The following is a 115,343-nucleotide window of genomic DNA, read 5'->3' as shown; positions in this document are numbered from 1 at the left end:
ATATAGAGTTCCTCCTTAAATAAATTGGTATTTTCGGTATAAAATGTAAACTCTCTGACTGGAGAGAGAAATAGATCTATAGTTTGTGAAAAACCGGCTGACGGTTTTTGAACACAGTATAATAGGAAAAGCCACAGTCACGGAGAACATCGGCTGCCCTGTCAAAAGCATAGGCAATTTTATCCGGGGTGTGGGCGTCTGCACCGATGGTAATGATTTCGCCGCCAAGTTCACGATAACGGCGGATTACATTCACACATGGATTTGGTTCTCCAAGACCGTAGTGATAACCTCCGGTATTCAGTTCAATTCCGATGTTTTTGCGGATCAGTGTACGCAGAATTTCATCCAGGATTTCCTTATAGCGGCCATAGGAGTACTGACGGTTCTGATTGGGGCCGTAACGCACTACATAATCAATGTGTCCGTAGACATCCATTTTATCAAATGCGGCGATATTTTCCAGAATGGATTCAAAATATTCCATATAGCAGGCGGATTCTTTCCGGCCTTCAAAATAAGAAGGATAATAGGGATCATATCCGTGCACCACATGGGAAGAACCAATAACAAAGTCAAAAGGGATTTCTTTCAGAAGTCCGGAAAAAGATTCGGAAAGATGAGGCTGAAGTCCCAGTTCGATTCCGAAATTTACAGAAATCTGGTCCCGGAAAGCATCAGCCAGTTCAAAAAGACGCTGGCGGTATGCCGGGATATCCAGTGAAAAGTCCAGATTTTCCGGTGTTTCCGGGTAATCCGGATCAAGATGCTCGGTAAAACAGATTCCAGTAAGACCTTTATCAACCGCAGTCTGGATCATATCTTCCATGGGTGTTTCGGAATCTGCGGAAAAAGAGGAATGCATATGACAGTCCCATAAAATTTTCTGGTCCATTTTGTACCTCCATATTCAAGTCTGACGAGTGTGCAACAGATGCTGTACCTGCTTTGAAATTTAGAGCTGGCAGGACAGAGATTTCTCTCACAGAATTATAACACATTTTTCATAAATTTTCTTAATATTTATTTTAATGTGCTTTTTTATAAATAGCTCTTGAATTTTTGTTTGGAATTAGGTACAATATGAGACAGGTTGATGTTTCTTTAACAAAGGAACGATTTAAATCACCATTCAATTCATAGGAGGAATTTATCATGGCAGTAAAAGTTGCAATTAATGGTTTTGGACGTATCGGTCGTCTTGCATTCCGTCAGATGTTTGGAGCAGAAGGATTTGAGATCGTAGCAATCAACGATCTTACATCTCCTAAGATGCTTGCTCACTTATTAAAATATGATTCTACACAGGGAAGATATGCTCTTGCTGATAAAGTAACAGCAGGCGAGGATTCCATCACAGTAGACGGAAAAGAGATCAAAATCTATGCTAAGGCTAACGCTGCAGAGCTTCCATGGGGAGAGATCGGTGTAGACGTAGTTCTTGAGTGCACAGGTTTCTACACATCCAAAGACAAAGCTCAGGCTCATATCGATGCAGGTGCTAAGCACGTAGTTATTTCCGCTCCGGCTGGAAACGACCTTAAGACAATCGTTTACAACGTAAACCATCAGGGTCTTACAAACGAGGACAAGATCATCTCCGCAGCTTCCTGTACAACAAACTGCCTTGCACCAATGGCTAAGGCTCTTAACGATCTTGCACCGATCAAATCCGGTATCATGTGCACAATCCACGCTTACACAGGCGATCAGATGACACTTGACGGACCGCAGAGAAAAGGCGATCTGAGAAGATCCCGTGCAGCTGCAGTTAACATCGTTCCGAACAGCACAGGTGCTGCTAAAGCTATCGGACTTGTTATCCCAGAGCTTAACGGCAAACTTATCGGTTCTGCACAGCGTGTACCTACCCCAACAGGTTCTACAACAATCCTTACAGCAGTAGTTGAAGGAAACGTTACTAAAGAGCAGATCAACGCAGCTATGAAAGCAGCTTCCAATGAGTCCTTCGGATACAACGAGGATGAGATCGTATCCAGCGATATCGTTGGTATGAGATTTGGTTCCCTCTTCGATGCTACTCAGACAATGGTACTTCCACTTGAGAATGGCACAACAGAGGTTCAGGTAGTTTCCTGGTATGACAACGAGAACTCCTACACAAGCCAGATGGTTCGTACAATCAAGCACTTCGGAAAACTTCTGAACGCTTAATTTTCTGCGAACGGGTGTAGAAGAATAGACTCAGAAAGGGTCCGGTCTGAAGAGGACCGGGCCCTTTTTTTCCAAAAGACCAAACAAAAAAATGTCTGAGGAATGACTGTTAACAGAGCGGACAACAATATCGCTCGCCCTTATTGATCTGCTTTTGCAGAAATAAAAGTTAAGGAGATATAGAGATGCTGAACAAAAAAAGTGTTGACGATATCAATGTAAAAGGACAGAGAGTACTTGTAAGATGTGATTTCAACGTTCCGCTTCAGGACGGAAAGATCACAGATGAGAACCGTCTTGTAGCTGCTCTTCCGACAATCAAGAAACTGATCGCAGACGGTGGAAAGGTTATCCTCTGCTCCCACCTTGGAAAACCGAAGGGAGAGCCGAAACCGGAGCTTTCTCTTGCACCGGTAGCTGTTCGCCTTTCCGAGCTTCTTGGACAGGAAGTAAAATTTGCAGCAGATCCTGAGGTAGTAGGACCGAACGCAAAGGCTGCTGTAGCAGCAATGAAAGACGGCGACGTAGTTCTTCTTGAGAACACACGTTATCGTGCAGAAGAGACAAAGAACGAGGATAAGTTCAGCGAAGAGCTTGCTTCCCTTTGCGACGTATTTGTAAACGATGCATTTGGAACAGCTCACAGAGCTCACTGCTCCAATGTAGGTGTTACCAAATATGTGAAGACAGCAGTTGTAGGATATCTGATGGAGAAAGAGATCGCATTCCTTGGAAACGCTGTAAACAATCCGGAGAGACCATTCGTTGCAATCCTTGGCGGAGCTAAGGTTTCCAGCAAGATTTCCGTTATCAACAACCTTCTTGACAAGGTAGATACACTGATCATCGGTGGTGGAATGTCTTACACATTCTCCAAAGCTATGGGTGGACATATCGGAAGATCCCTCTGCGAGGATGATTACCTTCAGTATGCACTTGACATGATGAAGAAAGCAGAGGAGAAAGGTGTGAAACTTCTTCTTCCTGTAGATAACAGAATCGGTGATGACTTCTCCAACGACTGCAATATCCAGGTTGTAAAACGCGGTGAGATTCCGGACGGATGGGAAGGAATGGATATCGGACCTGAGACAGAGAAGATCTTTGCAGACGCTGTTAAAGATGCCAAGACAGTTGTATGGAACGGACCGATGGGATGCTTCGAGATGCCGAACTTCGCACATGGTACAGAGGCAGTTGCAAAAGCTCTTGCTGATACAGACGCAACAACCATCATCGGTGGTGGTGATTCCGCAGCAGCTGTAAATATCCTTGGATATGGCGACAAGATGACACACATCTCCACAGGTGGCGGTGCTTCTCTTGAGTTCCTTGAGGGCAAAGAGCTTCCGGGCGTAGCAGCAGCTAACGATAAAGACTGATAAAAAATAAAGTGTTCCGCGAACACAAAAAGGAGATAAAAACAATGGCAAGAAAGAAAATTATTGCTGGAAACTGGAAAATGAACATGACACCAAGCGAGGCTGTAAAGCTTGTTGAGACTTTAAAACCGCTTGTTGTTAACGATGAAGTTGACGTAGTATTCTGCGTACCGGCTATCGACATCATCCCTGTTGTTGAGGCAGCTAAAGGTTCTAACATCCAGGTTGGTGCTGAGAACATGTACTTCGAGGAGAAAGGTGCTTACACAGGTGAGATCGCTCCGGCTATGCTCGTAGATGCAGGCGTTAAGTACGTTGTACTTGGACACTCCGAGAGAAGAGAGTACTTCGGTGAGACAAACGAGGACGTTAACAAAAAAATGCTCAAAGCTTTCGAGCATGGCATCACACCGATCATGTGCTGTGGTGAGACACTTACTCAGAGAGAGCAGGGCGTAACAATGGACTTCATCCGTCAGCAGGTTAAGGTTGGATTCCAGGGTGTTACAGCTGATCAGGCTAAGACAGCAGTTATCGCTTACGAGCCGATCTGGGCTATCGGAACAGGTAAGACAGCTACAACAGAGCAGGCTCAGGAAGTTTGCGCTGATATCCGTAAATGCATCGCTGAGATCTATGATGATGCTACAGCAGCAGAGATCCGTATCCAGTACGGCGGATCTGTAAACGCTGCAACAGCTCCTGACTTATTCGCTCAGGCTGACATCGATGGCGGTCTTGTAGGTGGCGCTTCCCTGAAACCAGATTTCGGAAAGATCGTAAACTACAAATAAATCGTATATTTTGTTCAAACTGAATAAATAAATTGTATGAAAGAACCCCTGAACACAGATAAATCTGGTAAAATTGCCGGATAAACTGTGGAAGGGGTTCTTTTTTGACAGAATAGCAGATATCACTTTCAGGAAAAGAATCGAGCTGGAAAGTAAAAAAGTGATAATAACATAAAAAACTCTTTCTGACATGGATGACACAGCCGACGAAAAGCTGCATTCCTTTACAGTCAGAGAGAGTTTTTATCATCTTTAGAGGAAGAAGTATAATTCTTCGTATCTGTTTTTTCATTCATTTCATCAGGCTCTGGAATATGCTCCACAATATCTTCAATCTCACAGTGGAGAATGGAACATAGCCTGTCTATTGTGTAAATTTCAACATTTTTATTTTTTCGCAGTCTGTCCAGAAGTGAACGGGTGATCTGATAATGTTCATAAAGATCATACTGAGTAATTCCGCGTTCCTTCATCGTGACCCAAAATCTGTCATATTTTATCATATGTATATCCTGTCCGATTCGTCCTTGAATTAATCTTATTATGAGGGTAAAATTGGGATTACAACAGTGTCCTTATACCGACACTATGGAAAGGAGAAACGATGAGGAAGTTTTTTAAGATCTTTTTTTCGGTGGTAGTTATACTTTATTTTTCAGCTACAATGTTTTATTGTTTTGTAGCCGGAACACCGGAAGCGGGAAAAGGAGCAGCAATCTATATAATGTCAGCAGCAGGTCTGTCAATTCTTTTTCCAGCGTTTACCTGTGGATGCATTCACTACATTATTTACCTCAGAAAAAAACTGGATGAAAAGAGCAAATGATTTGGATTTATGTTATGATAATAGTAAGGAGATTATTGGGGATACAGCATAGCTGTTACGTATTATAATAGAAAGAAAGCCTGCAACTGTGCGGAAGACGCTTATAGGATCATTTGGGGAGGATTTTAATGGGAAATATTCTGGATTATCTGGACTGGAGAGGGGATCTTACTTTTGAACAGACACCCTTTAATCAAGTAGACAATCTGATACTGGCATGTTTTTCTTATCTGGATCTGGATGAAATAGCTGATGTAAAAAACGGGAATACTCTTTCTGTGGAAGAACTTTTTGAGATATTTTCCGGAAAAGAAAAGGATGGAGAGGTGAAAGCAGAAAGTGCTTTTCTGCAAAATACACCAATTCTTCTTGAAAAAATGGCCAGCTCAGAAAGATTTCGAAAATGCAGGGCAGGAGGATATGTTAATGAGATCCTTTTCCGGAAAGCGCAGCAGTTTTCGGCAGTTACAGTGGAACTTCCTGACGGAACTGCATATATTTCTTTTCGTGGAACGGACGATACCATTGTAGGATGGAAAGAAGATTTTAACCTGAGCAACGGAATTGTGCCCTCTCATAGAAAAGCACTGGAATATCTGGAATTTAATGGGACTTACATGCAGTCCATGATTCGACTCGGAGGGCATTCCAAGGGAGGAAATCTGGCTATGTACACGGCAATGCAGTGTGATGACGCACTTCAGGAAAAAATCCTTTCCGTTTATGACAACGACGGCCCGGGTTTCCCGGAAGCGTTTTTCAGTTCAGAGAAAGTAGAAAAGGTTTTGCCAAAAGTCACTCGTATCATTCCTGAGGCATCGGTGATCGGTATGTTGCTCAACCACCAGAAAGATCCTCTGATTGTAGCGAGTACCCAGAAGGGAATCCTGCAGCATGATGCTTTTACCTGGGAGGTGATGGGACCATCCTTTATAGAGAAAGAAAGTCTGACGAGAAGAGCGGCGGCATCAGATCGGAGTCTCCATAAATGGATCGACCATATGGATGAAAGACAGAGGGAGCATCTGATCGGGGAACTTTTTTCCGTGCTGGAAGCAACCGGAGCAGAGACGATTTCACAGATTCAGGACGGCGGCCTGAAAAGTCTGGCGGCCATGGTACGTCAGCTGGATAAACTGGAACCCCGGTCCAAGATCATGGTTCAGGAACTGATCGCCGGAATTTTCGGCAGCTGGCTGGAACTCCTTCCGCTGCCGGAGCTTGACAAAAAGCGTTTTCTGCCATAACATAGGAGTTAACTCTGATAAAAATTGGAAAAAACGGAAAGGGGACATCAGAAAATGAGCGAAAAAGTCGTAAATGCGGCCCTTCTTGGTCTTGGAACAGTAGGAACCGGAGTCTATAAAGTTATCAAAAATCAGGAGCAGGAAATGACAGCCAAGCTTGGACGTCAGGTAAAGATCACGAAGATCCTGGTGCGTAACCTTGAGAAAGCATCTAAGAAGGTGGAAGATCCATCTGTTCTTACAACAGACTGGGCAGATATAGAAGGAGATTCTTCCATAGATATTGTGATCGAGCTGATCGGAGGAATTGAGCCGGCACGTACTTATATTCTTGCAGCACTGAAAGCCGGAAAGAACGTGGTGACTGCAAACAAGGATCTGATCGCAGTCCACGGAAAAGAGATTCTGGAAACCGCCAAGGCTGCACAGAAAGATTTCCTGTTTGAGGCTGCTGTTGCCGGAGGAATTCCGATCATCAGCCCGCTGAAGAACAGCCTCGAGGCCAACCATGTAACGGAAGTGATGGGAATCGTAAACGGAACTACGAACTTTATCCTCACCAAGATGTCCCAGGAGGGAATGGAATTTTCAGATGCCCTTGCTCTTGCCACAGAGCTTGGATATGCAGAGGCAGATCCTACTGCAGATATAGAAGGAATTGACGCAGGAAGAAAGGTAGCGATCCTTGCCTCCGTTGCTTTTAATTCCAGAGTTACTCTTGACAATGTTCATATCGAGGGAATCACCAAGATCACAGCGAAAGATATCCGCTACGCCAAGGAAATGGGCTGTGAGATCAAACTTCTGGGTGTTGCCCGCTGCCAGGAGGACGGTGTTGAGGCTTATGTATGCCCGATGCTGATCCCGGCAGAGCATCCGCTTGCATCTGTCAATGATTCCTACAATGCGGTATTTGTACATGGAGATGCTGTAGGTGATACCATGTTCTACGGACGTGGAGCAGGAGAACTTCCAACAGCAAGTGCAGTTGTCGGTGATATATTTGAGGTAGTCCGTAACATGAAAGCAGACTGCTGTGGACGTGTGGGCTGCACCTGCTATAAGACACTTCCCGTAAAAGCCATGGCAGATACCCACAACCGTTATTTCCTCCGTCTGCAGGTTGAGGACCGCTGTGGTGTGCTTGCGGAGATCCTGGAGCATTTTGCAAAATATCAGGCAAGTGTTGCACAGATCATGCAGAAAGAGAGCAAGAGACCGGATACAGCAGAGGTTGTTGTGATCACCAAGCTGGTAAGTGAGGGCGCTTTCTTTAAGGTTAAGGAAGAACTGGAGAACAGTGCATCTGTAAGAAAGATCTCTTCCATGATCCGTGTATATGAGAAATAAAAAAAGCGTTGCAAAATTCCTGGATTTTGGTACTATATAAAATGGAAAACAAAAGAATCCCGGATGGCGCAGGAAGTTTCCATATCGTCGGAAATCTGTGCCGGATGGAACTTCGATCAAAGATAAGAAGGGGAAAATTATGAGTAAAAAACCAACAGTTTTAATGATCCTTGATGGATACGGACTCAATGACAGACATGACGGAAATGCTGTATATGAGGCGAAGACACCGGTTATGGACGGACTTATGAAAGATTATCCGTTTGTAAAAGGCAATGCCAGCGGTCTTGCTGTAGGTCTTCCGGATGGACAGATGGGTAACTCAGAGGTTGGCCATATGAACATGGGCGCAGGCCGTATCGTATACCAGGAGCTTACAAGAATCACAAAAGAGATCCAGGACGGAGATTTCTTCAAGAACGAGGCACTTCTCGCTGCTATGAAGAACGCAAAAGAGAACGATTCTGCAATCCATTTCATGGGACTTCTTTCTGACGGTGGTGTACACAGCCACAATACCCATCTCTATGGACTTCTTGAGATGGCCAAGAGAGAAGGACTTAAGAAAGTTTACGTACACTGCTTCCTGGACGGACGTGACACACCGCCTGCATCCGGTAAAGAGTTTGTAGAGCAGCTGGAAGCCAAGATGAAAGAGATCGGCGTTGGTGAGATCGGTGTGATTTCCGGACGTTACTATGCAATGGACCGTGATAACCGCTGGGATCGTGTAGAGCTTGCATACAAAGCTCTTACACAGGGCGAAGGAGTAAAGGGAACAGATGCTGCGGCAGCAGTTCAGGCTTCCTATGATGATGGCAAGACCGATGAGTTCGTACTTCCGACAGTGATCGAGAAAGACGGCAAACCGGTTGCAACCATTTCTGATAAGGATTCCGTTGTATTCTTCAACTTCCGTCCGGACCGTGCAAGAGAGATCACAAGAGCTTTCTGCGATGATGATTTCAAAGGCTTTGAGAGAGTGAAGAGACTGGATACTACATTCGTATGCTTCACAGAGTATGATGATACGATCCAGAACAAACTGGTAGCATTCCACAAAGTTCTTCTTCACAATACATTCGGTGAATATCTTGCAGCTCACAATATGACACAGGCACGTATCGCTGAGACAGAGAAGTACGCACACGTTACTTTCTTCTTCAACGGTGGCGTTGAGGAGCCGAACAAGGGAGAGGACAGAATCCTTGTAAAATCCCCGAAGGTTCCGACCTATGACATGCAGCCGGAGATGAGCGCACCGGAAGTTTGCGAGAAACTTGTTGAGGCAATCAAATCTGATAAATATGATGTGATCATCATCAACTTCGCAAACCCGGATATGGTTGGCCACACAGGTGTCGAGGCAGCTGCGATCAAGGCTGTTGAGACTGTTGATGAGTGTGTAGGAAAGGCTGTAGAGGCAATCAAAGAGGTTGACGGACAGCTCTTTATCTGCGCTGACCACGGTAATGCAGAACAGCTTATAAATTATGAGACCGGTGAGCCATGGACTGCTCATACAACCAATCCGGTTCCGTTTATCCTGGTAAATGCAGATCCGAAATACACACTTCGTGAGAACGGATGCCTTGCAGACATCGTTCCGACACTGATCCAGCTTATGGGCATGGAGCAGCCGAAGGAAATGACAGGAGAGTCTCTTCTTGTTGAGAAATAAATAAGATATATGGAATCCCTGCAGATTTTCAAAGATCTGCGGGGATTTTTTTCGTCGGATTGTTCCTATTTTCACACATGGAAAAATTTTTCAAAATCATCTTGTAAAATCATTCCATTTCAACTATAATCCCTCTGATACATAAAGATAGGTAAGTTTTGAGTAAGTATAAAGTTATAAAAAGAATAACAAAAAGCAGCACAAAGTTTATAATTGAATGAATTAAGCAGGGGGAAAAGTATTTCATGAAAACAGACATGACACAGGGGAAGCCGGTAAAAGTGCTCCTGGGATTTACGATCCCGGTATTTATCGGTAATGTATTTCAGCAGTTCTACAATATGGTAGATGCGGTAGTTGTAGGAAAATTTGTAGGAACAAAGGCACTGGCGGCAGTCGGCTCAACGGGAACGATCATCTTTCTGATCATAGGTTTCCTTCTGGGACTGACAGCCGGATTTACCGTACTGACTGCGCAGAAATATGGTGCGGGAAAAATGGATGAGATGCGCCAGACCGTAGGAAACGCACTGATCCTGACCGCTGTGATTTCCGCAGTTATGACAGCCATCAGCATGACAGGCATGCATGCACTTCTGAAATTCATGCATACACCGGATGATATTTTTAAGGACGCATATGCCTACGTTATGATTATCTGCGGAGGTATTTTTGCCCAGGCATTATATAATATCCTGGCCAGCATCCTACGTGCACTGGGAAACAGTAAAGTGCCACTGTATTTTCTGATCTTATCTGCAATGCTGAATATTGTGCTGGATCTCGTATTTATCATCGTGTTTAAGCTGGGAACGCCCGGAGCAGCCTGGGCTACCATTATTTCCCAGGGCGTATCCGGAGTTCTGTGCCTTATATATATCTGGAAGTTTGTGCCGGAACTTCGTATGAAAAAAGAAGACTGGTATTTCAGACGCGGTCTTGCGTTTAAGCAGATCGGTGTGGGGATTCCCATGGGACTTCAGTATTCCATTACAGCGATCGGAACCATGATGGTACAGTCTGCCTTAAATATGCTGGGGTCTTATGCTGTGGCGGCGTTTACCGCGGGAAGCAAGATCGAGCAGATTTTTACCCAGGCATTTGTGGCACAGGGAACTGCCAGCGCTACCTACAACGCACAGAACATCGGAGCCGGAAAACTTGAAAGAGTGCGCGAAGGATTCCGGGCTTCTCATTTTATAGGAATTATATATTCGGTTGTTGTAGGAAGTTTTCTGTTCTTTGCGGGAAAATATTTCGCATATCTGTTTATCTCGGATAATATTGAAGAAGTGCTTCCCATGGTAGCAATCTATGTAAAATGTGTGGCACTGTTCTTTATTCCGCTGTATTTTGTCAATGTGTTGCGAAATGGAATTCAGGGAATGGGATACGGTCTTCTTCCTATGATGGCAGGTGTGGCAGAACTTGCGGGAAGAGGAATCACCGCTACCATTGCAGCAGGAAAAAGCAGCTATGTTGGTACCTGCCTGGCAAGTCCGGTGGCATGGGTTTTTGCATCGGTGCTTTTATGGGGCATGTATTTTTATGTTATGAAAGATATGTCCCGGAAATTGTACGGTACAAATAAGTTATAAAAAAACCGTGAAATGAGATGCAATTTCCAGAAAGTATGATATAATGAAAAAGCTGGTAACTGATCCGTGCACATCAGTGCGGATTAGCCCGGAAAGTATCAATGGAAAGGTGTCTTTTCGAAAGACACATAAACATAGAGGTGAAATATAAATATGAGCAACGAGGAGAAGAAAGACATCGAAGATAAGATCAATGACGCCATGGCGAAGATTGTCAGTGATACAGTCGGAGATGTCCAGCCTGAGAAAAAATCAGATCCATCCGCTTCTCACGTAACAGCAGAGAACTCAAAATCTGCAGGACATTCGAAGTCAGCCAGACCATCTAATGTGTCGCATGCAAGATCTGCGAGACCATCCGGTGGATCAGGAACTTCAAGATCAGGACGGCCATCTGGCAATGGTACAGTCACTTCCAAGTCAGCGAGGCCGAAGAAGATCAGTTATGTGCCTATTGATGAATCTGAATTTGCCCCCATCGTTCTCCCCAAAAAGAAAAAGCATAAGGCTTTGAGGGTAACTGGAATGATCGCAGCGATGGTTCTGGTTGCTGCCGGGTGTGCGTACGCAGGAGTGTCTTATTACTACACGAATCATTTTTTTGAGGGGACAACAATCAATGGAATTAACAGTTCCAATAAAACTGCGTATGAGGTAGAACAGGAGATCGCCAGTAAGATGGCGGATTACAGCATTGAGATAAAGGCCAGAGATCAGGAAGCACAGACGATCACCGGTTCGGATATCGACTATCGCTATATATCAAGTGGAGAGATATTGAATCTTCTGAAAGAGCAGAAACCTTATGAATGGGTGAAAGGTTTTTTTGAAAAAACAACCTATACAGCGAAAGAGGAGACAGCTTTTGACAAGACCAAGCTGGAGAATGAGGTGAAGTCGCTGAACTGTGCACAGAAGGAGAATCAGGTAGCTCCGGAAAATGCATACGTAAGTTTTAATAATTCTGAGTTCACTATTGTGCCGGAGACAGCAGGAAGTGAGCTGAAGGTAAAAGAAGCTTATCAGATGATCAGTGAGGCCATCAGCAGTGATGACGCGGAAGTAGATCTGGGAAGCAATCCGGATGCTTATGTCACAGCCGATATCACAAGTGACAGTGCTGATCTTCAGGCAACTGTAGATGCATACAACAATTTTGCGAAAGCAAGTATCACGTATACATTTGGGGATGAGACAGTAACTCTTGACGGAAATACGATCAAAGACTGGCTGCAGTTTGACGAGAAGGGACAGCTGATCCAGGATGATGCGTCTTTTAAACAGCATATTGTTGATTATGTAGCACAGCTTGCGGCAGCACATGACACAGTTAGCACAGAGCGGCAGTTCCAGACTACAAGTGGAAGAACAGTATCTGTATATGGATCTGCATATGGCTGGAAGATCGATCAGGACGGAGAGGTAGCACAGCTTACCCAGGAGATACAGTCCGGAACGCAGACGACCAGAGAGCCGGTTTATTCCATGAGAGCCAATTCCTATGGCGTCAATGATCTGGGTAATACTTACATTGAGGTGGATCTGACTGAGCAGTATATGTGGTATTATCAGGATGGAAATGTAATATTTGAGTCGGATATCGTATCCGGACTCGCAAGTGATCCGGAGAGAAAAACGCCTCCTGGAATTTTCACCCTGTATTACAAGAAGAGCCCGGATGTACTCCGTGGTACCAAGAAAGCAGATGGAACATATTCTTATGAACAGCCGGTAACTTACTGGATGCCGTTTAACGGAGGAATTGGATTCCATGATGCGGACTGGCAGCCATACTTTGGTGGTGACCGGTATCTCACAGGAGGTTCCCACGGCTGTATCAATATGCCGCCGGATAAGGCAGGAGAGCTTTACAATATTATTCAGTACAATGTTCCGATTATCTGTTTTTATTGATCGGATCTATAGCAATAACAAACAGGAGCCAGCCGGTGATCCGGTGCGGGGCTCCTGTTATTTATAAGGAGGAAAATAATTATGTTTGATCAGACATTCAGTTATGTACTGGCAATTGCGGCGCTGGTAATAGGCGTTATGCTTCTTACAGGTCATGGATCTGTGTTTATGAAAGGTGGGAATACTCAGGCCAGAGCACAGAAATATGATGAGAAAAAAATGGAAAAGTTTTCCGGAATCTGCCTGATTCTTATTGGAATTGCCACCGGGGTCGATGCTTTTACCGAAAGCATGGCAGCAAAGATTGCATATGTGGTTATCTTATTTATGATCCTCGCAGTTTTTCTGTTTCTTCTCAGAACAAAATGTCTGAAAAAATAATATAGGGCCGATTTCTGTGATCCATAAAAAACCTCTCTGTGGATATCCGGAAACGATTCTTATCGTTTCCGGATTCGCAGAGAGGTTTTTATTTTGAGTAATCCTGTAAAGGTCTGACAGCATTGTGGGAAGCGGTAGATCACATCCGGACAAGTTCCTTTTGATGCATTAATTCCCGGAACTACTATCGTTTAATTTTGTACGGCTGGTATGACGGAATGTCATTGTAAAGACAATGCCCTTTACAATGGAAGTAAGGGAAAGCGCCCACCAGATACCGTCAAGTCCCATTCCCACGTGAGTCAGCAGCATGGCAAGCGGAATTCTGGAACCGGTCAGGATAATGCTGATGATACTGCAGAGTTTGGTCATTCCAAGACCGGACAGAGCACCGATGGTCATCAGCTCAATGGCCATAAACGCCTCGCTGAAACCAATGATGATCAGGTAATTTACGGAAATTCCAAGTGACTCCGGATCATGGAAAAACAGACCGGAGATCGGCCGTGGGAACAGTACAAAAGATGCGGTTATGATAAGTCCCCAGATTGCCAGGATGCCAAAGGAAATACGGTATCCATGGCGGATCCGGTCATATTTTTTTGCACCGAAATTCTGTGCGGTAAAGGCATTTAAGGCAGAGGCAAAACCGTCTGCGGTGTTCCAGGAAACAGATTCGATCTGTCCGCCCACACGCTGAACAGCGATGGCAGCAGCACCGAAGGCGGAAACCATTCTGGTCAGTACCATGGAGATCATGCAGTAGATCATGCTCTGGATAGCTGTTGGCAGACCAATGCGGAGGATATTTTTATAAAATTTTCCCGGAAAACGTGAGAAAAGATGAAGCCCACGAAGTACATTGGGTTCCAGCCTGGACGTAAAAATACGGAAAACCAACACTGAAAAAACCAGGATCTGAGCAGTTACTGTGGCAATGGCAGCCCCCACAGTCTCAAGCCGTGGAAACGGTCCCACGCCAAGAATCAGGAGTGGATCCAGGATCATATTTCCTACAAGTCCCAGAAGATTGGCCATCAGTGGTGACCTGGAATCTCCCTGAGCTGTGAAAAGTCCGGTGAGGGTCAGGTTCAGGAAGGAAAAAATGATCAGTCCGCAGGTGATCAGCATATAAGATCTGGCAGAAGCATAGGCATCAGGGTCTGCCAGATTAAAAAATCCGATCAGCGGATCGAGAAAAACGATGCTTGCCACAGCAAATAAGAGGCCGAACAGAATGGTCATCTGCAAGGCACTGGCTGCGTAGAAACCGGCTTCTTTATAATCTTTCCTGCCGCAGGCCTGGGCAGTGTTTACCTGTCCGCCCATTCGGGGAAGGGCGACCAGTCCCTGGGAAAGCCACACATACATGCCACCTACCCCTACGCCGGCAACTGCTTTGGATCCCAGAAGCCCGATCCAGGCCATGTCCGTGATATTATAGGCAGTTCCCAGAAAGGAAGAGGCCATGATAGGAAGGGCCAGTTCCGCAAGAGTTTTCAGGATTGGACCGGAAGTAAGGTCTATGGATTTTGATCTTTTCATACTCATCTGCATATCTCCGTAAGGTCAAAAGGCCTGGTGATCCGGTAATCCGGTTTATCCACCTGACCGAAACCGTATTCAGCAAAGATAAAAGGAACTCCTGCTTTCCGGCAGGCATTAAAGTCTCCTATAGTATCACCGATATAAACCGGATCGGAAAGATTATTATCCTCGCGGATCTTCATGATATTTTCCGCTTTGGCCATGCCGGTGTCACCGGGACAGAGATGGCCCTTGAAATAGTGGCCAAAGCCTGTGGATTTCAGGAACACTTCAATATATCCGGCCTGGCAGTTACTGACGATAAAAAGAGGAAAACGGCTGGAAAGGATCTTCAGTGTTTCCTCAAGATCCGGATACAGCGGAGCACATTTGCGAAGCAGTGCCTCGTGCTCTGCCTGGCAGCAGCCGTCAATGATCCGAAGCTGTTCCGCTTCCGAAAGCTCCGGAAAAAGAGCTCTGGCAATATCCGGTAAAAGCTGACCAAAAAGCCCCATCAGTCGCGCAGAACTTACATCAGTATCCATGTGTTCCGTATGGATAAGGTAATTGCTCCATGCCTCAGCCACGATCCCTGTGGAATCCCAGAGCGTACCGTCAACATCAAAAATAATACTGTCCATCAGAAAAACCTCCCAAAATATCTGTAATATGTAAAAAAGCAACTCTTTGTACTGGACATAGTACAAAACAATTCTATATGAGAAAAGAAAAAAAAGCAACTGCGCTTTTGAAGATTTTATGTTATAGTAAAAGATATGAGGGAAAAAATATGAACTATAAAAATACGATCAGAGGTATTTTCAAAGACAGGCCAAACCGGTTTATCGCCCATGTACAGATCGGGGATCAGCTGGAGACGGTTCACGTAAAGAACACAGGCAGATGCAGAGAACTTCTTGTTCCGGAAACAGAAGTGATCCTGGAAAAGAGTGACAATCCTGCCAGGAAAACAAAATACGATCTGATCTGTGTAAACAAGGCGGGCCGTTGGATCAATATGGATTCCCAGGCTCCGAATAAAGCAGCAGAAGAGTGGGTGGCAGCCGGAAATCTTTTTCCGGAGAAAGTGACTGTCAGGCGGGAGAAGACATATGGAAACTCCCGTTTTGATCTGTATGTGGAATCTGAAGAGCGAAAGGCTTTTATTGAGGTAAAAGGCGTCACCCTGGAAGAAAATGATATCGTGCGTTTTCCGGACGCACCTACAGAGCGTGGGATCAAGCATCTCCACGAACTGATGAAAGCGGCATCTGACGGTTATGAGGCCTATCTTCTTCTGGTGATCCAGATGAAGGACGTACGGTATTTTGAACCGAACCGGGAGACACATCCGAAGTTCGGGGAAACACTTAAGGAGGCAGCAGATGCCGGTGTCTACATCCTGGCCTATGACTGCGCCATCACGGAAGATTCCATGAAGATCTGTGATCCGGTACCGGTGAAATTATAGAAAGGAAACAATATGACCGAAAACATTGCAGAACCCCTTCTGAAATGGTACGATAAAAACAAGAGGATCCTGCCCTGGCGTGATAAGGACAATGCCTATTACACCTGGGTATCGGAGATCATGCTCCAGCAGACCAGAGTGGAAGCTGTGAAACCTTATTTTGCACGGTTTATCCAGGAGCTTCCAGATGTGGCAGCACTTGCGGCGGCGCCGGAGGAGCGTATTGTCAAGCTGTGGGAGGGACTTGGCTATTACAGCCGTGTCCGCAACATGCAGAAAGCGGCCATTCAGGTCATGGAAGAATATGACGGCAGGATTCCTGAAGACTTTGAGACACTTCTCTCGTTAAAAGGAATAGGAAGATATACGGCAGGTGCCATTGCATCCATTGCCTACGGGAAGAAAGTCCCGGCAGTAGATGGAAATGTACTGCGGGTATATACAAGACTAACCGAAAACCATGAAGATATCATGAAACAGTCTGTGCGGAAAGCTGTAGAAAACGAGCTTACAGAGCGGATGCCCAAGGATCGGCCCGGAGATTTCAACCAGGCCATGATGGAACTGGGAGCTGTAGTCTGTGTTCCAAACGGAACGGCAAAATGCGAAGAATGTCCTCTAGGAGAATTCTGCCTTGCCAGAAAACACGGAACAGTAGAAGAACTTCCGGTAAAAGCACCGAAAAAAGCCCGCACCATAGAACAGCGCACCATCCTTGTAATCCAGGACGGTGCCAGCACAGCAATCCGGAAACGCCCGGATACAGGACTTTTGGCAGGCCTTTATGAGCTTCCCAATGTGGAAGGACACCTGACCAAAAAGGCAGCTCTCGCCCAGGTAAAAGATATGGGACTGGAACCCTTAAGGATCGAAGCACTGCCGGATGCGAAGCACATTTTTTCACATATTGAATGGAGGATGTGCGCTTACCGTATCGCGGTATCTTCTCTGGAAGAAGCACCTAGGGAAAAGTTCCTGTTTGCAGATAAGAGAGAATCTGCCGAGAAATATGCAATACCATCTGCGTTTCGCGCATACACCAGATACATGAAGGAGGAAAACACATGAAACTTTTGAGCGTAGCAATACCATGCTATAATTCAGAGGCTTATATGTCAAAATGCATCAATTCCCTGCTGATCGGAGGAGAGGAAGTAGAGATCATCATTGTAGATGATGGTTCCAGTGACCGTACTGCCGAGATTGCAGATGATTATGCCGAGAAATATCCAACCATCGTAAAAGCCATCCATCAGGAAAACGGCGGCCATGGACAGGCAGTGAACACAGGAATCAAAAACGCAACAGGACTTTATTTCAAAGTTGTGGACAGCGATGACTGGGTAAATCAGGATGCCTATTATGAGATCCTGAAGACACTTTACGATCTCACCCGCGGAGCCGAGACTGTGGATCTTCTTATCAGTAATTTCGTCTATGAGAAGCAGGGAGCTACCCGCAAAAAGGTCATGCAGTACAGACACTGTTTTCCAACAAACCAGATTTTCGGATGGGACGAAGTACGCCATATGAAAAAAGGCCAGTACCTTCTTATGCATTCCATGATCTACCGTACCAAACTTCTTCATGACTGTGGAATGGAACTTCCGAAGCATACGTTCTATGTAGATAATCTGTTTGCGTTTGAGCCGCTTCCCTATGTAAAAAATCTCTATTATCTGGATGTGAATTTCTACCGGTATTTTATTGGAAGAGATGATCAGTCCGTCAATGAGAAAGTAATGATCAAACGTATTGATCAGCAGATCCGTGTAAACAAGCTGATGGTGGATGCCTATCTGAAAGCAAATGTAAGCAACCGGAGACTCCGTGCGTATATGTTCAGCTATCTGGATATCATCACAACCGTTTCTTCAATCATGCTGGTAAGAGCTGCAACGCAGGAATGCCTGGATAAAAAACAGGAGCTGCAGGATTACATCAAAGATCAGAATATGGGACTGTACCGGAAACTTCGGAGAAGTCTTTTCGGAAGAGTGTCCAACCTTCCGGGAAGAGGTGGAAGAAAGATGTTTGTGGCAGCCTATAAGATCTGTCAGAAGTTTTATGGATTTAACTAGGACGCAAATAAAAAAGCCCCCAACGGGGCTTTTTTTGTTATAAATTTTGTTCCGGTTTCTTCTTGCTCATCTGTGCCATAGCACGCTGTTCCTCATAATCTTCCACTCTCTGTGGGTAGAACAGCAGATGTCCGAACAATGCCAGTGTGGTACCGAGACATACATCGATCACCGAATGCTGTTTGATAAACATGGTGGACAGGATGATCAGAATGGAAAGGATCAGAGATCCTCTCTGGATCCATTTCTTATCTTTCAGTGCCTGGCAGTGATGGATGGCAAAATAAACAGCCAGGGAATTAAATACATGGATACTTGGCAGGATGTTGGTCGGGGTATCTGTCCTGTAGATTTCTGCAATCAGCTGTGTAAAGATATTGTTTCTCGGGAATACCGCAGGGCGGAGATGCTGAATATTCGGATAGATGTAGGAAACAACAAGGAAAACCGTCATTCCCATCATCAGATTGAAGATCAGCTGGAAATATTCCCGTTTATTCTTATTGCGGAACAGGAAATACACAACTGTCAGTATCACATATGGAAACCATAAAAGGTACGGAATAATAAAAATCTCGCAGAACGGGATCATATCATCAAAAACAGTATGTACAACATGGTAGGCACGTACAGGCCGCTGTTCCAGATATCCAAACAGGATAAGATACACAACGAAATAGATCGCTATGATAAAACCGTGCCTGTATTTTTTTATCTTACTCAACATTTTGCCGCTCCTTTTCTTGATGTATGGCCAAAATGCCATGGGTGTCAGTCTTAAGCTTCTTTTTTGTCAAGTATCTACCTGCTACTATAACACAGGCATTATGATTTTTAAAGGTTTCTTTTCAATGGTCACAGAAAATTCGCGCTGGATTCCGCCGGATTCTCCGTCTTTATGCACAGGAAGAGGACGGTCACTTGTAATATGTACGTTTTTGCACTGCGAAATATGTACACCGCGAAGGTGTGTATGTTTTCCCCAGAGTGCACCTGGCAGGCAGAAAAGCATTTTCAGTTTGGAGATTCCTTCAATGACGATTACATCCAGAAGGCCGTCATCCGGACTGGCATCCGGGCAGAACTTAAAGCCGCCTCCTTCGTATTTCTGGTTCATTACAGCCACAAACCAGGTTTTCCCGAAGGTTTGTGGTTCGCTTCCGTCAAAGGTTACCGTAACCGAAGACGGGGTGAGGAAGAGAAACTGTTTCAGCGCCACCATAAGATAGATCAGTTTGCCCATATGGAGACGGTTGAGAAATTTTTTCCCCGGGGTGATCAGGACTTCCTGGCAGACTGCAGCATCGTAACCCATTCCCGCACTGATGCCGAACCGGTAAGAATGGCTGCCAAGATGGATCACAGGAACATCCATGGAAATCGTCCTTCTGTTCTCAAGGATGGAGTGAAGTGCTTCAAAAGGATCAAATGGCAGGCCCATGCTGCGGCAGAAATCATTGCCGGACCCAACCGGAATAAATCCAAAGATGACTGAAGACAGATCACGGATCCCGGTAAGTACTTCGTAAATTGTGCCATCACCGCCTACAGTTACCAGCGTTACCGGATCTTCCGGCGTTCCAGCGGCACTGATCTTTTCTGCCAGCACTGTGGCGTGTCCCACATATTCTGTGAGAAAATACTGATATGAAATCCCCTGACTTTCCATGATGCTGCGAAGCCGGTTCCAGACATTACGCCCCTCTCCGGATCTTGAATTGGGATTCACAATAAAAGAATACATAATAAAAACCTCCAAACAACTGTCAGCTTTATCATAACATTGACGTCCGGCTTTTACAAATTAAAATTTCTTAAGGATTTCTATATTTTACATAAACTTAACGTTTTTTCTATGTTGGATTTTACGAAGGCACTTTATACTTGCAACTGTCAGGTGAAAAATGAAGTTGGAGGAAAATTATGATATATCTGGTGGAAGATGACGAAAGTATCCGTGAACTTGTTGTATATACATTAAACAGTCAGGGCCTTGATGCACAGGGATTTGAACGGCCATCACTTTTCTGGAAGGCGATGGAAAAAGAACAGCCTTCTCTGGTACTTCTGGATATTATGCTTCCGGAAGAAGACGGACTGTCTATTTTAAAGAAAATCCGTATCCGTCCGGATGTCCGGAAACTTCCGGTGATCATGCTTACTGCAAAAGGCAGTGAATTTGATACAGTGGTAGGCCTGGACAGCGGTGCAGATGACTATATTCCGAAACCGTTCCGCATGATGGAACTGATCTCCAGGGTACGGGCCCTTCTTCGGAGATCAGAGGACAATGGCGCAGAGGAATACCGCATGGAAAATCTTTATGTGTGTCCGGGAAGACATGAGGTGACCGTTGACCAGGAACCAGTGAATCTGACACTGAAAGAATATGAGATGCTTTGTCTCCTTCTGAAAAACAGTGGAACGGTTCTCTCCAGAACTCAGCTTTTAAATCAGATCTGGGGATATGAATTTGACGGGGAAAGCAGAACCGTAGATGTACATATCCGTACCCTCCGCCAGAAACTTGGTTCAGCCGGTGATCTGGTGGAAACGGTTCGTGGGGTAGGTTATAAGATCAGCGGAAAATGCGCGTAATAAAAACAAAAAACACAAAAAAATAAAAGAGCATTTCGACGGAAAAAGGCTTTGGCCCTTTTCTGGACGAAGTGCTTTTTTCATGCTATAATAGGTGAACCCTGGAGCGTAATCGAGAAGGCTCCAAAGAGCATGAGGTGAAATAAAAAATATGAAATCATTAGTGATCGCAGAGAAACCGTCGGTTGCCAGAGACATTGCCAGAGTCCTCCACTGCAGCCAGAAAGGGAACGGAACCCTGGAAGGAAAAGACTATGTGGTGACCTGGGCACTGGGACATCTGGTAACCCTGGCAGATCCGGAAGAATACGATAAAAAATATACCAAATGGGAACTTTCCACTCTTCCCATGATGCCGGAGAAGATGAAACTGGTGGTGATCCGTCAGACATCCAAACAGTACAATGCAGTAAAAACCCAGCTTTACCGGAAGGATATCGGGGAGATCATCATTGCCACAGATGCCGGACGAGAGGGAGAACTGGTAGCCAGATGGATCCTTGCAAAGGCAGACTGTCATAAACCAATCAAACGTCTGTGGATCTCATCGGTAACGGACAAGGCGATCCGTGACGGTTTTGCCCACCTTAAGAATGGTCATGATTATGATAATCTTTACCGTGCGGCACAGGCAAGGGCAGAGGCAGACTGGTTGGTGGGAATGAACGGAACCAGAGCGCTGACCTGTAAATACAATGCACAGCTTTCCTGCGGACGTGTGCAGACACCGACCCTTGCCATGATCGCAAGAAGAGAGCAGGAGATCCGGGAATTTAAACCGGAAAGCTATTACGGAATTACTATTGAGGCAGGAAACGTGCGCTGGACCTGGCGTGACGGAAAGAGCGGAAGCCTCCGTACATTTAAGAAGGAACGTGCCCAGGAGATCCAGACAAAAGCCGGAAAAGGCAGCATTACCGTAACAAAAGTTTCCAGAAAGCCGAAGAAAACTTATGCACCGGGACTTTATGATCTGACAACTCTTCAGAGAGAGGCCAATCAGAAATACGGTTTTTCCGCAAAAGAGACGCTGAACATCATGCAGCGGCTCTATGAGAACCATAAGGTTCTTACTTATCCAAGGACCGATTCCAGATATATCGGAAAAGACGTAGTTCCTACTATTAAAGAACGTCTTCAGGCATGTGGAACAGGTCCTTACCGGAAACTTGCCGGTGTGCTTGCCAACAAACCAATCCAGGCCAATGCAAGTTTTGTGGATGATAAGAAAGTCAGTGACCATCATGCAATTATTCCGACAGAACAGTTTGTACAGCTGGATCATATGACAAATGAGGAACGGAAAATTTATGATATGGTAGTCCGCCGTTTCTTAAGTGTGCTGTATCCGCCGGCTGTATATGAGCAGGTGAGCATGGAAGGAACGGCAGCAGGAGAAACTTTCGCCGCAAGCGGACGAATCGTAAAAAGCGCCGGATGGAGAGAAGTCTATGAAGGTGGCTGTCAGGATGAGGAAGAAGAGGCGGCTGACAGGCTGAAAGACCAGAAGCTTCCGGCCCTTGCGGAAGGCCAGATTCTTACTGTGGAATCTGCATCCCTTACAAATGGACAGACAAAACCGCCTGCAAGATTTACAGAGGCCACACTTCTTGGCGCCATGGAGAATCCGGTCCACTTTATGGAAAGCCACGACAAAAAGGCGGCAAAAACTCTGGGCGAAACCGGCGGTCTTGGAACAGTAGCAACAAGAGCCGATATCATCGAGAAACTTTTTAACAGTTTTATGATGGAAAAAAGAGGCAATGAGATCTACATTACCTCCAAGGCAAAACAGCTCCTGGAACTGGTTCCGGAAGAACTGAAGAAGCCGGAACTTACCGCAGACTGGGAGATGAAACTCAGCGATATCGCAAACGGGAAACTCCGTCAGGATAAATTCCTCACAGGGATCCGTGAGTATGCCTGTGAGATCGTAGATGAGATCAAGAGCGGACAGGGAACGTTCCGCCATGACAATATGACAAACAAGAAATGCCCCAACTGTGGCAAACACCTTTTGGCAGTTAATGGAAAGAATGCGAAGATGCTGGTATGTGAGGACAGAGAATGCGGATACAGGGAGACGGTATCCAGAACAACCAACGCGCGCTGCCCGAAATGCCACAAGCGGATGGAGATGCTTCTGAAGGGAAAAGAAGAGACCTTTGTATGCCAGTGCGGATATAAAGAGAAGCTTTCAGCTTTCCAGGCAAGACGTGCCAAAGAAGGTGCAGGTGTCAATAAAAGGGATGTGCAGCGTTATCTTAAAAAACAGCAGAAAGAGGCCAACGAGCCGGTAAACAACGCATTTGCACAGGCATTATCAGGAATCAGACTGGATTAAATAAGTTGGCTGTCAGAAGCAGGTACCCGGAGATTTGGATATAGATGCGCCGGTCAGAAAGCAGGTATCTGGCAGAACAGGACAGCAGAAAGAGAGGAAACGGATATGGGATTACACGATGACAGAATGTCAGGAAATATTCAGGATATCGCAAGACTGATCACAAGGCTTCTTCTTAAAGGAGACATGCCACAGTATACACTTCCGGCAGCAGAGGCAGATTATACAGAAGCAGATCATCTTTTTAAGAAGGTTATCGGACTTGCTGATGAGGGAGATATCAACGGAGCGGAAAATGAGCTTCTTATGAATATGGAGGATGATGATCCAGATTATCTGGAACTTGCCCTTACGTTTTATCTGTATCTCAACGATATGGACGGAGATTACCTGGATGACCACGGTTACTCCAGAGAAGAGGTTCTGGACGGAGTGAAAAGCCTGGCAGAGGACTGGGGCGTTACCGGACTGGAGACTCTGGTCTGATGCGGCGGGAAGTTACGCTGGAGGAGATTTCCGACGGCCGTTTATACGAAGCAAATGACATGGTAAAGGCAGACTGCCAGGACTGCAAAGGCTGTTTTGACTGCTGTACGGGAATGGGAGATTCCGTTGTGTTGGACCCGCTGGATGTATGGCGGTTAAGCCAGGGCCTTCATTTAAGTGCGGACCAGCTTCTCACGGGAAAAATCGAACTTGGCGTTACAGACGGGAACATTTTGCCGCATCTTAAGATGGCGGGCGCAGAGGAACGATGCGTATTTCTGGATGGAAACGGGAGGTGCTCCATCCACAGCTTCCGTCCGGGTTTCTGCCGCCTGTTTCCGCTGGGAAGATATTATGAGGATGGTGGATTTAAGTACATCCTTCAGATCCACGAGTGCAAAAAGACCAGCCGCAGTAAGATCAAGGTCCGGAAATGGGTAGATACACCGGATTTCAAAAATTACGAAAAATTTGTCTGTGACTGGCATTATTTTCTTCTGGATGTACAGGAAGTTCTCTATGAGAGTGAGGACAGTGACCTGATCCGAAACCTGAATATGTATGTGGTAAACCAGTTCTATCGGAAACCTTATGATGGAAACCGGGATTTTTATGAGCAGTTTTACGAGAGACTTGCGGCGGGAAAAGAGCTCCTGAGCCTTGGTATGTGAAACAGACCAGGCAGCGAGGCAGGCTGAATTACCTGCCGGAAAGTCTCTTAAGCGGAGGAAAGAAAGGATTTTTTAACATATGAACTTAAATCAGCTCACATATTTTGTGACGCTTGCCCAGATCGAAAATTATACCAGGGCGGCCAAGCGGCTGGATATTACACAGCCAAGCCTCAGCCATGCCATCTCCAACCTGGAAAAAGAACTCCAGGTTCCACTTTTTGAGCGTCACGGAAGAAATGTGACCATGACCAAATACGGGGAAATGTTTCTGAAATATGTGCAGGATTCCTTACATATCCTGAATCTTGGTGTGGAGAGGATCCAGGAGGCGGCAAGGATTCCAGGCGGAAGCATTTCCATCGGATATATCCATACCCAGGGACGCAGATTTATTCCGGAACTTGTACGTGGGTTTCTTGATGAGCAGGAAGGGAAGAAGATTGATTTTCATTTCCAGAATGCAGCTACCGGGAACCTGATCCGGGGCCTGAAAGAAGAAAAGTTTGACATGATCTTCTGCTCCCGTGCGGAAGGGGAAAAAGAGATCAGTTTTGTACCGGTAGCGGAAGAAAAACTGGTGGCTGTTGTACCGGAAGATCATGCTCTTGCCGGAAAAAATACAGTGACCATAGAGGAACTGGGCCAGTATCCCCAGGTGACTTTTACCCCTACCAGTGGGCTGTATTTTGTGGTGCGTGAACTTTTTGAAAAAGAGGGGATCGTACCGGAAACCGCTTTTGAAGTGGAGGAGGATGGCGCCCTCGCGGGAATGGTGGCAGAAGGGTTCGGTGTGGGAATCGTGCCGGATGTGCCGGTGATCCATACTCTGCCTGTGAAGATCTTAAATATCGAGAATCTTCATTACCGCCGTTACATATACATGGGAATGTTGAAAAAACGGTACCCAAGTTCTCTTGTGGAGCAGTTTCGGGATTATATTTTCAAACATTACCGGATCTATGAAGTGATACAGTAGAATACCTGTGAAAAAATTGTATGAAAAAATCTCTGCTTTTGTAATAATAGGGCAGAGATTTTTTTAATCGAATCAAGGAAGTCCCCTGCTTCACTTGCGAAAAGCAATAAGCAGCGGGGGGAGTTGCTTGTATCAGGAGGAGTGATCCTCCTGATAAACTGCGAAGCAGTTATTCGGTGTAGAGCTGTGTAGCGAATGCGGATTGCGAATATCCGTTTGACTGTAGATTTCAATAGGATTTTGGTTATGAGGGCAGAGGAAGAAGTGTGATTCCGGGTGTCAGGGCTCATTCTTCGGTAAGATATGTGACAGGATTCCCTGAAAAAATCATAGAAAATATCTATGAATTACATGTGCAAATTCAATAAAAGTTTAGGTTGAGATAAAAATGACCAGTTGGTATAATAAGAACAGACACTTGGTTTAAAGTGATAAAGTGATGACGGAAATCCGTGATACAACGAACGAAGCAAAGGAGAAGTTATGAACCAGTTAGAAGTATTAAGAGAGAGCCTTGGACAGTGCGATGAGATCATCCTGGACGCACTGCTTATGAGAAACAGAATCGTAGAGGACATCATGGTATACAAGGAAGCCAACAATCTTCCGGTACTGCAGCCGGAGCAGGAGGCGAAGCAGAAAGGATGGCTGGAAGCCAGAATGGAAGGCAGACGCCATAAGAAAGAAGTTAATGATGTTTTCGCAAGCATCACACAGAACAGTAAGAGAATCCAGTCCAGAAATCTTTTCAACTACAATATTTTCCTGATCGGATTCATGGGCGCAGGGAAATCCACAATCTCTGATTATCTGAAGAACGCGCTGGCTATGGATGTTGTGGAGATGGATCAGTGTATCGTGGAGAGACAGGGAATGAGCATTTCCGATATCTTTGAGACTTACGGAGAAGAGTATTTCCGTGAGCTTGAGACAAACCTTCTCATTGAGATGCAGTCTCAGTCCAATGTTGTCGTATCCTGTGGCGGTGGTGTTCCCATGAGAGAGCGCAACGTTGTTGAAATGAAGAAAAACGGCCGTGTTGTACTCCTTACCGCAAAACCTGAGACGATCCTGGAGCGTGTAAAAGACAACCATGACCGTCCGCTGCTTGAGAACAACAAGACGGTTCCGTTCATCGCAGATCTGATGGAGAAACGTCGTGCGAAATACGAGGCAGCAGCCGACATCGTTATTGAGACCGATGGTAAGAGCGAGCTTGAGATCTGTGAGGAGATGATCCACAGACTTCGTGAGGCAGATGCGAATAAATAATTACTGATTACAGAAACAGAATATTCTTACATAATAAGAGGACAGCTGTCCAATAAACCGTACAGAAACAAGACGGGAATTGGACAGCTGTCTTTTTGGCTGTCAGGAGATCTCCTTTGGAAGGTCTCCCGAAGCTCTTAATTTGTTTTATAGAAAATCTCTTTTGATGTTTTCTCGATCACAAACTTCTTAAAGGCTTCCACAACCGGAGGATGGTATACATCTTTCAGCATGGCCATGTAGAAATTTCTCTGCCAGCTTGGAGAAACAAGGGGCAGGATCTTAAGATCCAAAGAATGAAGGATGGGGATATCCGGGGCAATGCAGATGCCGAAATCATTGGCAACAAATCCTGCGGCAACCTGGTCCTCATCGATCTCAAAGGCCACATCCGGGTACTGACCGATACTCTTAAACAGCTGGTCGATGATCTGGCGGAGCCCACTTCGTTTCTTAAAAATGATCTGTTTGTAAGGAAGGGTTTCCTCCAGATGGATCTCGGATTTCTCCGCAAGAGGATGGCCGGGCGGAACAATAACCACCAGGTCCTGTTTGGCAACCGGGATAAACTCGATCAGCGGTTCGTCATCAAATTTGGAACAGAAGCCGATATCATATTTCTTCTCTTTCAGCCCGGTAAGGATATCGCCGGTAAGAACCTTGTCACAGAACAGATTGAAATTGATCTGTTTTCCTTCGTTGGCGGTGAGAAAATTGCGGATGATCTTCGGCACAAAATCAACTCCAAGGGTCCTGAGAAAAGCCACATCAATTTGCCCTTCTCCTTTTCCTGCAAGCTGGAGGCCGTTTACAGAGGAATCCAGCCGGTTCAGGGTTTCTTCCACATCTCCCAGAAAAGTCTTGCCATATTTGGTGAGAGAAACATTCCGTCCGTTTTTTTCAAATAATTTCACTCCAAGTTCTTCCTCCAGGGAAGAGATCGCATGACTTAAACTGGGCTGTGTGATCGCCAGAACATCAGCAGCTTTCGTGTAATGTTCCAGATGCGCCAGTGTCACGAAATAACGAAGATGATACAGGTTCATTTTCGAAGCTCCTTTCGTAAGTTTAGCTGAATGTTTTATTCAGGCAGATTCCAGTGAAGTCGGATGATCAGAAGGAATTGCCGGTCTGACTGCTGTGACGGTGGCAGTACAGTGAAAATGTTTTTATATAGTATACCACGATATATTGATAAAATCTATGAATTCTCCTGGTACAATCAATTTGTTTTGTATTTAACGAAGTTATATAATGCTTATAGAAAAAAGATACAAAATAATTAAAAAAAACCTAAAAAAATTATTTATATTTTCAGGAGGAGTTATCATGTCAAAAGAATTTCCAATTACAATCAGTTCCTGGACACTTGGGGATCAGTGCAAATTTGAGGACCGTGTAAAAGCTGCCAAAGAAGCTGGCTATGAGGGAATCGGCCTGAGAGCGGAAACCTACGTAGATGCCCTGAATGAGGGACTTTTCGATAAGGATATCCTGGCAATCCTGGATAAATATGACATGAAGGTAACAGAGGTTGAGTATATCGTACAGTGGGCAGAGGAGCATCGTTCCTACGAGCAGAAATACAAAGAACAGCTCTGCTTCCATATGTGTGAATTATTTAACGTAAAACAGATCAACTGTGGACTGATGGAGAACTATTCTGTGGAGTATACAGCACAGAAACTTCGTGAGCTCTGTCAGAGAGCTGGCAAATACATCATCGGCGTTGAGCCAATGCCATACAGCGGAATCCCGGATGTAAAAAAAGGCTGGGCTGTTGTAAAAGCTGCTGACTGCGAGAATGCAAAACTGATCCTCGATACATGGCACTGGGTAAGAGCAAACCAGCCGATCGAACTTTCTGTACTTGAGGGAATCCCGGCAGATAAGATCGTATCCATCCAGATCAACGATGTATGGGAAAGACCATATGCGACAACTATCTTAAGAGATGAGTCCATGCATGACCGCCTTGCTCCTGGAACCGGAATCGGAACAACCGTACCGTTCGTGAAAATGATCCGTGAAAAAGGAATTAAACCAAACGCTATCGGCGTAGAGGTTATCAGCGATGCAAACCTTGAAAAAGGTATCGAGTATGCTGCAAAACATACATACGAGAACACAAAGAAGGTACTGGAAGAAGCCTGGCCAGAGGTACTTTAATCAGAAAGGAGAACCCACATGAAATTCAATGCGATGTTTCAGCCGATCGAGATCGGCCCTATGACCGTAAAAAACCGTTTCGTTGTTCCGCCAATGGGAAATAACTTTGCAAATACAGACGGAACTATGAGCGAGCAGTCCGCTGCATATTATAAGGAAAGAGCAAAAGGCGGATTTGGCCTGATCACTATCGAGGCTACCGTCGTTCACAAAGGCGCAAAGGGCGGCCCGCGTAAACCATGTCTCTATGATGATTCTACCATCGAGAGCTTCCGCAAAGTTATTGACGGATGCCATGCGGAAGGTGCAAAAGTTTCCATCCAGTTTCAGAATGCAGGTCCGGAAGGAAATGCAAAGAACGCAGGAGCACCGATCACAGCAGCAACCAGCATCCCGTCTGTATGTGGACGTGACATTCCGAAACAGCTTACAACAGAGGAAGTTTATGAGCTGATCAAAGGATATGGCGAGGCAGCAAGAAGAGCCATGGAAGCAGGTGCAGATGCTGTTGAGATCCATATGGCACACGGCTATCTGGTAAGCACATTCCTCTCTCCAAGAACAAACAAGAGAGTGGATGAGTTTGGCGGATGCTTTGAGAACCGCATGCGTTTCTCACGCCTGATCATTGAGGAGATCAAGAAAACAACACAGGGCAGGATTGCGATCCTTGCAAGAATCAACTGTGCAGATGAGGTTCCAGGCGGCCTTGACATCCATGACAGCGCGGCGATCGCAGCATACCTGGAAAGCTGCGGACTGGATGCCATTCACGTATCCCGTGCCGTTCATATCAAAGATGAATTTATGTGGGCACCGACGGTTATCCATGGTGGATTCTCCGCATCAGAGGTTGAGGAGATCAAACGTGCGGTAAACATTCCGGTGATCACAGTCGGACGTTATACAGAGCCACAGTTTGCAGAACTGATGGTAAAAGAAGGAAGAGCAGACCTTGTAGCATTTGGCCGTCAGAGCCTTGCAGATCCTGCTATGCCGAAAAAAGCACTGGAAGAGCGTCTGGAGGATATGACTCCATGTATCGCCTGTCTTCAGGGATGTGTTGCAAACATGTATGCAGGAAACCCGATTTGCTGTCTGACCAACCCGTTTCTTGGACATGAGGCAGAGCCAATTGCTAAGACAGAGAATCCGAAGAAAGTTATGGTGATCGGCGGTGGTGTTGCAGGACTTTGCGCTGCATTTATCGCAAAAGAGAAAGGACACGAAGTAACACTTTATGAAGCAGGAGATGTTCTCGGCGGAAACATGAGACTTGCGGCTTATCCACCAGGAAAAGGTGATATCACAAACATGATCCGCAGCTATATCCACCGCTGCCAGAAAGACGGCGTGAAGATCGTGATGAACTGTGAGGTAACTCCGGAGCTTATCAAAGAGGAGAAACCGGACAGTGTGATCATCGCAACGGGTTCCAAGACTCTGATCCTTCCTATCGAGGGAATCGACAATCCGGCCATCATCCACGGTTCTGATCTTCTGGACGGAAAGAGACCAGCAGGCAAAAAAGTTCTTGTTGTGGGCGGTGGAATGGTAGGATGTGAGACCGCTGCATTCCTGGGCGAGCAGGAGCATGATGTAACGGTGATCGAGTTCCGTGATACCGTAGGTGCAGACGTGATCCATGAGCACAGAGTCTATCTCATGAAAGATTTCGAGGACTACGGAATCAAAGAGATCACCGGAGCAAAGGTATGCAAATTCTATGAAGACGGTGTAGAGTACGAGACAGCTGACGGAGTACGTCATGAGACAAGAGGATATGATTCCGTTATCCTTTCCATGGGATTCCGCAATTACAATCCACTTGAAGAAAAGATCAAAGATCTTGTACCTGAGACACACGTGATCGGAGATGCCATCCGTGCAAGACGTGCACTGGATGCAACAAAAGAGGCTTATGAGGTAGCTTCCAGACTCTGATGGGATATCCGCCTGACAGCGTCAGGCACCGGATCATATCAATACACAAGAAAATAATTGTCCAATAAACAGGACAGAAGAAAAATAAAAGAAACATCCTGACAGGCACCGGAGAAAACATCCGGTGGCTGCAAGGAGAGAATGCAGGAGGAAAAAAGAAATGGAACAGAGAATTAAAGGAACAACTGGTTTACTCGCGCTGATCGGAAGTCCGGTAGGACACTCCGGATCACCGGCTATGTACAACTTCAGCTTCCAGTACCATAACCTGGACTATGCTTACATGGCATTCGATATCAAAGAGGATCAGGTTCCGGCAGCTCTTGATGCAATGCGCCTTTTCAAAATGAGAGGATGCAACGTAACCATGCCTTGCAAGAACAAAGTAGCTCAGTGTGTAGACGAGCTTTCACCGGCAGCAAAGATCATCGGCGCTGTAAACACCATTGTGAATGAGGATGGAAAACTTGTAGGACATATCACAGACGGTATCGGATTTGTCCGCAACTTAAAAGAGCACGGCGTTGACGTAAAAGGCAAAAAGATGGTAGTCTTAGGAGCAGGCGGAGCAGCTACAGCTCTTACTGTACAGTGTGCCCTTGACGGAGCAGCATCCATCGCGATCTTCAATCCGGATGACCCGTTCCTTGAAAGAGCAAAAGGAACAGCAGAGAAGCTTGCAAAAGAAGTACCGGACTGCAAAGTAAGCGTATACTGCCTGGACGATCAGGACAAACTGAGAGAAGAGATCGCAAACGCAGACATTCTTGCAAACGGAACACTTGCAGGAATGAAACCACACGATGACCTTACTCTGGTTGACAAATCCATGTTCCACAAAGATCTTGTCGTTGCTGACTGCGTATACAATCCTGCAGAGACAAGAATGGTAAAAGAGGCAAAAGAAGCAGGCGTAAAACTTGCAGTAGGCGGAAAAGGAATGCTTCTGTGGCAGGGCGCTGAGTCCTATAAACTGTACACAGGACTTGAGATGCCTACAGATGAGTACCAGAAATTCCAGGCTGAGAACGAAGGGAAATAAGGATCATGAGCCAGACAGGTAAGAAAAATTTGGTAATTACTTCTATCGCGCTGTATTTTACATATTTCATTCACGGAATCGGAGCTTCCATCATGGGCCAGTACAAGCCGGAGCTTGCGGCTCACTGGGGAGCAAAGGCTTTAAGTGACGGAACTATGGATGTCAGCATGGTAGTATCCGTAATCGCTGCACTGGGACTTGGAAGACTGATCTCCCTTCCGTTTTCCGGTCCCCTGTCCGACAAATTCGGACGCAGATTAAGTGGAATCATTGGTGTGATCTGCTATGCAGCATACTTTATGGGAATCGCATTTGCTCCGTCTATGGGCGTTGCCTATGCCTTTGCCATTGTAGGTGGTATCGCAAACTCTTTCCTGGATACCTGTGTAAGCCCTACATGCATGGAAATCTATGTAAACAATCCTTCTGTGGCGAACCTGTTTACAAAATTCTCCATGTGTATCAGTCAGTTCCTACTTCCGTTCCTCATCGGATTCGTAGCAGCGGCTAATATGTCCTACAGAACCATCTTTATCGTTGCAGGTGCTGCAATCTTCATCGATGGAATCCTGATCCTGTTCCTGCCATTCCCGGACAGAAATACAACAGGTGCAGAAAAGAAAGAGAAAACAAAGTTAAAGATCACTCCTGCGGCAATTGCAGCGATCCTCATTGGATTTACAAGTTCTTCCACATTCATGCTGTGGCTGAACTGTAACCAGGAGCTTGGAAAACTTTATAATTTAAGTGATCCTTCCAAGATCCAGTCCTTCTATGCAGTTGGAACTTTTGCAGCGATCCTGTGTTCCTCTGTATTTATCAAAAAAGGACTGAAAGAGATCAATATCCTGATCATCTATCCGCTGATTTCCTTTATCATGCTGGGACTGTGCTACTTTATCCAGAACCCGACTATCTGCCTCATCGGTGGATTTGTCATCGGTTTCGCAGGCGCAGGCGGTGTATTGCAGCTGGCAGTTTCCACAACCGCTGAATTCTTCCCGGAGAACAAGGGAACTGCAACATCCATGGTTATGATCGCATCCAGCGTTGCAAACTATACCATCCTGACACTGGCAGGTTACATTACAAAGACTGCCGGAACCAGCGCTCCGAGAATGATCCTGCTTCTTAACATGGCAGTGACATTCATTGGAATCCTTCTTGCACTGTTTGTCAAGATGAACCGTGGAAAAGAAGCCTGAGACAGGGTGGAAATAAGTGAATGATCAGTTACGGTTCGCAGGTCACGGAGTGAACCGTAACAATCATTGTATGGATTCGGACGAAGATGACGGAATCTGTACAAAATAAAGTTCCAATTCGGGAACAATTCCCGGATTGGACTTTGATGTTTCTGGAAATGTTTGTTAATTAACAAACTTCCAGAACAAAAGATACTATATATGTATTATCAAAAAAACTGACAAAGGAGAATCGTTATGGCGCGTGCAGCAAGACAGAGAAGAGAAAACGAACTGCCCTACATTCCGTTTGGGCCATTTCAGGTTCGTCTTCCCTTTATTCATTACAAACTTGAGTCCGTAGAATTTATCCAGGGCCTGATCCTTGGCGTTACGGCACTTGCAGCTGTCCCTTATCTGGAACAGTATCTGGGACTGCCTTATGAGCTGGCATGGAGCTGTGTCATCATAGAAACCATGCTGTATATGCTACACAGTTTACTTGGTGATCCGGTAGTTCCCGGATGGATCACGCCGACCCTTCCGCTGACTATCGTATTTCTGGAAGGCTTTCCCCTGGGAAAAGAGCGTATCCAGGCAATGATCGCCCTGCAGATGCTGGTTGGTCTTGTGTTCATATTTATGGGCGTTACCAAACTTGCGGATAAATTTGTCCATGCTGTACCGGATTCCGTCAAGGGTGGAATCCTTCTTGCAGCGCCGGTTACGGTTATGGCAGGTCAGCTGGGAGAGGGCGGCAATATGCACAAATATCCCTTGGCGATCGTCGCAGGTGTTGGCCTTCTGATCCTGATCAGTTTTTCGGATAAATACCAGGAGAAGAGAAAGAACAATAAATTTCTGGATCTTGTTGCCCGCTATGGAAACCTTTTCCCGTATCTAATCGCCATGGTAGTTGGCCTTCTTGTGGGGGAGCTGGACAAACCGGGATTAGAGATTGGAACTTTTATCAAGATCCCGCAGTTTAAAGAGATCATCTCACAGGTAAGTATTTTCGGTGTGGGAATCCCGCCGCTTTCCATGTTTATCAAAGCGCTTCCTCTGGCACTTGTATGCTATGTTATCGCATTTGGTGATTTTGTTACCACAGAAACCCTGGTTACTGAGGCACGTCAGTCCAGAGATGATGAGTACATTGATTTCAATTCCAGCCGTTCCAACCTGGTCAGCGGACTTCGAAATCTGATTCTTTCCATCATCGCACCGTTCCCGCCCCTTTCCGGTCCGTTATGGGTTGGCATGACCGTATCTGTCTCCATCCGTTACAAAGAAGGAAAGAAAGCCATGAAGTCTCTTCTTGGCGGTATGGCGTCCTTCCGTATTGCAACTTTCTTAAGTGTGCTGATCATTCCAGTTGTAAGTTTCTTCCGCCCGATCTTCGGAGTTGGTTCTTCCATCACTCTGATGTTCCAGGCCTTTGTCTGTGCAAGGATCGGTATGGATTACTGTAAGACAGACCGTGACAAGATGATCGCAGGTGTTATGGCTGCTGTCCTTGCAACCCAGGGAACTGCATGGGCATCTGCATGGGCTCTGGCTGTTGGTTTCGGACTGAATATCTTCCTTTCCAACTGGGACCCAAGGAAAAAATCACAGGAAAATGTCATTGAGGAAAAAACTGAGAAATAATAAGTAAAGCGATAAAAGAAAATAGGAACTGCACTGGATGGGTCAGCGCAGTTCCTATTTTTGTCATGAGATTTGTTTTTGTTACAAAATAGATTTGCTATTATGGGATTAAAGCGGATAAAATCATCCGCATTTGCTATTTGGTTAAATTTGTTACATTAATTGGGATTAAAATTTGGTCTATAATTCACGTTCTTTCTTAAACGAAGCCGTAGATCCTTTCAATGGGAGGTTACAGGATCACAGGCTTTTGTGGATAATGTCAAGAACCTGTTCAAGCTCGTTGACATTGATCTGCCCCGGTGCGGAAGCTTTGGTAGCGGCACCGAAGGTAAGGGCGGAACCAAAGGTTTCGCCAGTGAGACGGCTGACAACACCGGTTCCTGCCATGGACATGGTAATGATCGGGCGGTCGGCGAACTGCTCGGACATTTCCAGTGTTGCACTTAAAAGGGTAAGTACGTCCTGTTTGCTCTTAGGCATAACAGCCATCTTCGGGATATCTGCGCCATAATCCTGCATCATGCGGAGACGGCGCACGATCTCATCTTTCTCAGGAGTTGCATCAAAATCATGGTTGGAAGCGATGACTTTTACGCCATAGCTGTGAGCTTCCTGGATCATGCTTTTTACGATCTCTTCGCCTGTGAAGGCTTCTACATCAATGAAATCTACATAGCCGCTTTTTGCAACAGCCATGTTGAGGGCTTTGTAATCTTCGCTGGAGATTGCTTTTTCTCCGCCTTCCTTTGCAGTACGGAAGGTAAAGAGAATCGGAGTGTCCTTTAAAACGGTCTGGAGATCTTTTGCCACATCAAGAACTTTGTCTGTGTCAAAAACATTCTCGAACCAGTCCACACGCCATTCTACAACATCCACCGGGATTCTTTCGAAGGTTCCTGCTTCAAGAAGGATATCCTCCTTTGTCTGTCCAACGATCGGGACACAGATCTTCGGTCTGCCCTCTCCGATTGTGATATTTCTTACCTGAACTGTTTTCATAATGGTCCTTTCCGATACGGATGGGATTTTATCAGTCATCGTATCTGATATTAAGAATCTCTTTCATATGCTCGATCGGCATCGGCTCGCCGGTCCACAGTTCAAATGCAGCGGAGCCCTGGAAAAGCATCATGCCAAGGCCGTTCATTGTCTTGCAGCCAACTTCCTTTGCCATGGAACGCATAGTGGTTTCAAGAGGGGAGTATGGTACGTCAACAACGATAAGCTCCGGACGGAAATAAGATTTATCCGGGACAACGGACTGGCCTTCCAGCGGTTTCATTCCAACGCCTGTGGCATTTACAAAAATATAACTGTCAGCCATTTCTTTTTTCAGCTGGTCAAGGTCGGAGAGATCATAGAGAACTGCGTGGCTGGATGTTCTTGTGTTGATCTTTTCAACAGTAGATACGGCACGGTCCCAGAACTCATCCTTACGGTTAAAGATCACGATCTCGCCTACACCGTCAAGTGCAGCCTGGATCTCAATAGCAGTAGCAGCACCGCCTGCGCCTACGATGGTCATTTTCTTTCCGATGGCGTCAATGTTGTTGTCTTTCAGTGCTGCCATAAATCCGATGCCATCTGTGATGTGGCCTGTAAGATGGCCGTGATCATTGACGATGGTGTTTACAGCACCGCACATTTCTGCTGCCGGTGAAAGCTCGTCAAGGTACTGGCCTACCAGAGTCTTGTTCGGCATGGAAACGTTGGAACCTCTCATTTTCAGAGTACGGATGGCTTTTACAGCATCCTCGATCTCATCTGCGCCAACTTCAAATGCAAGGTATGCATAGTCATAGCCAAGCTTTGCAAAAGCTTCGTTCTGCATGGCAGGAGAGCTGGAGTGACGGATCGGATAAGCCATAAGACCGATGAGCTCTGTGTGTCCTGTGATTCTTTCTGACATGGTAATAACTCCTCTCATTGGTAAAAATCTTGGGTAACTTTTTTAAAACCTCCCGCCACATCAGTCTGAAGAAGTTGCGGATGTTCTTCGGACGGCTGCAGCGGGAGGAAGACGTGGAAAATCTATAGACACTCCGTGGAGCGGACTTTATAACATATGAAAATGCCCGTCAGGAGGTTATAGCGATGATATTAAAGGTATCCTCTCTGCTCGAGAATGGTAAGGATGTTACGTCCTTCCTGGGTACCGTCAATGATTCTTCTTGCTCTCTGGCTGTCGCCGATGTTCATGATCTCAACATCCTCAGAAGAAAATTCTTCTGCAAGGCTCTGGTAAAGCTGTCCCTGGGCTCTCATTCCGAGACATACGAAACCGTATTCAAATGGAAGCTCATAAGGCTCGCCGTCACCTTTTACAAGGAAGGAAGAATCCTTAACCTCAAGGAGAGCAGTTTTTGTAAGCTGATGTACATTGTGTTTTTTCATCATGGCCTTTGTGTCGTTCTTGCTTACCGGATCAAGGTCACGTCCGATCTGATCCATCATCTCAACGATAGAGATGTCTGCATTTCTGTCTGCGAAGAATTCCACAACATCAAGACCTACAGCACCGCCGCCTACGACAACGACTTTTTTGCCTTCCAGATCCTTTGGAAAATCATTAATGTGGTTGATCATACCAAGAATAGAATAAATATTATAGTCCTCGTTGTCAATACGATCCTTCAGTCCTGCGATCGGAGGCAGAAGAGGAGCGGAACCGGTGGAACTTACGATGATATTCGGATGGAACTTGCGAATGTTCTCCGGTGTTCCTTCTGTATTTGTGAAGATATAAAGGTTCTCAAGCTGCTCTGCGCGGTGCATGAGATAGTGCGGGAAATCAGCCAGACGGTTCTTTGCAGGGATTTTTGAGATCAGAGATGCAAGTCCGCCAAGCTCGCTGCCTTTTTCCAGAAGGAAGGTGTTGCAGCCAACCTCTGCGGCTGTGCAGGCAGCTTCCAGTCCGGCAGTACCACCGCCGATAACAACCACGTTGCAGTTTTTGTTTACATGCAGTTTCTTATATACATCGCCCTCAAGAACAGACGGGTTTACGGTACAGCGGATCGGACGGTTTACACCGATACGGTTTCCGGCGCATCCAATGTTACAGGAGATACATTTGCGGAGATCGCACTCATGCCCTGTGGCAACTTTGTTTACCCATGCAGGATCAGCGATAAGGCCGCGTCCCATACCGATAAGATCTGCGTCGCCGTCAGCGAGGATTCTCTCGGCAACTTTCGGGTCACGGATGTTACCCATGGAAATACACGGTTTGTTGAATTTTTCTTTTACAGCTTTTGCCATGTAGGAACGCCATCCATCCGGAAGATAGTTTGCGTCGATCTGGTACTGGATGGAACCGTTGAGACCGCAGGAAACGTCGAAGATATCAACTTCTTCCTGAAGGTAATCCAGATATTCCAGAGTATCATCAAGTGTGTTTCCACCTTCCATCAGCTCATCTGCACTGAGACGGAGCATGATCGGAAAGAATGGTCCGACCTGTTTTCTTACCTCGTCGATGACCATGCGGCAGAAACGGGTACGGTTCTCAACAGATCCGCCGAACTCGTCGGTACGCTTGTTTGTGATCGGGGAAAGGAACTGGCTGATCAGGTAGGAATGTCCTGCGTGGATCTCTACTGCGTCAAAACCGGCTGTCTGTGCACGTTTTGCAGCCTCGCCGTATTTCTTTACAATGTGAAGGATCTCTTCTCTGGAAAGAGGACGCGGGATCTCGCCGCCTTCTTTTGACGGAACATCAGATGCGGAAACCGGCTGCATGTTGATCCTGGAAGAAATTGCGGAAGCTCCTGCATGGTTGATCTGGATCGCAATCTTTGTTCCATATCTGTGGATGTTCTCACAGAATTTGAAAAGACGTGGAAGATAGTTGTCATGATCGATACGAAGCTGGGTAGTACCGTTGGAACCTTGCGGGGAATCGATGCTTGCGTTCTCTACGATAATGAGGCCTGTGCCACCCTTTGCACGCTGCTCATAGTAGTTGATATGAAGAAAACTCATTTCGCCGTTCTGCTCACCGTAGTTGGTACCCATCGGCATCATAACAATACGGTTCTTAATAGTCATATTTTTAACGGTTAAAGGGGAAAAAATATGCGGATAATCATTCTTCATCTGGAAAAACCTCCCTGGTTATTTTTTAATAGAATCGTTTGTTTGTGTTAATTATATAACAAAAATATCTATAAAACTAATTCATAATACCAGTAATATAATAAAAATAATCTATAGATTTTTAGCGGATGGAAAGTGACTGGAAAATAGTGCAGGATTCCAGGGTTTACATACAGGACTTTAGCGTGTTATCATAACAAATAAAAAAGATACAGAATGCGGGGAGACGGGGCAGATATCCGTAATTTATATTTGCTGCTGCAGGTGGTTAAATATAAGATCGTATTACCGTGTACTGTATAAAGACAGGAGATAGAAAAATGGAATTCTGGGATATTTACGATGCAGATAAGAAACCGACGGGACGTACCATGAAACGGAATGACTGGTGTCTGAAAGATGGGGAATATCATCTGACAGTCCTTGGCGTGGTTGCAAGGCCGGATAAAACCTTTCTGATCACCAAACGTGTGATGACAAAAGCCTGGGCTCCGGGCTGGTGGGAAGTTTCCGGTGGCGCTGCCCAGGCAGGTGAGGGATCCAGGGAGGCAGTGCTCCGTGAGGTAAAAGAAGAGACAGGACTGGATGTAAGAGAGGCAGAGGGAGGATATCTTTTTACCTATAAAAGAGAGAATCCTGGTGAGGGAGATAATTATTTTGTGGATGTGTACCGTTTTGTGATGGATGTGCAGGATAAGGATCTGGAACTTCAGACTGAAGAAACAGACGGATATATGTTTGCAACTCTGGATCAGATCAGGGCGTTTGCGGCTGAGGGAAAATTCCTGCATTATGACAGCATTAAGAGGGCATTTGAGTTCTGAGAGAAGCTGAGTATGATGAACTTAAGCTGTGTCTGGGTCCTGCTGAAAGTTGCTTACTGTTTGTGTGAGAGCAAAACGATGATCGTGGCAATGGGAAATATAAGAATTTCTGACTGATTTTCTATACAGATATAAAACAAGTGTTGTTTTCTGTGGATTTTTATTTTTAAAAACGTTGTTTTCTGCCTTGTTTTAGAAGAATTGTATTGACATTAAAATGGATAAATAGTAAAATTTATCGTAGGGAAATTGTAAGCCGGATGAACAAAATCCGGCTTATCGAATATTAAATCGATTGAAAAAACTATGGTATTGATTTTGACAATGCCATATTACGAAATTTTTGAAAGCGAGGAATCATCATGGCAGATGAACATAAAGACCAGATCAGAATCGTACAGGAGACCGTAGCCGGTAAGGAGATCACATTTGCCCATATCATGGGTGGTCCGGCACCGATCATATATCAGAAGCTTGGACTGAATCCACAGGTGGACTATGGATCATCTGCGATCGGAATCATGAATATGACACCTTCCGAGTCTGCTGTGATCGCATCCGATATCGCAGTGAAGAGTGGTAATGTATATCTTGGTTTTGCAGACCGTTTTACAGGAACTCTGATCATAACGGGAGAGATTTCCGATGTGCAGACAGCAATGGAAGAAATCGTGGACTATTTCCGTGATACCCTGGGATATGTGGTTTGCAAGATCACCAAGAGATAAGGAAGTGCACCATGGAAGAAAGGATAACGAAGGAAGAACTGCTGGAGCGGCTGTTTCATGATGATTATGAGAACCTTAAGGGAAAAAGACTTCGACTGACCCGGGTGCGTGTACCTGGAAAAGAGCTTTCTTTTGCACATGTTTTTACACCAAGTGATAAATCTGTCTATGAGAATCTTGCGTTACATATCGGTGTTCATGAAGGCGAGGACCATAGAGGAGATGCGATCGGTATGGTCAGAGTCACACCCTGGGAGGCGATCGTAGTTGCGGCAGATGTTGCAGTGAAGGCAGCTCACGTGGAAGTAGGATTTATGGATCGTTTCTGTGGAACGCTGATTCTGACAGGCGGTTTTACGGAAGTGATGACAGCTGTGGAAGAAGTGGTGCGTTTTTTCCATGAGACATTGAAGTTTGATGTCTGTGAGATCCACAGAAGCTGAGGCAGGACGGGATAATAAATGAAAAAAATTTTTCTGATGGGTCGAAGTGAAGCCGGCAAGACATCCCTGACACAGGCACTTAAAGGGGAAGAACTTCATTATCATAAAACCCAGTATACCAACACAAATGAAGATACCATTGATTCACCGGGAGAATATGCGGAGTCCAAGCATTTCAGCGTGGGGCTAGCCTGTTTCTCTTTTGAGGCAGATGTGATCGCCATTGTACAGGCGGCTAATGAGCCATTTAACCTGTTCAGTGACGGAAGCAGGAATTTCCTTCTCCGCCCGCTGATCGGGATCATCACCAAGGTGGATTCTCCCCATGCAAATATCCCCATGGTCAGACAGTGGATGGAGAACATGGGCTGTGAGAGAATCTTCATGGTAAACAATAAAACAAGAGAAGGAATCAGTGAGCTGATGGATTACCTGAAAGATGATCTTCCGAAGCTTACACTGGAACAGGCGAAATTCAAGCAGAGTCTTGGACTGAATGAATGGGATCCCATGCCGGAGGGAGTGGAATATCCGGAATCGATACGGTAAGGTTGGGACATGACATTAACCGGATCAAGCAGTTATTCGGTTATGAGCAAGTAACGAATGCGGATGATTTTATCCGCTTGACTTACAGATAATTAAGAAATTAAATGCAGAACATGGCTGGATGGATGTTCTGCATTTTTTTGTAATAAGTCTCCACCAGCGGATGATTGTTTTTCACAATCCTGCAGGGGACTTCCCTGATTCGGTTAATTAATACATTGAATAACAAAAAGAGAATGCCTGATATAAGATTTTTTCTATAATGGGAAATTACAAAGAAAGAAGGTATATATATTATGAGAGAAGTAAAAGCAGTGACCATCACAAAAGAGGAATTCGCGCCATACGGAACATTTTATGACATGACTCATCCCGACGGATATCCACTTCAGGGCGAGATCCACAAATTCTATCCGGACCGCATTTCCGGAACAGCCATGGGCAGCATGGCATTTTCACCCATCGAAGTAAAAAAGGACGATCGGATCGTAAAATGTGCAGAGTATCACACAACCACCTGGGAAGGTATCGTAGCGCTGGACGACGATATGATCATCCACGTAGCCCCTGCATCCGCCGGAACCCCTGTCCCACAGCTCGCAAAAGCATTCCTCGTACCAAAAGGTTCCATGGTAAAGATCAACGCTGCAATCTGGCACTTATGCCCTCTGCCGGCAAACAATGAAGTACTCCACGCCATGATCATTTTGCCGGAATGCACTTATGCAAACGACTGTACAGTGGTGGAGTTTGAGGAGAAGGACTGGTTTAAGATCGTGACAGACTGAGGGAATTTTATGAGTGAAACTGAAGAAATCATGTCTGCATGCAGTCTCTGTCCAAGAGACTGTCATGTAGACAGAAATGCCGGTAAAAAAGGATTCTGCGGGGAAGATAAAACGGTTTATCTTGCGAGAGCGGCACTTCATATGTGGGAAGAACCTTGTATTTCCGGAAAGAAAGGATCCGGGGCAGTGTTTTTTTCCGGTTGCGGACTGAGGTGCTGCTTCTGTCAGAACCATGATATTGCCATTGGAAGCAGAGGATTGGCGGTAACGGTAGAGCGTTTAAGTGAAATTTTTCTGGAATTGCAAGAAAAAGGTGCCGCCAATATCAATCTGGTGACGGGAGCACATTATGTTCCACAGATTGTTCAGGCGCTGGATCAGGCCCGTATGGAAGGAATGGATCTTCCGGTTGTATATAATTCCAGCGGTTACGAAAAGACTGAAACACTGAAAATGCTGGAAGGGTATGTAGATATTTATCTTCCGGATATGAAGTATATGGAAACAGATCTGGCAGAAAAATATTCTCTTGCGGCAGACTATCCGGATATTGCAAAGGCAGCTGTTGCGGAAATGGTGAGACAGACAGGTCCATGTGAATTCGGAGCAGATGGTTATATCCGAAGGGGAACGATCGTCCGGCACCTGATCCTGCCGGGACATACCAGAAATTCAAGGGAAGTTCTGAACTACCTTCATGAAACTTATGGAGAAAATATTTATATCAGCATCATGAACCAGTATACACCAGTAAGAAAATTTGAAAAGTTTAAAGAGCTGAACAGAAAAGTAACAAAGCGGGAATATGAAAAAGTTCTGGATGCTGCGGTAGATATGGGAATTCAAAATGGATTTATCCAGGAGGGGGAAACTGCTTCCGAAAGTTTCATTCCGGAATTCGATTATGAAGGGGTGAAAAAAAATACCCCATAAATGGAAGGAGGCCGGTACTCTCGTACCGGCGCGTATGAAAAAGAAAAATATTATAGAAAGCTCATCACTTTCTATGGCTAATAATATACAGGAAAAATGTGAAGAAAGTGTGTCTAACATTTGAAATAAATGTGAAAAAATGCGATTTATGACGTAAACATGACAAAATATGCTTGCAGTGAAATGGATATGAGTAAAAAGTGAAAGAGATCCGCGAATGTCCGATCGAGGGCGGCGGGAAACAAAAACCGGAGAAATGGGAAAAACCCATGTTTCTCCGGTTATATTTTTTATCAGAATTTTTTCCAGGTTTCCCGGAGGAAAAGAATCAGAATCGGGAACAACTCCAGTCGGCCGGCCAGCATATCGAAAGAAAGGACCAGCTTGGACAGCGGAGAAAAGATCCCGAAGTTTCCGGTAGGACCGATCAGGGAAAGACCGGGACCCACATTGTTTAAAGTGGTGACTACGGCTGTGAAATTTGTTACAAGATCAAATTCATCAAAACTGATGATAAAGATAGATGCAGCCACGATCATCAGATAAACGATCATATAAATATTGGTGGCACGCATAACTTCGTGAGACACCGCTTTTCCGTCCATTTTGATCTTTTTTACTGCATTGGGATGCAGATAAAGATGCAGTTCCTTGCGGACGGATTTTGCAAGAAGCAGAAGACGGGAAATCTTGATTCCGCCGCCTGTACTGCCGGCACAGGCACCACAGAAGGTAAGCAGTACCAGGATCGTCCTGGATACCGCAGGCCACTGGTTAAAATCCGTAGTGGCATAACCGGTGGTGGTGATAATAGAACCAACCTGGAAAAATGCCTGCTGAAGTGCTTCCCACACATTGTCAAACAGATGCCGGACGTTGAAAGTGATCATCAGGGCAGAAGCGATGATCACAAAGAAATAGCAGCGGACCTCTTCAGATTTCAATGCCTGAGAAAACTTCCTGGTGAGAAGAAGAAAATAGACATTGAAGTTTACGCCAAACAGGATCATAAAGATAGTGATGACGATCTGAATATATAAGCTGTAACTTCCCATACTGTCGGATTTGATTCCGAACCCACCGGTTCCGGCAGTTCCAAATGCTGCACAGAGACTGTCGTAAAGAGGCATCCCCCCAAGAAGCAGGAGGATGATCAGTGCAACAGTGAGTGCAATGTAGATCTTGTACAGGATCTTGGCAGTTGACTGGACTTTTGGAAGAAGCTTTCCTACGGAAGGACCGGGGCTTTCTGCCTTCATAAGGTTCATATGATAGCCACCTGCAAGCGGAAGCAGTGTCAGGATAAATACCAGAACACCCATACCACCGATCCAGTGGGAAAAACATCTCCAGATATTGATGCTGTAAGGCATCTGTGATGGATCGGAGAGAATACTGGAACCGGTTGTAGTGAAACCGGAAACAATCTCAAAAAAAGCATCAATGGGATTCGGGATAGCCCCGCTGAGCACAAACGGCACAGCACCGACAATACTGAGGACGATCCAGCTTAAAGCAGTAGTCACAAGGCCTTCACGGGCGTAAAACGCTTTCTTGGACGGTTTGCGGCTGACCAGTGGAACACCGATCGCCAGGCATGCCAGAATTGTGATCACAAAGGCGATTCCGGCTTTTTCACGGTAGATAAGGGCAGTGATGCCGGGAACCAGCATACAGACAGCCTCCACGTTCATGATCCATCCCAGGATATAAACAATAATTGAATAATTCATTTTTCAGTACCTCTATTTTGCAAGTATGTCTGTGATGTCACGGAGGCCTTTGTGAGTGGTTACAATGATGACCGTGTCGCCTACCTGAATGGTATCCTGACCACGGGGAATGCGGATGCGGCCGTTGCGGTTCAGGCATCCCACCAGAAGGTTCTTCCGGAGATTCAGTTCTGCAAGAGGAATGTCCGTTACGGCAGATTCCTCGCGGATGGCAAATTCCAGTGCTTCTGCATTGCCATCCAGAATATGATAAAGCGTTTCCACATTGCTTCCGATACTGTTCTGGGTGGCACGGACATACTGCAGAATGTAGTCGGCGGTAATATTCTTCGGATAGATGACGCTTCCGATATCCAGAGAGTCAATGACATCATCGAATTCCAGACGGTTGACTTTGGCAACCAGCTTGGCATCGGAAATACTCTTTGCAAAGAGTGCAAGGAAAACATTCTCCTCATCCAGATTGGTCAGGGTGACAAAGGATTCAGATTCTGTCAGTCCCTCTTCAAGAAGGAGAGAACGATTTGTTCCGTCGCCATTGATGATAGTTGCGTCTGGAAGCAGTTCGCTTAAGTGTTCGCAGCGGTCTTTGTTCTGCTCGATAATCTTGACACCGATCTTCATATCAAGAAGTGCGTGTGCAAGATAGTAGGAAATGGTTCCACCACCTACAATGATACAGTTTTTGACCTGATTGGTCTTGAGACCGATCTTACGGAAAAATGCCGCTGCATTAAGCGGAGAGGCCAGAATGGAAACCATATCTCCGTCGTGTATAATGTGATCACCACCAGGAATGGATACATTGTCACGGCTTTCAATCGCGCAGACCAGAATATCACTTCGGAAAGCATCTGAGATCTGGGAAACGCTCATTCCGTCCAGCTTGAATTCCGGGAGAACTTTAAACTTGAGAAGTTCTACACGGCCACGAGCAAAGGTGTCAATCTTGATCGCAGATGGAAAACGGAGAAGCCGTGAAATTTCCTGGGCAGCGGCAAGCTCCGGGTTAATGATCATGGTAACACCAAGACGTTCTTTGATGAATCCGATTTCTTTTTCATAAATGGGGTTACGGACGCGGGCGATAGTCTGGCAGTGGTTGGCCTTCTGCGCGATCAGACAGCAGAGAAGGTTCAGCTCGTCAGAAGCGGTAACTGCGATCAGGATATCTGCAGTATCAACACCTGCCTCCATTAAAGTATTGATGCTGGCACCATTACCGACGATTCCCATAGCGTCGATATTTTCGCAGAGATCATTGATCTTGTCGGCAATAACGTCGACGAGGGTGATATCAATATCCTCTGCCTGAAGCTGCTCTGCAAGATTTCTACCGACTTTTCCGCAGCCTACAATAATTACCTGCATAATTTCCTCCTTCAATAGCCGGTCAGGGCTACAAATCATAAGTAAAAGCGCCCATCCGTGTAAAGATAGGCAAGGATATTATAGCATTGTATATCTGATTTTTAAACAGTAATATTTTCCTGTATTTATAGAAAAAAATGATGGAAAGATAGAGATTTGTGAAGGAAAGTGAACATTACTGTTTTCACAAGTTTAAAAAACTGTCATAAAATATAGCGTGATCATGAATGAAAGGATTTCGCTTATGGATCGATTTCAGATGAATCGTTCAGGGTGCCGGCCATATCAGTATACCTGTGGCATGAATGGCGGAATGGCAGCCAGGAACGATCGTTCATCTTCAGATATGGCAAATCACGGTAACCAGAACGGGAACTATTGCAACAGCATGAAGAAAAATATGCCGAAGGAAACCTGTGGATGCAAAATGCCGGGAACCGGAAACAGCGCTGACCAGGAGATGTATTCGCATCTTAAATATCTGGTTCCGGCAATGGCTTATGTGCCATGCCAGGAATTTGCGCCTACGTTTGAGCTGAAAAAAGCGCTTCAGGTTGGAACAATCTTTCCTGAGCTTTGCAAGCCGTTCTGCGGCAGGAGAGGAGGCCGTAGATGATGTCCGGAAACTGTACTTCAAAAAAAGAACTGTTACAGTCCATTGATCAGGTAAGTTTTGCTATTGATGATCTTCTTCTTTTCCTGGATACACATCCAGGGGAAAAACGGGCGCTGGAGTATTTCAGCGAACTTTCTGCCAGAAGAAATGAACTTCTGGAAAAATATGCAAAACTTTATGGTCCGTTGACCATCGATACCGGAAACGACAGCAATCTTAACTCCTGGCAGTGGATGGAACAGCCGTTTCCGTGGGAACAGGAAGGAGGGTGCAGATAGTTATGTGGAATTATGAAAAAAGACTCCAGTATCCTGTAAATATCAAAACGCCCAATGCAAAACTGGCACAGTTCATCTCTAGCCAATACGGCGGTCCCGATGGCGAAATAGGCGCTTCCATGAGGTATCTTTCCCAGAGATTTACTGCGCCGAACCGGATGGTCGCGGCGGTGCTGAATGATGTGGGAACGGAAGAATTAGCTCATTTGGAAATTGTATCCACCATTGTCCATCAGCTGACAAAGGATCTTTCCATGGAAGAAATCGAGAACAGCGGACTTGGGCCGTATTATATTGACCACACGGTGGGAATCTGGCCGCAGGCTGCAGGTGGAGTGCCCTTTAATGCCTGCGAATTCCAGAGTAAGGGTGATCCGATCACGGATCTGTTTGAAGATCTGGCAGCAGAACAGAAGGCACGCTCCACCTACGATAATATCCTCCGGGTGGTGAAAAATATCCCGGAGGTTGCAGATCCCATCCGTTTCCTTCGGGCAAGAGAGGTAGTCCATTTCCAGCGTTTCGGTGAAGCACTGAGATCCGTGCAGGAGCAGCTGGATGCCAAAAATTTCTATGCCTTTAACCCGAGCTTTGATGCTCCGTGCAAAGCCTCCTGTGAAGAGTGATGGATCAGAGAAAAAATCTGTCTGACAGGAATCATATCTGAAATAAAAAGAGCTGCACAGCCGGCAGGGATCCTGCGGCTGTGCAGCTTTGAATTTGTTTTTGGGAAAAAGATGTTTGTAACCTGCATTTCTTGTTATGCGTCTTTTTTATCGTCTTTATGCAGATTCTTCTGTGCTGTGGAAAGCATAAGCTTGATCCTGTTCAGCTGATTTACTTCGCTGGCACCTGGATCGTAGTCGATGGCAACAATGTTGGCTTCCGGATGCTCACGGCGAACTTCCTTGATGACACCTTTTCCTACGATGTGGTTCGGCAGGCATCCAAAAGGCTGGATGCAGACGATGTTCGGGACACCGCCGTGGATGAGTTCCATCATCTCTCCGGTCAGGAACCATCCTTCACCGGTCTGATTTCCGGCAGAAACGATGGGCGCAGCCATTTTTGCAAGATCACGGATATCTGCGGCTGGTGTAAAGTGGCGGCTCTGCTCCAGAGCCTCATTTGCTGTTTTTCTCAGCCAGTCGATGGCTCTGAGACCAAGATTTGCGATGGTTGCCTTGGATTTCTTGAATCCAAGCTTTTCAACCTTGAAATTCTGGTTGTAGAAGCAGTAGCAGATAAAGTCAATAAGATCCGGAACAACCGGTTCTGCCCCTTCTGCCTCCAGAAGATCTGCCAGGTGGTTGTTGGCAGCAGGCAGGAACTTGACAAGGATCTCACCTACGATACCAACGCGAGGCTTTTTCTCATCGGAGATCGGGATCGTATCAAAATCATGGACCATCTCACGGCACATTTTTTTGAAGGTACCATGGCTGACGCTGCTGCCTGTTACGAAGGCAATGACGCGCTGCTCCCAGATTTTGTGCTTGCGGTTTACGATACCCTTTTCCAGCTCGTAAGGACGCATGCGATATACGCATTTCATCAGGATATCACCGAATACGGCACCGTAAACGATACGCCTGATCAGCGGCAGTGTCAGCTTAAAGCCAGGGTTGCTTTCCAGTCCGCTTAAGTTGAGGGAGATAACCGGAATCTGTTCCATGCCGGCTTTTTTCAGAGCACGGCGGATGAATGCGATATAGTTGGAGGCACGGCAGCCGCCGCCTGTCTGAGACATGATGACCGCAGTTTTGTTCAGGTCATATTTGCCGGAAAGAAGAGCATCCATGATCTGTCCCACAACCATCAGGGACGGATAGCAGGCATCGTTGTTTACATATTTAAGGCCCACATCAACAGCATGCTTGTTGTCGTTGGGGAGGACTTCCAGGTTATAGCCGGATGCTTTAAAAGCAGCCTCAAAGATTCCGAAGTGGAATGGAGACATCTGCGGGCAGAGAATGGTGTACTCCTTACGCATCTGCTTGGTAAAGGATATCTTCTCAATGGAAGCCGGATTGATGTTCCTTTTTTTATTCTGTGCCTGTTTTGCACGGATGGCAGCGATCAGGGAACGGATACGGATCCTTGCCGCACCCAGGTTGTTGACCTCATCGATTTTCAGGCAGGTGTAGATCTTGTCACTTCCATCCAGGATCTCATAAACCTCATCGGTGGTAACGGCATCAAGTCCGCATCCGAAGGAATTCAGCTGGATCAGATCCAGATCCTCTCTTGTTTTTACAAAATTTGCGGCAGAGTAGAGACGGGAGTGATACATCCACTGGTCGTTGACACGGATGGGACGCTCCAGATGTCCAAGGTGTGCAACGGAGTCTTCGGTAAATACGGCGATTCCGTAGCTGTTGATCATATCCGGGATACCGTGGTGGATTTCCGGGTCAATATGGTATGGACGGCCTGCAAGAACGATTCCGCGGCGGCAGGTTTCTTTCAGGTACTGCAGGGTTTCCTCACCCTTTTTCTGGATATCCGTATGTACGGCTGCAAGTTCTTCCCAGGCTTTATGGGCGGCAGCTTTTACCTCGGCGGCAGGAATGTCCGGGAATTCTTCCACAAGGCGGTTTGTAAGGATCTCTTCGGAAGTAAATGCCAGGAACGGGTTGCGGAAAGTGATGGACGGATCGTTAAGTTCGTCCACATTGTTCTTGATGTTTTCCGCATAGGAAGTAACGATCGGGCAGTTGTAGTGGTTGACTGCATCCGGGAACTCGTTGCGCTCGTAAGGGATGCACGGATAGAAGATAAACTTCACACCGTTACGGATCAGCCATGTGACATGTCCGTGAGCAAGTTTTGCAGGATAGCATTCGGACTCACTTGGGATGGACTCGATACCCAGCTCATAGATCTTACGTGTGGAAGTCGGAGAAAGCACCACCTGGTATTTCAGTTCGGTAAAGAAAGTATACCAGAACGGGTAATTCTCAAACATGTTCAGAACACGAGGGATACCGACCTGTCCACGGGATGCCTTGTCTGCGGAAAGTGGCTCGTAGGAAAAAATTCTCTTATATTTATAGTCGAAAAGGTTCGGGATATGATCCTTGTTCTTTTCTTTTCCAAGTCCGCGCTCACAGCGGTTTCCACTGATATATTTGCGGCCGCCGGAGAATTTGTTGATGGTCAGACGGCAGTTGTTGGTACATCCGCGGCAGTTCGCCATGGAGGTGGTGTACTGCAGGCTGTTGATCTGATCAATGGAAAGCATGGAAGTTTTTTCACCCTCCTGATAGCGTTCCCTTGCGATCAGAGCGGCACCGAAGGCACCCATGATTCCGGCGATATCCGGGCGGATAGCCTGACAGTTGGCAATTTTCTCAAAACTGCGGAGAACCGCGTCATTGTAGAAGGTACCACCCTGTACAACGATGTGTTTTCCAAGCTCGGAAGCATCGGAAACCTTGATAACTTTGTAGAGGGCGTTTTTGATAACGGAGTAGGCAAGACCAGCGGAGATATCGGAAACTTCGGCGCCTTCTTTCTGTGCCTGCTTAACCTTGGAGTTCATAAATACAGTACAGCGTGTTCCAAGGTCAATAGGATGTTTTGCAAAAAGAGCTGCTTTTGCAAAGTCCTGTACGGTGTAGTTCAGGGATTTTGCGAAAGTCTCGATAAAGGAACCACAACCGGAGGAACATGCCTCGTTAAGCTGTACACTGTCTACCGTCTGGTTACGGATCTTGATGCATTTCATATCCTGACCGCCGATATCCAGGATGCAGTCTACTTCCGGATCAAAGAAAGCAGCTGCATAGTAATGGGAAACAGTCTCAACCTCACCTTCATCAAGAAGAAGAGCCGCTTTGATCAGGGCCTCGCCGTAACCGGTGGAGCAGGAAAAGGCAATCTCGGCGTCTTCCGGAAGAAGTTCATAGATCTCCTGGATGGAACCGATGGTGGTCTTCAGCGGATTTCCGTTATTATTGCTGTAGAATGAGTACAGAAGTGTTCCGTCTTCGCCTACCAGTGCAGTTTTGGTGGTGGTGGAACCGGCGTCGATTCCCAGGAAACATTTTCCCTTATATGTAGAAAGGTCGCCTGTTTTTACCTTGTAGGCGCTCTGGCGGTCATGGAAGGCCTGATAGTCCTCCTCTGTGGCAAAAAGCGGTTCCATACGTTCTACCTCAAAGTCCAGTTTGATGGTGGTACGCATGCGTTCCTTCAGTTCAACCAGAGATACGGTTACGTCCTGCTTCGCGTTGAGGGCGGAGCCGATGGCTGCGAACAGATGGGAATTGTCCGGCGCGATAATGTGTTCGTCATCCAGCTTCAGGGTGCGGATAAAAGCGGTCTTCAGTTCGGAAAGGAAGTGAAGCGGGCCGCCCAGGAATGCAACATGTCCGCGGATCGGTTTACCGCAGGCAAGACCGGAGATGGTCTGGTTGACAACTGCCTGGAAAATGGAAGCGGAAAGATCTTCCTTGGTTGCTCCGTCGTTGATCAGCGGCTGGATATCTGTCTTTGCGAAAACACCGCAGCGTGCCGCAATGGGATAAAGAGCCTTGTAATGTTTGGCGTATTCATTGAGGCCCGGTGCATCGGTCTGGAGAAGAGATGCCATCTGGTCAATGAAGGAACCGGTACCGCCGGCACAGATACCATTCATACGCTGCTCTACATTTCCGTTTTCGAAATAGATGATCTTGGCATCCTCGCCTCCAAGCTCGATAGCAACATCCGTCTTTGGTGCCAGCTTCTGCAGGGAAGTGGATACGGCGATAACCTCCTGTACAAAAGGTACTTCCAGATGATTGGCAAGTGTCAGTCCGCCGGAACCTGTAATGACCGGACAGAGTGTCAGTTCACCAAGCTGATCCTCAGCTTTCTGAAGAAGATCTGCAAGGGTTTCCTGGATATTTGCAAAATGTCTCTCATAGTCGGAGAAGACAAGTGTATCGTTTTCGTCTAAGATCGCAATCTTAACAGTGGTGGAACCAATGTCAATTCCAAGTGTGTGTTTCTTCATAAAAAATTGATTTCCTCCTCGTTGTATCTATACAGGGGTTGCCCGACTCTGACATTTCTGTCAGATGGGAGTTGTTTCTTCTTATTATAAAGGATTTTTAAGCGAATATCCTATATTATACGATATCGTTTAAAAAATGGCAATGTAAAAGTTTAACAATCAGTAGCAGGAAAGAAAAAAATGTGTTATGATATTGACTAAAAGTTCCGGATAGTGACTGTGCCAGGAGGCAGTTTGGGCTGCTTTTTAGGAAGAGAACCGGAACCAGATGACCCAAAATGTTTTTTAGAAGGGGAATGAAATGGCAGAATATAAACTGATTACAACAGAAGGAAGAGCGAAAAGAGGAGAATTCAAGACGGTTCACGGAACGATACAGACTCCTGTTTTCATGAATGTAGGAACAATTGCAGCAATTAAGGGTGCGGTTTCCACTGTGGATCTTCATGAGATCGGTACGCAGGTACAGTTATCCAATACCTATCATCTTCATGTGCGTCCTGGTGACAAGGTGGTAAAACAGCTTGGAGGTCTTCATGAATTTATGAACTGGGACAGACCGATCCTTACCGATTCCGGCGGATTCCAGGTGTTTTCGTTGGCGAAGCTTCGTAAGATCAAGGAAGAGGGCGTGTATTTTAACTCTCATATCGATGGTCATAAGATTTTTATGGGACCGGAGCAGAGCATGCAGATCCAGTCCAATCTGGCTTCTACCATTGCCATGGCCTTTGATGAATGCCCGAGCAGTGTGGCGGAGAGGGATTATGTGCAGAAATCTGTAGCGCGTACCACCCGCTGGCTTAAGAGATGTAAGGATGAGATGGCACGTCTGAACAGCCTTCCGGATACCATCAACAAGGATCAGCTTCTTTTTGGTATCAACCAGGGTGCTGTTTATGAGGATATCCGTATTGAGCATGCACAGGCGATCGCAGAGATGGATCTGGATGGTTATGCGGTTGGTGGCCTGGCAGTTGGTGAGAGCCATGAGGAGATGTACCGGATCCTGGATGAGGTAGTTCCGCATCTGCCGCAGAACAAGCCGACGTATCTGATGGGGGTTGGTACTCCGGCAAACATTCTGGAGGGTGTTGAGCGAGGTATTGATTTCTTTGACTGTGTATATCCGAGCCGCAACGGTCGTCATGGCCATGTGTATACCAACCATGGCAAGATGAATCTTTTTAATGCGAAATATGAACTGGATTCCAAACCGATCGATGAGGAATGCCAGTGTCCGACCTGCCGTCATTACAGCAGGGCATATATCCGTCATCTTCTGAAAGCGAAGGAGATGCTTGGTATGAGGCTTTGTGTGCTGCATAATCTTTATTTCTACAATCATATGATGGAAGAGATCCGGGATGCTCTGGATGCGGGGAATTTTGCGGCTTATAAGAAGATGCGTCTGGAAGGGTTTGAGGAAGGTAAGATTAACGGGAACCGGTAGTTTTTATTTATAAAATTTGCGTAAATTACTTTGATTTTATAAGAAAACGCTTGAAGGTTTTTTGGTTTTTGTGTATGATAGTACGAAGTGACATTTTTTATAGTGGCGGGAGCTGCTATAGGTCAGAAACGGCGGGTAACCGCATAAGAAGAATTGATTTTAGCAGGAGGAATTTGGAATGATCGCATCATCTACAGCAGCAGCTGGCGGACTTAGCGCGGGTCTTGGTATTGTCTGGATCGTAGTTCTGTTTGGAATTATGTATTTTATGATGATCCGTCCGCAGAAGAAGGAGCAGAAGAGAACTCAGACTATGTTGAACAGCATGGAGGTTGGTGACAGTGTTGTTACTACCAGTGGTTTTTATGGTGTTGTTATTGATATGACTGAGGAAGATGTTATTGTTGAGTTTGGTAATAATAAGAATTGCCGTATTCCTATGAGGAAGCAGGCGATTGCTGAGGTTGAGAAGGCTGATCAGGCTTCTGCTTGATGCTATTGGCAATAACGTGAATATGGGAAGGCACTGCGTTTTTTTGACGCGGTGTCTTTTTTTTGTGCGGAAGGGATGGTTGAAGGGACGCCGGGGAAGGGGATGCTGTCTGGTCTGCGGCTTCGTCGGGGGCTGGTTCTAGGGCGCCGGGATTCTGCTAAAACCGTTTTCCAAAAGTCCGAACTCGCGGCGTGACGCCGCTCAGACAGCGGACTTTTGAAAAACAACGCAGATTCCCGCCGCCCAAGTACCAGCTCCCCTCCTGCAGAAGCAGAGCCAGCCAGCATCCCCTTCCCCGGCTGACTTTCGGCAGCGTGAGGGTGATCAAGGGACGGCTGAGGCGCTGCGCTGTCAGCCTGAGGTTGGATGTGAGGTTGTGTTGTTAGATTGAGATTGGAGTGTGGCTGAGGCGCGGTGCTGTCAGCCTGAGGTTGGATGTGAGATTGTGTTGTTAGATTGAGATTGGAGTGTGGCTGAGGCGCGGTGCTGTCAGCCTGAGGTTGGATGTGAGGTTGTGTTGTTAGATTGGGATTGGAATGTGGCTGAGGCGCGGTGCTGTCAGCTTTAATTTGGGATGTGACAAATGTAATATTGTATAGAAATAAGTGGATTTTTGATGTAATTCATGCAATAATGGTATTACTATCAGAAATGAGAGTGACGGTTACTGCAGAATATTATAAAATTACAAATAAGAATGAATTTTCAGAAAGGGGTCGGGTTTATGGGTCTTATCAGAGCGGCTGTTGGCGCAGCAGGGGGTACGATGGCGGATCAGTGGAAGGAGTTTTTTTACTGTGAGGCTATGGATAAAGAAGTGATGGTGGTGAAGGGTACGAAGCGTACATCATCCAGGTCTTCCAATAAGAGAGGCAGCGACAATATCATTACCAGCGGAAGTGGGATTGCAGTTGCAGATGGTCAGTGTATGATGATCGTGGAGCAGGGGAAAGTTGTGGATATCTGTGCAGATCCAGGTGAGTATACTTATGATGCTTCCACAGAGCCGAGTATTTTTGCGGGAAGTCTTGGGGAAGGTATCCGCAGGACTTTCCAGACCATCGGTAAGCGTTTTGTGTTCGGTGGTGATACGGGTAAGGATCAGAGGGTATATTATTTTAATACCAAGGAGCTTGTGGATAACAAATTTGGCACGGCTACTCCGATCCCGTTCCGTGTGGTAGATTCCAGGATCGGACTTGATATTGATGTTGCAGTGCGCTGTCATGGAGTATATTCCTATCGGATCGCGGACCCGCTTCTTTTTTATACCAATGTGTGTGGGAATGTAGAGCGGGAATACACGAGAGAGGAGCTGGATGGACAGCTGAAAACGGAGTTTGTCAGCGCACTGCAGCCGGCTTTTGGCCGTCTTTCTGAGATGGAGCTTCGTCCGAATCAGATCGTGACCCACAACACGGAGCTTGAGAATGCCATGAATGAGGTTCTTTCAGCGAAGTGGGCAGAGCTTCGGGGCTTAAAAGTCGTAAGTGTTGCGCTGGGCTCGGTTACACTTCCGGATGAGGACGCCGAGATGATTAAGCAGGCCCAGCGCACGGCTATGATGCGTGATCCTTCGATGGCTGCAGCCACACTGACTGGTGCTCAGGCGGATGCCATGAAGGCTGCGGCTTCCAATTCCGCCGGGGCTATGACTGGTTTTATGGGCATGGGGATGGCTGCCAGCGCAGGGGGCCTGAATGCTCAGCAGCTTTTTGAAATGGGACAGAAGCGTGAGGCACAGGCAGCGCAGAACAACGTACAGACTCAGCCAAAGATCCGGCCGGCAGCAGGCGGAGATTCCTGGACTTGCAGTTGTGGTGCGGTTTCTACGGGTAAGTTCTGTCCGGAGTGTGGGGCACCGCGTCCGGTGGAGGACAGCTGGACTTGTTCCTGCGGTACAGTGAATAAAGGGAAGTTTTGTACGAACTGTGGAGCGAAGAGGCCGGAGAAGAAGTTGAGGTATCGTTGCAGCAGGTGTGGATGGGAACCGGCTGATCCGGAGAATCCACCGAAGTTCTGCCCGGAGTGCGGGGATCCGTTCGGATCGGAGGATGCTGTATAAATCACAAAATGGAGAAGGTCAGGAGAAATTCACAGGATAACTCCTGCCGGTCGATGGATACAGAAGGATGAATTGAGGTGGATATATGGCGAAGATGCAGGAGTTTAAGTGCCCGTGCTGTGGTGGCTCCATAGAGTTTGACAGTTCTGCACAGAAGATGAAGTGTCCGTTCTGTGATACGGAGTTTGATGTTAAGACATTATCGGAGCATGCTAAGGCTGTAGAAGAAGAACAGCCGGAGGATATGAACTGGTCGGATGAGGCTGGCAGTGAGTGGCAGGATGGAGAGAGTGAGGGATTACGTACTTATACGTGTAAGTCCTGTGGCGGTGAGATCGTGGGTGATGCCAATACGGCAGCGACAGCCTGCCCGTTTTGCGGCAGCCCGGTGGTAATGACCGGACAGCTGTCCGGTGCACTGAAACCAGATTACGTGATTCCGTTTAAGCTGGATAAAAAGGCTGCAAAGGAGAAGCTGAAGAAGCATTTGTCAGGCAAGCGCCTTCTCCCGAAAGCGTTTAAGTCGGAGAATCATATCAGTGAGGTGAAGGGAATCTACGTTCCGTTCTGGCTTTATGATACGGATGCCAGTGCGGATATCCGCTATAAAGCTACGAAGACCCGTTTCTGGAGTGATAATGATTATGATTATACGGAAACCAGTTATTATGCAGTACACAGAAGTGGTTCTCTGGGATTTGATCATGTACCTGTGGATGGTTCGGCCAGTATGGAAAATGATCTGATGGAGTCCATAGAGCCTTTTGATTTTAAAGAGGCGGTGGATTTCCAGACTGCATATCTTGCGGGATATTTTGCGGATAAGTATGATGTGACGGCGGAAGAGTGCGAGGGACGTGCCAATGAGCGTATCCGTCACAGTACGGAAGATGCATTCCGGGATACGGTCAGAGGCTATTCCAGTGTGGTTCCGGAGAATACCAGCATCCGGCTTCATAACGGAACTACGAAGTATGCACTGTATCCGGTATGGATCCTGCAGACGAAATGGAAAGGCGCTAATTACATATTTGCCATGAATGGCCAGACTGGGAAATTTGTGGGGAATCTGCCCACAGATAAGAGTGCTTTTGCGAGATGGTTCCTGGGAACGACGGGGATCGTTGGCGTGATCGCCTATATTATCCTGTATCTGATCTGGGCTTTGTAGGGGAGGTGAATGCCATGAAAAAGAGAATATCCGTATTTCTGACAGTGATCCTTTTATGCCTGGCATGTGCCTTTCCGGTATGGGCGGAAACAGAAAGCCGGCTTGCGGATCAGGCGGGACTTCTGGATACAGATCAAAAGGAGAGCCTTTGCAATACACTGGATGAGATCAGTGAGCGGGAACAGGTAGATGTTATCATTGTTACCACCAATAGTCTGGAAGGAAAAACGGCGCAGGCTTATGCAGATGATTATTTTATTGACCATGGATATGGACAGGGAGAAGATGGTGACGGTATTTTGTTCCTGGTGGATATGGGTGACCGTAACTGGGCTATTGCAACACATGGTTATGCTATTGAAGCGTTTACCGATGCCGGACAGGAATATATCATGGAGCAGGTGAAGCCTTATTTAAGTGATGGGGATTATAACGAAGCGTTTCAGATGTTTGCCATGGAATGCGATGACTTTATCATGCAGGCGGATGAGGCAGAGCCATATGATGTGGGAAATCTTCCAAAGGAGCCTTTTGATGTGGGGGCAAATCTTCTGATTGCTCTTGCAGTGGGACTTGTGGCAGGCGTGCTTATAACCGGAAATATGAGGAGGAAACTGAAAACTGTGCGAAAACAGGATCAGGCTGCTTCCTATGTACGTCAGGGCAGTATGAAGGTAACCAGAAGTAACGAGTATTATCTTTACAGTACGGTGTCAAAATCCGCAAAACCGAAAAATGAGGACAGTGGCGGGGGCTCCAGTACACATACGTCTTCCTCGGGGGATACTTTTGGCGGCTCCAGTGGAAAATTCTGAGAGATTTTTTGAAAAACAGAATACAGGAAAAAGAAAAGGCTGCTGTACCGGAAACGGGAAGGCAGCTTTTGCCATAGTGGAACATCCTGTGGCATAAGATACTTTTCGGGCGGGAGCGTGGCGGTAACGGGCAGAAAGCAGGGAGCCAAAGTACCAGGAGTCAGGAAGAAAATCAAAGACACAGGAGCTCTTTTTATATCCTGGAGATAACTTTATCTATTTAATAGGTTGAAATCCGTCGAAAAGTGCGTTATGATAATAACAATTATCCACACCAGTGCGTTAAAATTTTACAGCACAGGGGAAATCGGAGGAGTAGATAAAATGGAGTACAAAATTGCCCTGATTCCGGGAGACGGAATCGGCCCGGAGATTGTTGCCGAGGCCAAAAAAGTTTTAGACAGAGTATGCGAGAAATACAGCCATAAATTTTCATACACAGAAGTTCTTTTAGGAGGTGCATCCATTGATGCTCACGGAGTACCTCTTACAGAGGAAGCCATTGCTCAGGCAAAAGCTTCTGACGCCGTACTGATGGGGTCCATCGGCGGCGATGCCAAGACATCCCCGTGGTACAAACTGGAGCCGTCTAAACGTCCGGAGGCAGGACTTCTTGCAATCCGTAAAGCGCTGAACCTTTTTGCAAACCTTCGTCCTGCATATCTTTACAATGAGCTTCGTGATGCATGCCCGCTTCGTGATGAGATCATCGGAGATGGTTTTGACATGATTATCGTAAGAGAGCTGACAGGAGGTCTTTACTTCGGAGCCAGAAAGACTACCGAGGAGAACGGAGTCCGCACAGCCGTAGATACTCTTTCCTATAATGAGAATGAGATCCGCCGTATTGCCATCAAGGCATTTGAGATCGCACGTAAGAGAAGAAATAAAGTTACAAGTGTAGATAAGGCAAACGTTCTGGATTCTTCCAGACTCTGGAGAAGCGTTGTGGAAGATGTTGCAAAAGACTATCCGGATGTAACACTGGAGCATATGCTGGTTGATAACTGTGCAATGCAGCTGGTACGTGATCCGAAACAGTTCGATGTCATCCTTACAGAGAACATGTTCGGAGATATCCTCTCTGATGAGGCAAGTATGGTAACCGGTTCCATCGGAATGCTTTCTTCCGCAAGCTTAAATGAGACAAAACTTGGCCTCTATGAGCCGAGCCACGGTTCCGCACCGGATATCGCAGGTCAGAACAAGGCAAACCCGATCGCAACTATCCTTTCTGCAGCCATGATGCTGAGATATTCTCTGGATCTTGACAAAGAGGCAGATGCTGTGGAAACAGCAGTACAGAAAGTTCTGACAGCTGGTTACAGAACCGGAGATATCATGTCTGAGGGCTGCAAACTTGTGGGAACTAAAGAGATGGGCGATCTGATCGCAGATGCCATCGCATAAATAAATTTGAAGAGATATAGAACCATATCGTAAAGAATAAAAAGGAGAACCTTAAAAAATGAGAAGTGATACCGTAAGAAAAGGCACACAGCAGGCACCACACCGTTCCCTGTTCAATGCCCTTGGAATGACAAAAGAAGAAATGGACAAACCACTGGTAGGAATCGTAAGCTCTTACAACGAGATCGTACCGGGACATATGAACCTTGACAAGATCGTAAACGCCGTAAAACTTGGCGTTGCAATGGCTGGTGGAACACCGGTTGTATTCCCGGCGATCGCAGTATGTGACGGAATTGCAATGGGACACGTTGGAATGAAATATTCCCTGGTAACCCGTGACCTGATCGCAGATTCCACAGAGGCTATGGCAATGGCTCATCAGTTTGATGCTCTGGTTATGGTACCCAACTGTGATAAGAACGTACCTGGCCTTCTGATGGCAGCAGCAAGAATCAATGTTCCGACTGTATTTGTAAGCGGAGGCCCGATGCTTGCCGGTCATGTAAAAGGACACAAAACAAGTCTTTCCAGCATGTTTGAGGCAGTAGGTTCCTATGCAGCAGGAACGATCACAGCAGATGACCTGGCAGAATTCGAGAACAAAACCTGTCCGACCTGTGGATCATGTTCCGGTATGTACACTGCAAACAGCATGAACTGCCTGACAGAGGTTCTTGGAATGGGACTTAAGGGAAATGGTACCATCCCGGCCGTATACTCCGAGCGTATCCGTCTTGCAAAACATGCAGGAATGCAGGTAATGGAAATGTACAAAAGGAACATCCGCCCAAGAGACATCATGACAAAAGAGGCAGTTTTAAATGCTCTTACCGTAGATATGGCACTTGGATGCTCCACAAACAGTATGCTTCATCTTCCGGCTATCGCACATGAGATCGGAATGGACTTTGACATCAGCTTTGCAAATGAGATCAGTGAGAAGACTCCGAACCTCTGCCACCTTGCACCGGCAGGCCCGACTTACATGGAAGACCTCAACGAGGCCGGCGGTGTTTATGCGGTTATGAATGAGCTGAACAAGATCGGACTTCTTCATACAGAGTGTATGACAGTAACAGGAAAAACAGTTGGGGAAAATATCAAAGATTGTGTAAATCTGAATCCGGAAGTTATCCGCCCGATCGACAATCCGTATACAAAGACAGGCGGACTTGCCGTACTGAAAGGAAACCTTGCACCGGACGGCGGCGTTGTAAAACGTTCCGCAGTTGTACCGGAAATGCTGGTACATGAAGGTCCTGCACGTGTATTTGACAGCGAGGATGACGCGATTGTGGCAATCAAGAGCGGCAAGATCGTAGAGGGTGATGTAGTTGTTATCCGTTACGAGGGACCAAAAGGTGGTCCTGGAATGAGAGAGATGCTGAACCCGACATCCGCGATCGTGGGAATGGGACTTGGTTCTTCCGTAGCCCTGATCACAGACGGACGTTTCAGCGGCGCATCCAGAGGAGCTGCTATCGGACACGTATCACCGGAGGCAGCCGTAGGCGGCCCGATCGCACTGGTTGAGGAAGGCGATATCATCAGCATCAATATTCCGGAACTGAAACTGGAGATCAAAGTTTCTGACGAAGAGATGCAGGCAAGAAGAGAAAAATGGCAGCCAAGAGAGCCGAAGGTAACAACCGGATATCTGGCAAGATATGCTTCCATGGTAACATCCGGAAACCGTGGTGCGATCCTGGAAGTACCGAAAGCAAAATAAGGAGGAACGAAAGACATGCAGCTTACAGGTGCAGAGATCATCGTAGAATGTCTGAAGGAACAGGGCGTTGATACCGTATTTGGATATCCGGGCGGCGCGATCCTGAATGTTTACGATGCCTTATATGAATACAAAGATGAGATCACACATGTACTGACCTCCCACGAGCAGGGTGCATCCCATGCTGCTGACGGTTATGCGAGAGCTACCGGAAAAGTGGGCGTCTGCCTGGCAACATCCGGTCCTGGAGCCACCAACCTGGTAACAGGAATCGCGACTGCATACATGGATTCCGTACCGATGGTAGCCATTACTGCAAACGTAGGAAGACCACTCCTGGGAAGAGATTCTTTCCAGGAGGTTGATATCGCAGGTATCGTAATGCCTGTGACAAAATACAGCTTTATTGTAAAGAATATCGAAGATCTTGCAGATACGTTAAGAAGAGCATTTTATATTGCAAAAAGCGGAAGACCTGGCCCGGTTCTTGTGGATGTTCCGAAGGATATCACAGGAATGAAATATGAATACGAGCCATGCCATCCGGCTACCGTTAACCGTGAGATCAAAAATATCCGCAAAGAAGATATGGACCAGGCGCTGGAAATGATCAGAGAGGCAAAGAAACCTTTTATTTTTGTAGGCGGCGGCTGTGTGATCTCCGGTGCTGACCAGGAAGTCCGCGAACTGGCTCACAGGATCCAGGCTCCGGTCTGCGATACACTGATGGGTAAAGGTACTTTCCCAGGTGAGGATCCGCTTTATACCGGTATGGTAGGTATGCACGGAACCAAGACTTCCGATCTTGGTGTTACGGAATGTGATCTTCTTATTGTTCTTGGAGCACGTTTCAGTGACCGTGTAACAGGAAATACCAAGACTTTTGCACATAATGCAAAAATCCTTCAGATCGATGTAGATGCTGCGGAGATCAACAAAAATATCAAAGTGGATGCAAGCGTGATCGGAGATGTGAAAGAAGTGCTGAAACGTCTTCTGGAGGAAGTTCCGGAAAAAGAACATCCGGAGTGGATCGCACATATCCAGGAACTGAAAGCAAAATATCCGCTGAATTATGATCATACACAGCTGACAGGTCCGTATATTATAGAGAAACTTTATGAACTGACCAATGGTGATGCCATCATCTCCACAGATGTTGGACAGCATCAGATGTGGGCGGCACAGTATTATAAATACAAAGAGCCGAGAACTCTTCTTACTTCCGGCGGCCTTGGAACGATGGGCTATGGCCTTGGCGCTGCAATTGGCGCAAAGATGGGCAGACCGGAAAAAACAGTTGTTAATATAGCAGGTGACGGATGCTTCCGTATGAATATGAATGAACTGGCAACAGCAGCGCGCTGTGGTAGACAGCTGATCCAGATTGTCATGAACAATCACGTACTGGGAATGGTGCGTCAGTGGCAGACGCTTTTCTATGGAAAGAGATATTCTTCCACAGTACTGGATGATTCTGTTGATTTTGTAAAATTATCAGAGGCGCTGGGTGCAAAAGCCATTCGTGTGACAAGGATGGAGGATGTGGAACCTGCACTTAAGATGGCACTGGCAGCAGAGGGACCTGTCGTTCTGGATTGCTGGATCGATCAGGATCTGAGTGTGTTCCCGATGGTACCGGCTGGTGCGAATCTTGATGATGTATTTGACGAGGAGGATATGAAGAAACATGAGTAGAGTGTACAATTTTTCTGCCGGACCGGCAGTGCTTCCGGAGGAAGTACTCAAAGAAGTAGCTGATGAAATGCTTGATTATAACGGCACAGGAATGTCCGTTATGGAAATGAGTCACAGAAGTGCAGCGTTTCAGGAGATTATTGATACAGCTGAGAAAGATCTCCGCGAGCTTATGAACATCCCAGATAACTACAAGGTACTTTTCCTTCAGGGAGGAGCATCCCAGCAGTTTGCCATGATCCCGATGAACCTTATGAAAAATAAGGTCGCAGATTATATCGTAACAGGTCAGTGGGCAAAGAAAGCTTATCAGGAAGCTCAGAAATACGGAAAAGCAAACAAGATCGCATCTTCTGAGGACAAAACTTTCAGCTATATCCCGGACTGCAGTGATCTGCCGATCAGCCCGGATGCAGACTATGTATACATCTGTGAGAACAACACCATTTACGGCACAAAATTCAAAAAACTTCCAAACACAAAAGGCAAGACTCTGGTAGCAGATGTATCCTCCTGCTTCCTGTCTGAGCCTGTAGATGTAAGCAAATATGGTATTATCTATGGCGGTGTTCAGAAGAACATCGGACCTGCAGGTATGGTTATCGTGATCATCCGTGAGGATCTGATCACAGAGGATGTTCTTCCGGGAACACCAACCATGCTTACCTATAAGACACATGCAGACGCAGGTTCTCTTTACAACACACCGAACGCTTACTGCATCTATGTATGCGGAAAAGTATTCAAATGGCTGAAGAAGATGGGCGGTCTGGAAGTGATGAAGCAGCGCAATGAGGAAAAGGCAAAGATCCTCTATGATTATCTGGATTCCAGCAAGCTGTTCAAGGGAACTGTAGTTCCAGAAGACAGATCTCTTATGAATGTTCCGTTTGTAACAGGTGACAAGGAAATGGATGCCAAGTTTGTGAAAGAGGCAACAGAGGCAGGACTTGTAAACCTGAAAGGACACCGTACTGTTGGCGGAATGCGTGCAAGTATCTACAATGCCATGCCGAAGGCTGGTGTAGAGGCTCTGGTTGCATTCATGAAGAAATTTGAGGAGGAGAATGCATAATGTTCCAGTATCATTGCCTGAACCCCATCGCAGAAAAAGGACTTAAACTTTTCGGCGATAATTACAAAAAATCAGAGACTGTAGATCAGTGTGACGCGATCCTTGTGAGAAGTGCGAAAATGCATGACATGGAGCTTCCCAAAAGTGTTTGTGCAGTTGCACGTGCAGGAGCAGGTGTCAACAATATTCCTGTTAAAGAATATGCAGAGAAGGGTGTTGTTGTATTTAACACACCTGGAGCAAATGCAAACGGCGTAAAAGAGCTTGTACTTGCAGGTATGCTTCTTGCATCCAGAGATATCGTTGGCGGTATCGAGTGGGTTGCACAGGAGAAAGATAAAGAGCACATCGGCAAGCTTGCCGAGAAGCAGAAAAAACAGTTCGCAGGATGCGAGATCAGCGGCAAAAAGCTTGGTATCATCGGACTTGGTGCCATCGGTGCCATGGTGGCAAACGCAGCATGCGGACTTGGAATGGAAGTTTATGGTTATGATCCGTATCTTTCCATTGATGCGGCATGGAATCTTTCCAGAACCATCAAGCACAGCAAGAGCCTGGATGAGATCTACAGCCAGTGCGATTACATCACCATTCATGTGCCCCTTCTTGACAGCACAAAGAAGATGATCAACAAAGAAGCTTTCGAGAAAATGAAAGATGGCGTGGTTCTTCTGAATTTTGCAAGAGATCTTCTTGTTGATGAGGAGGCACTGATCGAGGCTGTTGAGAGTGGTAAGGTTAAAAAATATGTAACAGACTTTGCCAACGAGACAGTTGCAGGACGCGAGGGCATTCTGGTAACCCCACATCTTGGTGCTTCTACAGAGGAATCTGAGGAGAACTGTGCGGAGATGGCTGTAAAAGAGATCCGTGATTATCTTGAGAATGGTAATATCAAGAACTCTGTTAATTATCCAAACTGTGATATGGGTACCTGTGTGGCTGTGGGTAGAATTTCTCTTGCACACAGTAATACACCGAATATGATCAGTCAGGTAACCAAGATCCTTGGATCTGAGGGGCTGAATATTGCGGATATGACCAATAAGAGTAAAGGGGAGTTTGCTTATACTCTTATCGATCTTGAGAGTGCGGCTTCTGCCAAGGCACTTGACGAGCTCAAGGAGATTGAGGGAATGTATAGGGTGCGTGTTGTTAAATAGAGTAACAAGATCTTAGAAAAACTCTTTGAAAAAATGCTGTGTTTCGTTCCTGGCGAACGGGGCGCAGTATTTTTTTGTAAAAGTGAAAACCGCAAAGGGGCCGCAAAGCCGCGCCCCCTCTGCACACCCCTTGGGCTTTTTTTAGTAGTGCTTCGGTTGAGAAATGTGTGAGGTTGTTAACTTGTGCCTGTATGCTTCTGTATTGGCTGTGTCAGGTTGAGCCGATGTGTGGATGGAGGGACGGGAAGGCGGGCCGTTGGCTCTGTTCCCTGGAAATTAATTCCTGGGAATGGATTCTTTCCTGGTTTTCTGGGTTGAAAATGTGAGTTTTGGGGTTGACATTGCAGGGGTTTTCGCCTAAAATGTATCGAAGATACGGCGATGATGAGAATAGTACACAGGGAATTATCTCAGAGAGGGGCCTGTTTTGGTGGAAGGGTCCTGTGCGTGAACTGTGGAACCGGCCTCGGAGCTCTGCGTGATTGAAGCGTGGCGTGTGTTTCCGGCGTTAACGGGTGTTGAGAGAGCAGCGGGTGCGCTGTTAACTGGGGTGGTACCGCCGAAGTCATTCGGTCCCTTGTGAGGGATTCGGAGGGCTTATTTTTTTGTCCGTAAAACGGGACTGTAAATGCAGTGTACGATTTATGGGACAGAAGAGTGAGCCGGAGGGATTCCGGATTGCCGTGGCTGCCTGGCGGCTGGCAATATGTAACAGATCACAAGAAAAAGGAGATTTATCATGGCAAAAGAAAAGAAATTAGTACAGGCCATTACGTCTATGGATGAGGATTTTGCTCAGTGGTATACAGACGTTGTTAAGAAGGCTGAGCTTTGTGGCTATACAAGTGTTAAGGGCTGTATGGCGATCAAACCTGCAGGTTATGCGATCTGGGAGAATATCCAGCATGAGCTTGACCGCAGATTTAAAGAGACCGGTGTAGAGAATGTTTATATGCCGATCTTTATCCCGGAGTCTCTTCTTGATAAAGAGAAAGATCATGTAGAAGGTTTTGCCCCGGAGGTTGCATGGGTGACTCATGGCGGTCTTGATCCGCTTCAGGAGAGACTTTGCGTGCGTCCGACTTCCGAGACTCTGTTCTGTGATTTCTACCAGAAAGAGATCCAGTCCCACAGAGACCTTCCGAAAGTATACAATCAGTGGTGCTCTGTTGTCCGCTGGGAGAAAACAACCCGTCCATTCCTTCGTTCCAGAGAGTTCCTGTGGCAGGAGGGCCATACAGCTCACGCAACAGCTGAAGAGGCTGAGGCACGTACCATTCAGATGCTGAATGTTTATGCAGATTTCTGCGAAGAGGTTCTGGCAATTCCGGTTGTAAAAGGTCAGAAGACAGACAAAGAGAAATTTGCAGGTGCTGAGGCTACTTACACCATCGAGTCCCTGATGCATGACGGTAAAGCACTTCAGTCCGGTACAAGCCATAATTTCGGAGACGGATTTGCGAAAGCATTCGGAATCCAGTACACAGATAAAGATAATACACTGAAATATGTTCATCAGACATCCTGGGGAATGACAACCCGTATGATCGGTGCCATCATCATGGTTCACGGTGATAACAGCGGCCTTGTTCTTCCTCCGAGAATCGCTCCGGTACAGACTGTGATCATTCCGATCCAGCAGCGTAAAGAGGGTGTTATGGAGAAAGCTGATGAGCTTCTCGCAGCACTGAAGGCAGCCGGTATCCGTGCAAAAGTTGATGCTACAGATAAGAGCCCGGGATTCAAATTTGCTGAGCAGGAGATGCGTGGTATTCCGCTTCGTGTTGAGTGTGGTCCGAAGGATATCGAGAATGGACAGGCAGTTCTCTGCAGAAGAGATACCCGTGAGAAATATACTGTATCCTTCGATGAGCTTGCAGATAAGGTAAAAGAGCTTCTGGATACTATTCAGCATGATATGCTGGAGCGCGCACGTGCACACAGAGAGGCTCATACCTATGTAGCCAGAAATTATGAGGAATTTGGTGAGATCGTAAATAACAAACCTGGATTCATCAAAGCTATGTGGTGCGGTGACCGGGCATGTGAAGACAAGATCAAAGAAGATTTCCAGGCAACTTCCAGATGCATGCCATTTGAGCAGGAGCAGCTGAGCGACGTTTGTGTATGCTGTGGAAAACCTGCCAAGAAGATGGTTTACTGGGGACGTGCATACTAAAATTCATAAGCCCTGTGTGGGGCAGAGGCAGTTTTGCAAAAATCATAGTTACCGGTCACCAGGTGAACAGTAACAGATTATACAGGAAACAAGGCAGCGGGGCGAAATAAGCTCCGCTGTTTTTGTGAATTTATGCTATAATATCGTTACTGAAACCATATCAGAATATCATCCGGCTGCTGAGCGCAGATAATACAGTGAAATGTGAATGCTTGATCTGGACAGCAGCAATCAGTAAGAGGAGTTATTTATGAAGATAAACATACCACAAAAAGCAGCGCAGATCCTGAAGACTTTAAATGCTGCCGGTTATGAGGCCTACGTTGTGGGCGGATGCGTCCGGGATTCCATCCTGGGCCGGGAGCCGGGAGACTGGGATATCACCACGTCAGCACTTCCGGAGCAGGTGAAGGAACTTTTTCGAAGAACCGTAGATACGGGAATCCAGCATGGAACAGTAACGGTAATGATGGATAAAGAGGGTTTTGAGGTGACCACCTATCGTGTGGACGGAGAGTATCATGATGGACGTCATCCGGATGCTGTGACCTTTACCAGAAGCCTTGAGGAAGATCTGAAGCGAAGAGACTTTACCATCAATGCCATGGCCTATCATCCGGAACATGGACTGGTGGATCTGTTTGGCGGAATGGAAGATATCGGGAAGAGAATCATCCGGTGCGTCGGCAATCCGGTGGAACGTTTTACAGAGGATGCCCTTCGTATGCTCCGCGCGGTGCGTTTTTCCGCACAGCTTGGATTTACCGTGGAAGAAAATACAAAGGCGGCACTGGCACGAATGTCAGGAAATCTGGAACATGTCAGTGCAGAGCGTATCCAGACCGAGCTTGTGAAGCTTCTGGTATCTGATCATCCGGATTATCTCCGTACTGCATGGGAAACCGGGCTTACAAGAGAATTTCTTCCGGAATTTGATGCCTGCATGGAGACAGAGCAGAATACCCCACACCACTGCTATACTGTGGGCGAGCATATTCTGAAAAGTCTTACAGAGATTGAGAATGACAGGCTTCTCCGCATCACAATGCTTCTTCACGACATTGCGAAACCAGTCGTGAAAAAGACGGACGGGAACGGCAGAGACCACTTCAAGACTCACGGCCCGGCAGGTGAGAAACTGGCAGGAAAGATCCTGCGCCGCCTGAAATTTGACAATGCAACGATCCGAAATACCTGTCGTCTGATCCGGTATCATGATCTTCGACCTGCACCGGCAGCTGAGGATGTAAGACGGTCTGTGAATCTCATAGGAGAAGATCTTTTTCCACTGTATCTGAAAGTGCAGAAGGCAGACCTTTTAGCTCAGAGTACTTACAAAAGAGAAGATAAGCTGGCACGCTTAAGCGGCGTGACGGAAACTTATCAGGGAATCCTTAAAAGAGGAGAATGTACATCTCTGAAAATGCTGGCAGTTTCCGGAAAAGATCTTATAAATGCCGGACACCCGGCCGGACCGGAACTGGGAGATCTTCTTGAAAGACTTCTTGACTGTGTGCTGAAAGATCCGTCCCTTAATACAAAAGAAAAACTTCTTGAAATAGCGGAAAAAGATGGCATAAAAACCGAATAGAATAACAAAAATCCCCCCTGCATAAGATAGAACGTAAAATAAGGCAGGGGGGAACTTGTTTGTATGATTATGGTCTGAGTGTGCTGGAGCAGTATGGGCTTAATGCGTTATCTTCCGGCAGAGTGAGAGGCGCACTTCTTTGCAGGACAGAAAGAGGTCCTGTCATACTTCGGGAATTTCACGGATCGGAAAAAAAGCTTTCCATGCAGCAGAAACTTCTGCAAAAACTTAAGGAGCAGGGATGCCATGTAGATGTCTATCTGGAAAACCGGGAAGGTGCTCTGGTGAGTAAAGACAAAGATTCCATTCCCTATACGGCACAGGTATGGTTTGAAGGGCGGGAGTGTGACACAAAATCCGAAACCGACATTTTGAAAAGTGTGCGGATGCTGGCGGAGATCCACGGGAGAATGCAGCTTCCTCTGGAAAAAGACTACACGGCAAGGAATCTTAAAGAAGAATATATCCGGCACAATCAGGAAATGCGGAAGATCCGACGTTTTATCCGGAAAAAAGGAGTGTCAAGCCCTTTTGAAAAAGATTATCTTAAAAGTGTGGAATGGTTTCTGGAAAAAGGAGAAAAGGCGGTTTCCATGCTGGATGAAACGGATTATCAGACACTGCGGCAGCAATCTCTTGAAAAAGGTACTGTCTGTCATGGAGAGTATAATCAGCATAATGTGCTGATCCTTGGAAAAAATGCGGCAGTGACCAATTTCAGCCACTGGAACTTTGATGTGCAGATGGCAGATCTGTATCGATTTATGAGGAAAATTCTGGAAAAATACTGCTGGGATCCATATATTGCAGAAAAAATGCTTTCCACATATGATTCCATCCGCCCTATTTCCATGTCAGAATGGCAGAACCTGAAAGTACGATTTGTATATCCGGAAAAATACTGGAAACTTGCCAACCATTATTACACCCACAATAAAGCAGTCATATCCGGGAAAAATGTGGAAAAGCTGCATACGATGATCCGGCAGAAAAAGCAGTGGGAAGAATTTCCGAAAAGATGCCTGCGGCAGTAATGCGTCTGAATAAGGCAAAAACAAAACTTCCCTTTTTCAGAAAATTGTTATATAATGTTAATTATCTTATATAAAGAAACAGGGAGGTATTTTGGAACATGGATTATAAAGAAATCTATAATCAGTGGCTTGAAAACCCATACTTCGACGAGGCAACAAAAGAAGAACTGAAAGCGATCAAAGACGACGAGAATGAGATCAAAGAGCGTTTTTATATGGATCTTGAATTTGGTACGGCTGGCCTGCGTGGTATCATTGGCGCAGGTACCAACCGCATGAATATTTATGTAGTAAGAAGAGCAACACAGGGTCTTGCCAACTATATTGCAAAAGTAGACAAGAAATCCCAGGGCGTTGCTATCGCATATGATTCCCGTCATATGTCACCGGAGTTTGCCCAGGAAGCAGCGCTTTGCCTGGCAGCTAACGGAATTAAGGCGTATATCTTTGAGACACTTCGTCCGACACCGGAGCTTTCTTTTGCAGTACGTCATCTGGGATGTGTGGCAGGTATCAACGTAACGGCCAGTCACAACCCGCCGGAATACAACGGATACAAGGTTTACTGGGAAGATGGCGCACAGATCACACCACCTCATGATACAGGGATCATGGGCGAGGTAAAGGCAATCTCCGACTGGAATACCGTAAAGACCATGGACAAGGAAGAAGCAGTGAAGGCAGGTCTTTTCGAAGTGATTGGACAGGCTGTTGATGATGTTTATATGGCAGAGCTTAAGAAACAGATCATCCATATGGATGCTATCCAGGCAGAGGGCAAGAACCTCAAGATCGTTTACACACCGCTTCACGGAACCGGTAATATCCCGGCCAGAAGAATCCTTAAAGAGCTTGGATTTGAGAACGTATACGTAGTACCGGAACAGGAACTTCCGGATGGAGATTTCCCGACAGTCAGCTATCCGAACCCGGAGGCAGCAGAGGCATTTGAACTTGGCTTGAAGCTTGCCAGAGAAGTAGATGCAGACATCGTACTTGCGACAGACCCGGATGCAGACCGTCTTGGCGTTCGTGTAAAAGACAGGAACGGCGAGTATCATGACCTTACCGGAAACATGTCCGGATGCCTTCTCGCAAACTATGAGCTGAGCCAGAGAAAGGCTGTAAACGGAAGCCTTCCGGAGGATGGAGCTCTTGTAAAGACTATTGTTACAACAAACCTGGCAGATGCGATCGCCAAGGGATACGGTGTAAACCTCATCGAAGTACTTACCGGATTTAAATACATCGGACAGCAGATCCTTGGATTTGAAAACAGTGGCAAGGGTACATATCTTTTCGGATTTGAGGAGAGCTACGGCTGCCTGATCGGAACCTATGCAAGAGATAAAGATGCTATCGTTGCAACTATGGCACTTTGTGAGGCAGCAGCTTATTACAAGACACAGGGCAAGACTCTCTGGGATGCAATGATCGACATGTATGAGGAGTTTGGATATTATAAAGATGCGATCCAGGCAGTTACCATGAAAGGCATTGAGGGACTCCAGAAGATCCAGGAGATTATGACAACACTCCGTCAGAATCCGCCGGCAGAGTTTGCAGGACATAAAGTAACTGCTGTCCGTGACTACAAGCTGGATGAGATCACAGATCTTGCTACAGGAGAGAAGAAACCGACAGGCCTTCCGAATTCCAATGTTCTTTACTATGAGCTTACAGACGATGCATGGGTATGCGTAAGACCGTCCGGTACAGAGCCGAAAGTGAAATTCTACTATGGAGTAAAAGGAACCTCTCTTGCAGATGCAGACGAGAAATCCGACGCAATGGGCAAGGCAGTTCTTGAAATGGTTGATTCCATGAAATAAATGGGGCATCCTTCCGCCTGTAATATGCGAAAAACCTTGACATTATAAGCCAAAAGGTTTATATATATAAGGCAAAGCCAAAAAAATAAGAGAACATCAATTATAGGAGGAAACACCATGAATAAAACAGAGTTAGTAGCAGCAATGGCGAAAGACACCAATCTTTCCAAGAAAGATGTAGAAGCTGTTCTGAAATCTTTTATCGATGTTGTAACTGATGAACTGAAAAAAGGCGAGAAGATTCAGCTTGTTGGATTTGGAACTTTCGAGGTAAGCACAAGAGCTGCAAGAGAGGGAAGAAATCCTCAGACTGGTGAGACCATGACAATCGAGGCTTCCAAGTCTCCGAAGTTCAAAGCAGGAAAAGCTTTAAAGGACGTTGTTAACGGTAAATAATCTGTTGATTCAGTGATAACGGCAGGAGGAACCAGAAACCGGTTTCTCCTGCTTTTTTACTATGAAAGTTTTGTTAAAGGAGGGAAAAATATGCGTCTTGACAAATATCTGAAAGTATCCAGACTGATCAAACGCCGTACAGTAGCCAATGAGGCATGTGATGCGGGAAGAGTTCTGGTAAATGACAAGCCGGCGAAGGCATCCGTGCAGGTAAAGACCGGCGATACCGTGGAAATCCAGTTTGGAAGCCGTAACGTAAAGGTGGAAGTCCTGGAAGTGAAAGACACCGTAAAAAAAGATGAAGTAGAGAGTATGTTCCGCTATATCTGATACTACAGCATCCGGGAAGAGGTCTATTTTCCAAGCTTTTTTCATAAATTAAAAGAGAAATCGCTTCAGGAGAATCTGGCTTTGGAGGAAAAAAAATCCGCAGCGATCCACAAACTGATGTTGGAACGGCAGAAAGGCGGCACGATCACAGGAATCCGAGATGTGATCTCTTTCGACGAAAAAGAGATCCTGCTGCATACAGAAGATGGAAAACTATCCATAAAAGGCGAAACTCTTCATGTGAAACATCTGGATCTGGAACATGGAGAACTGAGCCTGGAAGGCAGAATTGACAGCCTTGCGTATCTGGGCAGAAAGAAAGAGAAACAGGAAGAATCCCTTATAAAAAGACTGTTTCATTAAAGACAAAAAAAGACAGTAAACTGGTTGATATTTTTTTGCAGAAGTTGTAAAATCTGGATGTATAAGCTCATAACAGGAAAAGAAAACCAAAAAAGGTAAAAAGGAGCAGACAGATTGAAGAAGCCAGGAAAGGGAAAAGAAAAAAAGAAAATCGGATACAATTACCTTGGCATGGCAGGCATTGCTGTGATCGCACTGGTTCTGCTTGGAAGCCTTATGGTGCAGAGCAAGACTTTGCAGCAACGTCTGGATTACTACGATTCCAAGGCTGTGGCACTGGAGAAATCCATTGACAGTGAGAAAGAACGCACCAAGGAGATCGAAGCCGAAAAAGAATATATGAAAACCGATGAATACGTGGAAGAAGCAGCACGTGAGAAGCTTGGACTTGTGAAGGATAACGAGATCGTGTTCCAGGAAGAAAACTAGCACAGCGAATGCAGAAGCATTTTGGCGAAAAGTTTTCTATAAGTTTCGTGTTACTTTGACAGATATTTCAGAATACCTCCTTTATAATAATCAGTCAGTGAAGGTTATAAGGGGAGGGGAAAATATGCAGGAATGGATCATTGCCATGCTCGTAGTCAGCATTCTGCTGATACTCCGGGACATGGCAAAAACTGTCTTTTCGGGAAGAACACAGGCAAAAGAAGAGATGATGCCGCTCAGTGAAAGCCATCCCCAGAAGGAGAAGGTGGAACGATATGCAGCATCCTTCCGGAAACTTGCGGATACATTCTATGGAATGCCTTACAGAAAGGAATTTTTGAGTGGAGGACAGCTGAACCGAATCATTTCGGATACTAGCGCCTGTGTGTGCTCCAGATGTTATCAGAGAGAGATCTGCTGGGGCGAGCGTGCAGGAGAAACCATGCGGAACAGCGAGCATATGCTAAGAGTCATGGAGGAGGGGGATGAAGAGGCTGTTCGTCAGGTTCGCAGTGAATGGATGAGTGCCTGTGGGCGTTCTGCCCAGTATTTTCAGGTTTTGAACGAAGGATTCCGGGAAGAACGGCAGAATCTTGTGTGGGACAACCGGATGATCGAAAGCCGGCTTGCTGTGGCTCAGCAGCTGACAGAGATTTCCAGGATCATGGATCATATGGCAGAAGAGCTTTATGATATTATGCCGGCAGATCCCAGGTTTCAGGAAGAACTTCGAAAAGCCTTCCGCAGGAAACACGTACTCATAAAAAATGTCTGGGTGATGGATAAGATTGAGGGAAGACGGCAGATATTTCTGAGTTTACGTGCCAGAAGCGGGCAGTGTGTTTCTATGACAGAAATCGCACAGATTTTATCCAGAATATGTGGCAGCCCCATGACGCCGGAACAGGGAAGCAGGAGTATTGTAAATGGAGATTTCCATACGGTACATTTTGTGGAAGATGTCAGCTATCAGATCCTTTACGGGGTAGCCAGGCTTACAAGAGAAGCAGAAAAGGTTTCCGGGGATAATTATATCTGCCGTCAGGAAGAGGATGGCAGGTTTTTTCTCTGCCTGTCCGATGGAATGGGATCCGGAATGGAAGCTTTCCGGGAAAGTGAGATCGTAGTGGAACTTCTGGAACAGTTTATGGAATCCGGACTTTCCCAGGAGACAGCGGCCAGAATGGTGAATTCCGCCCTGATTCTGAAAGGACGGGAAGGGATGTTTTCTACGGTGGATATCTGTGCGGTAGATCTTTATACGGGAATCTGTAATTTCCTGAAAGCGGGAGCATCTTCCACTTTTATAAAAAGAGATCACTGGGTAGAGTCCATTGCTTCCGAAAGTCTGGCAGCGGGCCTGATCCAGCAGCTGGATTTTGATACGGCTTCCAGAAAACTGTATCATGGAGATTATCTGATCATGATGACGGATGGCGTCCTGGATGCACTGCCAGCAGAACATGAGGAAGAGACCATGAAAGAGATCATCATGGATGTCCATGAAAAAGAACCAAAAGAGATCGGTCGTGGAATTCTGGAGAGGGTTCTGGGATACAGTGACTATCGTGCACGGGATGATATGACCGTCGTTGTGGCTGGTTTATGGAAAAAATAGGATTAGTCAAGCGGATATTCGCAATTGAAGCAGGGGACTTACTTGATTTGGTTAAACACAGGAGAAAAAATGATCGAACGTGTAAAGAAATATATCAGAGAAAATCAGATGCTGAAAGCAGGAGACATTGTTGCGGCAGGAGTCTCCGGAGGGGCAGATTCCATTGCCATGCTTCATATCCTGAAAAGTATCCAGGAAGAATTTGGATTTTTCCTGGAGGCAGTCCATGTTCATCATGGAATCCGGGGAGATGAGGCGGACAGAGATGAGAACCTTGTAAAAAAAATCTGCCAGGAGTGGAAGATTCCTTTTCAGTCCTATCATTATCCGGTTCCGGAACTTTCCAGAAAATGGAGGCTGGGAGAAGAAGAAACCGGACGGATCGTCCGAAAACAGGCTTTTGCGAAGGAAAAACAGCGCATTGCCTTTTCGGAATTCCCGGAAGAAAATGAGCGTCGGTTCTGCGTTGCGCTGGCTCATAACCGTAATGATCTGGCAGAAACCATGCTGCATCATCTGGCAAGGGGAACCGGACTTCGGGGACTTTCCGGGATACATCCCTGCAGTGACGGGATCATCCGTCCGGTTTTATGTTTAGAACGCAGGGAAATTGTCTATTATCTGGAAGAGAACGAGATTTCCTATATTACGGACAGCAGTAATCTTTCTGATGGATATACCAGAAACCGGATCCGGCATCATGTGCTTCCTGCCATGGAAAAGGAAATTAACGGAAAAACGGTAGAACATATGGCGGAAACAGCCAGAATACTGAGAGAAGCAGACGGATACCTTCGCAGAAAGGGCGCAGAACTTCTGGAACAATGCAGACAGAAAACCGGATACCTGCTGGATGGTGCATTTTTTGAGAAACCGGATATTGTCCGGGAGTATGCGGTTATGGAAGCTTTTGAGCGGCTGTCGGGAAAACGAAAGGATTTTACGTCTCTTCATGTAAGGCAGGTTTTTTCCCTCCAAAAAAAAGAAACCGGACGCTATATAAAGCTTCCGGGGAATATTCAGGCTGTCCGGAGTTATGGAGGCGTTCGCCTGGAAAAGACAGTTTCCGGACCGGGGACCACAGAAGGTGTGTCAGCAGAAAAAAAAGGTTCCGGGAATCCGGCGGAAATGTTTTTTGAAATTCCGCTGTCCGGGATCCTGGAATGTCCGTTTGGAATTTTTGAGACAAAAATTTTCCACTATAAGAATCAGAAGATTGAAGAAAAAAAGTATACGAAATGGATGGATTATGATAAAATAAAAGGTAGTCCATGCGTTCGTACCAGAAAACAGGGGGATTATCTTGTTGTAAACAGCGCCGGAGGTAGAAAGAAACTGAACCGGATCTTTATTGATGAGAAGATCCCGGCAGGGTTAAGAGATCAAATTCCGGTTGTTGCCGCAGGATCGGAGATCCTCTGGATACCGGGAGGACGAATGAACGAACAGTATAAGATCACTTCCACTACAGGGAGAGTGTTAGAATTACATTACCAAGGAGGAGTATTAACATGAGCGAAAAAATCAGGGTTTTACTCAGTGAAGAAGAGGTAGATGCCCGTATCCAGGAAGTTGCAGATGTGATCAACAAAGACTACGAAGGAAAAGATGTACACATGATCTGTGTTCTGAAAGGCGGCGTTTTCTTTATGTGCGAGCTTGCCAAGAGGATCACACGTCCGGTAACACTGGATTTCATGTCTGTGTCCAGCTATGGCGATGACACAAAATCAAGCGGTGTTGTAAAGATCGTCAAGGATCTGGATCAGCCTCTGGAAGGAAAAGATGTTCTGATCGTGGAGGATATCATTGATTCAGGAAGAACATTAAGCTATCTGCTGCGTATCCTGAAAGGCAGACATCCGGCCAGCGTCAGACTCTGTACACTTCTTGATAAACCGGAAAGACGTGTGACAGATGTAGCGGTAGATTACTGCTGCTTCAACATTCCGGATGAGTTTGTGGTAGGATATGGACTTGATTATGCCCAGAAATACAGAAACCTTCCTTACATCGGAGTAGTGGAGATGGAGGACTGAAAGGAGATTTAACCAAGTGAGCAAGCATTCAGGTAAGATAGGCCTGTACCTTCTGCTTATTGTGGCACTGATCGCAGGATATCTGTATCTCAATGACCAGGTATCTACCCAGGGCAGTTACACAATGGGCCAGCTGGAAAAGGCTCTGGAAGAAGACAAAGTAACGGATGCAGTGATTCATCAGAACAGAGAAGTGCCCACCGGTTATGTAACGGCAAACATTGTTTCAGACGGTCAGAGGACGGTCTACGTAACCGATGTAAAAGAGGCAGAAGAGCTTCTTGAAAAATATGACATTGATCCGACGATCCGCAATGTACCCAAAGACAGTTCCATGATCGGAACAGTACTTCCGGTGGTACTTACCGGTGCGATCCTTATCTTTTTCTTTATGATGATGAACCGGCAGATGTCCGGAGGCGGCGGAAGCAATGCGAAGATGATGAACTTCGGAAAAAGCAGAGCCAGAATGTCTACCCCTGATGATAAGAAAGTAACATTCAAAGATGTTGCAGGTCTTCAGGAGGAGAAAGAGGATCTGGAGGAAGTGGTTGACTTCCTGAAATCCCCGCAGAAGTATACCAAGGTAGGCGCCAGAATTCCGAAAGGAGTGATCCTTGTGGGCCCTCCGGGAACTGGTAAAACCCTTCTTGCGAAGGCAGTTGCAGGAGAAGCCGGTGTTCCGTTTTTCTCCATTTCAGGATCGGATTTCGTGGAGATGTTCGTAGGTGTCGGTGCTTCCCGTGTACGAGATCTTTTTGAAGAGGGCAAGCGCCATGCACCGTGTATCATCTTTATTGATGAGATCGATGCGGTAGCCCGTCAGAGAGGAACCGGAATGGGCGGCGGCCATGATGAGAGAGAGCAGACACTGAACCAGCTTCTTGTAGAGATGGATGGTTTTGGGGTAAATGAGGGTATCATCGTAATGGCAGCGACCAACCGTGTGGATATTCTGGATCCGGCAATCCTCCGTCCGGGACGATTTGACCGAAAAGTCGGTGTGGGACGTCCGGATGTCAAGGGCAGAGAAGAAATCCTGATGGTCCACGCCAAGGACAAACCGCTGGGAGACGATGTGGACCTTCATCAGATCGCCCAGACAACGGCTGGATTTACCGGTGCGGATCTTGAGAACCTTCTCAACGAGGCTGCCATTGACGCAGCAAAAGAAAGCCGTCCTTACATCATGCAGAAAGATATCAAAAAAGCATTCATTAAAGTTGGGATCGGTGCGGAGAAGAAGAGCAAGGTCATCTCTGACAAAGAGAAGAAGATCACAGCTTATCATGAGGCTGGCCATGCGATCCTGTTTCATGTACTTCCGCATATGGATCCGGTATACACCATTTCCATTATTCCTACAGGTATGGGAGCTGCCGGTTACACCATGCCGCTTCCGGATAACGATGAGATGTTCAATACAAAAAACAAGATGCTGGAGGACATCACAACGCTTCTGGGAGGCCGTGTGGCTGAGGAGATCATTTTCGGAGATATTACAACAGGTGCATCCAATGATATCAAACGTGCCACAGAGACTGCCCGTTCCATGGTAATGAAATATGGTATGTCCGAAAAGATCGGCCTGATCGCTTATGGTAACGATGACGATGAAGTGTTTATCGGCCGTGATCTGGCACATACCAGAGGCTACAGTGAGGAAGTGGCAAGAGAGATTGATGGGGAGATTTCCCGTATCATCCGTGAGTGCCATGAGAATGCAGAGAGCATCATCCGTGAGAATATCGGCGTTCTTCACAGCTGTGCGGCCCTTCTTCTCGAGAAGGAAAAGATACATCGTGAAGAGTTTGAAGCACTTTTTACAACAGAAAAAGAAGAGGTTGCAAAAACAAACGAATAAAATGCACAAAAAAATATATTGAATTTTGTGAACTTTGTGCACACTTTTTGGGGGACACATGGTACTATAAATATCGTAAAAACCCCCCAATACATTATATAGTTTTTGCTACACCCCATAAGAAGAAATACCTTCTCCAAAAAAGGCAGCTTAACCAGCTGCCTTTTTTACTGCCCAAAAATAAAAGACGGATTACGGAGAAAACAGATATATATGCTTGCGGGATGGAAAAAATTAAGATAATATATTTAAAAACATGGTACTAAAAACGGAATGAGGAAAATAGAATGTTATATGAAAGCATGGAGACAGCAAAGAAGATGCAGTATATACTCAATATGAGTCCGGTATTAAATAAAGAGGCAATGTTCAGTGACGGAACGGAATATTACCGAACACCGGTAGAACCACGGGAAGGCGATACCGTGACCATTCGTTTTCGTACCCAGAGAAATAATGTGGACAACGTCTGTCTTGTGCATGACGGAGAATATCTGGAAATGAAACGGGAGAGGACTTCCGGAAGTTTTGATTACTATACTGCACAGATCATAATGGGAAAGGACATTGTACACTATTATTTTGAAATCCATTCAGGGCTTGTTACCTGCTATTATGATACAGATGGTGTTAGCACCAGGCATGAGGAACGGACAGAATTTGAGATCTATCCGGATTATCATGTGCCGGAATGGCTGAAGGGTGCTGTCATGTACCAGATTTATGTGGACCGCTTTTATAACGGAGACCCTTCCAACGATGTGGAAACCGGAGAATACTCCTATATCGGGGATATTTCCGTGAAAGTGGATGACTGGGGAAAGATTCCGGCAGTCATGGGGGTACGGGAATTTTATGGCGGTGATCTTCAGGGAGTTATGGATAAACTGGATTATCTCCAGGAACTTGGGGTGGATGTGATCTATCTGAATCCGGTGTTTGTTTCCCCAAGCAACCACAAATATGATTGCCAGGACTATGATCATATCGATCCTCATATCGGAAAGATCGTGGAGGACTGTGACGGCCTTTTGAGCCCCGGAGACCGGGATAACAGCCATGCGCTTAAGTATATCCGCCGTGTGACCGATAAACGGAATCTTAAGGCCAGCAACGAGCTTTTCCGGGAGCTTGTGGAAGAGATCCACAGGAGAGGAATGAAAGTGATCCTGGACGGGGTATTTAACCACTGTGGATCTTTTAATAAATGGATGGACAGAGAACGGATCTATGAAAATCAGGAAGGATACGAAAAAGGAGCCTATATTTCTGCGGACAGCCCTTATCGTTCTTTCTTCTGCTTCCAGGATCAGAATCGCTGGCCATATAATCCCACCTATGATGGCTGGTGGACCCATGATACTTTGCCGAAGCTGAATTACGAAGGATCTGAGGAACTTTGCCGGACAATCCTTGATGTTGGCAGGAAATGGGTTTCTCCACCATATAACGTAGATGGATGGAGACTGGATGTGGCTGCAGATCTGGGACACAGCAATGATTTTAACCACCATTTCTGGAAAGAGTTCCGAAAAGCGGTAAAAGAGGCTAATCCTGATGCGGTGATCCTTGCAGAACACTACGGAAATCCGGAGAGCTGGCTTCTGGGTGATGAGTGGGATACGGTTATGAACTATGACGCTTTTATGGAGCCTGTGACCTGGTTTCTGACAGGAATGGAGAAACACAGCGATGAGTACAGGGAAGACCTCTACGGTAACAGTGAGGCCTTTATCGGTGCCATGAAGCATCATATGCGGTCACTGCACATGGGAGCTCTTTACGGGGCCATGAATGAGCTTTCCAACCATGATCATTCCAGATTCCTGACAAGAACCAACCACAGAGTAGGAAGGCTTTCCTATGCAGGTGCAGAGGCGGCATCCGCAGGCATTAATCCTGGGATCATGAGAGAGGCGGTTGTGATCCAGATGACGTGGCCAGGTGCACCTACGGTATATTACGGGGACGAGGCCGGTGTGTGTGGCTTTACAGATCCGGATAACCGCAGAACTTATCCCTGGGGAAAAGAAGATCTTGAGATGCTGGATTTTCATAAACGGATGATCTGTATACACAAGGCATATCCGCTCCTTGCAAAAGGTTCCCTGGAGTTTCTGTGGAACGATCATCAGGGCTTAAGTTATGGCCGCTTTTCTGATTCTGAGCAGATCATTGTGATCATCAATAATCAGGATTATGAGAGAGATGTGAGGGTAACAGCCTGGAAAACAGGTGTAAGCCGGAAAGAAGCGACAGCTTTTCAGCGCCTGATGCTTTCTTCCAGAGATGGCTACACAGAAAAGGCAGAGGAATATATTGCGGATGCGGGAATCCTTCATGTGAGAATGCCTGCATACGGAGCGATGGTACTTCACCACAGAGCGAGAGAGAAATATAAATAATGTACAGGCCAGGAAACAGACCGTGAAAATACGGAGGATGCCTGATGGAAAGGAGAAATATACAATGACAATTGAACAGTGCTATAGTGCGATTGAAAGTAATTACGAAGAGGTGCTTGGACGTTTTGCGGGAAACAAAATGCTGGTAGAAAAATTTGCCAGAAAATTCCTTGATGATCCAAGTTATCAGACACTTGTCGATACCATGGATAAAGCGGATTATGAGGAAGCTTTCCGTGCTGCCCATACATTAAAGGGTGTTTGTGCAAATCTGGGATTCATACAGCTGTTTAAAGTTTCCAGTGATCTGACAGAAGAACTCAGAGGCGGTGCTCCGGATGAGGCAAAGCTGCCGGAACTTCTTGAAAAAGTGTCTTCTGAGTATAAAAAGACGGTTGATGCTATTAATTGTGTAAATGAATAAAAAAAGCCGGAACTGAACGTTATTTATAAAAAAGCCGATCTGCTATTTTCATTGCTGGAAAGCGGATCGGCTTTTGGTGCTTTTTATGTTTTATTCTTCTGTTACGTGTTCCAGACCCTGATTCATGATGGTTGCCACGTGGCTGTCTGCCAGGGAGTAGAAGATTGTTTTTCCATCTCTTCGAAATTTGACCAGTGACATCTGCTTCAGCACACGAAGCTGATGAGAAATCGCACTCTGTGTCATGGAAAGCCGGTCGGCAATATCCTGCACACAAAGTTCTTCTACAGAAAGCGCATACAGGATACGGATCCTGGTAGGATCACCAAAGACCTTGAACAGGTCGGCAAGCCGGTAAAGCGTATCATCATTGATCGGGTAATCGATATGTGGTTTCTTCATTTGCGCATCCTCCAAACTATTAACTTCTATTGTAGCTGAAAAAAACGCACCGGTCAAATTTTTTATTTTTTATACAGGATACGAATGGAATTCAGCACGCAGATCATGGCAACGCCAGTGTCTGCAAATACGGCCATCCACATGTTGGCATGTCCGGCAAGACCAAGGATCATAACGGCGATCTTGATCACAAGGGCGAATATTACGTTCTGCCATGCGATGCGGTTTGTGTTTCGTGCAATGGCGATAGACTGAGGAATCGCATCTACGTTGGAGTTCATAAATACGGCATCTGCAGCCTCGATAGCCGCATCTGCACCACTTCCCATGGCCGCGCCTACATCTGCACCTGCAAGTACAGGAGCATCGTTGATTCCGTCACCGACAAACATAACCGTTCCGTGTGCCTCACGGACCTTTTTCAGGGCGTTGAGTTTGTCTTCCGGAAGGAGCTTGGCATAAATTTCATCGATTCCCGCGTCTTTTCCTACGGCATTTGCACTGTCTTCGGAATCTCCGGTAAGCATAACTGTGTGAAGACCGAGTTTTTTCAGGGAAGCAATGGCTTCTTTTGCATCTGGTTTGATAGTATCGGAGATCAGCATATATCCTGCAAAAGTTCCGTTTACAGCCATAAATACTTCAGAGCCGTAAGAGGCTTCTTTTAATTCTCCGATGGTGACGCCGAATTTATCCATCAGCTTGCGGTTTCCACAGAGAACTTTTCCCTCCGGCATTTCTGCGACAATTCCATGTCCGGAAATTTCTTCCAGAGAGATCGGTTTTTCAAACTGGATTCCGCGTTCTTTTGCGGCAGCTACAATACTGTTTGCAATCGGATGTGTGGAGTTCTGCTCGCAGCCTGCACACATGGAAAGAAGTTCGTTTTCGTTATATTTACCGGCAGTTACAACTTTCTGAAGCTGGAAGTTACCTTCTGTGATGGTTCCGGTTTTATCCATAACTACAGCGCCAAGGTTGCTTAATCCCTCGATGGAAAGGCCGCCTTTGAACAGGATTCCTTTCTTGGAACCGGCACCGATGCCTGAGAAGAATGCAAGCGGGATACTAAGTACAAGAGCACATGGGCAGCTCATTACCAGGAAGGTGATGGCTGTGTAGATCCAGTAATGCCAGTTTCCGGTTACAAGGGATGGAATCAGTGCTGTTGCAACAGCGATTCCTACAACACAAGGAGTGTACACTTTTGCAAAACGTGTGATAAAACGGTCGATCTTCGGTTTACTTGCTGCTGCATTTTCTACAGAATCCAGGATACGTGTGACCATGGACTCTTCGAGAGGTTTTTCCACGCGGATCTTTAACTGACCGGAAGTGTTTACACATCCGGAAGTGATCTCATCACCTTCATTTACAGCAACCGGTACAGGCTCACCTGTGATTGGGGATGTGTCGATACGGCTGCTTCCTTCGATGATCACGCCGTCAAGAGGAATACGATCGCCAGGACGGACCAGGAGAACATCGCCAACCTGAGCTTCTTCAGATGGGATCACCTGAATATCATCGCCAACAACAAGGTTTACAACTTCCGGGCGAAGATCTACAGCGTCCATGATCTGTCCGCGGCTTCGCTCAACGGCTTTTTCCTCAAAAAGCTCGCCGATTCGGTAGAAGAGCATAACGCCTACGGCCTCAGCGGAATCATTGATGGCAAAAGCAGCGAGAGTTGCAACACTCATCAGGAAGTTTTCGTCGAATACCTGTCCGTGGGAGATGTTTTTGGCTGCCTTTACAACGATCACACCGCCAAGTGCCAGATATGCAATCACAAATAACGGAAGAGTGGCAGTATCTGCAAATCCTTTGTGTTCCATGATCTCACCGGCAACAAAGAGGATCGCGCCGATGATAATACAGATCGTGTCGATCTTTTCTTTGGAAAAAGATTTCTTTTTGCTGGATGGGTGAGTTTCGGATGCAGCTGTCTGTGATTTTGGCTTCGGATCTTTTTCTTTTACTACAACTTCGGATTCAATGGAAGTACAGATCTTGCGGATCTGATCAAGGTAGCGGTCCGGGTTTTTTGCAGTAACGCGAAGTTGTTTTGTTGCAAAAGTGATGGTAGCTTCGGAAATACCGTCGAGGTCTGCAATCTGTTTTTCCATTTTGGAAGCACAGTTAGCACAGCCTAAGTTTTCCAGAATATAAGTTTTTGTCTTTTCTCCGGAATTGTTGCTTCTTGGAACAACCTTGACCTCGGATTCAATGGAGGTACAGATCTTACGGATCTGATCAAGGTAGCGGTCCGGATCCTTTGCGGTTACACGAAGCTGTTTGGTAGCAAAAGTGATGGTGGCTTCGGAGATGCCGTCGAGGTCTGCAATCTGTTCTTCCATTTTGGAAGCACAGTGGGCACAGCCCAGGTTCTCCAGAAGGTAAATCTTGGTTATTACGTCAGCAGAAGCGGCTGGCTTCGGGTTTCTCGGAACAACTTTGACTTCGGATTCAATGGAGGTGCAGATCTTGCGGATCTGCGGAAGCAGAGCATCTGGGTCAGCGGCGTTTAAGCGAAGCTGTTTGGTGGCGAAAGTGATGGTTGCACTTTCTACGCCGTCAAGATGCTGGATCTGTTCCTCCATCTTGGAAGCACAGTGGGCACAGCCCAGGTTCTCCAGGATGTAGACACGTTTTGCGGATGCTGTGCTGTGGGAGTGCTCGTGATGCTCGTGGTTGTGGTCGTGATCCCCGCAGCCGCAACCGCAGTGTTCGTCATCGTGATGATGGTGATGCTCATGCTCGTGATGTTCGTGGTCATGATCATGATGATGATGTTCATGCTCGTGGTGGTCGTGATCATGATCCTCGCAACCACAGCCGCAGTGGTCATCGTCGTGATGATGGTGATGATGTTCATGCTCGTGATATTCGTGATCATGATCCTCGCAGCCACAATCGCAGTGGTCATCATCGTGATCATGATGGTGATGTTCATGCTCATGATCTTCGCAGCCACATCCACAATGCTCATCATCGTGGTGATGGTGTTCTTCATGTGCATGTTCCTCATGCTCATGTTCCTCATGATGGTCGTGGCCGCAACCGCAGCCACAGGAATCCGTGGACTCCATGGAATTCTTTTTTAAGCTCTCTTCCATATGAAATCTCCTTGAAATTTATATGAATATATGATTGAATGTTCATATGACTATTTAAGCATATGTTTTATCTGATGTCAATATTTTTTTCTAAAAAGAATAAAAGAAATGTAAAATCTATTACAAAAGAAATATAGAAAACATTAATATATTCTGAAATAATAATCTATTTTATTATTCTTATTTAACATGTTATACTTTTATCAAGTAAAGAAAGAAAGGAAGGTAGCAACATGTACAGTATTGACTTAAACAGTGACATGGGTGAGAGCTTTGGCGCATACAAGCTGGGCGGAGATGAAGAGATCATTAAATATGTCACAACAGCAAATGTAGCATGTGGCTGGCATGCAGGCGATCCAATGGTAATGGATAAGGTAGTCCGCATGGCAAAGGAACGTGGCGTTATGGTTGGAGCCCATCCTGGATATCCTGATCTTCTTGGCTTTGGACGAAGAAAGATGGTTCTCTCTCATGATGAAGTTAAGAATTACGTCAGATACCAGATCGGAGCACTGGCTGCATTCACAAAAAGTTATGGAATGAAGCTTCAGCATGTCGCTCCTCATGGAGCAATGGGAAATGCCTGCCAGTATGATGAGGACATTTCCACAGCAATCTGCGAGGCAATCTGTGAGTATGACAAAGATCTGATCGTTTACTACTGTGCAGGAGCAGTTCTCGGTGATATCGCTGAGAGCAAGGGACTCCGTACAGCATCCGAGATCTTTGCAGACCGTGCATATATGGATGATCTTTCTCTTGTACCGAGAAAGATGGAGGGATCCATGATCACAGATGAGAACATTGCCATCGAAAGATGCGTGAAGATGATCAAAGAAGGAAAAGTAACATCCATCAACGGAAAAGAGCTTGACATCAAGGGAGACACACTCTGTGTACACGGAGACGGACCGAAAGCACTCGCTTTTGTACAGAAGATCCGTGAAAAATTCACAGAAGAGGGTATTGAGATCAAACACTTATAAAAACTAAATAAAGTACATTACATTCACATGAGAGATAGAGTGCCGGATAAATCAAAGGAGATTTAGTACAAGGGATTACTGCGTTGATTTGTCCGGCTCTCTTTATATGGAAAAGTGCACTTTTTTAGGATAAGAAAGGAAAGGGTGGAAACTATGGCAAAAGAGAAAAAACAGAACAACATAGTAAGAAACATGATGATTGCTCTGGTCGGCGGTCTGGTCGTAGGACTTGGATTCATGCTTCTGAAACAGCAGATGTCAGAGGGGACATGGAACGTGATCAATGCACTTCTGTTCCAGGATATCACAGCAGATCAGGGATTTCATTCCATCGGTCTCTTCTACATCATCGGACAGCTGTTCATGAGAGGATTACAGATGGCGATCGTACCGCTGGTACTGGTATCCTTAAGCCTTGCAATGTGCAGTATCTCCAGTTCCTCCAAGCTTGGAAGAATTGCAGGACGTACATTACTTGGATTCTTCTGCTTCTATGTAGTTGGCGCACTTATCGCAGGTATTGTTGCATTCGCAATGAAAACAGCTGGATTTTTCAACGTAAAACTTCCGGCAGAGGCAGTTACAGAGGCTGCAACACTGGATCAGTTCAACCCGCTTGCAACAATCGTAACAGCAGTTCCGTCCAATATCGGAACCGCATTCAGCAGCAATAACAGCATCCTTGCAGTTGTAGTAGTAGCTATCGTTCTTGGTCTTTGCATGAACGCACTTGGCGACAAGATGAAACCGCTGAAAAGCGTACTTGAGAACTTAAGCGACATCATCAACCTGTATCTGACATTCCTGATCAACAAAGTTGGTCCTGTAGCAATCTTCTGCCTGATCTCCCGTACATTCGCAATCTACGGAGCTGAGTATCTGGCACCGGCAGCAGCTTACATCGTAGGCGCAATGCTGACACTGTTTGTACTTGTAGTAACGATTTACCCGATCGGTATCGGCCTTACAACAGGCTTAAGCCCGATGAAATTCCTTAAGAAGATCGCAAAAGTTGGTGTATTCGGATTCTCCACAAACTCTTCCGCAGCATGCCTTCCGCTGAACACCAGAACATGCCTTGATGAACTTGGATGCTCCCAGGAGATCACAAGCTTCGTTCTTCCTACAGGTATGACCATCAACATGAACGGTACAACTGTTATGCATATGTTTGCAGTAACATTTATCGCAACAGCATCCGGAATTGACATTACACCGGCAAACCTGATCACAGTCGCATTTCTTTCCATCTGTGCGGCAATGGGCTGCCCGGCTATCCCGATCGCCGGAACAACTCTGATCGTAACAATCCTTTCCGGTATGGGCTGGACATCTGACCTTTGTATGATCGCATATGCACTGGTTGTAGCGATCAACCGTCCGGTTGAGATGGCACTTCTTCCGCTTAACGTAATCGGTGATGCAACAGTCAACGTTATCGTTAACAAGAAAGAAAATGAGCTTGACGAAACAAAATATAACGCGTAAGTAAATATAAAAAATCTTAATATTATACATACAAATTATTAAATTGACTTAATATTACTACGATGATACCATTTAAGCGTATAGTTGAGACATCAGCTATACGCTTAAATATTAAATGCAGTAAAAACAGCGGAATATCCGCAGAAAAATAAAAGGGTTCAGGAGGAAATGAATATGGAGTACAAGACAGCGAAAAGAATGGAATGCCTTCCGTTTTCCGGTATCCGTGCAGTAATGGAAAAAGCAAACAAAATGCAGCAGGCAGGAGAGAAGATCATTCACCTGGAGATCGGACGTCCGGATTTTGATACACCGGAGAAGATCAAAAAAGCAGCAAATGAGAGCCTTGCAGCAGGACATGTATTTTACACATCCAACTATGGTATCCCGAAACTGAGAGAAGCCATTGCAAAATGGGAGAACGAGAACCATGGTACAGATTATGAAGCATCTGAAGTTCTTGTAACAGTAGGTGTTGGTGAGGCAACTTTCGCATCCATGGACGCTTTCCTGGATCCCGGCGATGAGATTCTTGTCCCGAACCCGGTATGGCTGAATTACATCCATGTTCCGTCAGCACTTGGTGCAGTACCTGTAACATACAGCCTGAAAGAGGAGAACGATTATCAGATCGACTTTGAGGAGATGGAGTCAAAGATCACAGATAAGACTAAGATGATCGTTGTTGTAAACCCAAGCAACCCGACCGGTGGTGTTTTCTCTAGAGAGACACTTGAGAAATTAAGCGAGATCGCCATCAGACATGATCTTCTTGTGATCGCAGATGAGATCTACAGCCAGCTTGTATACGATGGAACAGAGCATGTAAGTATTGCATCTCTTCCGGGAATGAAAGAGCGTACCATTACATTAGGAGGATTTTCAAAAGCTTACTCCATGACAGGATGGAGACTTGGATATCTGTGTGCGCCGGTTGGAATCATCCAGGCCTGCGTACGTGTTCATCAGTATACAGTTACCTGCGCATCTTCCTTTGTACAGGAAGCAGCGATCACAGCTTTAACTGATTGTGCAGATGATGTTGAGGCAATGAGAAAAGAGTATCAGAGAAGAAAAGATTATGTGGTAAAAGCTCTGAACGAGATCGATGGGATCAGCTGTAACAACCCACATGGTGCTTTTTATATCTTCGTAAATATCAAGAGCCTTGGAATGACTTCAATGGAGGTTGCCGAGTATCTTCTTGATAATGCAAAGATCGCCCTGGTACCTGGATCTGCATTCGGTTCCGAGGGAGAAGGATACTTAAGAATCTCTTATGCATGCAGCTATGAGGAGCTTCAGGAAGCATGCGCGAGAATCAAAAAAGCAGTGGAAGAACTGAAAAACAAATGATCAGATAAAAAATACCCACCGCTTTTTGTGGCGAAAAGCAATATATTTATACCGTGAAGTCTGGAAAGTGTTGATTTTAAGCCATTTCTGGATATGTGGGTTGATTCAGAGATATGGTTTTGTGACGTTTTTAGGACAAACGCCAGAAAATATGGAGAGCTCCGTGACGTTTTGAGTTGACTTTTTACCGGTAATAGCATATGATAATAACAGCTAAGGAATGTGGTGAGATTCCAAGTGGCAAAGTGAAAGCCCTCAGAGTTGCAGCTCTGGGGGCTTTCTTGCTCGTTACGGTGAGTTATTCCGTTTAGGCTGTTGCTGCCTATCGTCTACCGTCCAGCCGTTTGCATATGTAGTAGCTAACTACGCCTGCTACAACGGAGACAAGAAATGTGGTGAGAATTTCTTCCATCGTGGCCACCTCCTTTCTGCTGGAGGTTCGACAGCTCTTTTAGTATAGCATGGTTTAGAACAATTTTGAATATATAAAATTACCCGGTGCAAATTAATGTACCGGGAGGTTTTTACGAATTAAAAATAGTTCTTTTTTCTATTCCTGTAAAATTGATAATCATTCTTATAGTAAGAAGGAGAATGAGGCAATTCCTTTTCGTATTTTTCTAGAAAGTTAGGTGATAATTTGTAATCATAAAATTCCGCAAGTTTTATTAAAAATCCCTCTAGTATCTTTTCGGGTGAATAGCCTAGAATAATACTGGAATTATCAATTTCGCGGATTTCTTCAAGACGACGGGAGATGATTTTTATTATCTTTTTGCGAGGAATATCAAAATAGTGTTTTTCAATAAATTCAATTAGTTGTTGAATCATATTTTGAGCTAAATCTGGATCATTTCCACAAGAATCGTAACGATTAATTTCATCTGCTATTATTTCGTCGAATAGATATACTATTCGATTTTTTAATATTCTTTTATCTGCGATTTCTTTTCTATAGGCATATGTATAACATGAATCGATAAGAACTGGTATTTCTGTTTTAACTACAATTGTGCTATTTTCAGAACTGAATAACAAAATGTAAATTAAAGAATAGAACTATAATCTGCCGGACGACGGCAAAAGAAAAAAGCCGTCGCAGAGCAGAGGTATCTTCACGCGCCATTTCTAAATTACGGCGGCTTTGATTTTCAGAGCCGCCGCTTTCTTTTTGCCTATCGGCAAGTCTACGACGACCCGAACACTGTAAAAATACGGCGGCTAATGGCGGCTATATGCTGGAAAAACGACCGGAAGAAATTTCTCTTATGGATGTTATTAACTGTACAGAGTCAACAATGGCAATCAGCAGATGCCTGGAGAAGGACGGATATGGAACAGGAACTGCGGAAGAAAGAAAAGAATATCACGAAACAGTATTGGGATATGGTTTCTCTGCTTGTTGCTGTATTGAATCATAATAATCTGGTGGAAACAGAACATCAGGATGATATTAGTTTTTACATGGAGCAGGTTTATCGCCAACTGCAGAAGAATTATCCGGAATATGGAATTACCGAAGAAGAGATTGAAAATGTATCGCACCTTGCACCAATCCATGATATTGGTAAAATCCGGGTATCGATAGAAATATTGAATAAAAATGGGAAATTAACGATAGATGAGATGGAAGTCGTGAAACAGCATCCAATTTGCAGAAAAAAGAAAAAAACTTGGTATGACTCAAAAACAGCTTGCTGAGAAACTGGGTAAGAGTGATAAGTCAGTTTCCAAATGGGAACGTGGGATTTGTTTACCAGATGTGTCTGTGTATTTAGAATTATGTGAAATATTAGGCATCAGTCTAAATGAATTTTTGGCAGGTGAAGATATTGAGGTAACTAATGTAGAAAAAAAATCGGAAGATACACTGATACAGATATCAAAAGATAGTAGTCATAAACAGCGTTATTTAAAGAAGATTATTGCTGTACTTCTTATTGCTGTGGGAGTATTTGCTATTACTCTTGGAATCATGGTATGTAATAAATTGCGGCAACCACAAAATTATATAGAAGCAGTAGATCCGGATAGTGTAGAAATGAAAACGGCTGAATTGTTGTCCGGAATTGATGGAACCATGATGTTTCGATACAATTCAAAAGATACATTTCAAGCATTATACGTTTACTTGTCAGAATATCATTCTGGAAAACGAGTTTCTCATAAACGAGTTTTGGAACTTTCCTATGAGGACGTGAAATCTGCAAAAAATGGATTGATTGTCATCACTCCGGATTTTGATAATTTTACTGCAAAGCTTATTGCAGCAGATGAATATTCAAAATATATGACAGAAACGCCAATCTTGGAAGGTGTTGCAAACAGAGAATATTATGGAAGATCTGCGACCTCTATAGAGAACAAAAGCACGATAGAGTACGGAACAGAGCAAGGATTGGCAGCACTGATCTATGGCGAACAAGGAGTGAGTTCGTTGCCGATACAGGACATTACAGGAGAATACATAGATACAGATAATGAATATATGTATTATTATTCGGCTGAGTTTGTAAAATAAGAATAGCAAAAGTGAGAAGAGGATATCACAAATCATTGTTTTGATAATTCGGTGGTATCCTCTTTGTGGATTTCAGAATTTGTTTCTCAGCTTTCGGTATTCTCTCGGCGAATATCCTTTCAACTTGTGAAAAAGTCGGCTGAAATAAAGCTGGTTATCATATCCGACAATCTTAGAAATCTCATTGATGGAATAAGTTGTTGTTTCTAGTAACATCTGAGCATTGTTGATGCGGATTCCCACAATGAATTGCATTGGTGTAGAACCGGTATATTTTTTGAAATTTCGGATAAACCAGCTGACACTCATGCCTCGTGAGGCAGCATAATCATCAATATTGATATTTTGATTGTAGTTTTCACTGAAAAAGGTAACAGCATTATCCATCTCATGATCAAGGTATTCATTTTTTAATATGTGCTCTCTTGTCAGTTCCCGGTGGAAACTGATCAGAAGATGACGTAGCAAAAGGACAAGCATTTCCTCATAATTGTCTTGACAGCGTTGCAGCTCGATAATGATACGCTTGAAAATTTGTTCATATTCATTAGATGTACCCACTTGAAAGACACGTTCTTTATCCGGAAATCCATATTGACGTAAGATATTTTTTACATTGCTTCCTGTGAAGTGAATCCAGTATACTTCTGTCTTATCTTCTCCGTAATATTCATATTTTTGGAGTTCTTTCGGTCTGTACAGTACAATGCTGCCGGCTGGAACAATCGTTTCATTATTTACATTATCAAAATGAAAATGCCCACAACCAGCAGTGATATATATAATCTGATAATCCAGACGACCCTTTGGACGGTAGGTCGGAAGTTTGGGATGTCTGGAAAGACGGTAAGTACCACAGCTACCGACAATCAGCGGACGACTTTTGTCTTTGAAATCCATATGTGAGTGGTTCAAATAACCGGTGTTCAAATACATAGGACAGCACCTCTTTTCGCACTTTTTATCATTGTATCATTTAGTGCATATTTTGTCTAATCCAATTCATAGACATATTTTGCGAATTAGGATAAGCTATATATAACATAACTAAGGAACGTAAACAAAAAGTAAAGTATAAGGTTTGCTTTAGGAAAACAAAGAACAAAAAAGTATATGTATTGGAGGAGAGTTATTTATGATCGTACCACGTTATTATGAAAATCTAAGCGTACTGCACGAAAACACAATGCCAGCCAGAGCCTATTATATTCCGGCATCCAGAAGAATGGATAACTTGGTGGAACACAGAGAAGAGTCAGATCGTATGCAGTTATTGAATGGAACTTGGAAATTCCAGTATTTTAACAGCATCTATGACATTCAGGATTCTTTCTTTGAGAAGAATTATGATACAGAAAATTTTGATGAGATTCAGGTTCCAAGTGTATGGCAGATGGCAGGATATGATACACACCAGTATACAAACATCCGGTATCCGTTTCCGTTTGATCCACCATATGTGCCACAGGACATTCCGTGTGGAGCCTATGTACATACTTTTGAGTACAGTAGAGATGAGAATGCGCCAAAATCTTTTTTGAACTTTGAAGGAGTAGACAGTTGCTTTTACGTATGGATCAATGGCTCTTACATAGGATACAGCCAGGTTTCGCATATGACCAGTGAGTTTGATGTTACCGATGTACTTCAGGATGGAACGAATACGGTGGCAGTGTTGGTAATGAAGTGGTGTGATGGTTCCTATTTGGAAGATCAGGACAAATTCCGTATGAGTGGTATTTTCCGGGATGTGTACATTTTGAAACGCCCAAAAGAGGCAATCAGTGATTATCATATTAAAACAAGAATTGAGGATATGCTTGCGAAAGTAGAAATTGAAATGAAATTCTACTCTCCGTTAAATGTAAAAATTTCGATTGAAGATAGAAACGGAGCAGTTGTAGCACTAGGAAGTATTGCTGAAGAAGGAACAGCTGTATTAGAAATCGCAAGTCCGGAACTTTGGAATACAGAAAATCCATATCTATATAAACTGATTCTTGAAACAGAGAATGAAGTAATTGTAGATCACATTGCATTAAGAAAGATAGAGATTAAAGACCAGGTTATTTATTTAAATGGACAGAAGATTAAATTCCGTGGTGTCAATCGACATGATTCTGATCCGGTTACTGGATTTACAATCAATCCGGAACAGATTACAACCGATCTTACGTTAATGAAGCAGCATAATTTTAATGCGATCCGTTCCAGCCACTATCCGAACGCACCATTTTTCTATGAAATGTGTGACAAGTATGGATTCATGGTAATAGATGAAGCAGATATTGAAGCTCATGGTCCATTTATGATCTACAGAAAAGAAGACACTGATTACAATCGGTTCAAACGATGGAATGAGAAGATTGCAGATGATCCGGTATGGGAAGAGGCAATCGTTGATCGCGTAAAACTCATGGTGGAACGTGACAAAAACCGTTTCTGTATTGTTATGTGGTCAATGGGAAATGAGAGTGCTTATGGCTGCAACTTTGAAAAAGCACTGGAATGGACAAAGAATTTTGATCCAGACCGTATCACACAATATGAGAGTGCAAGATACCGTAATTATGATGAAACATATGATTACAGCAATCTGGATGTGTACAGCCGGATGTACCCAGCGCTTTCCGAAATTCAGGAATATCTGGATAAAGATGGAAGCAAACCATTCCTTTTGGTAGAGTACTGTCACAGCATGGGAAACGGACCTGGAGATTTTGAAGATTACTTCCAGATGATTCAGGATAATGATAAAATGTGCGGCGGCTTTGTCTGGGAATGGTGTGACCATGCGATTGCTCATGGAACTGCTGAGAATGGAAAGACTATATATGCTTATGGGGGCGACCATGGCGAAGAAATTCATGATGGCAACTTCTGTATGGATGGATTAGTATATCCGGACAGAACGGTACATACAGGACTTTTGGAATACAAGAATGTTTATCGCCCGGCAAGAGTTATTTCCTATAACAAAGAAAGCGGAGAACTGGTGCTTCATAACTACATGGATTTTGATGACTTGAAAGATTATGTGAAGATTAGTTATGAGCTGACACAGGATGGTCTTGTGATCAGCAAAGGCATACTTCCGGAGTTTTCTGTGGCACCACATGGGGAAGGAAAAACAAACCTGAAGATCAATGTTCCAGAGAATGGGAAATGTTATTTAAAACTTATTTACCATCTGAAAAAAGAATTGCCACTGTTGGATGAAGACCATATTCTTGGATTTGATGAAATTGAGGTAAGTAAAGAGGATACAAAATGTAAACTTGCAGAGAAATGGATACCAAAAACAGTAGTGGACTCTGAATTACAGGTAAATGAAAATGATACACAGATTCATATCAAGGGGCGTGAATTTGCTTATACCATAGACAAACGTACTGCACTCTTTACAGAGATGAAATTCGCAGGGCGGGAATACTTGAACCATCCGATGGAATTAAATATTTGGAGGGCACCAACAGATAATGATATGTACATCAAGTCTGAATGGAAGAAAGCCCATTATGATAAAGCTTATACAAGAGCTTACACGACAGAGGTCGTGCAGGGAAAGCATGGTGTGAAAATTACAAGCCATGCATCCGTTGTGGCAGAGACAGTACAGAAGATTCTTGATGTGACGATCACATGGAAAATAGAAGCTGCTGGAAAGATTGATGCAGATATTGCAGTAACAAAAGACGATGAATTCCCGGATCTTCCGAGATTTGGTGTGAGGATGTTCCTGGATAAAAAACTTTCAGCTGTAAGATACTTTGGAATGGGACCACAGGAAAGTTATTGTGATAAACATCAGGCTGCGAGCCACGGTTTGTATCATGCAAATGTAGATGATTTGCATGAGGATTATATTCGCCCACAGGAAAATGGAAGCCATTATGATTGTGAATATGTAGAGCTTAACAACAGCCGATATGGAATTGTGGCATCCGCGGAAAATGCCTTCTCATTCAATGCTTCTTATTATACGCAGGAAGAACTTGAGAAGAAAACGCATAATTATGAACTGACAGAATCAGATAGTGTAGTATTTTGCGTTGACTACGCATTAAATGGCATTGGTTCTAATAGTTGTGGTCCAGTTGTATTGGATCAGTACCGATTTGATGATGTATTATTCCGGTTCCAGTTTACGCTGATACCGTATGTAAAGGGATAATAAAGTTTCATGTAACTCGTAAACAAAGAAGGATAGTCTGATTGCAATGTAAAGTCCGGATATACAGAGCAATCAGACAAAAACAGAGAAAAAAATATAATTAGACATCATACGGTTAGACATATTGAGATTCTAAGTGCGATGAAGATGAGGAGCAAAGAAATTCGATGGAAGAAAAAAAGTATTTGAAATGGTATAACAAAATTGGATATGGATCAGGTGATATTGCAGGTAATGTAGTCTACGCCTTCCTGACATCTTTCATGATGGTCTATCTGACGGACTCAGTAGGACTTGCTGCAGGTGTCGTAGGTACCCTGATTGCCGTATCAAAACTATTTGATGGTTTTACGGATATATTTTTTGGATCAATGATTGACAAAACACACAGTAAAATGGGAAAAGCGAAGCCATGGATGCTATACGGATACATTGGTTGTGCCATTACGCTGGTCTGCTGCTTTGCAGTACCAGTCAGCTTTGGAACAACGGCTAAATACGCATGGTTCTTTATCTCTTATACACTGTTAAATGGTGTGTTTTATACAGCAAACAATATTGCTTACTCAGCACTTACGTCACTGATTACAAAGAACAGCAAAGAGCGTGTGCAGATGGGATCTTACCGTTTTATTTTTGCGTTTTCAACAAGTCTTCTGATTCAGGCGATTACAGTTGGATTTGTAGATAAATGTGGTGGAGATGCTGCGGCATGGAGAACGGTTGCTATTATCTATGCAATCATTGGTCTTGTCATAAATACAATTTCAGCACTTTCTGTTAAGGAACTTCCTGAGGAAGAACTTAACGAAGGAGAAGTAAAGGATGATAATGAAAAGTACGGAATGGTACAGGCATTCAAGCTTCTTGTTAAAAACAAATATTACATGATGATTTGTGGAACATATATTTTACAGCAGTTATATAGTGCCATGATTGGAGCTGGCATTTATTACATGACATGGGTACTGAAAAATAAGAATTTGTTTGGACAATTTGCATGGGCAGTAAATATTCCACTGATCATTGCCCTGATTTTCACACCGACATTAGTTGGTAAGTGGAAAGGTATGTATAAACTGAACTTAAGAGGTTATGTCTTAGCAGTCATCGGTAGAGCACTTGTTGTTGTTGCAGGATATATGGGCAGTGTTCCGCTGATGATGGCATTTACAGCTCTTGCAGCCTTAGGTCAGGGACCATGGCAGGGAGATATGAATGCAGTTATCGCATCCTGCTCTGAGTACACTTATCTTACACAGGGAAAGAGAATTGACGGAACGATGTACTCTTGTACTTCTCTTGGCGTAAAAATCGGTGGAGGTATTGGAACCGCTGTTGTTGGATGGCTGCTTGAGTTCAGTGGATATATCGGAACAAATGCAACTCAGCCGCAGTCTGCACTTGATATGATGCAGTTTATGTATCTTTGGCTTCCGTTAATCTTTGATGTATTGATTATGTTTGTACTTTCAAGAATGAATGTAGAAGATGCAAATAAAAAACTGAAAGCAGAAAAAGAAATTGCTGCAGATGAAGTAACAGATGCATCAGACATAAATTAGAATTGACAGGAGAAAGCGTTGTCTGGTCATTGCTCGATGAGACAGTGCTTTTTTCTATATATAAAGTGATTGAACTGTATTTTGAAAATAAAAAAGGACCACTTCATTTTTGTGAAATGGCCTTAAGAAAATATTCAGTTTTCACAAAATAGTCCTTTTAGTATTTATACATGGTAAGGATGCTCAAAATATTCAGTGTAGAATACTAAAAGGTCATTAAGATATTTTTTTAGGTTGCTCATTTGCAATTCCTCCTTTCCTTATTTACAAGTTGATTATAAGATAGGTGTAAAAGGATTGCTTGCCAAATCGAAAGAAGATATAGACAAATGTTGCAAAGGGGAGTATTTCATGCAGTTAAAATATGTCGACACAAAAGAGGAGATCATAGCAATAAATAGGAAGTCAAAACATATTGAACCACATCTTCATAATGCACTGGAGATCGTTTGTGTAACAAGTGGAGCATTAGAACTTGGTGTCGGACAGGAACTATACCATATGGAAAAAGGAGATATAGGCTTTGTATTTCCAGATGTTATTCATCACTATCAGGTACTGACACCCGGTGTAAATAAAGCGACTTATCTGATTGCATCGCCATTTACGATAGCCAAATTTGCAGATATCATGCAATCCATGGCTCCTGAATACCCAATCATCAAAGCGGAAAAGGTTGAACCGGAGGTATATAGGGTTATAAATGCAATTTTAGAGACAGAACAGTCGGATATTACTGTTGCACAGGCATATCTTCAAATTGTGTTGGCACGCTGCATAGGAAAATTAAATTTGGTAGAAAAGAGCAGTGTGGGGAGCAACGATCTTATTTACCAGACAGTTTCCTATATATCAGCAAATTTCAAGAAGAAGTTTTCGTTGGAAGAGATGGCAAAAGACCTGGGCGTGAGCAAATATGTTTTATCCAGACTCTTTTCCAAGACATTCCATAGAAACTTTAATCAATATCTTAACGATGCAAGGCTGAACTATGCATGCCATCGTTTGGAAAATACGAGTGATTCTATTACAAACATTTGTCTGGATAGTGGATTTGAAAGTCAGAGAACATTTAACCGAGTATTTAAAGAAAGATATAAAATATCACCGAGTGATTATCGGAGTATTTGTGTGAAAGAGATGTTGTCATAAAAGGTTCTGTTGATAGAAATATTTACTTTGATTTCACAGTACTATGTATTTGATTTTATGTGTGGATGATATAATATAAAAATATTTGTAGAAAATAGCGCTTTATTTTATTATGAAAAGAGTAAGGTGTATTCTAAAGAAACAAGAAAGGCAGGGCGCATATGAACATGATAAAATCCATAATCGATTTTAATGAAAAAAAGGATTCATCTGTGATATGGATGGTGTGATCTATCATGGCAATCAGATATTGCCAGGTGTTCCAGAATTCATCCAGTGGTTGCATGATGAAAAGAAAGAATATTTGTTTTTGACAAATAATAGTGGATATACACCACGAGAATTAAATCAGAAACTGGCTAGGATGGGACTTGATGTGCCAGAAGAACATTTTTATACCAGTGCATTGGCAACAGCCGCATTTTTAAAAGAACAGAAGCGTCCCCGGTGTGCAGAGAAAACGCAGTCAATGGATAGAAACTATATCTGGTGCAAATGCAGAACATCAAATATATCTCGATGAAAGCGGTATTAATACGAACCTCACAAGACACTATGCACATGCAGTACATGGGAAACGTGCCATGGATGCTACTCCGATCAACACGCCTGCCGGAACAACTGTTTTGTCATCCATCCGGCTTAACGGCAGTCTGGTATATACTACGTACCAAGGTGGAACAACTGCACAGCGATTTCGTGAATATATGGGAAAACAATTGATACCGAGCTTTGAGAAAGACGATGTTGTAATCATGGATAACATGCGTTCTCATCATGCCAAAATAGTGATGGAACTTTTAGACAAGGCAGGGATCTCCTATCTATATTTGCCACCATACAGTCCAGATTTGAACCCTATTGAAAAAATGTGGTCAAAAATGAAATCCTTTCTCAGAAAGAGGAAAGTCCGTGTTGCTGCTGAACTACCTGAGGCTGTAAAAGCGGCCTTAAAAACAATAAGTACGAACGATTGCAAAGGGTGGTTCCGCGCATCTGGAATTTGCGTTAATTAAGAGGATAGCTATAGATATCAAAGTTTTACAAATGATCATGGGACATAGTGACATAAGCATTACAATGAACATATACAATCACGTAGATGCTGCAAGAGTACAGAATGAAATGAAAAAGCTTGAAAATGTAATGTAATAATCAGAGCCATTCCCTTTATTGGGCGTGGCTCTTTTATGACAATTTTTGTGACAAATAAAAGAAAATAGACGCAATCAGACGAAATATTGTTTTGTATGGAAATGCTGAAAATCCTTGTAAACAAAGGGTTCTTGATATATGATGAAACAAGTCGAGGCCCGTTGTTGCTTTTTGTGGCGAAAAGCGGTGGATGAATCATCCTGGTATATAATATAAGAAGAAACGGTAAAGCAGAGAATGTTCCTGTGACAGGCTTATGCTTGCCGTTTTTTTATTTCTGACGTTCCCATACCTGACCGATCGGGAAAGAAGGAGTGGATTCTGCGAGGAAGTCTTCCAGTGCATTTTCGAAGAATTCCACAGCTCGTTTACTGGTGGATTTTGGATATTTATGTTTGATTTTATAGCAAACACGGTTTGGCGGCGTGTTTTTCAGCTCACTGATAAAAAGAGGCCGGTAATGAGAAAGCTCCAGGATCACAGACTGTGGTGCGACCATCCAGTTTCCCGGCTTTTTCCAGAGACGGTCCAAAAGTGTGATGGTATCTGCTGCAATGTGAGGTCTGGATGCGGAGGAAAGCCAGCGGTCATGCCATATCTGATAATTGTCGTCCCAGCTTAAAAACAGCTCCAGGGATGGATCCAGCTCATCAGTATGTATTGCCGGAGCAGAAATGGCTGGCTGATCTGATTGTATCAGATAAAGCTTTTCTTCAAAGATTTTCTCTGTTATGATATTCTTGTAATGTAATTTGTGGTAGACAAATCCGATATCAATGCTGTGTTCTCCAAGAAGTCCGTAGAGCTCTGATGAGTGGTGGGATTCAATGTTCAGGTCCAGCTTGGTCTGTTCATTTAAGATCCTGTCATACAGAGGTGCGAAGACAGCAACATTCAGACTGTCTGTACAGCCGATGGTAAGCAGCAGGGAATCCTGGTTGCGCTGCAGTTCCATGGTTTCTTTCCAGAGAGACATCCAGCGTTCCGCAAGGATGATAAAATCAGTTCCCTTGGCAGTAAGTTCCACCTGTTTATGGCCTTTCTGGCGGATCACAAGGGGAAAACCAAGTTCATTTTCGAGGGAAGTAAGCCGGTGGCTGACAGTAGGCTGCGAAAGAAAAAGAAGATCCGCTGTACGCGTGATGCTTTTTGTGTTAACAATGGTGAGAAATGTTTCAATTTCAGCAAGATTCATATGATCAGCTCCTTTTCTTATGTATATCTATGGAAATAAAGAGAATTTCAAAACAATATAAAAATTATTTATATTATACAGAGAAATTATTCGTTATTCAATAGTAAGCTTGTATGATATGATAAATACAACTTAAAAAGAAAATCAAAAGAAGAGAGGTTTTCATATGTCATTAGGATGTAGAATCAGACGAAACTTTGAAAGACCGTCAAAAGAATTAGTAGAAGCATTCCGTGGAATTCCGGTTGCAAATATTGATGATAACTGTGGAAGAATCGCTGCTGTAGATTCCAGCATTTATCCGCTGAACCCGAAGGCAAGACTTCTGGGAACCGCATTTACAGTAAACGCACCGGCAGGAGATAACCTTCTGTTCCACAAAGCTCTGGATATGGCTCAGCCAGGAGATGTTATCGTTCTTGCAAATAAGGGAAGCATGAGCAGAGCACTTTGTGGTGAGATCATGAGCAATTATGCAAAATCCAGAGGAATCGCAGGAATCATCATCGACGGATGTGTTCGTGACAGCTACACATTAAGCCAGATGGATTTCCCGGTATATGCAAAAGGCATCACACCAAACGGACCATACAAAAACGGCCCGGGAGAGATGAACTTCCCGGTATCCTTCGCAGGAATCGTGATCAATCCTGGTGATATCATCGTAGGAGACTCTGATGGACTTCTGGCAATCAAACCAGATGAGCATACAGCAGAGCTTGCTGAGATTGCAAGAAACTATCATGCAGGCGAAGAAAAACAGCTTGAGGGAATCCTGACACGTGGTGAGTGGCCGCGTCCATGGGTTGATGAAGCTCTTAAAAAAGTCGGATTTGAATTTGTAGACTAACCGAATAAAAGATACATGCAGGAAGGTCTGTCACCACGTATGACGGGCCTTTTTGTCAAATAAAGAACGGAGGTATATCTGAATGGATGTGAAGTTCCTGATCGCAGGAGACAGAGCAGTTTCCGTTGAATTCGGCAGCGTGATCAGTCTTGAGGTAAATGCCAAGGTACGTGCGCTGGATGAAAAATTAAAAGAATCTCCAATTGAAGGCATGGTGGAAACAGTTCCTACCTACTGTGCGCTGATCGTACATTACCGCCCGGAGGTGATCCGTTATTCCAAACTGGTGGAAGAACTGGAAAAGAGAATTGCGGACATGCATGAAGTTTCCACAACAACGAAGAAGGTAGTAAAAGAGATCCCGGTTTATTATGGCGGCGAGACCGGACCGGATCTGGAATATTGCGCAGAGCTTGAGAATACCACTACGGAGGAGATCATCCGCAAGCATTCCCAGCATGAGTACTATGTATATATGCTTGGTTTTGCACCGGGACATCCGTATATGGCCAGATTTGATGAGCCGTTCAGCTTTAAGAGAAGAACTTCTCCGCGAGTGAAGATCCCGGCGAGATCCATCGTAGTTCAGCTGGCACTGTCTGATTTTATTCCTTTTGAGCAGCCTTGTGGATGGAATATTATCGGAAGCACACCTCTTGATATCTGCAATTTTGCAAAGGAAGATCCGTTCCTTGTACGTGCCGGTGACTGGGTAAAACATGTTCCTGTCACAAAAGCAGAGTATGATCAGATCCGAAGAGACGTGGAAAACGGTACCTATAAAGTGAAAACCTATACGCCACAGGATTGAGAACGGAGGTCATGATATGGGAATTACAGTTGAAAACGGCGGGATCCTGACCACTGTTCAGGACGAGGGAAGATTCGGAAATCAGGCATTTGGTGTTTCCACATCCGGTGCCATGGACCCGCGTGCTTTCCACATTGCCAATCTGCTGGTAGGCAATAAAAAAACAGAGGGTGCTCTGGAGATGACTTTTATCGGACCAACCCTTACTTTTACCAGTGATAATATCATAGCGGTGACAGGTGGAGATCTGACACCGATGCTGGACGGACAGCCTTTCCCGATGTATAAGGCAGTTCTTGTAAAAAAAGGCCAGAAGCTGATGTTTGCAGGTGCCAGAAACGGCAGTCGTGGATATATCGCTTTTGCAGGCGGTCTGGATATTCCCCTTGTGATGGGAAGCAAGTCCACACTTCTTCGTAACCACATTGGTGGTGTTGAGGGAAGAAAGCTGGAAAAAGGTGACACCATCGAGTTTACCGCACCAAGGACAGAGCTTCCGAATATGGAACTTCGTCAGGTTCCGGCGGAAATTTATCCTTCTGATGAGGTGGTTCTCCGTGTGGTTCTGGGACCCCAGGAGAATGAGTTTACAGAAGAGGGCGTCCGCAAGTTTTTCTGGTACAGCGGTACTATTACCAATGAGTTTGACCGTATGGGATGCCGTATTGAGAGAGAGCCGGTAGAGCATGCTGGTGATGGCAACATCAATACAGATGGTATTTCCATGGGATCGATCCAGGTTCCGTTAAACGGACAGCCGATCATTATGCTGGCTGACCGTCAGAGTACAGGCGGCTATCCGAAGATCGGTACTGTGATCACGGTGGATTTTGCAAAGATTGCCCAGGCCCGGCCTGGACAGAAGATCCGTTTTATTGAGGTGAGTCTGGATCTTGCTCAGGATCTGTATATCCGTGAGCTGAATGAGCTGAATGCTCTGGATGAAAGACTGAATTCAGATTGCTGATCAATCTGAATTCATGAGCAAGTAGCGAAAGCGGATTGCGAAGATCCGCTTTACAGATTAATCATACATACCACAAAATTTTTTTAAGAAAGGTGAGTACGAATATGAAGATTGTTGTATTGGATGGCTACACAGAGAACCCTGGAGATTTAAGCTGGGACGCATTAAAAGAGCTTGGAGAGGTTACTGTTTATGACAGAACTTCCTATGAGGAATCCCCGCTGATCGCTGAGCGTATCGGAGACGCTGAGATCGTTATCATCAATAAAACTCCGATCTCCAAAGAGACAATTGACAAATGCCCGAATATCAAGCTGATCGCTGTTCTGGCTACCGGCTATAATGTAGTGGATTACAACTATGCAAAAGAAAAAGACATTCCGGTTGTAAATGTGCCTACCTACGGAACCCAGATCGTTGGTCAGTATGCTCTTGGCCTTCTTCTTGAGATCTGTTCTCACTATGGTCATCATGATGAGACTGTTAAGGCTGGTAAATGGGAAAATAATGCAGACTGGTGCTACTGGGATTATCCGATGATCGAGCTTTATGGAAAGACTGCCGGTATCATTGGCCTTGGTAGAATTGGACAGGCTACTGCCAAGCTTCTGAATGCGCTGGATATGAAGGTTCTTGCTTATGATGCTTATCAGAGTGAGGCTGGCGCAAAGCTTGCTGAGTATGTTTCTCTTGACGAGCTGTTTGCACAGTCTGATGTAATCTTCCTTCACTGCCCACTTTTCCCGGAGACAGAGGGTATGATCAATAAAGAGAATATCGCGAAGATGAAGGATGGTGTTATCCTTATCAACAACAGCCGTGGTCAGCTGGTTGTTGAGCAGGATCTTGCGGATGCTCTGAACAGTGGCAAGGTTTATGCTGCTGGTCTTGATGTTGTTTCTACTGAGCCGATCAAAGGGGATAACCCGCTTCTTAAGGCTAAGAACTGCATCATCACTCCGCATATTTCCTGGGCTGCGCAGGCTTCCAGACAGAGAATTATGGATATTACGGTTGATAATATCAAGGCTTTTCTGGCTGGTAATACAGTTAACAGAGTTAATAAATAAGTATTTTTCGATGTTTCGATTTCCTATGTATGATGTGTGAGGGAAAGGCGGCTGTCTCGGTTTGGGGTGGCCGTCTTTTTCTGTGCATGGAAGGAGTGTGCGCAGGGTGGAAGGAGCGTACGCTGGGATGGTGGAACGAACGTACGCCGGGGATGTGACATCGGTTCGGGCAGGGCTCCGTCGGCGGATACTGCTAAGGCTCCGTGAATCGGCTAAAATCATTGTGCCAGGGGCTGAACTCGCCTTCGGCTCAAACAGCAGCCCCTGGCACAATAACGCCGATTCCCGCAGCCCAAGCAGTATCACACCTCCTCCACAGCAGCCCGAACCGATGCCACATCCCCGGCTGAAACTCCAACCGCAAGGGACGGAAGCGGACGTTTGCGTCCTGTCCTGAATTGTGAAAACGTGGCTGTATCGGCATAACGCCTCACATGCAACACCGAAGAATACAGCAACCAGTTCGGCACAGCGTCCCACGTCCAACACCGAAGCATACAGACAAAAGTCAACACCCTCCCGTCCTCCACAACCAAGAACTCCTTAAAAAAGGCCCAGGGGTGTGCAGAGGGGCGCGGCCTTGTGCCCCTTTGCGGTTTCCTTTTTCACAAAAAAATAGCCCCTACATCTCAAAGATATAAGAGCTAAATTCGCTGGATGGAGAAGGATTCGAACCTTCGAAGGCGGTGCCAACAGATTTACAGTCTGCCCCCTTTGGCCACTCGGGAATCCATCCGTGAACAACAAATGTATTATATATAACATTTGATAAAATTGCAAGCTTTTTCTCAAAAAAAATAATAATTCCCACAGCATCAGCATTTTTGGTAAAATACTGGACTTACCAAAGGAAATCTGCTATTATGAGTACGGTTGGATATAAAGGACACGGTTTTTCCGTATCCTAATACAGGTTAGGAGGATTTTATCATGTTAGTAAACGCAACAGAAATGCTGAAAAAAGCAAAAGCAGGCCATTATGCAGTTGGTCAGTTCAACATCAACAACCTTGAGTGGACAAAAGCTATCCTTCAGACAGCTCAGGAGCTCAACTCTCCTGTAATCCTTGGTGTTTCCGAGGGTGCCGGTAAATATATGACAGGTTATAAGACTGTTGTAGGTATGGTTAACGGTATGATGGAGGAGCTGAACATCACTGTTCCGGTTGCTCTTCATCTTGACCACGGCAGCTACGAAGGATGCCTGAAATGTGTTGAGGCTGGTTTCTCTTCCATTATGTTCGATGGATCTCATTATCCGATCGATGAGAACGTAGCTAAGACTAAAGAGCTGGTTAAGATCGTTGCTGAGCACAACATGTCTCTTGAGGCAGAGGTTGGTTCCATCGGCGGCGAGGAAGACGGTGTTATTGGTATGGGCGAGTGTGCTGATCCTAAGGAGTGCAAGATGGTTGCAGATCTTGGAATCAACTTCCTTGCAGCTGGTATCGGTAACATCCACGGAAAATATCCGGCTAACTGGAAAGGCTTAAGCTTTGAGACTCTGGATGCTATTCAGCAGCTGACAGGAGATATGCCGCTTGTTCTTCACGGTGGTACAGGTATCCCGGCAGACATGATCAAGAAAGCAATCAGCCTTGGTGTTTCCAAGATCAATGTTAATACAGAGTGCCAGCTTGCATTTGCAGAGGCTACACGTAAATACATTGAAGAGGGTAAAGACCTGCAGGGTAAAGGATATGACCCACGTAAGCTTCTTGCACCTGGCGCAGAAGCAATCAAAGCTACTGTTAAAGAGAAAATGGAGCTTTTCGGATCTGTCAATAAAGCATGATGAATCGAAAATAATATATGAAAGAAGCCGGAATGGGAGCAAGCCTGTTCCGGCTTCTTTTTTCATGATAAAATGTCAATATTTTCACTATATAAAAAAATCAACATGTTTCTTGGTTTTTTTATATAGTGAAAATGACCTCTTCGATTTACAATAACATCAAGTTAATCGAGAAGCTGATTTGAAGCTTATCGGTCAGAGATATGCAAAAGGGACGTTTTAAGCATATCTTCAGAACAAGTTGAATATCATTTAAGGTAAAGGAGAGGTACGATTATGAGAATGAAAAAAGCAACAGCATTTGGTCTTGCAGCATTAATGGCAGCTACCATGATCCCGGCAGTTCCGGCTATGGCAAAGGGGGATGACAGTGAAGGTTCTGTTTACTATCTGAACTTTAAACCGGAGCAGGCAGATCAGTGGTCAGATCTGGCAAAGAAATACACCGATGAGACTGGTGTACCGGTTACCGTTGTTACAGCTGCTTCCGGAACTTATGAGTCTACTCTGAAATCAGAGATGGCCAAGGATGAGGTTCCGACACTGTTCCAGGTTAACGGACCGGTTGGACTTGCATCTTGGAAGGATTATTGCTATGACCTGAAAGACAGCGATGTTTACAAAAATGTGGAGAGTGACGATTTCGTACTGAAGGATGACAGCGGTGCAGTTGACGGTATCGCATATGTAATTGAAACATATGGAATTATTTACAACAAAGCGCTTCTTAAGAAATATTGTGAGATGGATGGCGCTGTGATCAAGTCTGCAGATGAGATCAACAATTTTGAGACATTAAAGAAGGTTGCAGATGATATCCAGGCTAAGAAAGATGACCTTGGAGTTGACGGTGCATTTACTTCCGCAGGCTTTGATTCTTCCAGTGACTGGCGATTCAAAACACATCTTGCAAACCTTCCGATCTATTATGAGTACAAAGAAGACGGAATCACATCCACAGATGCGATCAAAGGAACCTATCTTGACAACTTCAAGAACCTGTTTGACCTTTATATCACAGATTCTACCTGTGAGCCAAGCCTTCTTTCCAGCAAGACTATCGATGATGCAAATGCTGAATTTGGTCTTGGAGAGGCTGTGTTCTATCAGAATGGAACCTGGGCTTATGATAACATCAAAGATAACGAAGTAGCAGATGAGGATATGGGAATGCTTCCAATCTACATTGGTGTTGATGGTGAAGAGGACCAGGGACTTTGCACAGGCAGTGAGAACTACTGGTGCGTAAATAAAAAAGCAGATGAGAAGGATATCCAGGCAACTCTTGATTTCCTCAGCTGGGTTATCACAAGTGATGAAGGAAGAGAATCTATAAGCCAGGAAATGGGATTTACAACACCATTCAAGACCTTTGATGAGAATTATGAGTCTGCAAATCCGCTTGTAAAAGCAGCCGACGAATATGTAAAAGCTGGTAAAACTCCGGTTTCATGGAACTTTACAACCATGCCTTCTGAAGAGTGGAAAAACCAGGTCGGCAGTGCAATGCTTGAGTATGCACAGGGTACCGGCGAGTGGGATGCTGTGAAAACTGCATTTGTTGATGGATGGGCAAAAGAGTACAAAGCAGCAAATGAAGGCTGATAAGGTATAACTGAAACGTGATCACGAAGGGGTGGGCGGTTTCCGCCTGCCTCTTTCAATGAAGGGAGGATGCGTAAAGTAGGGAAGGATGCATCCTCAGGAGAAAGGAAGAGAAAACATGCAGAATAAGATGATGAAAAAGTATTTTCCGGTTTTTGTCCTGCCTACCCTGCTGGCATTTACCATTGGATTTATCGTTCCCTTTATCATGGGCGTATATCTTTCCTTCTGTAAATTTACCACAGTAACGGATGCAAAATTCGTGGGATTACAGAACTATGTGAAGATTTTTACTGAGGATGGAACCTTTGGACATGCATTATGGTATACTACTGCATTTACGGTTGTATCAGTTGTTCTGATCAATGTGATCGGTTTTGCAGTTGCGTTGCTTCTGACCAAGAAGATCAAAGGAACCAATATATTCCGTACTGTATTTTTTATGCCAAACCTGATCGGTGGTATCATCCTTGGTTATGTATGGCAGCTTCTGTTAAACGGTCTGCTTCTTCAGATCAATAAAACACTTACATATTCTTCTGTTTACGGATTCTGGGGCCTTGTGATCCTGATGTGCTGGCAGCAGATCGGATATATGATGATCATTTACATTGCAGGTATCCAGAATATCCCGGGTGAGCTGATCGAGGCTGCACAGATCGATGGTGCAAACAAAGGACAGCTTCTGAAAAATGTGATCATTCCTATGGTCATGCCGTCCATCACCATCTGTACTTTCCTGACACTTACCAACTCCTTCAAGCTTTTTGACCAGAACCTTGCTCTTACAAATGGTGAGCCTTCCAATATGTCAGAGATGCTTGCACTGAATATTTACAATACCTTCTATGGACGTACCGGATGGGAAGGTGTAGGACAGGCGAAGGCCGTGATCTTCTTTATCCTGGTTGGAGCAATTGCCATGATCCAGAATCGTCTCACAAGAAGTAAGGAGGTACAGCAGTAATGAATAAAAAAGTAAAATTCAGCGGTCTGTGGACTGCGATCCTGAGTGTGGTATCTGTTGCTTATATTTTCCCGATTCTTCTGGTTTTGATCAATTCTTTTAAGAAAAAAGCATACATCAGCCGTTATCCTTTTGCAATCCCGACGGATAAAATGTTCGTAGGTCTGGAAAACTATGTAAATGGTCTTACAAAAACCGGATTTTTCCAGGCATTTGGATGGACATTATTTATCACAGTATTTTCGGTTGCGGTAATTCTGCTCTGTACCTCCATGTGTGCCTGGTACATCAACCGTGTTACCAACACGCTGACAAAAACCATGTACATGCTGTGTCTGTTTTCCATGGTCGTACCATTCCAGATGGTAATGTTTACTCTTTCCAAGATCGCAAACATTCTGAAGCTGAATACTCCGTGGGGACTGATCATCATTTATCTTGGATATGGAGCAGGACTTGCGGTATTTATGTTCAGCGGTTTTGTAAAATCCATTCCGATCGAGATCGAGGAAGCTGCCATGATCGATGGCTGTACCCCGATCCAGACATTTTTTAAAGTAGTTCTTCCGGTTATGAAACCGACCTGTGTAACGGTTGCGATCCTGGAAACCATGTGGATCTGGAACGATTATCTTCTTCCGTATCTGGTACTTGATATCAAGAAATACAAGACTATTTCCATTGCCATCCAGTACCTGAAAGGTGGTTACGGAACCATTGATATGGGAGCAATGATGGGTGTTCTGGTACTTTCCATCATTCCGATCATTGCCTTTTATCTTGCATGCCAGAAATACATCATTGAAGGTGTGGTTGCAGGAGCGGTTAAGGGCTGACAAATCAGTTGAATAATGTTAAAATGAAAGAAAAACGGCCTGATCTGCGTGTCTTTACGTGGATCAGGCCATATTTGGCGAGGTGGGGAATGTACAGAGTTTTGGTGGTAGATGACGAAAAACTGGAACGGGAGGGAATCCGATTTCTTCTGTCCATGGAAGAAGGTGAATGGGAAATTTATGAGGCAGCCAATGGCAAGCTGGCATTAAATGAATTGAGAAAGCATCCTGTAGATCTGATGCTGACAGATATCAAGATGCCCCATATGGATGGTCTGGAGCTTTCAAAAAAAGCAAGGGAGGAATATCCGGATCTGGAAATTATCATTTTCAGCGGTTATGGAGATTTTGCTTTTGCCCAGGAGGCGATCCGTTATGGTGTGACCGATTACGTGCTGAAACCGGTGGATCCGGACCGCTTTCATGACACCATACAGAAAATTCAGAAAGAGATCGCATCACGGAAAAATAAAGAGCAGCAGTCCATAAAAGAAAAAAGTTTTCTTCAACAGTATTATCTTCAGAGTTATCTTTATTCTGGTGACCGGGAACGTCTGAAAGAAGCGGAAGGGATTGTGGATTTTGCCATCTGGGAGCAGTGGCACTGTGCAATCCTTATTGAATCCGATGAATCTTTTTTTGATTCTGCCAGTGATGAGGTGCCTCTTGAGATCCAGGCAGAACTTCGCCGGTCTTTTTTCTATCTGAATCTCAATGGCCGTCAGTCCCTGCTTCTTTTTAAAGATGTGTACTGCGATTATACCCTTGTGGCAAAAAATGTCTACAGTCTTCTGAAACGCCTTCATCCTGCCCGTTTTCACCTGGCTGTAAGCCGGCGTTTTGACGGATACCGGGAACTGCCGGGGATCATGGAACAGCTGGAGCAGCAGATGGAAGAGAAATTTTATCATCCGGACATCCATATTTACACCAGCGAGGAAGAAGAGGAAAAAAATACCGGAGAGGAAGAACAGGATTCCAGACTGATGGAAAAAATTTCAGAAGATATTTCCAGAAAAGATGTGAAACAGCTGTGGAGCCATTTTCACAGCCTGGCATCCAAATATCAGTCCAACACCCAGTTTTCTGCCATGTATGTGAAATTTGTTTTTTCCAATGTAATACGGGAACTGTTTCAGGAGAACCGTTTTGCGGGAGAGCACAGGCTGGATCTGGAAGTGGATCATCTGTATGGCTGTTCGACCATTCAGGAGATCATTGAAGTTACGGAGAAAAATATCCGCCAGTACGAAGCGTTTCTGGAGCGTTCCATGAGCGAATCAAGAGATGAGGTGGCAGCAGTGAAAAATTATATCTACAATCACTATGCGGAAGATCTCAATCTGGAAACCCTGGCGGAAAAAGTATATCTTTCTTCGGGCTATCTCAGCTTTATTTTCAAAAAAGAAACCGGAATGAACCTGAACCGTTTTATCCGTGTGTTCCGCATGGAAAAAGCCAAGGAACTTCTCTGCACTACCAATATGAAGGTAGCCATGGTCAGCGAGAAGGTAGGATTTGCCAATTCTTCGTATTTCTGCCGGAGCTTCCGGGAATATTACGGAAGCAGCCCGGAATCCTACAGGAAAGGAAACAATGAGGATGAAGAGGCTTCTGAAGAAGTATAACGATATGAAATACCGGTACAAGCTGACCATTCTTCTTGTAGTGGTTTCTCTGGTACCGATGACTGTTCTTGCGCTTTACAGCCACAGCCGTATGAGCAGTCTTGTCCGGAAGAATGAGATGGAAGATATGTATTCCATTCTGGAACAGACCCGGGAAAATATTGACGGGCAGATTGAGATTTATGCCAGTCTTCTGAATTATCTTACTTATTCCCCGGAGATCCAGGAGGTGATCCAGAATAAAGACATGGACCGTTATACTGCCTATGAACAGTATACGGAAGTGGTGGATCCGCTGCTTACAGTGCCAAAATCCTATCACGAAGCGATTCTTGGGATTCAGCTTTTTGCGGAAAGCATTCCCGTGCGTCATGAATATACCCTGGCTCCGCTCTCGGAAGTAGAGGGGGAATGGTGGAGTGACAAACTGGATGACAGTGTGACAGTTCAGTGGATCGTGGACCGGGACAACCGCCAGATCGCAGCAGTCCGGGAAATTTACGATGGGAAGACGCGGGAAGCTGTTCTCTGTATTACGCTGGATTATGGAAAAGTATTCCGTCCTCTTGCCAATATTATTGAACGGAATTCCGGCGGCCTTGTGGTAGATAACCGCCAAAATATCGTTTATCATGGAGAAAACCTTGCAGCCAGTGATATTTCCGCACAGAAAGAAACCGGAAAAATGCTGGACCGTCTGCGGGAAGAATATACCTATGTCAGCAGCAGCGGCCATGAGACAAGGTGGACATATTATTTTTACAAGCCGCCAGCAGTGATCGAGAGTTCGGTTTCCAAAGTGCTGATCAGTGAGATTCCGCTGATCGGATTTTGTGTTGTGATCATTATCGTACTGGGAATGACGTTTTCCACATTGTTCACCAGAAAGATCGAGCAGCTTACCAGAAATATGGAACAGGTGAATCAGGGAAGCCGTGAAGTTACAGTTTACAGTGATTCCAGAGATGAAGTGGGACAGCTGGTAAGAAGTTTCCGGCATATGATGGATGAGATCAATCGTCTGATCGAAGAGGTTTATGAAAACAAGATTGCTTTGAAAGAATTTGAGCTGAAAGCCCTGACTGCTCAGATCAATCCGCATTTTCTTTATAATTCTCTTTCTATTATAAACTGGATGGCAATTAAAAGCCGACAAAAGGAGATCAGCCGTGTGACCCTGGCATTGTCTACGTTTTATCGGACTGCATTGAGTAAAGGGGCGGATATGGTGACTGTGGAAAACTGTATCCGGAATATCGAGGCGTATCTGGAAATCCAGCTGATCATGCATGACAATGATTTTAAAGTGGAGTGGAGCGTTGATCCGTCTGTGCAGCAGGAACTGGTTCCGAAGCTTGCCTTGCAGCCTATCGTTGAGAATGCGCTGGAACATGGGCTGGACGTGAAGGAAGAAGGAGAAAAGATCCTGAGGCTTTCTTTCTTTGAAGAAGCGGGCGATGTGGTGATCCGTGTGGAAGATAACGGAATGGGCATGGAACAGGAGCAGGCAGAGAAACTGATCACCTATCAGGCAAAAGGCTATGGTCTTAAAAATGTCAATGATCGTATGTGTATTTTATATGGAGAGGATTATGCCATCCGGATCCTGAGCAAAGTAGGGCAGGGAACAAGAGTGGATATGAGGATTCCGAAAGAGGTGAAAAAAGATGAGACGTAGTCCGAGAAAAACGTTGCTGTTTTTTAGTGCGATACTGATCTTGACACTTCTGGCGGGGTGTTCTTTTGGGACCGGGGGAATGAAAAAAACAGACGGAGATGTTTCATCTGTAAAAGACCGTGAGAATTGGGATATAGCGGAAACTTCGCCTCTGGGGAAATATCCGGAGCTTGTAACCTATACACTGGGACAGATGAAGGGAACCAATAATTCCAATCTCCCGGAAGGGCAGACTTATGAAGATAATGCTTATACCCGGTATCTGAAAAAGACATTGAATGTTCAGAATAAGAATATTTTTATGGAGAGCGAGGAGCGGTACGACGAAGCTCTGAATATCCTGGTCAAAGACCGGAATCTTCCGGATATTTTTCTGGTATCGGACAGGGAGACTCTGGAAGAACTGGTTGAGAATGATCTGATCGAAGATCTGACGGAAGTATACAAAAGCTGTGCTTCCGATAAGATACAGGAGATGTATGAAAGTTATGGAAAAGAGCTTCTGGCATCTGGAACATTTGACGGGAAGCTGTTTGCGCTTCCGGAGACTGCGATTGATGACGGATCGCAGCTTTTGTGGCTGAGGCGTGACTGGATGGAACAATTGGGAGTGAAAGAGCCGAAGACCCTGGACGAGGCGCTTTCTGTGATCCGTGCGTTTCAGGAGAACCGGATGGGGGCAGAAGAGGGCGAAGATCCTGTGGGTCTTGTCTGTGATCCGGGTCTTGTGGGTACGGTCAGTACCAGTTATTCGGTGGACTCTGTGTTTGAAATGTTCGGTGCGTATCCCCAGCAGTGGATCAAAAATGCAGATGGAGAAATTGTCTATGGATCACTGACGGAGGAGACAAAAGAGGCTCTGGGGTATTTAAGGGAGCTTTATAAGCAGGGGATCCTGGATCCGGATTTTGCACTGCGTGCACAGAATAACATCCGGGATCTTGTGGTGAATGGAAAGTGCGGGGCGTTTTTTGGCCTCTGGTGGACTCCCAATAATCCGCTTATGGATGAGTATAGGAAGAATAAAGAGACTGACTGGGAACCGTATTATCTGACTGCAGATGCAAAACGGACGGTGGAAGTGTATTCTACGTTCTGGGACAGTAAGTATGTGGTTGTACGTAAGGGATATGAACATCCGGAGATCGTGATGAAGATCCTGAGCGTGCTGTTTGATTATTCCAGGTATGAAGCGGAGGATGCGGATGAGGTGAACAGTTATTTTGCCCTGAACGTGGATCCTACAGCGCGTCCGCTGATGATCAATGTGGATTATAATGAGGCTACTTATATGGTGACGAAGCATATCCGGGAGGCGCTTTACAGCCCGGGGAATGCAAAGACGAGAGAGGATCTCAGTGCGATTGAGGCTTCTTATTTTGATGCGTGTAAGGAGTATCTTGAGGCGGAGGTGCCTTCGGTAGAGGCCTGGGCGGCGTATAAGTCCAGGATCTCGGCGGTGGGGCTTCTGGTGGATGCGAATTACCGTGCTTCAGAGAAGAAGTATCTGGGGGATGGTGACGGAGAGATTCCTCAGACTTTGCGTTTGCTGGAGAAGAACGCGTTTATTCAGATTATTATGGGGAAAAAGCCGGTGAGTTCTTTTGATTCTTTTGTGGAGGAATGGTATCGTAAGGGTGGGGACAGTCTTACGGAACGGGTGAGGAAAGGAATTATGATTTGTGAGAAATGAGATGGTGTACAGATGCTTTTTGTGAGGTGTGGTGAAAAACTTGACAAGGTGTTGCGGGGTCTTTAATATAAAAGTGACAGGGACAGTCAGTGGTGTGGATGCGCGGATGTCTGTTGACTGTGACTTTTGATATTGGAGGTAATAATATGAAGCAGTGTATGGACTCGGAAAATATTCACAGGAGACTTAAGAAGATTGTTGGTCAGGTTCAGGCAATTGATCGAATGGTGGATGAGGATATTCCGTGTGAGGATATTTTATCTCAGATCAATGCGGCGAAGTCGGCTTTGCATAAGGTTGGACAGGTTGTGCTTGAGGGGCATATCCAGCATTGTGTGAGAGATGGTATTGAGCATGGGGATGCGGATAAGACGATTGAGAATTTTACTAAGGCTGTGGAGAGGTTTGCGAATATGAAGTAGGGGATTTTTTTGCTGGGGTGTAGGGATTTTGGTTGTGTGAGAGTTTGCAGGGAGTGTGCGGAGCTTCCTGCTTTTTTTGTGGCTGGAGGGACGCTGTCGGGGGAACTGCTAAGGTTCCGGAAGGTGGAGAGAAAGGCGGACGCCAGAGGGAGAGGATATCGGCCCGGGCAAGGACTCCGTCGGGGGATACAACTA

At 45.2% G+C, this 115,343-nt stretch carries 98 protein-coding genes, 1 tRNA gene and 1 pseudogene (1 of these 100 running past the window's edge); 80 read left to right on the top strand and 20 right to left on the bottom strand.

Annotated features, from left to right (window positions below; all coding sequences use genetic code 11):
• Both G5B12_RS06730 and G5B12_RS06725 read right to left on the bottom strand, forming a co-directional pair.
• A protein-coding gene (locus tag G5B12_RS06730; protein ID WP_174087953.1) for a hypothetical protein crosses the window boundary here: on the bottom strand, positions 1-2 show a 2-nt sliver of it. 1,999 nt of this gene lie to the left of the window's left edge; a 2-nt sliver of its 2,001-nt coding sequence is all that appears in the window; only part of the start codon is in view: it crosses the left edge, with 2 bases visible at positions 1-2; its stop codon lies off the left edge, out of view.
• 74 nt (positions 3-76) lie between these two features.
• The gene (locus G5B12_RS06725; protein WP_174087952.1) at positions 77-895 is read right to left on the bottom strand and encodes a histidinol-phosphatase HisJ family protein; all 819 of its coding nucleotides are present in this window, start codon (positions 893-895) and stop codon (positions 77-79) included.
• Positions 896-1,155: 260 nt separating this feature from the next.
• Here G5B12_RS06725 and gap point away from each other — a divergent pair, with 260 nt between their 5' ends.
• The 3 genes from gap (at position 1,156) to tpiA (ending at position 4,351) form a co-directional block, all read left to right on the top strand.
• Positions 1,156-2,175 (top strand): type I glyceraldehyde-3-phosphate dehydrogenase, encoded by a 1,020-nt coding sequence (gene gap, locus G5B12_RS06720; protein WP_021652276.1) that lies wholly within the window; start codon positions 1,156-1,158, stop codon positions 2,173-2,175.
• 185 nt (positions 2,176-2,360) lie between these two features.
• On the top strand, positions 2,361-3,557 hold the full coding sequence (locus G5B12_RS06715) for a phosphoglycerate kinase (RefSeq protein ID WP_118169292.1): 1,197 nt from the start codon (positions 2,361-2,363) through the stop codon (positions 3,555-3,557).
• 44 nt (positions 3,558-3,601) lie between these two features.
• Positions 3,602-4,351, top strand: coding sequence for a triose-phosphate isomerase (gene tpiA / locus G5B12_RS06710; protein WP_021977259.1), 750 nt, complete (start codon positions 3,602-3,604; stop codon positions 4,349-4,351).
• A 230-nt stretch (positions 4,352-4,581) separates the two neighbouring features.
• Here tpiA and G5B12_RS06705 read toward each other — a convergent pair whose 3' ends face one another.
• On the bottom strand, positions 4,582-4,854 hold the full coding sequence (locus G5B12_RS06705) for a helix-turn-helix domain-containing protein (RefSeq protein WP_021977257.1): 273 nt from the start codon (positions 4,852-4,854) through the stop codon (positions 4,582-4,584).
• 451 nt (positions 4,855-5,305) lie between these two features.
• Here G5B12_RS06705 and G5B12_RS06700 point away from each other — a divergent pair, with 451 nt between their 5' ends.
• The 6 genes from G5B12_RS06700 to G5B12_RS06675 all read left to right on the top strand — a co-directional run bounded on the left by G5B12_RS06700 (position 5,306) and on the right by G5B12_RS06675 (position 13,348).
• Positions 5,306-6,424 (top strand): Mbeg1-like protein, encoded by a 1,119-nt coding sequence (locus G5B12_RS06700; protein ID WP_021977255.1) that lies wholly within the window; start codon positions 5,306-5,308, stop codon positions 6,422-6,424.
• Between the two features lie 54 nt (positions 6,425-6,478).
• Positions 6,479-7,774, top strand: a complete 1,296-nt coding sequence (locus tag G5B12_RS06695; RefSeq protein WP_021977254.1) for a homoserine dehydrogenase — start codon at positions 6,479-6,481, stop codon at positions 7,772-7,774.
• Between the two features lie 139 nt (positions 7,775-7,913).
• The gene (gene gpmI / locus G5B12_RS06690) at positions 7,914-9,455 is read left to right on the top strand and encodes a 2,3-bisphosphoglycerate-independent phosphoglycerate mutase (RefSeq protein ID WP_021977253.1); all 1,542 of its coding nucleotides are present in this window, start codon (positions 7,914-7,916) and stop codon (positions 9,453-9,455) included.
• A gap of 245 nt (positions 9,456-9,700) precedes the next feature.
• Positions 9,701-11,053 (top strand): MATE family efflux transporter, encoded by a 1,353-nt coding sequence (locus tag G5B12_RS06685; RefSeq protein WP_021977252.1) that lies wholly within the window; start codon positions 9,701-9,703, stop codon positions 11,051-11,053.
• A gap of 153 nt (positions 11,054-11,206) precedes the next feature.
• Entirely contained in the window at positions 11,207-12,967 is a 1,761-nt protein-coding gene (locus tag G5B12_RS06680; protein WP_244096058.1) for a L,D-transpeptidase family protein, read from the top strand.
• 81 nt (positions 12,968-13,048) lie between these two features.
• Entirely contained in the window at positions 13,049-13,348 is a 300-nt protein-coding gene (locus G5B12_RS06675; protein WP_174087951.1) for a DUF3784 domain-containing protein, read from the top strand.
• 168 nt (positions 13,349-13,516) lie between these two features.
• On the opposite strand, the gene G5B12_RS06670 is transcribed toward G5B12_RS06675, so the two are convergent.
• Both G5B12_RS06670 and G5B12_RS06665 read right to left on the bottom strand, forming a co-directional pair.
• Positions 13,517-14,893, bottom strand: a complete 1,377-nt coding sequence (locus tag G5B12_RS06670; RefSeq protein WP_174087966.1) for an MATE family efflux transporter — start codon at positions 14,891-14,893, stop codon at positions 13,517-13,519.
• 2 nt (positions 14,894-14,895) lie between these two features.
• Entirely contained in the window at positions 14,896-15,516 is a 621-nt protein-coding gene (locus G5B12_RS06665; protein WP_174087950.1) for an HAD family hydrolase, read from the bottom strand.
• 149 nt (positions 15,517-15,665) lie between these two features.
• Here G5B12_RS06665 and sfsA point away from each other — a divergent pair, with 149 nt between their 5' ends.
• The 3 genes from sfsA to G5B12_RS06655 are packed head-to-tail and all read left to right on the top strand — an operon-like array spanning position 15,666 to position 18,427.
• Entirely contained in the window at positions 15,666-16,346 is a 681-nt protein-coding gene (gene sfsA / locus G5B12_RS17425) for a DNA/RNA nuclease SfsA (RefSeq protein WP_244096056.1), read from the top strand.
• Between the two features lie 12 nt (positions 16,347-16,358).
• Entirely contained in the window at positions 16,359-17,414 is a 1,056-nt protein-coding gene (mutY, locus tag G5B12_RS17420; RefSeq protein WP_021977246.1) for an A/G-specific adenine glycosylase, read from the top strand.
• A complete protein-coding gene (locus G5B12_RS06655) occupies positions 17,411-18,427 on the top strand; it encodes a glycosyltransferase family 2 protein (RefSeq protein ID WP_118062135.1) in 1,017 nt (338 codons plus the stop codon). Before mutY ends, G5B12_RS06655 begins: the two co-directional genes overlap by 4 nt.
• Positions 18,428-18,464: 37 nt before the next feature.
• On the opposite strand, the gene G5B12_RS06650 is transcribed toward G5B12_RS06655, so the two are convergent.
• Positions 18,465-19,154 carry a phosphatase PAP2 family protein gene (locus tag G5B12_RS06650; RefSeq protein WP_021977244.1) on the bottom strand — a complete coding sequence of 230 codons (690 nt, stop codon included), beginning with the start codon at positions 19,152-19,154 and terminating at the stop codon, positions 18,465-18,467.
• An 84-nt stretch (positions 19,155-19,238) separates the two neighbouring features.
• Positions 19,239-20,171 (bottom strand): diacylglycerol/lipid kinase family protein, encoded by a 933-nt coding sequence (locus tag G5B12_RS06645; RefSeq protein WP_021977243.1) that lies wholly within the window; start codon positions 20,169-20,171, stop codon positions 19,239-19,241.
• A 179-nt stretch (positions 20,172-20,350) separates the two neighbouring features.
• Here G5B12_RS06645 and G5B12_RS06640 point away from each other — a divergent pair, with 179 nt between their 5' ends.
• The 6 genes from G5B12_RS06640 (at position 20,351) to G5B12_RS06615 (ending at position 26,777) form a co-directional block, all read left to right on the top strand.
• A complete protein-coding gene (locus G5B12_RS06640; RefSeq protein WP_021977242.1) occupies positions 20,351-21,025 on the top strand; it encodes a response regulator transcription factor in 675 nt (224 codons plus the stop codon).
• Between the two features lie 151 nt (positions 21,026-21,176).
• Complete coding sequence (locus G5B12_RS06635) at positions 21,177-23,369, top strand: DNA topoisomerase III (protein WP_174087949.1); 2,193 nt, start codon at positions 21,177-21,179, stop codon at positions 23,367-23,369.
• Between the two features lie 105 nt (positions 23,370-23,474).
• The gene (locus G5B12_RS06630) at positions 23,475-23,855 is read left to right on the top strand and encodes a DUF6483 family protein (protein WP_174087948.1); all 381 of its coding nucleotides are present in this window, start codon (positions 23,475-23,477) and stop codon (positions 23,853-23,855) included.
• Positions 23,855-24,526, top strand: coding sequence for a YkgJ family cysteine cluster protein (locus tag G5B12_RS06625; protein WP_021977239.1), 672 nt, complete (start codon positions 23,855-23,857; stop codon positions 24,524-24,526). The genes G5B12_RS06630 and G5B12_RS06625 overlap by 1 nt, the downstream gene beginning before the upstream one ends.
• 79 nt (positions 24,527-24,605) lie before the next feature.
• Entirely contained in the window at positions 24,606-25,505 is a 900-nt protein-coding gene (locus tag G5B12_RS06620) for a LysR family transcriptional regulator (protein ID WP_021977238.1), read from the top strand.
• 483 nt (positions 25,506-25,988) lie between these two features.
• Positions 25,989-26,777, top strand: a complete 789-nt coding sequence (locus G5B12_RS06615; protein ID WP_021977237.1) for a shikimate kinase — start codon at positions 25,989-25,991, stop codon at positions 26,775-26,777.
• A gap of 137 nt (positions 26,778-26,914) precedes the next feature.
• Here the strand turns inward: G5B12_RS06615 and G5B12_RS06610 are convergent, their stop codons facing one another.
• Positions 26,915-27,823 (bottom strand): LysR family transcriptional regulator, encoded by a 909-nt coding sequence (locus tag G5B12_RS06610; RefSeq protein WP_021977236.1) that lies wholly within the window; start codon positions 27,821-27,823, stop codon positions 26,915-26,917.
• Positions 27,824-28,106: 283 nt separating this feature from the next.
• Between G5B12_RS06610 and G5B12_RS06605 the strand changes: the two genes are divergently transcribed.
• The 5 genes from G5B12_RS06605 (at position 28,107) to G5B12_RS06585 (ending at position 34,766) form a co-directional block, all read left to right on the top strand.
• Positions 28,107-28,946, top strand: coding sequence for a sugar phosphate isomerase/epimerase family protein (locus G5B12_RS06605; RefSeq protein WP_118062138.1), 840 nt, complete (start codon positions 28,107-28,109; stop codon positions 28,944-28,946).
• Positions 28,947-28,964: 18 nt separating this feature from the next.
• Entirely contained in the window at positions 28,965-30,890 is a 1,926-nt protein-coding gene (locus tag G5B12_RS06600) for an oxidoreductase (protein ID WP_174087947.1), read from the top strand.
• 160 nt (positions 30,891-31,050) lie between these two features.
• On the top strand, positions 31,051-31,932 hold the full coding sequence (gene aroE, locus G5B12_RS06595; RefSeq protein WP_021977232.1) for a shikimate dehydrogenase: 882 nt from the start codon (positions 31,051-31,053) through the stop codon (positions 31,930-31,932).
• Positions 31,933-31,937: 5 nt separating this feature from the next.
• Positions 31,938-33,137 (top strand): MFS transporter, encoded by a 1,200-nt coding sequence (locus G5B12_RS06590; RefSeq protein WP_118062140.1) that lies wholly within the window; start codon positions 31,938-31,940, stop codon positions 33,135-33,137.
• Positions 33,138-33,374: 237 nt separating this feature from the next.
• Positions 33,375-34,766 (top strand): hypothetical protein, encoded by a 1,392-nt coding sequence (locus G5B12_RS06585; RefSeq protein WP_021977230.1) that lies wholly within the window; start codon positions 33,375-33,377, stop codon positions 34,764-34,766.
• 240 nt (positions 34,767-35,006) lie between these two features.
• Here the strand turns inward: G5B12_RS06585 and aroD are convergent, their stop codons facing one another.
• The 3 genes from aroD to G5B12_RS06570 form a co-directional block, all read right to left on the bottom strand.
• Positions 35,007-35,768 carry a type I 3-dehydroquinate dehydratase gene (gene aroD / locus G5B12_RS06580; RefSeq protein ID WP_021977229.1) on the bottom strand — a complete coding sequence of 254 codons (762 nt, stop codon included), beginning with the start codon at positions 35,766-35,768 and terminating at the stop codon, positions 35,007-35,009.
• A gap of 31 nt (positions 35,769-35,799) precedes the next feature.
• The gene (locus G5B12_RS06575; protein WP_021977228.1) at positions 35,800-36,678 is read right to left on the bottom strand and encodes a shikimate dehydrogenase; all 879 of its coding nucleotides are present in this window, start codon (positions 36,676-36,678) and stop codon (positions 35,800-35,802) included.
• Positions 36,679-36,869: 191 nt separating this feature from the next.
• Positions 36,870-38,867: an oxidoreductase gene (locus tag G5B12_RS06570; protein ID WP_174087946.1), complete on the bottom strand. Its 1,998-nt coding sequence runs from the start codon at positions 38,865-38,867 to the stop codon at positions 36,870-36,872.
• 320 nt (positions 38,868-39,187) lie between these two features.
• Between G5B12_RS06570 and G5B12_RS06565 the strand changes: the two genes are divergently transcribed.
• From G5B12_RS06565 to G5B12_RS06540, 6 genes are all read left to right on the top strand, one after another.
• Positions 39,188-39,691, top strand: coding sequence for an NUDIX hydrolase (locus tag G5B12_RS06565; RefSeq protein WP_021977226.1), 504 nt, complete (start codon positions 39,188-39,190; stop codon positions 39,689-39,691).
• A gap of 362 nt (positions 39,692-40,053) precedes the next feature.
• The gene (locus tag G5B12_RS06560; RefSeq protein WP_021977225.1) at positions 40,054-40,419 is read left to right on the top strand and encodes a BMC domain-containing protein; all 366 of its coding nucleotides are present in this window, start codon (positions 40,054-40,056) and stop codon (positions 40,417-40,419) included.
• An 11-nt stretch (positions 40,420-40,430) separates the two neighbouring features.
• Entirely contained in the window at positions 40,431-40,862 is a 432-nt protein-coding gene (locus G5B12_RS06555) for a BMC domain-containing protein (RefSeq protein ID WP_021977224.1), read from the top strand.
• An 18-nt stretch (positions 40,863-40,880) separates the two neighbouring features.
• The gene (locus tag G5B12_RS06550; protein ID WP_021977223.1) at positions 40,881-41,411 is read left to right on the top strand and encodes a EutP/PduV family microcompartment system protein; all 531 of its coding nucleotides are present in this window, start codon (positions 40,881-40,883) and stop codon (positions 41,409-41,411) included.
• 296 nt (positions 41,412-41,707) lie between these two features.
• Entirely contained in the window at positions 41,708-42,199 is a 492-nt protein-coding gene (locus G5B12_RS06545) for a DUF4867 family protein (protein WP_021977222.1), read from the top strand.
• A 9-nt stretch (positions 42,200-42,208) separates the two neighbouring features.
• Positions 42,209-43,132, top strand: a complete 924-nt coding sequence (locus G5B12_RS06540) for a radical SAM protein (RefSeq protein WP_244096055.1) — start codon at positions 42,209-42,211, stop codon at positions 43,130-43,132.
• Positions 43,133-43,425: 293 nt separating this feature from the next.
• On the opposite strand, the gene G5B12_RS06535 is transcribed toward G5B12_RS06540, so the two are convergent.
• Together G5B12_RS06535 and trkA are read right to left on the bottom strand one after the other, a co-directional pair.
• On the bottom strand, positions 43,426-44,865 hold the full coding sequence (locus G5B12_RS06535; protein WP_174087945.1) for a TrkH family potassium uptake protein: 1,440 nt from the start codon (positions 44,863-44,865) through the stop codon (positions 43,426-43,428).
• 12 nt (positions 44,866-44,877) lie between these two features.
• On the bottom strand, positions 44,878-46,236 hold the full coding sequence (gene trkA, locus G5B12_RS06530; RefSeq protein WP_174087944.1) for a Trk system potassium transporter TrkA: 1,359 nt from the start codon (positions 46,234-46,236) through the stop codon (positions 44,878-44,880).
• A gap of 244 nt (positions 46,237-46,480) precedes the next feature.
• On the opposite strand from trkA, the gene G5B12_RS17415 reads away from it, so the two are divergent.
• The 3 genes from G5B12_RS17415 to G5B12_RS06515 are packed head-to-tail and all read left to right on the top strand — an operon-like array spanning position 46,481 to position 47,756.
• Positions 46,481-46,852: a spore coat associated protein CotJA gene (locus G5B12_RS17415; protein WP_244096054.1), complete on the top strand. Its 372-nt coding sequence runs from the start codon at positions 46,481-46,483 to the stop codon at positions 46,850-46,852.
• On the top strand, positions 46,852-47,130 hold the full coding sequence (locus G5B12_RS06520) for a spore coat protein CotJB (RefSeq protein WP_118062144.1): 279 nt from the start codon (positions 46,852-46,854) through the stop codon (positions 47,128-47,130). The genes G5B12_RS17415 and G5B12_RS06520 overlap by 1 nt, the downstream gene beginning before the upstream one ends.
• Positions 47,131-47,132: 2 nt before the next feature.
• A complete protein-coding gene (locus G5B12_RS06515; RefSeq protein WP_015527157.1) occupies positions 47,133-47,756 on the top strand; it encodes a manganese catalase family protein in 624 nt (207 codons plus the stop codon).
• Positions 47,757-47,890: 134 nt separating this feature from the next.
• Here G5B12_RS06515 and G5B12_RS06510 read toward each other — a convergent pair whose 3' ends face one another.
• Positions 47,891-52,132, bottom strand: coding sequence for a 2-hydroxyacyl-CoA dehydratase (locus tag G5B12_RS06510; protein WP_174087943.1), 4,242 nt, complete (start codon positions 52,130-52,132; stop codon positions 47,891-47,893).
• A 301-nt stretch (positions 52,133-52,433) separates the two neighbouring features.
• Here G5B12_RS06510 and tgt point away from each other — a divergent pair, with 301 nt between their 5' ends.
• The 24 genes from tgt (at position 52,434) to G5B12_RS06390 (ending at position 81,711) form a co-directional block, all read left to right on the top strand.
• Positions 52,434-53,585 (top strand): tRNA guanosine(34) transglycosylase Tgt, encoded by a 1,152-nt coding sequence (tgt, locus tag G5B12_RS06505; RefSeq protein WP_174087942.1) that lies wholly within the window; start codon positions 52,434-52,436, stop codon positions 53,583-53,585.
• Between the two features lie 178 nt (positions 53,586-53,763).
• Positions 53,764-54,078 carry a preprotein translocase subunit YajC gene (yajC, locus tag G5B12_RS06500; protein ID WP_015527154.1) on the top strand — a complete coding sequence of 105 codons (315 nt, stop codon included), beginning with the start codon at positions 53,764-53,766 and terminating at the stop codon, positions 54,076-54,078.
• A 724-nt stretch (positions 54,079-54,802) separates the two neighbouring features.
• A complete protein-coding gene (locus G5B12_RS06495; protein WP_174087941.1) occupies positions 54,803-56,143 on the top strand; it encodes an SPFH domain-containing protein in 1,341 nt (446 codons plus the stop codon).
• A gap of 85 nt (positions 56,144-56,228) precedes the next feature.
• Positions 56,229-57,314 carry a hypothetical protein gene (locus G5B12_RS06490; RefSeq protein WP_174087940.1) on the top strand — a complete coding sequence of 362 codons (1,086 nt, stop codon included), beginning with the start codon at positions 56,229-56,231 and terminating at the stop codon, positions 57,312-57,314.
• A gap of 14 nt (positions 57,315-57,328) precedes the next feature.
• On the top strand, positions 57,329-58,129 hold the full coding sequence (locus G5B12_RS06485; protein WP_021976424.1) for a TPM domain-containing protein: 801 nt from the start codon (positions 57,329-57,331) through the stop codon (positions 58,127-58,129).
• Between the two features lie 324 nt (positions 58,130-58,453).
• Entirely contained in the window at positions 58,454-59,539 is a 1,086-nt protein-coding gene (leuB, locus tag G5B12_RS06480; RefSeq protein ID WP_021976423.1) for a 3-isopropylmalate dehydrogenase, read from the top strand.
• Between the two features lie 58 nt (positions 59,540-59,597).
• Positions 59,598-61,271: a dihydroxy-acid dehydratase gene (ilvD, locus tag G5B12_RS06475; RefSeq protein ID WP_021976422.1), complete on the top strand. Its 1,674-nt coding sequence runs from the start codon at positions 59,598-59,600 to the stop codon at positions 61,269-61,271.
• Positions 61,272-61,286: 15 nt separating this feature from the next.
• Entirely contained in the window at positions 61,287-62,969 is a 1,683-nt protein-coding gene (ilvB, locus tag G5B12_RS06470; protein ID WP_118062151.1) for a biosynthetic-type acetolactate synthase large subunit, read from the top strand.
• The gene (serC, locus tag G5B12_RS06465; protein WP_118062152.1) at positions 62,962-64,044 is read left to right on the top strand and encodes a 3-phosphoserine/phosphohydroxythreonine transaminase; all 1,083 of its coding nucleotides are present in this window, start codon (positions 62,962-62,964) and stop codon (positions 64,042-64,044) included. The genes ilvB and serC overlap by 8 nt, the downstream gene beginning before the upstream one ends.
• Positions 64,044-65,207 (top strand): phosphoglycerate dehydrogenase, encoded by a 1,164-nt coding sequence (locus G5B12_RS06460; RefSeq protein ID WP_021976420.1) that lies wholly within the window; start codon positions 64,044-64,046, stop codon positions 65,205-65,207. The genes serC and G5B12_RS06460 overlap by 1 nt, the downstream gene beginning before the upstream one ends.
• Positions 65,208-65,946: 739 nt before the next feature.
• Positions 65,947-67,386 carry a proline--tRNA ligase gene (proS, locus tag G5B12_RS06455; RefSeq protein ID WP_021976419.1) on the top strand — a complete coding sequence of 480 codons (1,440 nt, stop codon included), beginning with the start codon at positions 65,947-65,949 and terminating at the stop codon, positions 67,384-67,386.
• A 250-nt stretch (positions 67,387-67,636) separates the two neighbouring features.
• A complete protein-coding gene (locus G5B12_RS06450) occupies positions 67,637-68,977 on the top strand; it encodes a CCA tRNA nucleotidyltransferase (RefSeq protein WP_174087939.1) in 1,341 nt (446 codons plus the stop codon).
• Positions 68,978-69,036: 59 nt separating this feature from the next.
• Complete coding sequence (locus G5B12_RS06445; protein ID WP_021976417.1) at positions 69,037-70,011, top strand: hypothetical protein; 975 nt, start codon at positions 69,037-69,039, stop codon at positions 70,009-70,011.
• 98 nt (positions 70,012-70,109) lie between these two features.
• Positions 70,110-71,843, top strand: a complete 1,734-nt coding sequence (locus G5B12_RS06440) for a phospho-sugar mutase (RefSeq protein ID WP_174087938.1) — start codon at positions 70,110-70,112, stop codon at positions 71,841-71,843.
• A gap of 66 nt (positions 71,844-71,909) precedes the next feature.
• Positions 71,910-72,239 (top strand): HU family DNA-binding protein, encoded by a 330-nt coding sequence (locus G5B12_RS06435; RefSeq protein ID WP_278278404.1) that lies wholly within the window; start codon positions 71,910-71,912, stop codon positions 72,237-72,239.
• Positions 72,240-72,329: 90 nt separating this feature from the next.
• Positions 72,330-72,569, top strand: coding sequence for an RNA-binding S4 domain-containing protein (locus G5B12_RS06430; RefSeq protein WP_118062154.1), 240 nt, complete (start codon positions 72,330-72,332; stop codon positions 72,567-72,569).
• Between the two features lie 81 nt (positions 72,570-72,650).
• Positions 72,651-72,932 carry a sporulation protein YabP gene (yabP, locus tag G5B12_RS06425; protein WP_021976414.1) on the top strand — a complete coding sequence of 94 codons (282 nt, stop codon included), beginning with the start codon at positions 72,651-72,653 and terminating at the stop codon, positions 72,930-72,932.
• A gap of 114 nt (positions 72,933-73,046) precedes the next feature.
• Entirely contained in the window at positions 73,047-73,361 is a 315-nt protein-coding gene (locus G5B12_RS06420) for an FtsB family cell division protein (RefSeq protein ID WP_021976413.1), read from the top strand.
• 124 nt (positions 73,362-73,485) lie between these two features.
• Positions 73,486-74,979, top strand: a complete 1,494-nt coding sequence (locus tag G5B12_RS06415) for a SpoIIE family protein phosphatase (protein ID WP_118169259.1) — start codon at positions 73,486-73,488, stop codon at positions 74,977-74,979.
• A gap of 69 nt (positions 74,980-75,048) precedes the next feature.
• Positions 75,049-76,494: a tRNA lysidine(34) synthetase TilS gene (gene tilS / locus G5B12_RS06410; RefSeq protein WP_021976411.1), complete on the top strand. Its 1,446-nt coding sequence runs from the start codon at positions 75,049-75,051 to the stop codon at positions 76,492-76,494.
• Positions 76,491-77,018 carry a hypoxanthine phosphoribosyltransferase gene (hpt, locus tag G5B12_RS06405; RefSeq protein WP_021976410.1) on the top strand — a complete coding sequence of 176 codons (528 nt, stop codon included), beginning with the start codon at positions 76,491-76,493 and terminating at the stop codon, positions 77,016-77,018. Before tilS ends, hpt begins: the two co-directional genes overlap by 4 nt.
• Before the next feature lie 16 nt (positions 77,019-77,034).
• Positions 77,035-78,882 carry an ATP-dependent zinc metalloprotease FtsH gene (gene ftsH, locus G5B12_RS06400; protein ID WP_330597633.1) on the top strand — a complete coding sequence of 616 codons (1,848 nt, stop codon included), beginning with the start codon at positions 77,035-77,037 and terminating at the stop codon, positions 78,880-78,882.
• Between the two features lie 287 nt (positions 78,883-79,169).
• The gene (locus G5B12_RS06395) at positions 79,170-81,287 is read left to right on the top strand and encodes a glycoside hydrolase family 13 protein (RefSeq protein WP_174087937.1); all 2,118 of its coding nucleotides are present in this window, start codon (positions 79,170-79,172) and stop codon (positions 81,285-81,287) included.
• 64 nt (positions 81,288-81,351) lie between these two features.
• On the top strand, positions 81,352-81,711 hold the full coding sequence (locus G5B12_RS06390) for an Hpt domain-containing protein (protein ID WP_174087936.1): 360 nt from the start codon (positions 81,352-81,354) through the stop codon (positions 81,709-81,711).
• 90 nt (positions 81,712-81,801) lie between these two features.
• On the opposite strand, the gene G5B12_RS06385 is transcribed toward G5B12_RS06390, so the two are convergent.
• Positions 81,802-82,113 carry an ArsR/SmtB family transcription factor gene (locus tag G5B12_RS06385; RefSeq protein ID WP_021976406.1) on the bottom strand — a complete coding sequence of 104 codons (312 nt, stop codon included), beginning with the start codon at positions 82,111-82,113 and terminating at the stop codon, positions 81,802-81,804.
• Positions 82,114-82,175: 62 nt separating this feature from the next.
• The gene (locus G5B12_RS06380) at positions 82,176-84,755 is read right to left on the bottom strand and encodes a heavy metal translocating P-type ATPase (RefSeq protein WP_418409306.1); all 2,580 of its coding nucleotides are present in this window, start codon (positions 84,753-84,755) and stop codon (positions 82,176-82,178) included.
• A 710-nt stretch (positions 84,756-85,465) separates the two neighbouring features.
• On the opposite strand from G5B12_RS06380, the gene G5B12_RS06375 reads away from it, so the two are divergent.
• From G5B12_RS06375 to G5B12_RS06365, 3 genes are all read left to right on the top strand, one after another.
• The gene (locus G5B12_RS06375; RefSeq protein ID WP_021976404.1) at positions 85,466-86,221 is read left to right on the top strand and encodes a LamB/YcsF family protein; all 756 of its coding nucleotides are present in this window, start codon (positions 85,466-85,468) and stop codon (positions 86,219-86,221) included.
• A gap of 153 nt (positions 86,222-86,374) precedes the next feature.
• Entirely contained in the window at positions 86,375-87,709 is a 1,335-nt protein-coding gene (locus G5B12_RS06370) for a dicarboxylate/amino acid:cation symporter (RefSeq protein ID WP_021976403.1), read from the top strand.
• 174 nt (positions 87,710-87,883) lie between these two features.
• Positions 87,884-89,065 (top strand): pyridoxal phosphate-dependent aminotransferase, encoded by a 1,182-nt coding sequence (locus G5B12_RS06365; RefSeq protein ID WP_118169252.1) that lies wholly within the window; start codon positions 87,884-87,886, stop codon positions 89,063-89,065.
• Positions 89,066-89,596: 531 nt separating this feature from the next.
• Here the strand turns inward: G5B12_RS06365 and G5B12_RS06360 are convergent.
• Complete coding sequence (locus G5B12_RS06360) at positions 89,597-90,103, bottom strand: hypothetical protein (RefSeq protein WP_174087935.1); 507 nt, start codon at positions 90,101-90,103, stop codon at positions 89,597-89,599.
• A 197-nt stretch (positions 90,104-90,300) separates the two neighbouring features.
• Here G5B12_RS06360 and G5B12_RS18500 point away from each other — a divergent pair, with 197 nt between their 5' ends.
• From G5B12_RS18500 to G5B12_RS06350, 3 genes are read left to right on the top strand one after another with little or no spacing between them, the layout of a single operon-like run.
• On the top strand, positions 90,301-90,486 hold the full coding sequence (locus G5B12_RS18500) for a hypothetical protein (protein WP_442859960.1): 186 nt from the start codon (positions 90,301-90,303) through the stop codon (positions 90,484-90,486).
• The gene (locus G5B12_RS06355) at positions 90,398-90,766 is read left to right on the top strand and encodes an HD-GYP domain-containing protein (RefSeq protein WP_244096053.1); all 369 of its coding nucleotides are present in this window, start codon (positions 90,398-90,400) and stop codon (positions 90,764-90,766) included. Before G5B12_RS18500 ends, G5B12_RS06355 begins: the two co-directional genes overlap by 89 nt.
• The gene (locus G5B12_RS06350; RefSeq protein ID WP_021976400.1) at positions 90,744-91,586 is read left to right on the top strand and encodes a helix-turn-helix domain-containing protein; all 843 of its coding nucleotides are present in this window, start codon (positions 90,744-90,746) and stop codon (positions 91,584-91,586) included. Before G5B12_RS06355 ends, G5B12_RS06350 begins: the two co-directional genes overlap by 23 nt.
• Before the next feature lie 72 nt (positions 91,587-91,658).
• Here the strand turns inward: G5B12_RS06350 and G5B12_RS06345 are convergent, their stop codons facing one another.
• Positions 91,659-92,522, bottom strand: a complete 864-nt coding sequence (locus G5B12_RS06345; RefSeq protein ID WP_119247972.1) for an AraC family transcriptional regulator — start codon at positions 92,520-92,522, stop codon at positions 91,659-91,661.
• A 199-nt stretch (positions 92,523-92,721) separates the two neighbouring features.
• Here G5B12_RS06345 and G5B12_RS06340 point away from each other — a divergent pair, with 199 nt between their 5' ends.
• From G5B12_RS06340 to G5B12_RS18495, 6 genes and pseudogenes are all read left to right on the top strand, one after another.
• Positions 92,722-95,760 (top strand): glycoside hydrolase family 2 TIM barrel-domain containing protein, encoded by a 3,039-nt coding sequence (locus G5B12_RS06340; protein WP_174087934.1) that lies wholly within the window; start codon positions 92,722-92,724, stop codon positions 95,758-95,760.
• A gap of 167 nt (positions 95,761-95,927) precedes the next feature.
• Complete coding sequence (locus tag G5B12_RS06335; protein ID WP_110102505.1) at positions 95,928-97,325, top strand: MFS transporter; 1,398 nt, start codon at positions 95,928-95,930, stop codon at positions 97,323-97,325.
• A gap of 351 nt (positions 97,326-97,676) precedes the next feature.
• Positions 97,677-98,477 carry a helix-turn-helix transcriptional regulator gene (locus tag G5B12_RS06330; RefSeq protein WP_119247974.1) on the top strand — a complete coding sequence of 267 codons (801 nt, stop codon included), beginning with the start codon at positions 97,677-97,679 and terminating at the stop codon, positions 98,475-98,477.
• Between the two features lie 161 nt (positions 98,478-98,638).
• Positions 98,639-98,913: pseudogene (locus G5B12_RS06325) on the top strand (TIGR01457 family HAD-type hydrolase); the annotation flags it as partial.
• A gap of 13 nt (positions 98,914-98,926) precedes the next feature.
• Positions 98,927-99,493, top strand: coding sequence for an IS630 family transposase (locus G5B12_RS06320; RefSeq protein WP_174087933.1), 567 nt, complete (start codon positions 98,927-98,929; stop codon positions 99,491-99,493).
• Complete coding sequence (locus tag G5B12_RS18495) at positions 99,450-99,629, top strand: tyrosine-type recombinase/integrase (RefSeq protein WP_442859961.1); 180 nt, start codon at positions 99,450-99,452, stop codon at positions 99,627-99,629. The genes G5B12_RS06320 and G5B12_RS18495 overlap by 44 nt, the downstream gene beginning before the upstream one ends.
• 274 nt (positions 99,630-99,903) lie before the next feature.
• Here the strand turns inward: G5B12_RS18495 and G5B12_RS06310 are convergent, their stop codons facing one another.
• Positions 99,904-100,827: a LysR family transcriptional regulator gene (locus tag G5B12_RS06310; RefSeq protein WP_118062160.1), complete on the bottom strand. Its 924-nt coding sequence runs from the start codon at positions 100,825-100,827 to the stop codon at positions 99,904-99,906.
• 166 nt (positions 100,828-100,993) lie between these two features.
• Here G5B12_RS06310 and G5B12_RS06305 point away from each other — a divergent pair, with 166 nt between their 5' ends.
• From G5B12_RS06305 to G5B12_RS06290, 4 genes are all read left to right on the top strand, one after another.
• On the top strand, positions 100,994-101,677 hold the full coding sequence (locus G5B12_RS06305; RefSeq protein WP_021976156.1) for an RraA family protein: 684 nt from the start codon (positions 100,994-100,996) through the stop codon (positions 101,675-101,677).
• Between the two features lie 82 nt (positions 101,678-101,759).
• Positions 101,760-102,488 (top strand): 5-oxoprolinase subunit PxpB, encoded by a 729-nt coding sequence (gene pxpB, locus G5B12_RS06300; protein WP_021976157.1) that lies wholly within the window; start codon positions 101,760-101,762, stop codon positions 102,486-102,488.
• Positions 102,489-102,504: 16 nt separating this feature from the next.
• Entirely contained in the window at positions 102,505-103,455 is a 951-nt protein-coding gene (locus G5B12_RS06295) for a biotin-dependent carboxyltransferase family protein (RefSeq protein ID WP_021976158.1), read from the top strand.
• A gap of 104 nt (positions 103,456-103,559) precedes the next feature.
• Positions 103,560-104,525 (top strand): D-2-hydroxyacid dehydrogenase, encoded by a 966-nt coding sequence (locus tag G5B12_RS06290; protein WP_021976159.1) that lies wholly within the window; start codon positions 103,560-103,562, stop codon positions 104,523-104,525.
• Between the two features lie 654 nt (positions 104,526-105,179).
• On the opposite strand, the gene G5B12_RS06285 is transcribed toward G5B12_RS06290, so the two are convergent.
• Positions 105,180-105,261, bottom strand: a tRNA-Tyr gene (locus tag G5B12_RS06285).
• A 194-nt stretch (positions 105,262-105,455) separates the two neighbouring features.
• Here G5B12_RS06285 and fba point away from each other — a divergent pair.
• From fba to G5B12_RS06245, 8 genes are all read left to right on the top strand, one after another.
• On the top strand, positions 105,456-106,319 hold the full coding sequence (fba, locus tag G5B12_RS06280; RefSeq protein ID WP_118071041.1) for a class II fructose-1,6-bisphosphate aldolase: 864 nt from the start codon (positions 105,456-105,458) through the stop codon (positions 106,317-106,319).
• Positions 106,320-106,595: 276 nt separating this feature from the next.
• A complete protein-coding gene (locus G5B12_RS06275; RefSeq protein WP_147603320.1) occupies positions 106,596-107,924 on the top strand; it encodes an ABC transporter substrate-binding protein in 1,329 nt (442 codons plus the stop codon).
• 118 nt (positions 107,925-108,042) lie between these two features.
• The gene (locus G5B12_RS06270) at positions 108,043-108,891 is read left to right on the top strand and encodes a carbohydrate ABC transporter permease (protein WP_243004399.1); all 849 of its coding nucleotides are present in this window, start codon (positions 108,043-108,045) and stop codon (positions 108,889-108,891) included.
• Positions 108,891-109,727, top strand: coding sequence for a carbohydrate ABC transporter permease (locus G5B12_RS06265; RefSeq protein WP_021650827.1), 837 nt, complete (start codon positions 108,891-108,893; stop codon positions 109,725-109,727). Before G5B12_RS06270 ends, G5B12_RS06265 begins: the two co-directional genes overlap by 1 nt.
• A gap of 89 nt (positions 109,728-109,816) precedes the next feature.
• Complete coding sequence (locus tag G5B12_RS06260; RefSeq protein ID WP_174087932.1) at positions 109,817-111,355, top strand: response regulator transcription factor; 1,539 nt, start codon at positions 109,817-109,819, stop codon at positions 111,353-111,355.
• Positions 111,246-113,033, top strand: a complete 1,788-nt coding sequence (locus G5B12_RS06255) for a sensor histidine kinase (protein WP_244096052.1) — start codon at positions 111,246-111,248, stop codon at positions 113,031-113,033. Before G5B12_RS06260 ends, G5B12_RS06255 begins: the two co-directional genes overlap by 110 nt.
• Complete coding sequence (locus G5B12_RS06250) at positions 113,023-114,726, top strand: extracellular solute-binding protein (RefSeq protein WP_174087931.1); 1,704 nt, start codon at positions 113,023-113,025, stop codon at positions 114,724-114,726. Before G5B12_RS06255 ends, G5B12_RS06250 begins: the two co-directional genes overlap by 11 nt.
• A 146-nt stretch (positions 114,727-114,872) precedes the next feature.
• Complete coding sequence (locus G5B12_RS06245; RefSeq protein WP_021976163.1) at positions 114,873-115,148, top strand: metal-sensing transcriptional repressor; 276 nt, start codon at positions 114,873-114,875, stop codon at positions 115,146-115,148.
• The last annotated feature ends 195 nt before the right edge of the window (positions 115,149-115,343 follow it).

This window comes from Blautia sp. MSK.20.85 (assembly GCF_013317245.1).
Classification (GTDB): domain Bacteria; phylum Bacillota; class Clostridia; order Lachnospirales; family Lachnospiraceae; genus Blautia_A.
Note: the sequence above shows the minus strand (reverse complement) of the source record. Positions and strands in the feature narration are given on the sequence as shown.

Bases quoted from the DNA above. Each gene is read 5' to 3' on its own strand.
- G5B12_RS06725 (WP_174087952.1), bottom strand. From the start codon at position 895: ATGGACCAGAAAATTTTATGGGACTGTCATATGCATTCCTCTTTTTCC.
- gap (WP_021652276.1), top strand. From the start codon at position 1,156: ATGGCAGTAAAAGTTGCAATTAATGGTTTTGGACGTATCGGTCGTCTT.
- G5B12_RS06715 (WP_118169292.1), top strand. From the start codon at position 2,361: ATGCTGAACAAAAAAAGTGTTGACGATATCAATGTAAAAGGACAGAGA.
- tpiA (WP_021977259.1), top strand. From the start codon at position 3,602: ATGGCAAGAAAGAAAATTATTGCTGGAAACTGGAAAATGAACATGACA.
- G5B12_RS06705 (WP_021977257.1), bottom strand. From the start codon at position 4,854: ATGATAAAATATGACAGATTTTGGGTCACGATGAAGGAACGCGGAATT.
- G5B12_RS06700 (WP_021977255.1), top strand. From the start codon at position 5,306: ATGGGAAATATTCTGGATTATCTGGACTGGAGAGGGGATCTTACTTTT.
- G5B12_RS06695 (WP_021977254.1), top strand. From the start codon at position 6,479: ATGAGCGAAAAAGTCGTAAATGCGGCCCTTCTTGGTCTTGGAACAGTA.
- gpmI (WP_021977253.1), top strand. From the start codon at position 7,914: ATGAGTAAAAAACCAACAGTTTTAATGATCCTTGATGGATACGGACTC.
- G5B12_RS06685 (WP_021977252.1), top strand. From the start codon at position 9,701: ATGAAAACAGACATGACACAGGGGAAGCCGGTAAAAGTGCTCCTGGGA.
- G5B12_RS06680 (WP_244096058.1), top strand. From the start codon at position 11,207: ATGAGCAACGAGGAGAAGAAAGACATCGAAGATAAGATCAATGACGCC.
- G5B12_RS06675 (WP_174087951.1), top strand. From the start codon at position 13,049: ATGTTTGATCAGACATTCAGTTATGTACTGGCAATTGCGGCGCTGGTA.
- G5B12_RS06670 (WP_174087966.1), bottom strand. From the start codon at position 14,893: ATGAAAAGATCAAAATCCATAGACCTTACTTCCGGTCCAATCCTGAAA.
- G5B12_RS06665 (WP_174087950.1), bottom strand. From the start codon at position 15,516: ATGGACAGTATTATTTTTGATGTTGACGGTACGCTCTGGGATTCCACA.
- sfsA (WP_244096056.1), top strand. From the start codon at position 15,666: ATGAACTATAAAAATACGATCAGAGGTATTTTCAAAGACAGGCCAAAC.
- mutY (WP_021977246.1), top strand. From the start codon at position 16,359: ATGACCGAAAACATTGCAGAACCCCTTCTGAAATGGTACGATAAAAAC.
- G5B12_RS06655 (WP_118062135.1), top strand. From the start codon at position 17,411: ATGAAACTTTTGAGCGTAGCAATACCATGCTATAATTCAGAGGCTTAT.
- G5B12_RS06650 (WP_021977244.1), bottom strand. From the start codon at position 19,154: ATGTTGAGTAAGATAAAAAAATACAGGCACGGTTTTATCATAGCGATC.
- G5B12_RS06645 (WP_021977243.1), bottom strand. From the start codon at position 20,171: ATGTATTCTTTTATTGTGAATCCCAATTCAAGATCCGGAGAGGGGCGT.
- G5B12_RS06640 (WP_021977242.1), top strand. From the start codon at position 20,351: ATGATATATCTGGTGGAAGATGACGAAAGTATCCGTGAACTTGTTGTA.
- G5B12_RS06635 (WP_174087949.1), top strand. From the start codon at position 21,177: ATGAAATCATTAGTGATCGCAGAGAAACCGTCGGTTGCCAGAGACATT.
- G5B12_RS06630 (WP_174087948.1), top strand. From the start codon at position 23,475: ATGGGATTACACGATGACAGAATGTCAGGAAATATTCAGGATATCGCA.
- G5B12_RS06625 (WP_021977239.1), top strand. From the start codon at position 23,855: ATGCGGCGGGAAGTTACGCTGGAGGAGATTTCCGACGGCCGTTTATAC.
- G5B12_RS06620 (WP_021977238.1), top strand. From the start codon at position 24,606: ATGAACTTAAATCAGCTCACATATTTTGTGACGCTTGCCCAGATCGAA.
- G5B12_RS06615 (WP_021977237.1), top strand. From the start codon at position 25,989: ATGAACCAGTTAGAAGTATTAAGAGAGAGCCTTGGACAGTGCGATGAG.
- G5B12_RS06610 (WP_021977236.1), bottom strand. From the start codon at position 27,823: ATGAACCTGTATCATCTTCGTTATTTCGTGACACTGGCGCATCTGGAA.
- G5B12_RS06605 (WP_118062138.1), top strand. From the start codon at position 28,107: ATGTCAAAAGAATTTCCAATTACAATCAGTTCCTGGACACTTGGGGAT.
- G5B12_RS06600 (WP_174087947.1), top strand. From the start codon at position 28,965: ATGAAATTCAATGCGATGTTTCAGCCGATCGAGATCGGCCCTATGACC.
- aroE (WP_021977232.1), top strand. From the start codon at position 31,051: ATGGAACAGAGAATTAAAGGAACAACTGGTTTACTCGCGCTGATCGGA.
- G5B12_RS06590 (WP_118062140.1), top strand. From the start codon at position 31,938: ATGAGCCAGACAGGTAAGAAAAATTTGGTAATTACTTCTATCGCGCTG.
- G5B12_RS06585 (WP_021977230.1), top strand. From the start codon at position 33,375: ATGGCGCGTGCAGCAAGACAGAGAAGAGAAAACGAACTGCCCTACATT.
- aroD (WP_021977229.1), bottom strand. From the start codon at position 35,768: ATGAAAACAGTTCAGGTAAGAAATATCACAATCGGAGAGGGCAGACCG.
- G5B12_RS06575 (WP_021977228.1), bottom strand. From the start codon at position 36,678: ATGTCAGAAAGAATCACAGGACACACAGAGCTCATCGGTCTTATGGCT.
- G5B12_RS06570 (WP_174087946.1), bottom strand. From the start codon at position 38,867: ATGAAGAATGATTATCCGCATATTTTTTCCCCTTTAACCGTTAAAAAT.
- G5B12_RS06565 (WP_021977226.1), top strand. From the start codon at position 39,188: ATGGAATTCTGGGATATTTACGATGCAGATAAGAAACCGACGGGACGT.
- G5B12_RS06560 (WP_021977225.1), top strand. From the start codon at position 40,054: ATGGCAGATGAACATAAAGACCAGATCAGAATCGTACAGGAGACCGTA.
- G5B12_RS06555 (WP_021977224.1), top strand. From the start codon at position 40,431: ATGGAAGAAAGGATAACGAAGGAAGAACTGCTGGAGCGGCTGTTTCAT.
- G5B12_RS06550 (WP_021977223.1), top strand. From the start codon at position 40,881: ATGAAAAAAATTTTTCTGATGGGTCGAAGTGAAGCCGGCAAGACATCC.
- G5B12_RS06545 (WP_021977222.1), top strand. From the start codon at position 41,708: ATGAGAGAAGTAAAAGCAGTGACCATCACAAAAGAGGAATTCGCGCCA.
- G5B12_RS06540 (WP_244096055.1), top strand. From the start codon at position 42,209: ATGAGTGAAACTGAAGAAATCATGTCTGCATGCAGTCTCTGTCCAAGA.
- G5B12_RS06535 (WP_174087945.1), bottom strand. From the start codon at position 44,865: ATGAATTATTCAATTATTGTTTATATCCTGGGATGGATCATGAACGTG.
- trkA (WP_174087944.1), bottom strand. From the start codon at position 46,236: ATGCAGGTAATTATTGTAGGCTGCGGAAAAGTCGGTAGAAATCTTGCA.
- G5B12_RS17415 (WP_244096054.1), top strand. From the start codon at position 46,481: ATGGATCGATTTCAGATGAATCGTTCAGGGTGCCGGCCATATCAGTAT.
- G5B12_RS06520 (WP_118062144.1), top strand. From the start codon at position 46,852: ATGTCCGGAAACTGTACTTCAAAAAAAGAACTGTTACAGTCCATTGAT.
- G5B12_RS06515 (WP_015527157.1), top strand. From the start codon at position 47,133: ATGTGGAATTATGAAAAAAGACTCCAGTATCCTGTAAATATCAAAACG.
- G5B12_RS06510 (WP_174087943.1), bottom strand. From the start codon at position 52,132: ATGAAGAAACACACACTTGGAATTGACATTGGTTCCACCACTGTTAAG.
- tgt (WP_174087942.1), top strand. From the start codon at position 52,434: ATGGCAGAATATAAACTGATTACAACAGAAGGAAGAGCGAAAAGAGGA.
- yajC (WP_015527154.1), top strand. From the start codon at position 53,764: ATGATCGCATCATCTACAGCAGCAGCTGGCGGACTTAGCGCGGGTCTT.
- G5B12_RS06495 (WP_174087941.1), top strand. From the start codon at position 54,803: ATGGGTCTTATCAGAGCGGCTGTTGGCGCAGCAGGGGGTACGATGGCG.
- G5B12_RS06490 (WP_174087940.1), top strand. From the start codon at position 56,229: ATGGCGAAGATGCAGGAGTTTAAGTGCCCGTGCTGTGGTGGCTCCATA.
- G5B12_RS06485 (WP_021976424.1), top strand. From the start codon at position 57,329: ATGAAAAAGAGAATATCCGTATTTCTGACAGTGATCCTTTTATGCCTG.
- leuB (WP_021976423.1), top strand. From the start codon at position 58,454: ATGGAGTACAAAATTGCCCTGATTCCGGGAGACGGAATCGGCCCGGAG.
- ilvD (WP_021976422.1), top strand. From the start codon at position 59,598: ATGAGAAGTGATACCGTAAGAAAAGGCACACAGCAGGCACCACACCGT.
- ilvB (WP_118062151.1), top strand. From the start codon at position 61,287: ATGCAGCTTACAGGTGCAGAGATCATCGTAGAATGTCTGAAGGAACAG.
- serC (WP_118062152.1), top strand. From the start codon at position 62,962: ATGAGTAGAGTGTACAATTTTTCTGCCGGACCGGCAGTGCTTCCGGAG.
- G5B12_RS06460 (WP_021976420.1), top strand. From the start codon at position 64,044: ATGTTCCAGTATCATTGCCTGAACCCCATCGCAGAAAAAGGACTTAAA.
- proS (WP_021976419.1), top strand. From the start codon at position 65,947: ATGGCAAAAGAAAAGAAATTAGTACAGGCCATTACGTCTATGGATGAG.
- G5B12_RS06450 (WP_174087939.1), top strand. From the start codon at position 67,637: ATGAAGATAAACATACCACAAAAAGCAGCGCAGATCCTGAAGACTTTA.
- G5B12_RS06440 (WP_174087938.1), top strand. From the start codon at position 70,110: ATGGATTATAAAGAAATCTATAATCAGTGGCTTGAAAACCCATACTTC.
- G5B12_RS06430 (WP_118062154.1), top strand. From the start codon at position 72,330: ATGCGTCTTGACAAATATCTGAAAGTATCCAGACTGATCAAACGCCGT.
- G5B12_RS06415 (WP_118169259.1), top strand. From the start codon at position 73,486: ATGCAGGAATGGATCATTGCCATGCTCGTAGTCAGCATTCTGCTGATA.
- tilS (WP_021976411.1), top strand. From the start codon at position 75,049: ATGATCGAACGTGTAAAGAAATATATCAGAGAAAATCAGATGCTGAAA.
- hpt (WP_021976410.1), top strand. From the start codon at position 76,491: ATGAGCGAAAAAATCAGGGTTTTACTCAGTGAAGAAGAGGTAGATGCC.
- G5B12_RS06395 (WP_174087937.1), top strand. From the start codon at position 79,170: ATGTTATATGAAAGCATGGAGACAGCAAAGAAGATGCAGTATATACTC.
- G5B12_RS06390 (WP_174087936.1), top strand. From the start codon at position 81,352: ATGACAATTGAACAGTGCTATAGTGCGATTGAAAGTAATTACGAAGAG.
- G5B12_RS06385 (WP_021976406.1), bottom strand. From the start codon at position 82,113: ATGAAGAAACCACATATCGATTACCCGATCAATGATGATACGCTTTAC.
- G5B12_RS06375 (WP_021976404.1), top strand. From the start codon at position 85,466: ATGTACAGTATTGACTTAAACAGTGACATGGGTGAGAGCTTTGGCGCA.
- G5B12_RS06370 (WP_021976403.1), top strand. From the start codon at position 86,375: ATGGCAAAAGAGAAAAAACAGAACAACATAGTAAGAAACATGATGATT.
- G5B12_RS06365 (WP_118169252.1), top strand. From the start codon at position 87,884: ATGGAGTACAAGACAGCGAAAAGAATGGAATGCCTTCCGTTTTCCGGT.
- G5B12_RS18500 (WP_442859960.1), top strand. From the start codon at position 90,301: ATGCTGGAAAAACGACCGGAAGAAATTTCTCTTATGGATGTTATTAAC.
- G5B12_RS06355 (WP_244096053.1), top strand. From the start codon at position 90,398: ATGGAACAGGAACTGCGGAAGAAAGAAAAGAATATCACGAAACAGTAT.
- G5B12_RS06350 (WP_021976400.1), top strand. From the start codon at position 90,744: ATGACTCAAAAACAGCTTGCTGAGAAACTGGGTAAGAGTGATAAGTCA.
- G5B12_RS06345 (WP_119247972.1), bottom strand. From the start codon at position 92,522: ATGTATTTGAACACCGGTTATTTGAACCACTCACATATGGATTTCAAA.
- G5B12_RS06340 (WP_174087934.1), top strand. From the start codon at position 92,722: ATGATCGTACCACGTTATTATGAAAATCTAAGCGTACTGCACGAAAAC.
- G5B12_RS06335 (WP_110102505.1), top strand. From the start codon at position 95,928: ATGGAAGAAAAAAAGTATTTGAAATGGTATAACAAAATTGGATATGGA.
- G5B12_RS06330 (WP_119247974.1), top strand. From the start codon at position 97,677: ATGCAGTTAAAATATGTCGACACAAAAGAGGAGATCATAGCAATAAAT.
- G5B12_RS06310 (WP_118062160.1), bottom strand. From the start codon at position 100,827: ATGAATCTTGCTGAAATTGAAACATTTCTCACCATTGTTAACACAAAA.
- G5B12_RS06305 (WP_021976156.1), top strand. From the start codon at position 100,994: ATGTCATTAGGATGTAGAATCAGACGAAACTTTGAAAGACCGTCAAAA.
- pxpB (WP_021976157.1), top strand. From the start codon at position 101,760: ATGGATGTGAAGTTCCTGATCGCAGGAGACAGAGCAGTTTCCGTTGAA.
- G5B12_RS06295 (WP_021976158.1), top strand. From the start codon at position 102,505: ATGGGAATTACAGTTGAAAACGGCGGGATCCTGACCACTGTTCAGGAC.
- G5B12_RS06290 (WP_021976159.1), top strand. From the start codon at position 103,560: ATGAAGATTGTTGTATTGGATGGCTACACAGAGAACCCTGGAGATTTA.
- fba (WP_118071041.1), top strand. From the start codon at position 105,456: ATGTTAGTAAACGCAACAGAAATGCTGAAAAAAGCAAAAGCAGGCCAT.
- G5B12_RS06275 (WP_147603320.1), top strand. From the start codon at position 106,596: ATGAGAATGAAAAAAGCAACAGCATTTGGTCTTGCAGCATTAATGGCA.
- G5B12_RS06270 (WP_243004399.1), top strand. From the start codon at position 108,043: ATGCAGAATAAGATGATGAAAAAGTATTTTCCGGTTTTTGTCCTGCCT.
- G5B12_RS06265 (WP_021650827.1), top strand. From the start codon at position 108,891: ATGAATAAAAAAGTAAAATTCAGCGGTCTGTGGACTGCGATCCTGAGT.
- G5B12_RS06260 (WP_174087932.1), top strand. From the start codon at position 109,817: ATGTACAGAGTTTTGGTGGTAGATGACGAAAAACTGGAACGGGAGGGA.
- G5B12_RS06250 (WP_174087931.1), top strand. From the start codon at position 113,023: ATGAGACGTAGTCCGAGAAAAACGTTGCTGTTTTTTAGTGCGATACTG.
- G5B12_RS06245 (WP_021976163.1), top strand. From the start codon at position 114,873: ATGAAGCAGTGTATGGACTCGGAAAATATTCACAGGAGACTTAAGAAG.